Origin of the sequence: Virgibacillus tibetensis, assembly GCF_036026595.1 — a bacterium.
Lineage (GTDB): Bacteria > Bacillota > Bacilli > Bacillales > Amphibacillaceae > Virgibacillus_P > Virgibacillus_P tibetensis.
Map to the genome: position 1 here is coordinate 1 of NZ_JARZFX010000005.1, position 115,343 is coordinate 115,343.

At 38.1% G+C, this 115,343-nt stretch carries 114 protein-coding genes, 2 pseudogenes and 1 riboswitch; of the genes and pseudogenes, 37 read left to right on the top strand and 79 right to left on the bottom strand.

Annotation, left to right across the window (positions count from 1 at the left end; all coding sequences use genetic code 11):
* Positions 1 to 538 precede the first annotated feature (538 nt).
* The gene (locus QGM71_RS11475; RefSeq protein WP_327607694.1) at positions 539 to 1,408 is read right to left on the bottom strand and encodes a nucleotidyltransferase-like protein; all 870 of its coding nucleotides are present in this window, start codon (positions 1,406 to 1,408) and stop codon (positions 539 to 541) included.
* 144 nt (positions 1,409 to 1,552) lie between these two features.
* On the opposite strand from QGM71_RS11475, the gene QGM71_RS11480 reads away from it, so the two are divergent.
* From QGM71_RS11480 to pabB, 3 genes are all read left to right on the top strand, one after another.
* Positions 1,553 to 1,936: a YgzB family protein gene (locus tag QGM71_RS11480; RefSeq protein WP_327607695.1), complete on the top strand. Its 384-nt coding sequence runs from the start codon at positions 1,553 to 1,555 to the stop codon at positions 1,934 to 1,936.
* A gap of 196 nt (positions 1,937 to 2,132) precedes the next feature.
* A complete protein-coding gene (locus QGM71_RS11485) occupies positions 2,133 to 2,732 on the top strand; it encodes an anthranilate synthase component II (protein ID WP_327607696.1) in 600 nt (199 codons plus the stop codon).
* Positions 2,710 to 4,446 carry an aminodeoxychorismate synthase component I gene (gene pabB / locus QGM71_RS11490; RefSeq protein WP_327607697.1) on the top strand — a complete coding sequence of 579 codons (1,737 nt, stop codon included), beginning with the start codon at positions 2,710 to 2,712 and terminating at the stop codon, positions 4,444 to 4,446. The genes QGM71_RS11485 and pabB overlap by 23 nt, the downstream gene beginning before the upstream one ends.
* Positions 4,447 to 4,681: 235 nt before the next feature.
* Here the strand turns inward: pabB and perR are convergent, their stop codons facing one another.
* The 7 genes from perR to QGM71_RS11525 form a co-directional block, all read right to left on the bottom strand.
* On the bottom strand, positions 4,682 to 5,131 hold the full coding sequence (gene perR / locus QGM71_RS11495) for a peroxide-responsive transcriptional repressor PerR (protein ID WP_327607698.1): 450 nt from the start codon (positions 5,129 to 5,131) through the stop codon (positions 4,682 to 4,684).
* Between the two features lie 169 nt (positions 5,132 to 5,300).
* Positions 5,301 to 5,852 (bottom strand): cob(I)yrinic acid a,c-diamide adenosyltransferase, encoded by a 552-nt coding sequence (locus QGM71_RS11500; RefSeq protein WP_327607699.1) that lies wholly within the window; start codon positions 5,850 to 5,852, stop codon positions 5,301 to 5,303.
* 2 nt (positions 5,853 to 5,854) lie between these two features.
* Positions 5,855 to 6,802, bottom strand: a complete 948-nt coding sequence (locus tag QGM71_RS11505) for a D-2-hydroxyacid dehydrogenase (RefSeq protein ID WP_327607700.1) — start codon at positions 6,800 to 6,802, stop codon at positions 5,855 to 5,857.
* A gap of 71 nt (positions 6,803 to 6,873) precedes the next feature.
* The gene (locus tag QGM71_RS11510) at positions 6,874 to 7,602 is read right to left on the bottom strand and encodes a sugar transferase (protein WP_327607701.1); all 729 of its coding nucleotides are present in this window, start codon (positions 7,600 to 7,602) and stop codon (positions 6,874 to 6,876) included.
* A gap of 117 nt (positions 7,603 to 7,719) precedes the next feature.
* Positions 7,720 to 8,187, bottom strand: a complete 468-nt coding sequence (bcp, locus tag QGM71_RS11515; RefSeq protein ID WP_327607702.1) for a thioredoxin-dependent thiol peroxidase — start codon at positions 8,185 to 8,187, stop codon at positions 7,720 to 7,722.
* A 55-nt stretch (positions 8,188 to 8,242) separates the two neighbouring features.
* Entirely contained in the window at positions 8,243 to 8,674 is a 432-nt protein-coding gene (locus QGM71_RS11520) for a potassium channel family protein (RefSeq protein ID WP_327607703.1), read from the bottom strand.
* A 110-nt stretch (positions 8,675 to 8,784) separates the two neighbouring features.
* The gene (locus QGM71_RS11525; RefSeq protein WP_327607704.1) at positions 8,785 to 8,952 is read right to left on the bottom strand and encodes a hypothetical protein; all 168 of its coding nucleotides are present in this window, start codon (positions 8,950 to 8,952) and stop codon (positions 8,785 to 8,787) included.
* A gap of 205 nt (positions 8,953 to 9,157) precedes the next feature.
* Here QGM71_RS11525 and QGM71_RS11530 point away from each other — a divergent pair, with 205 nt between their 5' ends.
* Positions 9,158 to 10,459: a glutamate-1-semialdehyde 2,1-aminomutase gene (locus tag QGM71_RS11530; protein WP_327607705.1), complete on the top strand. Its 1,302-nt coding sequence runs from the start codon at positions 9,158 to 9,160 to the stop codon at positions 10,457 to 10,459.
* An 878-nt stretch (positions 10,460 to 11,337) separates the two neighbouring features.
* Here the strand turns inward: QGM71_RS11530 and QGM71_RS11535 are convergent.
* From QGM71_RS11535 to QGM71_RS11545, 3 genes are all read right to left on the bottom strand, one after another.
* Positions 11,338 to 13,086, bottom strand: a complete 1,749-nt coding sequence (locus tag QGM71_RS11535) for an ABC transporter ATP-binding protein (RefSeq protein ID WP_327607706.1) — start codon at positions 13,084 to 13,086, stop codon at positions 11,338 to 11,340.
* Between the two features lie 116 nt (positions 13,087 to 13,202).
* Positions 13,203 to 13,730 (bottom strand): nucleoside tri-diphosphate phosphatase, encoded by a 528-nt coding sequence (gene ntdP, locus QGM71_RS11540; protein ID WP_327607707.1) that lies wholly within the window; start codon positions 13,728 to 13,730, stop codon positions 13,203 to 13,205.
* Between the two features lie 193 nt (positions 13,731 to 13,923).
* On the bottom strand, positions 13,924 to 14,106 hold the full coding sequence (locus QGM71_RS11545; RefSeq protein ID WP_327607708.1) for a gamma-type small acid-soluble spore protein: 183 nt from the start codon (positions 14,104 to 14,106) through the stop codon (positions 13,924 to 13,926).
* Between the two features lie 172 nt (positions 14,107 to 14,278).
* Between QGM71_RS11545 and QGM71_RS11550 the strand changes: the two genes are divergently transcribed.
* Positions 14,279 to 14,449: a hypothetical protein gene (locus QGM71_RS11550; protein WP_327607709.1), complete on the top strand. Its 171-nt coding sequence runs from the start codon at positions 14,279 to 14,281 to the stop codon at positions 14,447 to 14,449.
* A gap of 74 nt (positions 14,450 to 14,523) precedes the next feature.
* Here QGM71_RS11550 and mutY read toward each other — a convergent pair whose 3' ends face one another.
* On the bottom strand, positions 14,524 to 15,594 hold the full coding sequence (gene mutY, locus QGM71_RS11555; RefSeq protein ID WP_407703026.1) for an A/G-specific adenine glycosylase: 1,071 nt from the start codon (positions 15,592 to 15,594) through the stop codon (positions 14,524 to 14,526).
* A 112-nt stretch (positions 15,595 to 15,706) separates the two neighbouring features.
* Here mutY and QGM71_RS11560 point away from each other — a divergent pair, with 112 nt between their 5' ends.
* Positions 15,707 to 16,693, top strand: coding sequence for a metal-dependent hydrolase (locus QGM71_RS11560; RefSeq protein WP_327607711.1), 987 nt, complete (start codon positions 15,707 to 15,709; stop codon positions 16,691 to 16,693).
* Between the two features lie 33 nt (positions 16,694 to 16,726).
* Here the strand turns inward: QGM71_RS11560 and QGM71_RS11565 are convergent, their stop codons facing one another.
* A complete protein-coding gene (locus tag QGM71_RS11565; RefSeq protein ID WP_327607712.1) occupies positions 16,727 to 17,068 on the bottom strand; it encodes a YfhH family protein in 342 nt (113 codons plus the stop codon).
* 76 nt (positions 17,069 to 17,144) lie between these two features.
* Positions 17,145 to 17,957, bottom strand: a complete 813-nt coding sequence (gene recX / locus QGM71_RS11570) for a recombination regulator RecX (RefSeq protein ID WP_327607713.1) — start codon at positions 17,955 to 17,957, stop codon at positions 17,145 to 17,147.
* Positions 17,958 to 18,081: 124 nt separating this feature from the next.
* Here recX and QGM71_RS11575 point away from each other — a divergent pair, with 124 nt between their 5' ends.
* The 8 genes from QGM71_RS11575 (at position 18,082) to QGM71_RS11610 (ending at position 24,207) form a co-directional block, all read left to right on the top strand.
* Positions 18,082 to 18,978, top strand: coding sequence for a TIGR01777 family oxidoreductase (locus QGM71_RS11575; protein WP_327607714.1), 897 nt, complete (start codon positions 18,082 to 18,084; stop codon positions 18,976 to 18,978).
* 305 nt (positions 18,979 to 19,283) lie between these two features.
* Complete coding sequence (locus QGM71_RS11580; RefSeq protein WP_327607715.1) at positions 19,284 to 19,841, top strand: GNAT family N-acetyltransferase; 558 nt, start codon at positions 19,284 to 19,286, stop codon at positions 19,839 to 19,841.
* Positions 19,842 to 19,895: 54 nt separating this feature from the next.
* Positions 19,896 to 20,027, top strand: a complete 132-nt coding sequence (locus QGM71_RS11585) for a YfhE family protein (RefSeq protein WP_327607716.1) — start codon at positions 19,896 to 19,898, stop codon at positions 20,025 to 20,027.
* A gap of 742 nt (positions 20,028 to 20,769) precedes the next feature.
* Positions 20,770 to 21,165 (top strand): GntR family transcriptional regulator, encoded by a 396-nt coding sequence (locus QGM71_RS11590; protein WP_327607717.1) that lies wholly within the window; start codon positions 20,770 to 20,772, stop codon positions 21,163 to 21,165.
* Positions 21,166 to 22,275 (top strand): DUF1648 domain-containing protein, encoded by a 1,110-nt coding sequence (locus tag QGM71_RS11595; RefSeq protein ID WP_327607718.1) that lies wholly within the window; start codon positions 21,166 to 21,168, stop codon positions 22,273 to 22,275.
* Positions 22,276 to 22,318: 43 nt separating this feature from the next.
* Positions 22,319 to 22,522 carry a PLD nuclease N-terminal domain-containing protein gene (locus QGM71_RS11600; RefSeq protein ID WP_327607719.1) on the top strand — a complete coding sequence of 68 codons (204 nt, stop codon included), beginning with the start codon at positions 22,319 to 22,321 and terminating at the stop codon, positions 22,520 to 22,522.
* On the top strand, positions 22,523 to 23,431 hold the full coding sequence (locus tag QGM71_RS11605) for an ABC transporter ATP-binding protein (protein WP_327607720.1): 909 nt from the start codon (positions 22,523 to 22,525) through the stop codon (positions 23,429 to 23,431).
* Positions 23,431 to 24,207, top strand: a complete 777-nt coding sequence (locus QGM71_RS11610; protein WP_327607721.1) for an ABC transporter permease — start codon at positions 23,431 to 23,433, stop codon at positions 24,205 to 24,207. Before QGM71_RS11605 ends, QGM71_RS11610 begins: the two co-directional genes overlap by 1 nt.
* Positions 24,208 to 24,444: 237 nt before the next feature.
* Here QGM71_RS11610 and QGM71_RS11615 read toward each other — a convergent pair whose 3' ends face one another.
* The 6 genes from QGM71_RS11615 to QGM71_RS11640 all read right to left on the bottom strand — a co-directional run bounded on the left by QGM71_RS11615 (position 24,445) and on the right by QGM71_RS11640 (position 30,235).
* A complete protein-coding gene (locus QGM71_RS11615) occupies positions 24,445 to 25,146 on the bottom strand; it encodes a hypothetical protein (protein WP_327607722.1) in 702 nt (233 codons plus the stop codon).
* Positions 25,147 to 25,149: 3 nt separating this feature from the next.
* A complete protein-coding gene (locus tag QGM71_RS11620) occupies positions 25,150 to 26,007 on the bottom strand; it encodes an ABC transporter ATP-binding protein (protein ID WP_327607723.1) in 858 nt (285 codons plus the stop codon).
* Entirely contained in the window at positions 25,997 to 26,374 is a 378-nt protein-coding gene (locus QGM71_RS11625) for a GntR family transcriptional regulator (protein WP_327607724.1), read from the bottom strand. Before QGM71_RS11625 ends, QGM71_RS11620 begins: the two co-directional genes overlap by 11 nt.
* A gap of 127 nt (positions 26,375 to 26,501) precedes the next feature.
* The gene (locus tag QGM71_RS11630; RefSeq protein ID WP_407703021.1) at positions 26,502 to 26,930 is read right to left on the bottom strand and encodes a DUF4064 domain-containing protein; all 429 of its coding nucleotides are present in this window, start codon (positions 26,928 to 26,930) and stop codon (positions 26,502 to 26,504) included.
* 133 nt (positions 26,931 to 27,063) lie between these two features.
* On the bottom strand, positions 27,064 to 27,936 hold the full coding sequence (locus QGM71_RS11635; protein ID WP_327607725.1) for a ComEC/Rec2 family competence protein: 873 nt from the start codon (positions 27,934 to 27,936) through the stop codon (positions 27,064 to 27,066).
* 163 nt (positions 27,937 to 28,099) lie between these two features.
* Positions 28,100 to 30,235 (bottom strand): ATP-dependent Clp protease ATP-binding subunit, encoded by a 2,136-nt coding sequence (locus tag QGM71_RS11640; RefSeq protein WP_327607726.1) that lies wholly within the window; start codon positions 30,233 to 30,235, stop codon positions 28,100 to 28,102.
* A gap of 321 nt (positions 30,236 to 30,556) precedes the next feature.
* Between QGM71_RS11640 and QGM71_RS11645 the strand changes: the two genes are divergently transcribed.
* The 3 genes from QGM71_RS11645 (at position 30,557) to QGM71_RS11655 (ending at position 34,129) form a co-directional block, all read left to right on the top strand.
* Positions 30,557 to 31,648 carry a Fe(3+) ABC transporter substrate-binding protein gene (locus QGM71_RS11645; RefSeq protein WP_327607727.1) on the top strand — a complete coding sequence of 364 codons (1,092 nt, stop codon included), beginning with the start codon at positions 30,557 to 30,559 and terminating at the stop codon, positions 31,646 to 31,648.
* A gap of 128 nt (positions 31,649 to 31,776) precedes the next feature.
* Positions 31,777 to 33,417 (top strand): ABC transporter permease, encoded by a 1,641-nt coding sequence (locus tag QGM71_RS11650; protein WP_327607728.1) that lies wholly within the window; start codon positions 31,777 to 31,779, stop codon positions 33,415 to 33,417.
* A gap of 1 nt (position 33,418) precedes the next feature.
* Positions 33,419 to 34,129 carry an ABC transporter ATP-binding protein gene (locus QGM71_RS11655; RefSeq protein WP_327607729.1) on the top strand — a complete coding sequence of 237 codons (711 nt, stop codon included), beginning with the start codon at positions 33,419 to 33,421 and terminating at the stop codon, positions 34,127 to 34,129.
* 44 nt (positions 34,130 to 34,173) lie between these two features.
* On the opposite strand, the gene mbcS is transcribed toward QGM71_RS11655, so the two are convergent.
* Complete coding sequence (gene mbcS, locus QGM71_RS11660) at positions 34,174 to 35,751, bottom strand: acyl-CoA synthetase MbcS (protein ID WP_327607730.1); 1,578 nt, start codon at positions 35,749 to 35,751, stop codon at positions 34,174 to 34,176.
* Positions 35,752 to 36,089: 338 nt separating this feature from the next.
* Here mbcS and QGM71_RS11665 point away from each other — a divergent pair, with 338 nt between their 5' ends.
* Positions 36,090 to 37,751: a sensor domain-containing protein gene (locus QGM71_RS11665; RefSeq protein WP_327607731.1), complete on the top strand. Its 1,662-nt coding sequence runs from the start codon at positions 36,090 to 36,092 to the stop codon at positions 37,749 to 37,751.
* A gap of 26 nt (positions 37,752 to 37,777) precedes the next feature.
* On the opposite strand, the gene pdaA is transcribed toward QGM71_RS11665, so the two are convergent.
* The 4 genes from pdaA to QGM71_RS11685 form a co-directional block, all read right to left on the bottom strand.
* Entirely contained in the window at positions 37,778 to 38,566 is a 789-nt protein-coding gene (gene pdaA, locus QGM71_RS11670; RefSeq protein WP_327607732.1) for a delta-lactam-biosynthetic de-N-acetylase, read from the bottom strand.
* A gap of 53 nt (positions 38,567 to 38,619) precedes the next feature.
* Positions 38,620 to 39,933, bottom strand: a complete 1,314-nt coding sequence (locus QGM71_RS11675) for a Na+/H+ antiporter family protein (RefSeq protein WP_327607733.1) — start codon at positions 39,931 to 39,933, stop codon at positions 38,620 to 38,622.
* Between the two features lie 155 nt (positions 39,934 to 40,088).
* Positions 40,089 to 40,883, bottom strand: coding sequence for a YfkD famly protein (locus tag QGM71_RS11680; RefSeq protein WP_327607734.1), 795 nt, complete (start codon positions 40,881 to 40,883; stop codon positions 40,089 to 40,091).
* A gap of 80 nt (positions 40,884 to 40,963) precedes the next feature.
* Positions 40,964 to 41,356 carry an OsmC family protein gene (locus QGM71_RS11685; protein ID WP_327607735.1) on the bottom strand — a complete coding sequence of 131 codons (393 nt, stop codon included), beginning with the start codon at positions 41,354 to 41,356 and terminating at the stop codon, positions 40,964 to 40,966.
* Positions 41,357 to 41,513: 157 nt separating this feature from the next.
* Between QGM71_RS11685 and QGM71_RS11690 the strand changes: the two genes are divergently transcribed.
* Entirely contained in the window at positions 41,514 to 42,677 is a 1,164-nt protein-coding gene (locus tag QGM71_RS11690; RefSeq protein ID WP_327607736.1) for an MFS transporter, read from the top strand.
* Between the two features lie 61 nt (positions 42,678 to 42,738).
* Here the strand turns inward: QGM71_RS11690 and QGM71_RS11695 are convergent, their stop codons facing one another.
* The 3 genes from QGM71_RS11695 to QGM71_RS11705 form a co-directional block, all read right to left on the bottom strand.
* Positions 42,739 to 43,422 carry an amino acid ABC transporter permease gene (locus tag QGM71_RS11695; RefSeq protein ID WP_327607737.1) on the bottom strand — a complete coding sequence of 228 codons (684 nt, stop codon included), beginning with the start codon at positions 43,420 to 43,422 and terminating at the stop codon, positions 42,739 to 42,741.
* A 12-nt stretch (positions 43,423 to 43,434) separates the two neighbouring features.
* Positions 43,435 to 44,319: a transporter substrate-binding domain-containing protein gene (locus tag QGM71_RS11700; protein ID WP_327607738.1), complete on the bottom strand. Its 885-nt coding sequence runs from the start codon at positions 44,317 to 44,319 to the stop codon at positions 43,435 to 43,437.
* Between the two features lie 107 nt (positions 44,320 to 44,426).
* Positions 44,427 to 45,299 (bottom strand): transporter substrate-binding domain-containing protein, encoded by an 873-nt coding sequence (locus QGM71_RS11705; protein WP_327607739.1) that lies wholly within the window; start codon positions 45,297 to 45,299, stop codon positions 44,427 to 44,429.
* Between the two features lie 205 nt (positions 45,300 to 45,504).
* Here QGM71_RS11705 and QGM71_RS11710 point away from each other — a divergent pair, with 205 nt between their 5' ends.
* A complete protein-coding gene (locus QGM71_RS11710) occupies positions 45,505 to 47,448 on the top strand; it encodes a heavy metal translocating P-type ATPase (protein ID WP_407703022.1) in 1,944 nt (647 codons plus the stop codon).
* A gap of 52 nt (positions 47,449 to 47,500) precedes the next feature.
* Here the strand turns inward: QGM71_RS11710 and QGM71_RS11715 are convergent, their stop codons facing one another.
* From QGM71_RS11715 to QGM71_RS11725, 3 genes are read right to left on the bottom strand one after another with little or no spacing between them, the layout of a single operon-like run.
* On the bottom strand, positions 47,501 to 48,340 hold the full coding sequence (locus tag QGM71_RS11715) for a YihY/virulence factor BrkB family protein (RefSeq protein ID WP_327607740.1): 840 nt from the start codon (positions 48,338 to 48,340) through the stop codon (positions 47,501 to 47,503).
* A gap of 36 nt (positions 48,341 to 48,376) precedes the next feature.
* The gene (locus QGM71_RS11720; RefSeq protein WP_327607741.1) at positions 48,377 to 48,673 is read right to left on the bottom strand and encodes a YtxH domain-containing protein; all 297 of its coding nucleotides are present in this window, start codon (positions 48,671 to 48,673) and stop codon (positions 48,377 to 48,379) included.
* Between the two features lie 14 nt (positions 48,674 to 48,687).
* Positions 48,688 to 49,161 carry a low molecular weight protein-tyrosine-phosphatase gene (locus QGM71_RS11725; RefSeq protein WP_327607742.1) on the bottom strand — a complete coding sequence of 158 codons (474 nt, stop codon included), beginning with the start codon at positions 49,159 to 49,161 and terminating at the stop codon, positions 48,688 to 48,690.
* A gap of 293 nt (positions 49,162 to 49,454) precedes the next feature.
* Between QGM71_RS11725 and QGM71_RS11730 the strand changes: the two genes are divergently transcribed.
* Positions 49,455 to 50,819: an alanine/glycine:cation symporter family protein gene (locus QGM71_RS11730; RefSeq protein WP_327607743.1), complete on the top strand. Its 1,365-nt coding sequence runs from the start codon at positions 49,455 to 49,457 to the stop codon at positions 50,817 to 50,819.
* Positions 50,820 to 50,864: 45 nt separating this feature from the next.
* Here the strand turns inward: QGM71_RS11730 and QGM71_RS11735 are convergent, their stop codons facing one another.
* From QGM71_RS11735 to QGM71_RS21920, 3 genes are all read right to left on the bottom strand, one after another.
* Complete coding sequence (locus tag QGM71_RS11735) at positions 50,865 to 51,536, bottom strand: SOS response-associated peptidase (protein WP_327607744.1); 672 nt, start codon at positions 51,534 to 51,536, stop codon at positions 50,865 to 50,867.
* A gap of 19 nt (positions 51,537 to 51,555) precedes the next feature.
* Positions 51,556 to 52,551, bottom strand: a complete 996-nt coding sequence (locus QGM71_RS11740; RefSeq protein ID WP_327607745.1) for a glutaminase — start codon at positions 52,549 to 52,551, stop codon at positions 51,556 to 51,558.
* A gap of 233 nt (positions 52,552 to 52,784) precedes the next feature.
* Positions 52,785 to 53,609 (bottom strand): CAP domain-containing protein, encoded by an 825-nt coding sequence (locus tag QGM71_RS21920; RefSeq protein WP_456119842.1) that lies wholly within the window; start codon positions 53,607 to 53,609, stop codon positions 52,785 to 52,787.
* Positions 53,610 to 54,232: 623 nt separating this feature from the next.
* Here QGM71_RS21920 and mreBH point away from each other — a divergent pair.
* The 4 genes from mreBH to QGM71_RS11765 all read left to right on the top strand — a co-directional run bounded on the left by mreBH (position 54,233) and on the right by QGM71_RS11765 (position 59,479).
* The gene (gene mreBH, locus QGM71_RS11750) at positions 54,233 to 55,240 is read left to right on the top strand and encodes a rod-share determining protein MreBH (RefSeq protein ID WP_327607747.1); all 1,008 of its coding nucleotides are present in this window, start codon (positions 54,233 to 54,235) and stop codon (positions 55,238 to 55,240) included.
* A 346-nt stretch (positions 55,241 to 55,586) separates the two neighbouring features.
* Complete coding sequence (locus tag QGM71_RS11755; RefSeq protein WP_327607748.1) at positions 55,587 to 56,750, top strand: CaiB/BaiF CoA transferase family protein; 1,164 nt, start codon at positions 55,587 to 55,589, stop codon at positions 56,748 to 56,750.
* Positions 56,751 to 56,754: 4 nt separating this feature from the next.
* A complete protein-coding gene (locus QGM71_RS11760; protein ID WP_327607749.1) occupies positions 56,755 to 57,960 on the top strand; it encodes an acyl-CoA dehydrogenase family protein in 1,206 nt (401 codons plus the stop codon).
* Positions 57,961 to 58,030: 70 nt separating this feature from the next.
* A complete protein-coding gene (locus QGM71_RS11765; RefSeq protein ID WP_327607750.1) occupies positions 58,031 to 59,479 on the top strand; it encodes an NAD-dependent succinate-semialdehyde dehydrogenase in 1,449 nt (482 codons plus the stop codon).
* 36 nt (positions 59,480 to 59,515) lie between these two features.
* Here QGM71_RS11765 and QGM71_RS11770 read toward each other — a convergent pair whose 3' ends face one another.
* The 6 genes from QGM71_RS11770 to QGM71_RS11795 all read right to left on the bottom strand — a co-directional run bounded on the left by QGM71_RS11770 (position 59,516) and on the right by QGM71_RS11795 (position 66,871).
* Positions 59,516 to 59,833 (bottom strand): DUF3870 domain-containing protein, encoded by a 318-nt coding sequence (locus QGM71_RS11770; RefSeq protein WP_327607751.1) that lies wholly within the window; start codon positions 59,831 to 59,833, stop codon positions 59,516 to 59,518.
* Positions 59,834 to 59,852: 19 nt separating this feature from the next.
* Positions 59,853 to 60,611, bottom strand: coding sequence for an IclR family transcriptional regulator (locus QGM71_RS11775; protein ID WP_327607752.1), 759 nt, complete (start codon positions 60,609 to 60,611; stop codon positions 59,853 to 59,855).
* Between the two features lie 176 nt (positions 60,612 to 60,787).
* Positions 60,788 to 61,960, bottom strand: coding sequence for a saccharopine dehydrogenase family protein (locus tag QGM71_RS11780; protein WP_327607753.1), 1,173 nt, complete (start codon positions 61,958 to 61,960; stop codon positions 60,788 to 60,790).
* Positions 61,961 to 62,083: 123 nt separating this feature from the next.
* A complete protein-coding gene (locus QGM71_RS11785; protein ID WP_327607754.1) occupies positions 62,084 to 63,580 on the bottom strand; it encodes an aldehyde dehydrogenase family protein in 1,497 nt (498 codons plus the stop codon).
* Between the two features lie 406 nt (positions 63,581 to 63,986).
* A complete protein-coding gene (locus tag QGM71_RS11790; RefSeq protein ID WP_327607755.1) occupies positions 63,987 to 65,174 on the bottom strand; it encodes an aminotransferase class I/II-fold pyridoxal phosphate-dependent enzyme in 1,188 nt (395 codons plus the stop codon).
* 110 nt (positions 65,175 to 65,284) lie between these two features.
* Positions 65,285 to 66,871, bottom strand: coding sequence for a Na+/H+ antiporter NhaC family protein (locus QGM71_RS11795; RefSeq protein WP_327607756.1), 1,587 nt, complete (start codon positions 66,869 to 66,871; stop codon positions 65,285 to 65,287).
* Between the two features lie 1,042 nt (positions 66,872 to 67,913).
* On the opposite strand from QGM71_RS11795, the gene kynU reads away from it, so the two are divergent.
* The 5 genes from kynU (at position 67,914) to QGM71_RS11820 (ending at position 73,503) form a co-directional block, all read left to right on the top strand.
* Positions 67,914 to 69,185 (top strand): kynureninase, encoded by a 1,272-nt coding sequence (gene kynU / locus QGM71_RS11800; protein ID WP_327607757.1) that lies wholly within the window; start codon positions 67,914 to 67,916, stop codon positions 69,183 to 69,185.
* Positions 69,185 to 69,826 (top strand): arylformamidase, encoded by a 642-nt coding sequence (kynB, locus tag QGM71_RS11805; RefSeq protein WP_327607758.1) that lies wholly within the window; start codon positions 69,185 to 69,187, stop codon positions 69,824 to 69,826. Before kynU ends, kynB begins: the two co-directional genes overlap by 1 nt.
* Entirely contained in the window at positions 69,826 to 70,674 is an 849-nt protein-coding gene (gene kynA, locus QGM71_RS11810) for a tryptophan 2,3-dioxygenase (protein WP_327607759.1), read from the top strand. Before kynB ends, kynA begins: the two co-directional genes overlap by 1 nt.
* A 75-nt stretch (positions 70,675 to 70,749) precedes the next feature.
* A complete protein-coding gene (locus QGM71_RS11815; RefSeq protein ID WP_327607760.1) occupies positions 70,750 to 72,093 on the top strand; it encodes a sodium-dependent transporter in 1,344 nt (447 codons plus the stop codon).
* Between the two features lie 69 nt (positions 72,094 to 72,162).
* The gene (locus tag QGM71_RS11820; protein WP_327607761.1) at positions 72,163 to 73,503 is read left to right on the top strand and encodes a CoA-disulfide reductase; all 1,341 of its coding nucleotides are present in this window, start codon (positions 72,163 to 72,165) and stop codon (positions 73,501 to 73,503) included.
* Between the two features lie 92 nt (positions 73,504 to 73,595).
* Here the strand turns inward: QGM71_RS11820 and QGM71_RS11825 are convergent, their stop codons facing one another.
* From QGM71_RS11825 to ribE, 8 genes and pseudogenes are all read right to left on the bottom strand, one after another.
* Positions 73,596 to 74,633 (bottom strand): DUF5667 domain-containing protein, encoded by a 1,038-nt coding sequence (locus tag QGM71_RS11825; protein WP_327607762.1) that lies wholly within the window; start codon positions 74,631 to 74,633, stop codon positions 73,596 to 73,598.
* A 178-nt stretch (positions 74,634 to 74,811) separates the two neighbouring features.
* Positions 74,812 to 75,483, bottom strand: coding sequence for a hypothetical protein (locus QGM71_RS11830; protein WP_327607763.1), 672 nt, complete (start codon positions 75,481 to 75,483; stop codon positions 74,812 to 74,814).
* 135 nt (positions 75,484 to 75,618) lie between these two features.
* Positions 75,619 to 76,671 carry a C45 family peptidase gene (locus QGM71_RS11835; protein WP_327607764.1) on the bottom strand — a complete coding sequence of 351 codons (1,053 nt, stop codon included), beginning with the start codon at positions 76,669 to 76,671 and terminating at the stop codon, positions 75,619 to 75,621.
* Between the two features lie 113 nt (positions 76,672 to 76,784).
* A complete protein-coding gene (locus QGM71_RS11840) occupies positions 76,785 to 78,659 on the bottom strand; it encodes an ABC-F family ATP-binding cassette domain-containing protein (protein WP_327607765.1) in 1,875 nt (624 codons plus the stop codon).
* Positions 78,660 to 78,690: 31 nt separating this feature from the next.
* Positions 78,691 to 78,876 (bottom strand): hypothetical protein, encoded by a 186-nt coding sequence (locus QGM71_RS11845; RefSeq protein WP_327607766.1) that lies wholly within the window; start codon positions 78,874 to 78,876, stop codon positions 78,691 to 78,693.
* Between the two features lie 132 nt (positions 78,877 to 79,008).
* Positions 79,009 to 79,473 carry a 6,7-dimethyl-8-ribityllumazine synthase gene (gene ribH, locus QGM71_RS11850; protein ID WP_327607767.1) on the bottom strand — a complete coding sequence of 155 codons (465 nt, stop codon included), beginning with the start codon at positions 79,471 to 79,473 and terminating at the stop codon, positions 79,009 to 79,011.
* A gap of 35 nt (positions 79,474 to 79,508) precedes the next feature.
* Positions 79,509 to 80,111 (bottom strand): annotated as a pseudogene (gene ribB, locus QGM71_RS11855) (3,4-dihydroxy-2-butanone-4-phosphate synthase); the annotation flags it as partial.
* A 14-nt stretch (positions 80,112 to 80,125) separates the two neighbouring features.
* Entirely contained in the window at positions 80,126 to 80,770 is a 645-nt protein-coding gene (gene ribE, locus QGM71_RS11860) for a riboflavin synthase (protein WP_327607768.1), read from the bottom strand.
* Between the two features lie 221 nt (positions 80,771 to 80,991).
* A riboswitch (FMN riboswitch) is annotated at positions 80,992 to 81,138 on the bottom strand.
* Positions 81,139 to 81,503: 365 nt separating this feature from the next.
* Here ribE and QGM71_RS11865 point away from each other — a divergent pair.
* Positions 81,504 to 81,605 (top strand): YjcZ family sporulation protein, encoded by a 102-nt coding sequence (locus tag QGM71_RS11865; RefSeq protein WP_327607769.1) that lies wholly within the window; start codon positions 81,504 to 81,506, stop codon positions 81,603 to 81,605.
* Positions 81,606 to 81,891: 286 nt separating this feature from the next.
* Here QGM71_RS11865 and QGM71_RS11870 read toward each other — a convergent pair whose 3' ends face one another.
* The gene (locus QGM71_RS11870; protein ID WP_327607770.1) at positions 81,892 to 82,482 is read right to left on the bottom strand and encodes a peroxiredoxin family protein; all 591 of its coding nucleotides are present in this window, start codon (positions 82,480 to 82,482) and stop codon (positions 81,892 to 81,894) included.
* 28 nt (positions 82,483 to 82,510) lie between these two features.
* Positions 82,511 to 83,152 carry a hypothetical protein gene (locus tag QGM71_RS11875; protein WP_327607771.1) on the bottom strand — a complete coding sequence of 214 codons (642 nt, stop codon included), beginning with the start codon at positions 83,150 to 83,152 and terminating at the stop codon, positions 82,511 to 82,513.
* 136 nt (positions 83,153 to 83,288) lie between these two features.
* On the opposite strand from QGM71_RS11875, the gene QGM71_RS11880 reads away from it, so the two are divergent.
* Complete coding sequence (locus QGM71_RS11880) at positions 83,289 to 84,275, top strand: DmpA family aminopeptidase (protein ID WP_327607772.1); 987 nt, start codon at positions 83,289 to 83,291, stop codon at positions 84,273 to 84,275.
* A gap of 484 nt (positions 84,276 to 84,759) precedes the next feature.
* Here the strand turns inward: QGM71_RS11880 and QGM71_RS11885 are convergent, their stop codons facing one another.
* The 4 genes from QGM71_RS11885 to cyoE all read right to left on the bottom strand — a co-directional run bounded on the left by QGM71_RS11885 (position 84,760) and on the right by cyoE (position 87,561).
* Positions 84,760 to 85,677 (bottom strand): RluA family pseudouridine synthase, encoded by a 918-nt coding sequence (locus tag QGM71_RS11885; RefSeq protein ID WP_327607773.1) that lies wholly within the window; start codon positions 85,675 to 85,677, stop codon positions 84,760 to 84,762.
* An 81-nt stretch (positions 85,678 to 85,758) separates the two neighbouring features.
* A complete protein-coding gene (locus tag QGM71_RS11890) occupies positions 85,759 to 85,989 on the bottom strand; it encodes an excisionase family DNA-binding protein (protein WP_327607774.1) in 231 nt (76 codons plus the stop codon).
* A gap of 126 nt (positions 85,990 to 86,115) precedes the next feature.
* Entirely contained in the window at positions 86,116 to 86,430 is a 315-nt protein-coding gene (locus QGM71_RS11895) for a GNAT family N-acetyltransferase (protein ID WP_407703027.1), read from the bottom strand.
* 186 nt (positions 86,431 to 86,616) lie between these two features.
* Positions 86,617 to 87,561 carry a heme o synthase gene (gene cyoE, locus QGM71_RS11900; protein WP_327607775.1) on the bottom strand — a complete coding sequence of 315 codons (945 nt, stop codon included), beginning with the start codon at positions 87,559 to 87,561 and terminating at the stop codon, positions 86,617 to 86,619.
* A gap of 342 nt (positions 87,562 to 87,903) precedes the next feature.
* Between cyoE and QGM71_RS11905 the strand changes: the two genes are divergently transcribed.
* Positions 87,904 to 88,992 carry a DUF1611 domain-containing protein gene (locus QGM71_RS11905; RefSeq protein WP_327607776.1) on the top strand — a complete coding sequence of 363 codons (1,089 nt, stop codon included), beginning with the start codon at positions 87,904 to 87,906 and terminating at the stop codon, positions 88,990 to 88,992.
* On the top strand, positions 88,989 to 90,125 hold the full coding sequence (locus tag QGM71_RS11910; protein WP_327607777.1) for an alanine/ornithine racemase family PLP-dependent enzyme: 1,137 nt from the start codon (positions 88,989 to 88,991) through the stop codon (positions 90,123 to 90,125). The genes QGM71_RS11905 and QGM71_RS11910 overlap by 4 nt, the downstream gene beginning before the upstream one ends.
* A 79-nt stretch (positions 90,126 to 90,204) precedes the next feature.
* Here QGM71_RS11910 and QGM71_RS11915 read toward each other — a convergent pair whose 3' ends face one another.
* The 8 genes and pseudogenes from QGM71_RS11915 to QGM71_RS11955 all read right to left on the bottom strand — a co-directional run bounded on the left by QGM71_RS11915 (position 90,205) and on the right by QGM71_RS11955 (position 97,916).
* Positions 90,205 to 90,405, bottom strand: a complete 201-nt coding sequence (locus QGM71_RS11915) for a cold-shock protein (protein WP_327607778.1) — start codon at positions 90,403 to 90,405, stop codon at positions 90,205 to 90,207.
* 396 nt (positions 90,406 to 90,801) lie between these two features.
* The gene (locus tag QGM71_RS11920) at positions 90,802 to 93,300 is read right to left on the bottom strand and encodes a transglycosylase domain-containing protein (protein ID WP_327607779.1); all 2,499 of its coding nucleotides are present in this window, start codon (positions 93,298 to 93,300) and stop codon (positions 90,802 to 90,804) included.
* Between the two features lie 290 nt (positions 93,301 to 93,590).
* Positions 93,591 to 94,442, bottom strand: coding sequence for a DegV family protein (locus tag QGM71_RS11925; RefSeq protein ID WP_327607780.1), 852 nt, complete (start codon positions 94,440 to 94,442; stop codon positions 93,591 to 93,593).
* Between the two features lie 180 nt (positions 94,443 to 94,622).
* Positions 94,623 to 95,138: a YehS family protein gene (locus QGM71_RS11930; RefSeq protein WP_327607781.1), complete on the bottom strand. Its 516-nt coding sequence runs from the start codon at positions 95,136 to 95,138 to the stop codon at positions 94,623 to 94,625.
* Between the two features lie 349 nt (positions 95,139 to 95,487).
* Positions 95,488 to 95,766, bottom strand: a pseudogene (locus tag QGM71_RS11940) (bifunctional diaminohydroxyphosphoribosylaminopyrimidine deaminase/5-amino-6-(5-phosphoribosylamino)uracil reductase RibD); the annotation flags it as partial.
* Positions 95,759 to 96,514 carry a GTP cyclohydrolase II gene (locus tag QGM71_RS11945; RefSeq protein ID WP_327607782.1) on the bottom strand — a complete coding sequence of 252 codons (756 nt, stop codon included), beginning with the start codon at positions 96,512 to 96,514 and terminating at the stop codon, positions 95,759 to 95,761. The gene QGM71_RS11945 and the pseudogene QGM71_RS11940, both read right to left, overlap by 8 nt.
* Before the next feature lie 325 nt (positions 96,515 to 96,839).
* Positions 96,840 to 97,244, bottom strand: a complete 405-nt coding sequence (locus QGM71_RS11950; protein ID WP_327607783.1) for a DoxX family protein — start codon at positions 97,242 to 97,244, stop codon at positions 96,840 to 96,842.
* Positions 97,245 to 97,271: 27 nt separating this feature from the next.
* Positions 97,272 to 97,916: an alpha/beta hydrolase gene (locus QGM71_RS11955; protein ID WP_327607784.1), complete on the bottom strand. Its 645-nt coding sequence runs from the start codon at positions 97,914 to 97,916 to the stop codon at positions 97,272 to 97,274.
* Positions 97,917 to 98,309: 393 nt separating this feature from the next.
* Between QGM71_RS11955 and QGM71_RS11960 the strand changes: the two genes are divergently transcribed.
* The gene (locus QGM71_RS11960) at positions 98,310 to 98,840 is read left to right on the top strand and encodes a helix-turn-helix domain-containing protein (protein WP_327607785.1); all 531 of its coding nucleotides are present in this window, start codon (positions 98,310 to 98,312) and stop codon (positions 98,838 to 98,840) included.
* A gap of 283 nt (positions 98,841 to 99,123) precedes the next feature.
* On the opposite strand, the gene QGM71_RS11965 is transcribed toward QGM71_RS11960, so the two are convergent.
* The 4 genes from QGM71_RS11965 to QGM71_RS11980 all read right to left on the bottom strand — a co-directional run bounded on the left by QGM71_RS11965 (position 99,124) and on the right by QGM71_RS11980 (position 102,127).
* A complete protein-coding gene (locus tag QGM71_RS11965) occupies positions 99,124 to 99,756 on the bottom strand; it encodes an NAD(P)-dependent oxidoreductase (RefSeq protein WP_327607786.1) in 633 nt (210 codons plus the stop codon).
* A gap of 108 nt (positions 99,757 to 99,864) precedes the next feature.
* Positions 99,865 to 100,932: an LLM class flavin-dependent oxidoreductase gene (locus QGM71_RS11970; protein WP_327607787.1), complete on the bottom strand. Its 1,068-nt coding sequence runs from the start codon at positions 100,930 to 100,932 to the stop codon at positions 99,865 to 99,867.
* A 15-nt stretch (positions 100,933 to 100,947) separates the two neighbouring features.
* On the bottom strand, positions 100,948 to 101,799 hold the full coding sequence (locus QGM71_RS11975) for a VOC family protein (protein WP_327607788.1): 852 nt from the start codon (positions 101,797 to 101,799) through the stop codon (positions 100,948 to 100,950).
* Positions 101,800 to 101,809: 10 nt separating this feature from the next.
* Positions 101,810 to 102,127: a DoxX family protein gene (locus QGM71_RS11980; RefSeq protein WP_327607789.1), complete on the bottom strand. Its 318-nt coding sequence runs from the start codon at positions 102,125 to 102,127 to the stop codon at positions 101,810 to 101,812.
* 202 nt (positions 102,128 to 102,329) lie between these two features.
* Here QGM71_RS11980 and QGM71_RS11985 point away from each other — a divergent pair, with 202 nt between their 5' ends.
* Complete coding sequence (locus QGM71_RS11985; RefSeq protein ID WP_327607790.1) at positions 102,330 to 102,662, top strand: winged helix-turn-helix transcriptional regulator; 333 nt, start codon at positions 102,330 to 102,332, stop codon at positions 102,660 to 102,662.
* A 173-nt stretch (positions 102,663 to 102,835) separates the two neighbouring features.
* Here the strand turns inward: QGM71_RS11985 and QGM71_RS21840 are convergent, their stop codons facing one another.
* Positions 102,836 to 103,066, bottom strand: coding sequence for an aldo/keto reductase (locus tag QGM71_RS21840; protein ID WP_407703028.1), 231 nt, complete (start codon positions 103,064 to 103,066; stop codon positions 102,836 to 102,838).
* 277 nt (positions 103,067 to 103,343) lie between these two features.
* Between QGM71_RS21840 and QGM71_RS11990 the strand changes: the two genes are divergently transcribed.
* Positions 103,344 to 103,898, top strand: coding sequence for an NADPH-dependent FMN reductase (locus QGM71_RS11990; protein WP_327607791.1), 555 nt, complete (start codon positions 103,344 to 103,346; stop codon positions 103,896 to 103,898).
* Positions 103,899 to 104,167: 269 nt separating this feature from the next.
* Here the strand turns inward: QGM71_RS11990 and QGM71_RS11995 are convergent, their stop codons facing one another.
* The 12 genes from QGM71_RS11995 to QGM71_RS12050 all read right to left on the bottom strand — a co-directional run bounded on the left by QGM71_RS11995 (position 104,168) and on the right by QGM71_RS12050 (position 115,135).
* A complete protein-coding gene (locus QGM71_RS11995) occupies positions 104,168 to 104,467 on the bottom strand; it encodes a hypothetical protein (protein WP_327607792.1) in 300 nt (99 codons plus the stop codon).
* A gap of 204 nt (positions 104,468 to 104,671) precedes the next feature.
* On the bottom strand, positions 104,672 to 104,809 hold the full coding sequence (locus QGM71_RS12000; protein WP_327607793.1) for a hypothetical protein: 138 nt from the start codon (positions 104,807 to 104,809) through the stop codon (positions 104,672 to 104,674).
* A 52-nt stretch (positions 104,810 to 104,861) separates the two neighbouring features.
* Positions 104,862 to 105,911, bottom strand: a complete 1,050-nt coding sequence (gene pseI / locus QGM71_RS12005; RefSeq protein WP_327607794.1) for a pseudaminic acid synthase — start codon at positions 105,909 to 105,911, stop codon at positions 104,862 to 104,864.
* Positions 105,898 to 106,470, bottom strand: coding sequence for a UDP-4-amino-4,6-dideoxy-N-acetyl-beta-L-altrosamine N-acetyltransferase (gene pseH / locus QGM71_RS12010; protein WP_327607795.1), 573 nt, complete (start codon positions 106,468 to 106,470; stop codon positions 105,898 to 105,900). The genes pseI and pseH overlap by 14 nt, the downstream gene beginning before the upstream one ends.
* Before the next feature lie 2 nt (positions 106,471 to 106,472).
* Complete coding sequence (gene pseG / locus QGM71_RS12015; RefSeq protein ID WP_327607796.1) at positions 106,473 to 107,549, bottom strand: UDP-2,4-diacetamido-2,4,6-trideoxy-beta-L-altropyranose hydrolase; 1,077 nt, start codon at positions 107,547 to 107,549, stop codon at positions 106,473 to 106,475.
* Positions 107,550 to 107,561: 12 nt separating this feature from the next.
* A complete protein-coding gene (locus QGM71_RS12020) occupies positions 107,562 to 108,293 on the bottom strand; it encodes a glycosyltransferase family protein (RefSeq protein ID WP_327607797.1) in 732 nt (243 codons plus the stop codon).
* Between the two features lie 9 nt (positions 108,294 to 108,302).
* Positions 108,303 to 109,508: a UDP-4-amino-4,6-dideoxy-N-acetyl-beta-L-altrosamine transaminase gene (pseC, locus tag QGM71_RS12025; protein ID WP_327607798.1), complete on the bottom strand. Its 1,206-nt coding sequence runs from the start codon at positions 109,506 to 109,508 to the stop codon at positions 108,303 to 108,305.
* A gap of 20 nt (positions 109,509 to 109,528) precedes the next feature.
* Positions 109,529 to 110,473 carry a dTDP-glucose 4,6-dehydratase gene (locus QGM71_RS12030; protein WP_327607799.1) on the bottom strand — a complete coding sequence of 315 codons (945 nt, stop codon included), beginning with the start codon at positions 110,471 to 110,473 and terminating at the stop codon, positions 109,529 to 109,531.
* A gap of 82 nt (positions 110,474 to 110,555) precedes the next feature.
* Positions 110,556 to 111,152 (bottom strand): class I SAM-dependent methyltransferase, encoded by a 597-nt coding sequence (locus QGM71_RS12035; RefSeq protein WP_327607800.1) that lies wholly within the window; start codon positions 111,150 to 111,152, stop codon positions 110,556 to 110,558.
* Positions 111,153 to 111,178: 26 nt separating this feature from the next.
* Positions 111,179 to 112,579, bottom strand: coding sequence for a hypothetical protein (locus QGM71_RS12040; protein ID WP_327607801.1), 1,401 nt, complete (start codon positions 112,577 to 112,579; stop codon positions 111,179 to 111,181).
* A 9-nt stretch (positions 112,580 to 112,588) separates the two neighbouring features.
* Complete coding sequence (locus QGM71_RS12045; protein WP_327607802.1) at positions 112,589 to 114,106, bottom strand: glycosyltransferase family protein; 1,518 nt, start codon at positions 114,104 to 114,106, stop codon at positions 112,589 to 112,591.
* Between the two features lie 27 nt (positions 114,107 to 114,133).
* Positions 114,134 to 115,135, bottom strand: coding sequence for an SDR family NAD(P)-dependent oxidoreductase (locus QGM71_RS12050; RefSeq protein ID WP_327607803.1), 1,002 nt, complete (start codon positions 115,133 to 115,135; stop codon positions 114,134 to 114,136).
* Positions 115,136 to 115,343 lie beyond the last annotated feature (208 nt).

A 115,343-nucleotide genomic window follows, 5' to 3' on the forward strand; every position in this document is an offset into this window, starting at 1 on the left:
TTCCGAAAAACAAATTCATGTTTCTCTTAACATACTGGTTGTTTTGTTCAGTTTTCAAGGAGCAAATTCAATCGTTGCCGTTTAAAGCAACTTTTATATCATAACATTTTTTCACGTTTCTTGTCAACACTTTTTTTAATTCATTTAAAGTGTTTAATTGCTTGCCCCAAATTGGCGACTTAATTAATATACCATAGTTTCTAGTATAATGTCAATAACTTTTTTACTGTTGAATGTTGCTGCATCCTAATGGATTTTTGCAGCGAATTTAACTTTACCATGGTCAAATAACAATGTCAACGGTTAATATGTTTGTAGCAAATTGATGTAGAAAAGCCTCAGACTCTATAAACAGATTAGATAACGATCATTAACAGGTTGAATAATCTGGGATATAAGTGGTTATTCAAATTCCTTCCCCATGGCATTCTGCTTAAATCAGCTCAAGCAGGTGCCTGGGAAAGTCTTGGCTAAAGATAAAACGTTTGGAGCATTATCCTTATTACTTACATTACAGCTGATATGTACCGTATGACTTCTATTGTTTCACAATGTATTTCCTTTGATAAACACCTTCACTCTTTGTTGGTTGCTTAACAGTTGTTACTATTTCCTTTTCAACTAGATAGGAGATTATTGCAGTTAAATCTAATGTATAGGCACTAATCATCGGAGAACTTTCCACTTCTGCATAAGACCAAGGTGTATCTTTCGTATTCATAATTGCTAATAGATGTTCTACAGATACCATCGCTCTATTACTGATCACAAAATCCATAGCGATAATCATTAACTGTATACGCTTATTAATTTCTTCATTACTTTCAATAAACTCTTCATATAATTTATAGACTTCCAGATCAATTTTCTTAACCTGTCTCCAAACAGTTACTTCCGGATAATATCCTTTTTCTATAACCGCTAATCTTGCCAGATAATGAAGTGAATAGAGTATTTTACTATTGGCATCCTTATACTCATTAGCTTCATAAAGATCTTTTGCTTCGCTATAGCTTTTGACCAGTTTGCCAAACTCTATTGCTTTGCGTAAGTTTCTTTTTTCATACGGAAAGTCCCTAAGTTCGTTTTTTAATGTATTAATGTATTCATTACGATCAAAAATCACCTTCCCGTTAATAATCCATTCCACTGCCCTACGATACCCGCTTGTATCTATCCATTCCATAAGAACTTCTTCCATCACAATGTGCATTGCTGCGGTCTTTCCTTCAAACTCATAGTGTTTAGCATGCCATGATTGATTTGCTTTACTTACTATTATAAGTAAGATGACATCAAAGTTATCTGTAATGGGACTATTCTTTCCCGTCTTCTCCATTAATAATACGCCCAATGTATCTGAGTCACTTGCATGTTCTTGATATATAGGTCTTAGGAAACTTTCCATTTCATAGTATCCTCCAATTTTCAAATCCTTCATTTTTATATACTATCTATATATTTCGTTGTTTTTACTTAAAATCCTTTTCCAAATACGAATTTTTCTTTAAAATATGCTATACTACCTATGTAATATTGAAGGAGGACCAAGATGAGTCAACTAGTCTATTCGAGCAAAATAAATAAAATAAGAACTTTTGCTTTATTACTAATCTTCGCAGGAATACTCTTAATGTATGGGGGTCTACTTACTAGAAAATTTGAATGGTTAATGCTGTTATTTTTTGTACTTGGTGTTTTATTCGTACTATTTAGTTGTGTCGTTTACTTATGGATCGGCATGTTATCGACAAAGGCCGTACCTATTACCTGCCCTAACTGTGAAAAACCCACAAAAATGCTTGGCCGTGTAGATGCATGCATGCACTGTAAACAGCCATTAACCCTTGACAAAAAATTAGAAGGCGAAGAATTTGATGAGAAATACAATAAACGACGATATAATAAAGAAGAAAGAAAAAATAGAAAGAAATAATTAAACTTGGCCTAATGCCAAGTTTTTTTATGGTATCAGCCGTGCTCCCCGCTTTGTTTATCTAGAAAGAATATCAGTTTCTCAACGAATTCCTTCTCATTTTGATATAATAATTCATACAGTCACGTATCCCAGCTGAATTTTTCCATTCAGATTAGATATAATGGGCACTTGATCAAATTAAAGGAGAAAATATATGATTTTAGTTATTGATAACTTCGACTCATTTACATTTAACCTTGTACAATATATTAACCAACTCGATATGGCCGTTTTAGTTAAACGAAATGATGAAATTACAATAGAAGAAATAGAAAAATTGAATCCTTCCCATATATTATTATCACCTGGTCCCGGTAAACCGGATAATGCAGGGTTATCATTAACTATTATTCAGCATTTCCATAAAAAGATACCTATATTTGGTGTATGTTTGGGTCATCAACTAATTGCTCAGGCCTTTGGTGCAGAAATTGTAAAGTCAGTAAAACCTATGCATGGTAAAGTGTCTCAAATACATCATAATGGCAAGGGCATGTTTCAATCATTAAGGAATCCACTAGCCGTAACCAGGTACCATTCATTAATAGTTAATCGCTTATCCCTACCAAGCTGCTTAGAGATTAGCGCAGAAACAGATCATGGTGAAATCATGGCAATACGTCATACAACATATCCAATTGAAGGGATTCAAGCCCATCCGGAAGCCATATTAACTGAAGATGGTCTACAGCTTCTACATAATTTTTTTCAAAGGAAGGGAGAGACAATGCATGAGTCCATCACTTTACTTTGACTATACTGATGTTCAGGGAACGAAAAAACCGATGTGCTTTGAAAATCCGCATGTTGTGATTACTGCTCGCACAATTGAAGAGGTAATTCCTTCATTAAACAAAGTACAGGAATTTGTGAATGCTGGTTATTATGCAGCTGGCTATGTATCATATGAGGCAGCTCCTGCTTTTGATCAAGCATTTCAAGTTAACGAACATCAAAAGATGCCACTTCTTTGGTTTGGTGTATTTGAAAAGCCAATTAATAAAGAAATTAAAAACGATAATATGGAGGACTTTCACACAACGGATTGGGTTCCTCAAACAAACGTTAAGAATTATAACAAATCTATTAGCAAGATTAAAGCGTACATAGAGCAAGGGGATACCTATCAGGTAAATTACACCATCCGCATGTATTCCCGTTTTTTTGGTAACTCGTATTCCTATTTTCAGCAATTAGCAAAGAGACAGGCTGCTAATTACAGTGCTTATCTTGATATAGGCGACTATACTATCCTATCTGCTTCTCCAGAATTGTTTTTCCATTTAAAAAATGGAAAGATTACCACTAAACCAATGAAAGGGACTGTAGAAAGAGGGGAAACATCAAAAGAAGAACAGAAAAACGCAGATTGGCTCTATCATTCCGAAAAAAACAGAGCTGAAAATGTAATGATTGTTGATTTATTAAGGAACGATTTAGGAACCATTGCAAAAACAGGATCCGTAAAGGTTCCAGAACTGTTTACAATTGAAGCATACCCTACTGTCTTTCAAATGACTTCAACTGTAACTGCTGAAATTTCACCCCAAAAAGATCTAACAGACATTTTTAAAGCATTGTTTCCTTGTGGGTCAATAACTGGTGCTCCAAAGATCAGTACAATGAAAATTATAAAAGAATTAGAACCTGCTCCACGTGAAGTATACTGTGGCACGATTGGGTTTATAACTCCTGAGCAAGAAGCTGTATTTAATGTACCAATCCGTACCGTATTAATCGATAACCATACGAACAAAGCACAGTATGGTGTTGGCGGGGGTATTACATGGGATTCTACTGAAAAGGAAGAATACGAAGAGGTTATAACAAAAGCAAAGGTGTTGCAGGTAAATAATGAAAATTTTCAACTTCTTGAGACGATTGGTTTAGTTGACGGAGAACTTCTTGTACTGAATGAACACTTGGAACGCTTAAAACAGTCTGCTGAGTATTTTCATTATAGACTGGATCTTGATTTAATAAAAAGCAAGCTACTATCCTATGAAAGAAAAAATCCTGCAAACCACTGGAAATTACGTCTGCTGCTAGAAAAGGATGGCAGCATTATAATAGAAGAAAAAGAAATTTCACCTTTTCTTACCTCACAGCCAGTAAAATTATCCGGTGTACCAATAGATAAAAATAATCTGTTTCTTTACCATAAAACAACGAACCGCACCACCTACCAAAGTATATCCGATCAGCATCCAGATGTCACCGATGTATTATTATGGAACGAAAACCGTGAAGTAACAGAGTTTACCATTGGAAATGTAGTAGTGGAGTTGGACGGGAATTTATACACCCCTCCTGTTACATGTGGTTTATTACCAGGTACCTATCGGGAAGTACTCTTAAACGATGGTATAATCACAGAAAGAATTATAAGGATGGAGGAGCTTGCAATATGCTCAAACATTTGGCTAATAAACAGTGTTAGAAAATGGGTACCTGTACACTTTATATAAAGGAGCACGTACATAATAGTATCGATAATTTTAACTCGTTAAGCCCTGCACTTGTAGAATACTTAGAAGGACTGAATAAATAGCATGGAAATGCTAGAAAACTTCTTCCTCAATCTAAAAATATAAAAATCCAGCTGCTTTTGAAGCAATTGGATTTTTATCATTTGGAGGCAGAAGCCTTCTTCAAATTGCGTAGCAACTAGTGATAGACGCTCAATTTGACCATTTTATACTATTAATGTTTTTTCGTTTCTACTTTTTGACAGTCTTCACACTTACCATAAAGTTCTAAACGGTGATGACTAACTTCAAATCCTGTTACCTGCTCAGCTAATGATTCTACCTCTTCTAACGACGGGTAGTGAAAGTCAACTATTTTACCGCATGAGTCACATATCATGTGATAATGTTCTGTCGTGTTACAATCAAATCTGCTTGAGGCATCTCCATAAGTAAGTTCACGAACAAGCCCAATTTCCCGCAAGACGCGCAGATTATTATAAACAGTAGCAACACTCATATTCGGAAACTTTCCCTCTAAAGCTTTATAAATATCATCAGCTGTCGGATGATTCATTGTAGTTAGAAGATATTCGAGAACCGCATGTCTTTGTGGAGTAATTCGGACGCCTGATTCCTTTAATGTATCAATCGCTTTACTTAATCGTTTTTCAGACACCGTCATCCACCTCACTTTCGCTATATTCTAATCCTATTATTAGTTTATAATCTTTATAATTAGTTTACGCTCTTTCATGGCAACCTGTCAATACAAGTATATTAATACCCTTACTTTAATATAACTAATTAGAGAAGAAACAAATAGATGTCCCGTTAAAGAGACACCTGCTTGGTTAAATATCAGCTATTAACGGGCGCTCTTCCCCACCCAATTGTTGATTCACGTAGCGTGCAGCCACAAACAGAAAATCAGATAATCGATTTAAATATGAAACTACAAGTACGTTCACTTCGGAGAGACCTACTGCTGTACGCTCAGCACGTCTGGCTACTGTGCGAGCTGAATGCAAAGCACTTGATGTGCTATGGCCTGAAGGCAGAATGAAATTCTTTAACGGATTCAACTGGGAATCCCATTCATCGATTTGATCCTCCAGTTCCTGAATGTGGTCCTTTTTTAACTTCCAGGTTACTTCTTTATCTGTTGGCGTGGCAAGTTCAGCACCTACGTGAAATAAAATGGTTTGAACACGATGCATCTTCTCCACAAATGCTTTCTTCCCATCAAATTCATTTTTTTCCAGAAAACTCAATGCTAGCCCAATCATCGAATTTGCTTCATCACACGTACCGTAAGCTTCAACGCGTAAATCATTCTTTGATACACGTTGTCCGTAAATTAAAGAAGTTTGCCCTTTATCCCCTGATCTCGTATAGATTCGCATATTTAATAACCCCTCGCTACATCGATTTTATTAACCAATTCTGTTTTACCATCCAGGTAAACTTGCAGATTCCTTTGAAAAATATCTAATGCCCGTGTTTGATACAATCTTGAAATTCCTGAAAGATGTGGTGTAACGGTGATGTTTTCTTTGTCCCAAAAAACATGATCTGCTGGTAATGGCTCTTCTTCAAACACATCCAGGACAGCATGCGCAATCTCCTGTTCTCGTATCGCCCTTAACAAATCATCACTGCGAGTTACATCTCCTCGTCCCATGTTGAGAAAAACTGCGTGATTTGGCAGTCTTTGAAAATGGTCATAAGTAAAAAGACCCTTCGTTTCCTCCGTACTTGGGAGAACGGATACAACCATGTCTACTCGTGGCAGCAGTCCTATTAATTCACTGGTTTTATAGGTTTCATCGAAGTGCTCAACAGACTTCCCGCTCCTCGAAATACCTAATGTATTCATTTGAAATGCCTTTGCCAGCCGTGCGACTTCCTGACCGATCGCTCCGGTTCCTGCAACAAGTAATGTTTTCCCATTCATTTCCTGCATTGGAACAGAACGCTCCCATATATGCTCTTTTTCTTTTTGAATTAAAACCTTGGCTTGGCGATAGACCTGCAACAGCATAGAGATGGCATATTCAGCCATTGGAATCTTGTGGATCCCACGAGCATTGGTTACAAGTATGCTTTTTTTCTCAATTTCTTTAAATGGCATTTGGTCCATCCCCGCTGATAAGACCATAATCCACTTTAAGCGTGGTGCCATCTCTAGTAACTCTTCGTTGAGGTCTTCCCCATATGTAACCAGAATTTCTGCTTTATGCAAATGCCCCTTTGCTTCATTCATGTTTTTACAAAATATAAATGATTGTCCGGGGTAATTTTCCATTAAACCGGCATGATGCTTCTTAGAAACTTTGGCGGAAAAAAGTATCATGTGCTCTACCTCCCTATTTACCTTCTATTCATATAGTAAACGTTTTTCATATGAATAGAAAGGAAGTTCCATCAAGAATCTTTCCTGATATTATTGAGTGTTTTAATAATAATTCTTAAATCCTCACGTAGCGAGCAGTTAGTAACATAGTGCAGATCTAGCTTTGTTTTTTCCCACTGGGCTTTCTCTGATTCTTTAGTAAGCTGGGCATATCCGAATAAACCTGGTCTTAATTTTAAACGATTCATTTGGTAGATATCACAATAATCGCCTTTCTCTATTCCAACTTCTGGGCCTATGATACTCATTTCCCCTTTAAGTATATTCCATAACTGTGGAATCCTATGCAATCTGTATCTTTTTAACCATTCACCTGTTAGTGTCAGGGTGATGGAAGAATCCTGCTCAGAAGTGAACTCATTTGGCATTCCATATTTCCAGGAATCTGGCAATGGGTATGGGTATGGTGGTAATGCGCGGATAACACGTGAAGGTTTCGCCATAGTACGAAAACGCCACAGCAAAAATTTTTGATTATTCTTTCCCAAAAACCAGTCCTGACAAAAAATGGGCCTTCCTTCCTTTTTATATATTCTATAGGAGATAAATATAATTAGAGGTGATAGTAAGCAAAGTAACGTAGAACTAATAACGATATCCATTAATCGCTTCACTACCATATATCTTTTCGTGGGGACTGATGAAAATATTCTGGTATCTTTTCTGGTATTTGTTCTGGTATTTGTTCTGGTATTTGTTCTGGTATTTGTTCTGGTTCTCACATTTCCCTGTATCGCCATATAACACACCTCACTTTTCAATAGAATAGAGTGCTCTATTACAATCTATTCCAGAAAGTTATGCTATAGTACAGAAAAAAAGACAGCCCCTTATTTTACAGGACTGTCCAGTTCGTTTTATTCATTTTCACGGATGAACTTCAATGCTTCTTCCACGTGACCTTTTACTTGTACTTTACGATATTCCTTTTGCAGTTTACCTTCTTTATCAATGATAAACGTAGAGCGCTCAATTCCATAATATTCTTTACCAAAGTTTTTCTTCAACTTCCAGACACCAAAATCTTCTGCAACTTTATGCTCTGTATCTGCCAGTAATAAAAATGGTAAATCATGTTTATCTATAAACTTCTGGTGGCGTTCTACCGGGTCGGGACTTATACCAATTATCACTGCGTCAAGTTCTCCGAAGCTCTCATGCATATCGCGGAAATCACACGCTTGAGTTGTACATCCTGGTGTCATGTCTTTTGGGTAGAAATATAATACAACATGCTTGCCTTTAAAGTCCGACAGGCTAACCTGCTCTCCATGCTGATTAGGTAATGTAAAGTCTTCTATTTTCTTTCCTGCTTCTACTGTCATAATGAACCCCTCCAAACAATTTCTATATTTACTATAACAGAAAAAAAATAACGATTCATTGATTCTCACTCCGCTGCTGAGACTGAACAAGACGTAATACAAATGCAGTAGGCAAAATATATCCAATCAAGGCTTCTATCAATGCGATAAAACGCCCAATTCCAATTGGGGTAATATCCCCATAACCAATTGTCAATATCGTAACCCCGCTGAAATACATGGAATGAATCATAGAGCCTAATACATTAACCTGGCGCAGCTCACCATACTCCATCAAAATAACACCATGAAAAGAAAGGATAAAATAAATGAGACCAAAGCCTATGATGACTGTACTGTATATGATTAATAACGCATAAAAAAGCTCCCTCGAAAAGCGGCTGTCCCTCATCCCCATGCGAACCTTTCCACCTTGAACAAATGAGGTGAGACTTTTTAATACGATGAGACAAATAACAATAAGGAAAATCCAAGGTATAGTATTCATACGATCCCCTTCTATTTAAGTCGATATACTATACCTATGCTTAATAAGTTTTAAGCTTGTCATTTATTTATCTGTCTTTTTTCTATAAGATTTGGAATGTACCTGTACCTTTAAATAGTTGGCACAAAAGCATAGCGGTATGTAAGTGAAGCATGTTGCGGTTTCTCCCCACCGAAATAGTTGTTGTTTATATTGTAATGATGGATACTATGTCTTACTCGTTCTTTTTTGGTATATTTATTAGTGTGCTCTTCTTTATGAGCAACTGGGTCTTCCATTCTTTATACCTTTCTTAGCGGTAGTAGTTCATGTTAGTTTTTATTTAAATCGCTACAAAGCATGCTTACTTCATCCGTTTTATTACCTTAGTATATATGTATTCACGTTTTACCTTATTGTACATTTTGCAAACTATATCATTATCCGTAATATCTTTGCAGCTGAAATAAAGAAGGTTATGTAATTTAGAGGAGGAAAAGTATTATGAAATTTACGAAATCAGAAGCATTACACAAGGAAGCATTAAAGCATATTGTTGGCGGGGTCAATTCCCCATCCCGTGCCTATAAAGCTGTTGGTGGAGGATCACCAGTATATATGGAGAGAGGTCAAGGTGCTTACTTCTGGGATGTTGATGGAAATAAATATATTGATTATCTTGCAGCATATGGTCCCATTATAACAGGACATGCACACCCACATATAGCAAAGGCTATTGCTCATGCTGCAACTACTGGCGTCTTATATGGAACACCTACTCAATATGAGAATACGTTTGCCAAAATGTTAAAGGATGCCATTCCTTCTTTAGAAAAAGTCCGTTTTGTAAACTCAGGAACAGAAGCTGTAATGACTACCATTCGTGTTGCCAGAGCATACACGGACCGCACCAAAGTTATTAAATTTGCTGGATGTTACCACGGACATTTTGATGCAGTATTAGTACAAGCTGGTTCAGGTCCTGCCACATTAGGTACACCTGATTCAGCTGGCATCCCCCGCTCTGTTGCAGAGGACATAATTACTGTACCATTCAATGATTTGGAGGCATTTCAAGAAGCTCTGGATCACTGGGGCGATCAGATAGCAGCCGTACTTGTAGAACCGATCGTGGGAAACTTCGGTATAGTTGAACCTCACGAAGGATTTTTACAGACTGTGAACGACTCAACTCATAAGGCAGGGGCTTTAGTAATCTATGATGAAGTAATTACTGCATTCCGATTTACATATGGAAGTGCACAGCAGTTATATGGTATCGAGCCTGATATGACAGCAATGGGTAAGATTATTGGGGGCGGCTTACCAATCGGAGCATATGGTGGTCGTAAAGACATCATGGAGCAGGTTGCACCACTTGGACCTGCATATCAAGCAGGCACCATGGCCGGAAATCCCGCTTCCATGGCTTCAGGAATTGCATGCTTGGAAGTATTGCAGGAGAAAGGTATATATGAAAAGCTTGATAAGTTGGGTGCTCTCCTAGAAGAAGGAATTCTTAATCAAGCGCAAAAGCACAGTGTTACACTAACTGTAAACCGCCTGCGGGGGGCATTGACCGTTTACTTTGGTAGTGAAGAAAAGGTAACTAATTATGACCAAGCTGAGGCAAGTGATGGAGAAGCTTTTGCGAGATTCTTCAAACTGATGCTTGAGCAGGGTGTGAATCTGGCACCATCAAAATACGAAGCCTGGTTCTTAACAACAGAGCACACAGAAAAAGATATTGACGAAACCATTGATGCTGTTGGTCATGCTTTCTCAATAATGGCTAATATCCAGTAAATATTTAGGATAGAATATACCCTTTATCTAGAAGGGTGTATCCTTTTAGTAAACAGGGAAAAGCTCCTCCACCAATAATCTGATGGGGGAGCTTTTCTGTTAGTTTATTTGACTATTTTCTAAAAGTTTTGGGCTGCAGTTATGTTACTCCCATCCCATCGAAAATAGTTGTTGTTTTTGACACATAATATATAAAAGACGAAGTAATGAAAATTCTCTTTCATGACACTTTTTCTCTTTCTGATGATGGTAGAGTGCTTCAATTCGCTTCAGCAGAACACTTCGCTTTCCATGGGCACGGCCTTAGCCTCCTCAGAAGCAAAGAACGCTTCTTCCGGGGTCTTCGGACACGTGCTGTTCCCATAGGAGTCTGCGTATTCTGCCTCCGCTGATAGAGGTTTCCTAAAATTTTTAGCTGCGGGAATGCAACATTCCTCAAAATACATCCGCATTTTCTTCGTGCAATTTAATATTGTCGAGTTTTACTGTGAGGTCTTCAGCAGGGACTGGGATTAATCGTCCCACCAAAAAGCTTTGGGACTGCACCTTTGGTTCGCCCCACCGAAAAGCTTTGGGACTGCACCTTTGGTTCGCCCCACCGAAAAGCTTTGTTGCTTTCCGCAAGAGTCGGCTGTCCACAGCGAAATTTATAAAGCATTAAGTGAATTTTTTATAACATTGCACAATGCTTAGCGGAGGGAAAACACGAAGACTCCTGCGGGAGGAAAGGCATAGGTGAGACCCCACAGTGCGATAGCACGAGGAGGCTCACCAGCCGCCCGCGGAAAGCGAAGTGTATTTCCGGAGCGGAGTTATGTCAGTAACAAGTTACTTCGTCTTTTATATCAACTGTGAGAACTAATATTAAGTTTGTCCATCTATTCATCCGAAAACTGAACCTGATACAAATCATAGTAGTTTCCTTTTAACTGCATCAACTCATCATGAGTTCCCACTTCTTGAATTTCCCCATTTTCAATGAGTACAATTCTGTCTGCATGCGTAATCGTTGATAAACGGTGAGCTACGATAAACGTTGTTCGCTCAGAAGCTAACTTTTCAAGCGCTTCTTGAATAGTATGTTCACTTTCTAAATCTAACGCTGAAGTTGCCTCATCAAAAATTAATATAGGAGGGTTTTTCAAGAATACACGTGCAATGGCTACTCGTTGCTTCTGCCCACCAGACAGTTTTACACCACGCTCGCCTACAAGTGTATTGTAGCCATGTGTTAAGCTTTCAATAAATTCATGAGCATTTGCTGCTTTAGCTGCCGCCACTACTTCCTCATCCGTTGCCTCTGGATTACCCATTCTGATATTCATAGCAATTGATTCGCTGAACAGTGTATTATCTTGAAGGACCATACCAATATTATTCCGCAGTGATCGTGATTTCACATCCCGTATATCGATACCGTCGACTTTAATCGCACCACTGGTAACATCATAAAAACGAGGTATTAAACTGATTAAGGTGGATTTCCCTCCTCCGCTCATACCGACAAATGCGATAGTTTCACCGCGATCGACTCTTAAATTAACATTTTTTAAAACATCATTTTCTTCTTCATTATACGTAAAGGATACATTCTCAATTTCAACATATCCATCTACTCGATTTAGCTCTTTAGAATTTTCTTTATCAACAATATCGTATTTTTCATTTAAAAATTCAAATACCCGATCAATAGAGGCTATGGATTGAACCAGCACTGTAGATGAGTTTATAAGACGGCGTAATGGACTATAAACCCTTTCCATATAAGCTACAAATGCCATCATTGTCCCTAGCGTAAGATTACCATTAATTACTTGGTATCCTGCAAAGGCAATTACTAATAAAGGAGCTAAGTCAGTAATTGTGTTCGTTACTGCAAAAGTTTTGGCATTCCAGCTTGTGTGATCCAGTGCTTTATCAAGGAATTTATTATTTCTTACCTTGAACTGATCCTGCTCATAGTCTTCCAGTGCAAAGCTTCTTGTTACAGGAACCCCCTGCACACGTTCATGCAAATGTCCCTGAACTTCAGCCAGTGCCTGTGACCTGTCTCTCGTTAATTGTCGTAATTTCGCATAAAAATACTTAACCGAAAAACCATACAAAGGAAATAGAATAATAGCAACAAGCGTTAGCCACACGTCCATTGTAAGCATAATTATAACAGCAATAAGTATTGTCATTAAATCCAGCCATACATTCATCAGACCTGTTATTACAAAAGTTTTCGTTTGTTCGACATCATGTATTACCCGGGAAATAATTTCGCCGGTTTTTGTCTTAGAATAGAAATTCAGGCTCAAACGTTGTATATGATCAAATAACCTATCCCTTATATCATAAAGGATTTTGTTGCCTACCCACTGTGCTAAGTATTGTCGAACATATTCTATAGGTGGGCGCAGTACCAGGAATATAAGAAATGAGATTCCCATAAGCCAGAGTAACTGAGAAACTCTTTCGTCTTTCGTCATTCCTTCTGCATCAATTATGTCATCAATCACATATTTTAAAATTAATGGCATTAATAACGGTATTCCAAACTTTAAAATACCGACTAGTACCGTGAGTACTATCTTCCACCAATATGGCTTTACAAATTTCATATATTGTTTTATACTGCTCATAAAAAACCTTCCTCATGTCACTCTCTTTATTCAGTAAAACCTTACCCGTAACGGGTATTATCTTCTTGTGAATAGAAAAACCTTGCTACAATCTGTAACAAGGGTTTATGAATATTTTATCGATAAGTCAGATATCGTTCATACCACTGATCAACAAATTCAGGGGAGAATGGGCCTTTTTTTTGTCGTACCCACCTTAACAAATACTCAATGTTATTGTGTAATATGCGATCAAGACCTTCAGGGTAATTCATTAGCTTGCGGTGTTCATCATACTCATCTTCATCCAATAAATCATACGTCATATCAGGGTATACCTTTACGTCTAAGTCGTAATCTATATATTTCAATGCCTCTCCATCATAAACAAATGGAGAACTTATGTTGCAATAATAGTAAATACCATCATCACGGAGCATCCCAATTATATTGAACCAATATTGAGCATGAAAATAACATATTGCCGGTTCTCTTGTTACCCATGATCGTCCATCGCTTTCTACTACTAGTGTTTTGTCATTCGCCCCGATAACAATCGAATCTGATCCTTTTAACACAAGACTGTTCTCCCAAACCCGATGGAGTTGTCCATTGTGCTTATAGCTTTGTATTTGAATTTTTGAACCCGGCCTCGGAGCCCCCATCTTATCTTCCTTTCTTTACAAATTATATCCGTTACGTTACTGATCATGCTTACATTATAATCCCAACATTATGAAATATAAAGTATTATGTCTGATTAGGAGAATCGTTGCATATTTTTCGTACATATAAAAAAAGAGTTCCCTTGAAGAAAGGAAACTCTTTTTAATCTTAAAAATAAATGGGGGTAGGTAATTACTTTTTCTTTTGCTGAGACTGTTGATTTTGCTTTCTTACTTCTTGTGCATTTGTTTCAGATGCAAATTCAGTACCGAACTGACCTTGTCCTTGAGCAGCTTTTTGGTTCTGTTTCTTTACATGTTGAACATTTGTACCAGAAGCCGTCTTGTTTTGGTTTGGGTTTTGGTTATTAGCCATCAGTATCACCTCCGCAATAATTAATTTAACCATTTATAAAATTGCTATCCAAAATAAAAGTAGTTAAATTTAACTTAATCAGGTAAAATATTCCATACGGGAATAATATATAGATAACTACATACATTATGAAAAAGTTTTGAATTACTTCTGCTATGGAGGCTGGTTTTAGATGGAACAGGAAAGAGATTTTACAGAACTATCCATGATGAGTAAAACGAGATGGAATGATAATGAACTAAGATATTTTCAGCATGCTTTATCCCAGCTGTTACCCTATGTGAATCCTGAAGGTCTCACCATTTTGCATGAAATTAACAAAGAGATGCAAAACAGAGATTAATCAATGTACCCTTTTTAATAAACCCCGGACTAAAGAAGAAGGCTCCCTCAACGGAAACCTTCTTCGAGCTGATATTATTCACCAAGGTATTTCATCATTTTCTGATGGGAAACCGGAAATGGAAATGACTCTAAATTTCCCTTTTCAACAAAGAGCAACCGGTCATCAGGTAGTTGTTCTTGTTCTGTTGCTGCTTCATAAATATCAAGTTGCCAAATAAGGTGAGAAAACACATGCTTTAATTTCCCCTTTTTAGTTCCTATTTTGACTTTTAATCCATATTCACTGTAGACCCAATTCTCCAGGTGATCCCAGCCTATTTCATTAATAGGTACCATGAGGAATTGCCACAGATTAGCCAGCAGCCCGTTTTCTGCCCTTTTCTCTATTATATATTCATTCTTACTGTTTCGAACTAATAATATTATATAGGGAATTATTCTTTGTTTTTTAGCTTTTGTCTTAACAGGAAGATCCTCTTGTATCCCTGCTTTAAACGCGGAACAATGTATCTGCACAGGACAAATCATGCAGGATGGGGACTTCGGAGTACAAATTAATGCACCCAGCTCCATTACTGCCTGATTAAAAGAAGAAGGATCATCTTCATATATAAGTTCGCGAACGTGTGATTCAAATAGTTTTTTTGTTTTTTGCAGAGCTATATCTTCTTCTACTTTAAGTACACGCGAAAAAACACGCATGACATTTCCATCTACTGCAGGTTCAGGCTGGTTATATGCAATGGAAAGAATAGCACCTTTCGTATATGGCCCTACGCCTTTTAATGCCCCCAATTCATCAGGATTGCGCGGGACTTCTCCGCCATATGAAGAAACAACCTCTTTAACAGCGTTTTGCAAATTCCTTGCACGGGAATAGTAACCTAAGCCTTCCCAGGCTTTTAAAACATCTTGTTGTTCTGCAGCGGCTAATGCATGTATGGTAGGGAACTTTTCAATAAAACGGTAGAAATAAGGAATAACGGTATCTACTTTCGTTTGCTGCAGCATAATTTCTGAAACCCAGACCTTGTAGGGGTCTTGATCTTTACGCCATGGTAAGTCACGCTTATTGGCATGGTACCAACCGAGTAAATCTTGTTGAAAACTTCCTTTGTCTATATATTGTGCGTTTTTTTTTATCAACTAATCACATCCTATATGTTACAATAAACGAGTCAAGTACTCTTTTGACTCAAACTTCAGTTAAATTTACCATTAAATTAAACGTCACGTCCAAGGAGGCCCTCTAGTTATGGATACAGGTACCCACATTGTAATGGGGGTTGCACTAGGAGGACTAGCTACTTTAGATCCTGTTGTGCATAATGATCCTACACTATTTAATGCTATATTAGTTGGAACCATTGTTGGTTCTCATGCGCCTGATTTTGATACAGTATTTAAACTTAAAAATAATGCTACTTATATACGACATCACCGTGGGGCATCTCATTCCCTTCCAGCTATTGTAATATGGGGGATTCTAGTTTCAAGTATCATTTATATGTTCGTCCCACATGTTAGCTTTCTGCATCTGTGGCTTTGGACATTTTTAGCGGTGATCCTTCACGTATTTGTCGATCTATTTAACGCTTACGGTACACAAGCCTATCGCCCATTTTCAAATAAATGGATAGCCCATGGGTTTATCAATACATTTGATCCCTATATTTTCCTGTTGCACGTTGCAGGTATAGGAGCATGGGTGCTAGGAGCACACCCTGGTTATACATGGTTAATTATCTATGCCGTGATTCTATTGTATTATATTAAGCGTTACAATGAAAAAAGAGAAATAGTTAATAAAATACACGACTATCTGCCAGCAACCGAATATGTCGCAACATCACCTACTATAAAACAAAATTATTGGCGTGTTGCAATAACAACTAAAAATAACTTTTATGTTGGATCTGTAGAAAATGGTCATATTGAAATTGTAGATGAATATAAAAAACTTCCGCTTCCTGATTCAAATGTGATGGAGATTGCTAAAGAAGATAAAAATATTTCTGCCTTTTTATCATTCTCACCTGTTTATCGGTGGGAAATAAATGAATTTGATGACTTTACCGAAGTCCGCTTTATTGACCTGCGTTACAGGACAAAAGGCTACTACCCTTTCGTTGCAGTGGTGCAGATTGATGATAATATGCGAATTAAGACTTCCTATACCGGTTGGATCTTTTCCGAACAGAAACTACAGAGCAAACTATTCGTTGGGGACAGCCCCATTTAAAACAGCAGGTTACTTCACCTGCTGTTTTATCAGTTATTCAGCTTTATCTCCAAGCAAGGAAATGGGAATAGCTTCTTCCTTTTCATAGATCTCACCTAAAAGATTTATTCGATGGCCCCAAGCAAATACACCGTTTATATAGTTAACTTTGTATTTATGACCCGGGTCTGTACTCATATTATAAACCGTATTTGCTGAGAAATCTTCCGGATTCATCGTGTATGCTACTGCTACCTGCATTTTGCGTTCATTCACTGCAACCTCCGAAACATTACCCAGCTGCTCTGCTTTTTGCGCTTTCTCTTTTAATTTCCCGATTTCTGCGCGTAACTGCTCCAATGAGTAATCACTGTACCTGTAATTATTGTTATTCATTCTTTATTACCCCTTTCAAAAGATCATATATAGCAACCTTACATAACTATTTCAGTCAATGGTCAATCGATGAAGTTTACTCTTCCAGGTTCTCCTCTAGAAAACGATTAATCATATCCATTGCAAACCCTTTTGTATAAAGAGACTCCTTCATCTTATTATGTAATTTATATCCACTCATTTTTGGTTGGTATTTACGGAATAACTTTTCACCCTGGTAAACAAGTGCATTCCATTCATTATCATCATCTTTTTCTTCATTTATATCAGCCAAAGCATCTTTAATTACATCGTGTGTAAAACCTTTTTGCATTAATGTAACTTGGAGCTGCTGTACTTGCTTCTGAAACGAATCATTTTTCTTCGTATTCACCTTTTTCTCTATCCACTTCAATATCTTTTCATATTGAATCTCATAAGTAAACTGCTCTACTGCCTCACTGGCTATAGATCCTGAGACTCCTTTTTCAATAAGTTCTTTTTTTATAAGTGACGGACCTTTGATTGTTGTATTTATTCTCGTACGGACAAACATGTCCGCAAACTCTTTATCATCAATTAATTTTTCTTTGTTAAGTTTCTCGATAACTACTTTAATATGCTCTGAATCGACTTCTTTTTTAACTAGATAATCCAGAATCTCCTTTTTTGTACGCATTCTGTAGCTTAAAAAGTTGATAGCTTGGGTATATGACTTATGTACTGTATCTTTTTTAACAAGTGTATCGATCATTGAATCATCCAATTCAAGGTCTTTTCGAAGCTTATATTCAATTAATATTGCTTCATCTACACTAAAGCCATAAACTTCATCTTGGCCTTCACTTAAAAAGATATTGTATCGATTCTTACTTTTCTTTTGGGTAGTGATCCGGGTAATCTTTCTCATTGTTTCTCACCCCTTTCCCTTTTCATTTTAACATGAATAAAATTGCCTGGACACTGCCGTAAGAATCAACTAATTGCATATAATAAAGTAAGATAAATTATATAGACTGGGCAGGTGGATTTACATGAATATCTTAATTACTGGTGGAACTGGATTCGTAGGAAAGCATCTTGCCACTTCATTACATGAAAAGAGGCACCACACATACATACTCACAAGATCTCCAAGTAACTATCATAACACAGAGAACACTACATTCATTAGTTATGAATACCCTGTTGAAGAGCTACCTATAATTCATGGTGTCATCAATCTGGCAGGTGAATCGTTATTTGGTTATTGGTCTGAAAAGAAAAAAGAATCCATACTAGCCAGCAGAATTGAAATAACAGAAAAACTGGTTGACATGATGACAAATATGAATACAAAACCAGAAGTCTTCATCAGTGGTTCAGCAGTTGGTTATTATGGTATTTCCAATGATTTAATCTATACTGAAGCAACAGAAGAGCCAGGTGAAGACTTTTTAGCCAAAGTATCAATTAAATGGGAAAAAACAGCAAAACTTGCAGAAGACATAGGTGTTCGTACGGTCTTCACAAGGTTCGGTGTCATTTTGGGTGAAGAAGGTGCGCTTCCTTATATGAGTATCCCAGTGAAAATGTTTGCTGGCGGAAAAATTGGTAATGGGGAACAGTGGATGTCTTGGATACATATAGAAGATGTAGTCAATCTTATTCAATTTTGCTTATATAACCGAAATATTGACGGACCTGTTAATGTAACAGCCCCCCATCCGAAACGGAATAAAGATTTTACAAAAGCACTAGCAAAGGTGTTAAAGCGTCCGCACTGGTTCACAGCACCAGCCCCCCTTATACGCCTTACAACTGGAGAAATGAGTACACTAATAACGAAAGGTCAATACGTATTACCGAAGAAAGCCCTTGATAATAATTTTCAATTCTCCTACCCAAATTTAGAAGAAGCTTTGAGACAAATTAAGCAGCAAAAAGCATAAAAATTTTCGAAAATTTTTTTGAAAAATGATTCCATTTTGAATGATATTTGTGTAAAATAATAGTAAATAAAATCAAGTGAATTCAAACCGAAAGAGATGAAATGACCAGCTTCAAATGAAAGACAAAGAATTAAATAGGGAAGGCAAATGGTGCGCCACCAGTATGAGCTGGTTCTAGTGGGTTCGATTCCCACCCCGAATTTTTGTTGAACGCTAACTAAAAATTCGAGGGTGGGTCCTTGCACACTAGATTTCCTTTCAATGGATATTTAGGATACCCACCTGGAAATCAGGAGGGTATTTTTATGTTAAAAACACGTGATTTATATGAAGTTCCTGTCCTTTTCGACCTGATGGTACACCCGGAAGTCTTCCCTTATATCAGACAGAAAGCCGCTACAAGTGATGAGTTTTATTTCCTTACAAAACAAACAATTGAGGCGGAGGAAAAGGGAGAACTGATTTCCCGTACGATTGTAGATGAATACTACCATCCAATTGGCACAATTAATTTATTCGATATTAATGAAAATTACGGTTTTCTAGCTACCTGGATCGGTCAGCCTTATTTCGGAAAGGGATATAACACCCCCGCTAAAGAGGAATTTTTTAATGAGGTTTTTTTCAATTATAATATTGAAGGCATTTTTATGAAGGTAAGAAAGACAAATATGCGTTCATTAAAAGCTGTATTAAAATTACCTTATGCTGCACTTGGAAACTCAACATATTCTGGAGTTTATCAAAAAATTAATGCGAATGATGAGGTATACGATCTTTTCGTTATTTCAAAGGATCATTATGTATCTTACCAGCAATTTACAACTATTAATCCTGCAGCAGCGGAAGATGAAGTTAGTTAATGTATAGTTAAAGCGTTAAGGGGGTATCCTATAGCAAAGAGAGGGATGATCTCTATGAAACAAAAGTCCAAATTAAATCAAAGTGAAAAGTTTTTATCGAAAACCCAAGAGGTACTTTATCAAAAGGAGTTCAAGCATGCAGATCGTGTTTATAATCAATTGTCTCAAAAAGGAAATCGAGGCTAAACCGTGGGTGTTCCGATATTGTGGGAAACAAATGAAATAGTATAAATTAGCTGCCTAAATCGCATTTTGATTTAGGCTTTTCTAATTCATGTTGTATAAACGAAGGAAAAAATAATCATGTGAAGGGCATGAAAACCTTCCAATCATGACCGCTGCCTCTGCCTTTCATACAGCGATTGCTCCACTTATTTCAGCGGTTGGCTTGCTTAATCCCGCGGTCGCACCAATTTATCCAGCGCTTGTTCGACTTTATTTCGTGTTCACCGGGTTCCATTCAGCGTTCGACTCTTTGGGCGTCAAAACCGTCTTATCTGGTACGTCTGCGATTCGAACGTTTTGACATGACCGTTGCATCAGTGAGACACCGCAGTACGATTGTCAACAAGAGGCTTTTTCCTCACAACTTATCCACAGTCATCCACAAATTGTTAGTAACTAGTAAAAATCCTGTTATATCAGGTGTGTTTTATACACAGAATTTTGTTCATAACTTTGTGGATAATGTGGATTACTCTCATGAATCCCCTGTTTATATAAAAATGATTGTTAATAAACCTGTGGGTAACTAGATTGACAATCAGCTTGATATTTTTATACAAAATCAACAGTGAGCTATTTATGTAATTGCTTTTTAATAGTCTTTCCACTTAGTCAAACAAAACAAGTCATTGACATCATGTGCTATCTGTTATACTCTAACTATAACAGATAGCACATGATGAAAAGGAGCGTTTAATTAGATGTGTTTATAAACTTGGATTTTGAATCTAAAGAACCTATTTACGTACAATTGATACATCAAATAATTGAAGGGGTTGCAAAAAAGAAATTACAGCCCGGTGATGCACTCCCTTCAGTAAGGTCATTGGCTGCGGATATTGGTATTAATCTTCATACAGTTAACAAAGCATACCAGCAGCTCAAACAAGATGGTTTCATACTTATTCACCGTCAAAAAGGGGTTGTTGTTCACCCGGATGGCATACCAAAGGCAGATAAAGTATATAAGAGTGTGCTCAAAGAGAAATTACACCCCTTAATATCCGAATCCGTCTGCCGCAGTGTCACGGAGGAGGAATTCTTACAGCTTTGCAGTCAATTATTTCATGAATTTAAAGAGGAAACTGGTGACGTTTAAATGAATAGTATTATAGTTATTTTAATTGTAGTTATTCTAATTCCTGCTTTTATTTCATTAATGTTTATCCCCTACTGGACAAGGAAAACAGAAAGCTTCGGCGTAACCATACCAGAGGAGATTTATAACACTCCCAGACTGACAGACATGCGTAAAAGGTATACATTAATCACAGGTATTTTAAGTGTTTCAGTAATTGCTCTTTTCATAGCACTAAGTGCTTTTACAGGTGATAATGACACTGGATTCAGCTTAATTTTAGGTAGTACAGTAATAATTTATATGATTAGCAGTTTTCTAGTCTATCTGAAATTCCACCGTGAAATGAAGATCCTCAAAAAGAAGGAAAACTGGATGGCTGAGAGATCACAACAAGTATTTATCAATACACGTTTTCGAGATCAAAAGCTCTCGTATTCAAATGCTTGGTTTATCCTGTCATTTGCTATTGCTTTCGCAACCATCGCGCTGACATTCCGGTTATACAATCAAATCCCTGATCAAATACCTATGCAATATAACTTTACAGGCTATATTACAAACTGGGTTGATAAATCGTATCGCACAGTACTAGTCATGCCAATCCAGCAACTGTATTTAACCTTACTTTTCTTGTTTATTAATTCAACAATTACCAAAGCAAAACAGCAAATTAATGCGCGTAATCCGGAAGAGTCCCTGCGCAAAAACGTAATTTTCAGACGTAGATGGTCTGCTTTCATTATTATTTCAGGAACAGCATTAGTAATCATGTTTGCAATTATCCAATTGTCTTTTATTTTCCCAATTAATCACCAATTGCTTATTGTTATACCGCTTGTTCTAAGTATCGGCATTACGATAAGTGCAGTTGTACTTTCTTTTACGACTGGACAAGGAGGAAGCCGCGTGAATAGCGACTCCGGAGAAACCGGCGATATAATGGATTATGATGATGATAAATTTTGGAAGCTTGGACAATTTTATTTTAATAAAAATGACCCAGCCCTATTCCTTGAAAAGCGGTTTGGAGTAGGTTGGACAATTAATTTGGCTCGACCACTGGCGTGGATTATCTTTTTGGCAATTATTTTAATCGCTGTCGGGATTCCAGTTTTATTAGGGGCTTAGCTTACCTATTAATTTTTTTAATACAGTTTGGGGGGAATATAAAATGTTGGAATTGTTTGAAGCAATCAACTGGGCTGTTATCGCGCCCTTTATTATAATCCAGGGTATTTTACTTATTGTTGCATTAATCGACTGGGCCAAGGCCGAGAGGTTTAATGGACCTAAATGGATGTGGTTCTTTATCATCGTGTTCGTTAATATTCTTGGACCGATCCTTTATTTCATCTTCGGAAGGAGTAATCGTTAAATGACAATACTCAAAGTCACAAACCTTTCGAAGGAATACGACGGTGTTTCTGCCGTTAAAAATATCAGTTTTGAATTCACATCCGGCAAATGCATCTCTTTAATTGGTCCAAATGGCGCTGGAAAAACAACTATATTAAGAACATTGGCAGGACTATTGAAGCCTAGTTCAGGAAAAGTCACATTCACTGAAATGAAACAACAAGCTGATATACGATTACTCATTGGTTATTTGCCACAACATCCTGTATTTTATTCTTGGATGACTGGGAAGGAATTTTTAGTCTACAGCGCTCAGCTGGCTTTTCTAACAAAGGAGGAAGCTAATAAGCGTGCAGAATATTTGTTGGAGAGGGTAGGTATTGCTGAAGCAAAGAACAAACGTATCGGAAAATATTCTGGCGGAATGAAGCAACGTCTAGGTATCGCACAGGCCATTATTCATAAACCAAAGCTGCTAATGCTGGATGAGCCTGTTTCATCTCTTGACCCGATTGGCCGTCGTGAGGTTTTGATATTAATGGAAGAATTGAAAAAAGAGATGACGATTCTCTTTTCTACCCATATCTTAAGTGACGCCGATGAAGTAAGCGATGAATTACTGCTTTTACGTGATGGGGAAATTGTCGAAGCTGGAACGATGGATAAGCTACGTCGAAAATACCAAACTGCAAAGATTGAGCTGGTATTCCAAAATAACCTGGAGTACTACAAAGATAAAATCGATACTATGCCTGCCATAACATCCACTAATATTGAACGCGGTAAGCTGCATGTTACAGCAGCCGATATCACCCAGGCACGTAAGGAAATACTTCAGGCTGCTGCTGTTGAGAATTGGCCAATAACGGATTTCACACTAAACCGCGCATCCCTGGAAGATATGTTTATGAAGGTGGTGAATAACTAATGCAATGGCTGACACTTTTTAAAAAGGAAATGCTGGAAAACTGGCGGAATAAAAAATGGATCTGGGTACCATTAGTCTTAATTCTTATCGCAGTTATTGATCCTATTACCAACTATTATTTACCACAAATAATCGAATCAACTGGAGGGTTCCCAGACGGAACGGTGCTCGAGCTTCCCGAATTTGCCCCACCAGAAGTCGTTATGATGAGTTTAAGTCAATTTAGCAGTCTTGGTGTGCTGGTCATTGTTTTGATGTCTATGGGTACCATTGCTGGTGAACGAAAAAGTGGAGTTATGGAGTTAGTTCTTGTAAAGCCAGTCTCTTACCGCAATTATATTACAGCTAAGTGGGCAGCACTCGTCTTACTGGTCTGGAGTGCATTATTGCTTGGAATGTTCGCAAGCTGGTATTATATCAATATTTTATTCGGTGATCTATCATTTCTGTCACTACTTCAAATTGTTCTGTTTTATGGTCTATGGCTTACACTGGTTGTTACATTGTCCATATTTTATAACACCTTATTTAGAACACCGGGTCTGGTTGCATTTATAACCGTGATTACTATTATGGCTATGAGTGTTGTAACTCAGATTTTCGGACATATACTAGAATGGAGTCCAAACCACTTATCTAGTTATATTCATGACATGCTCATTACCGGAAGTATTTCTTTCGAATTGATAGCTACAGCAGTGGTATCTATAGTGTTTATTATTTTACTTTTAATTAGTGCTATTTCACTATTTAAAACCAAAGAATTATCAAACTAAATGCATCTGATAGATAGAGGAAGGGACATAACTAAATGGGAAGAATGAGAATCCGAACAATCGGAACTTAGCGTAGGCAAAATACGCAGACTCCTGTGGGAACAGCACGAGCTGAAGCCGTGCCCACTAAAAAGCGAAGTATTTTGCCGAAGCGCTACATTTGCTCAGGCGTTAATGTTCGGATTTTCCTGAATAATTCCTCTTTTGTCCCAAACTCCATCTATTTTACAAACTATACTATTTCACTTTAACTACGGTTATTCGCTTCAGAAAAACATAAGAAACAGCGTAGATTAGAATTCCAACTGCCAGCAGTTGAAAGAAAAATCCAAGATTAAATGTAACAAGTAATTTCGTAAAGAAGTCAAAAACCCATCCTTTAGCAATGCCCACAAGCAATGCAATTACAAGTATTCCTAGAACAATACCGCCACCTGCAATCCCATACTTATAAAACAGTAATCCAATCATAAACATAAATGCCAGAAAGAAAAATATGATCGACGTGTCAATGAGTATTCGTGTGTACCACGTGTCCGTTGTAAAATAAGCCAAATGCAAAAAGGAAAAAGTGCTAATACCTACTCCTACTGCAAATCCTTCAATTATTTCCTGAAGGATACTTCCGACAACAGCCTTCGCAAAAGAAAGTGCGAGAAAGAAAATACCCAGACTGATAAACAGGTTCTTTCTGGTTGCACCCATTTTAAGTGAGAAAGGAACCGCTTCTTTCACGGTCAGAAATCCAAATATAGCACAATAAATGTATATTGGTCCTGTTAAACTAAATGCCATAACACCGTTTTCGACCGTGATTAAAAAGTAAGCAAATGCCAATGAAACTATCAAAACGCTTAATAATATCGTCCAGAATATGATTAGCGAATAGCGGATATCATTTATAAAGAAATAGAGTAAACCTTGTATTTGTCTCCCCATAGCTTAAGCACCCTTCTTTCTTTCTGTTAAATAAATCATCAGTTCCTGAATCGGTATACCTTCTGCAGTCAATCCATGCAAACTGGCCTCCTGCATATTCCCATAAATATATGCTGTCATTGTACCTGCCAGCTGCTTCTTCTCAATTATCTCTTTATTGCGAATAAATTCTTCCACATCCTTAATTGGGCCTGACACAGCACAAGTATTATCCCGCAACAGGTCTGCTTCTTCCTGGAGGACGAGTGACCCTTCTTGCAGGATTAATACTTCTTCAAACATCAAACTAACCTCATCAATTAAATGCGTTGAAAAAACAATTGTACGCTTTTCCGTTTCGTATTCTTCAAGCAGTATTTCATAAAACTTCTTCCGCGCTGCCGCATCCAATCCAATATAAGGTTCATCGAAAATCGTAATTGGTGCTTTACTCGCCAGGCCCACAATAATACCTAATGAAGACTCCATTCCTTTTGAGAGGGTCTTTACTTTCGCATTTAAATTCAAGTTATATTCTACAACTAGTTCATCAGCAAGCTCCTGATCCCATGTTGGATAAAAAAAGGAATATATTTTAAGAACATTTTTCACCTTTAAATCCTTCTTAAAATTATTTCCTTCCTTAATTAGGCATATTTGTTCCGTCAGCCGCTGGTTATCAAATGGATTTTCACCATCAATTAAAATTTTCCCTTCACTTGCTAGAATATTACCAGATAAAATATCCATAAACGTTGTTTTCCCAGCACCATTCCTGCCAAGTAAACCATAGATCTTCGGCTCACCCAGTGTGAAAGAAACATTATTTAATGCAATAGTGTCTTTGTATTTCTTTGTAAGATTATTTACCTCAATTTTCATTATCTGTCCCCTCTCTTTCCATCATTTCCATTAACTCATTTTTACTCATATGCAATTTCTTTGCTTCCCTTTTTAATGGAAGGATGTAATTTTCATAAAACGTTTGTTTCCGTTTTTCGATTAAGATCTCTTTTGCATTTTCTGTTACAAACATTCCAACACCCCTTCGCTTATAAAGAATAAATTCAGTTACAAGCTCGTTTATTCCTTTGGCAGCTGTAGCTGGATTTATCTTATAGTAAGCAGCAAATTCATTAGTCGAAGGTACACGTTCACCAGTTTTAATGCTCCCGTTGATGATCGAATCTTCTAATTGCTCTTTTATTTGAAGGAATATTGGTTTGTTTTCGTCTAGTGTGTTTTTCAAATTAATCACCTTCGTTATTTGGTTAATTACTTATGTAACTAACCATATAACTAACTAAGTTATTTGTCAATAGATTTCGCAAAAAAAAGTAAAGGTTTGCATCATTATGCAAACCTTTACTCTGGCATTATTTTTCATCTACTGTCAGCGGATCTTCAGGCTGTTGCTCTTTTTCTTTTGTCAATGGTGGTTTTCTAACGAGACACATAATACCTGCGATAAGATAAAAGATACCTCCAATAATTCCCAGTCCAAAATTAACAATCATAACTGCAACTGTTGTGCCGATAAAAATGATTCCAGCTGCTTTCGGATTCTTATTTCCTCTAAGTAAAATCATAGCTACGATCCCTAATAGAATAGCTACTATAGAAGTGATTAGAAGAAGTAATCCAGCACCCTTTATGTCATTAAATAAATGAGTAACCTCTTCTATGGTGATCTCTGGAAACTCTTGTTCAAAGCCTCCTTCGATCAGAAGATTTCTAATGGTATCCTGGTTATTTCTCAACCAGATCATTCCTGCCCCCAAGGCAGCAAACAAACCATAAACCAAAGCGCCTAAGATACCTAGTATGACTTCACCAGTTCTTTTAATGATACATATCCCCCCAACATCTTAATGGTCATCCCTTAATAATATGATATCAATGTTGAGTATACCTGTATATAAATTAAATATCATGATTCTAGCCAGCCGAACCTATATTTATCATTGGATCCTTTTCCGGTAGTACAAGAAAGTCTTCTCCATCTGTTGTTATCACTATATTGCCAAATGTTGCAGTTGAATAAATGGTGGCATCTATCTTGTATAAATTTTCAATTACTCGATCAACTGGATGACCAAAATTATTTTCTAAACTATAGGTCAAGATGGCAACTAGTGGATCTACTTCTTGAAGAAAACCATGTGAAGTGCTCGTGTTTGAACCATGATGAGCGACCTTTAGTATTTCCGCTTGTACATCCTGTTCGGCTATCAAATCCTGTTCCTGTTCTTTTTCAATGTCACTCATTAATAAAAAATCAATATTATTATAAGTTATTTTTAATGCTATGGAGGATTGATTATTGTTCTTGGATTTCCCATGTGTATTTAGAACTTTAATTTCCATCAAAGGATCAATTTCCAGTTGTTGATTTCGCTTTGCTATTTTAACCGGAATACCTTGTTTGCGTATTTGGTATATATACCTTGCGTACGTTTTTGTTGAGTGGATTTTTCCAGAATCGAGTACTTGGTCGACTTCAACAGCTTCCATTACGTGTGGAAGTCCGCCGATGTGATCAATGTCAGGGTGGGTGGCAATTAACAGGTCAATCTTTTCAACCTGCATTTCTTTTAGATAGGAAACCACCTTTTTCCCTGCTTTAGGTGGCCCACCATCAATTAAGATGGTTTTTCCTGTTGGTGTTTCGATAAGGATACTATCCCCTTGCCCAACGTTAATAAAATGCAGCTGCATTTCTGGCGAAGTCGAATCACCATACGTATTGGCTGGCAAGCCACTAACAAATATAATTAGTATAAAAACAATGAACTTCTTAGACTGGAACATAATTAATCACCTCTTTTTTAGTTTTACACTGTTTTGACTTAATATTTATTATCCTGCTGAAAAATTTTTGGAGTGATTTTATTATGCTTTGTTTGATGGACCCAGAAACTTGGCCCCGAACAAAAAAACCGCTGAACAATCTCAGCGGTTTTCTCTAGACATATTATGCTTTCTTAACAGTAATTTCTTTATCGACTAGTTCAACAGTTACGTTCTCAACGGTTTCTTCTTCTAAGACCAGATCAGTCAGCTGATCTTCAATTTTATCCTGAATGACTCTGCGTAAAGGTCTTGCGCCAAATCGGCGGTCATAGCCAAGTCGCACTAATTCATGTTTTGCTTCTTCTGTAATCGAAATAATCATTTCATTTTCTTTCATTGCTTTTTGCAGGTCTTCAAGCATGAGATCAACTATTTTCACTAAGTCGTCTTCAACTAGCTCGTTGAAGTTAATAATCGAATCAAAACGGTTGAGGAATTCTGGCTTAAAGTAAACGCCCAGGTTCTCCAGTGTAGATACAGATTCATGGACCGCTTTATTAAACCCAACGTTTACCGTTTTCACTCCAGTACCGGCATTACTTGTCATAATAATGACTGTTTCTTTAAAGCTGACTGTTCGACCATGAGAGTCTGTCAGATGTCCATCCTCCATAATTTGCAGGAATATATTTTGCACATCTGGATGCGCTTTTTCAATCTCATCAAGTAAAATGATGGAATATGGGTTATGACGCACACGCTCTGTCAATTGCCCCGCTTCTTCATGCCCTACATATCCTGGTGGTGAACCGATGATCTTAGATACTGCATGTTTTTCCATATACTCACTCATATCCAAACGAATTAAGGCTTCGCGTGAGCCGAATAACTCTTCAGCTAGAGCTTTTGTCAATTCGGTTTTACCTACACCAGTAGGGCCGACGAATAGAAATGATCCAATTGGACGGTATTTAGATTTAAGTCCTGCACGGCTGCGGCGAATTGCTTTTGCTACCTTCTCAACTGCTTTTTCTTGTCCAATTACTTTTGCTCCAAGGTTTTCAGCTATATTTTTCATTTTGTCCTGCTCATCAGCTTGAAGCTTTGTAACTGGAATACCAGTTTTCTCCTCTACTATCAGTTGAATATCAGTAATGGCCACATCAATAACCTGTTCTTCACCTTTTGCCTTTTCCAATTGTTTTTGCAGTTGTATTTCCTGATATCTTAAATTAGCTGCACGTTCATAATCTTCTTGATCTGCAGCCTGCTCTTTCTCTTTAATGATTTCATTCAAGCGTTGACTTATGGAATGGGAGTCGTTTTCAGCATTCGCCAGATTCAAACGTGATCCTACTTCATCCATCAGGTCGATCGCTTTATCCGGCAGGAAACGATCCTGAATATAGCGCTGTGACAGGGTAACGAATGAACGAATTGCTTCTTCTGAATATCGAACCTCATGGAATTTCTCATAACGATCCTTAATACCATTTAATATCAAAACAGCTTCTTCCGGAGATGGCTCGTTTACGATAATCGGCTGCAAGCGACGCTCGAGCGCTGCATCTTTTTCAATTTGTCGATATTCCTTTAGTGTTGTTGCACCAATAAGCTGTAACTCACCTCTAGCTAACGCTGGCTTCATAATATTTCCAGCATCCATTTGAGATCCTTCAGCTGTACCTGCTCCAACTAATAAATGGATTTCATCAACAAAAAGAATAATGTCCTGACGGGATTGCAGTTCTTGAATAAGCTGCTTCATCCGCTCTTCAAATTGACCACGTATCCCAGTATTTGCAACTAAAGAAGCTACATCAAGCAAGAAAACTTCTTTATTCATTAATTTAGCTGGTACTTTACCCTCGGTTATCTTTAGGGCCAATCCTTCGGCGATAGCTGTTTTACCAACCCCGGGTTCACCAATAAGCACCGGATTATTTTTGTTTCTTCGGTTTAATGTCTCGATAACACGTTTTACTTCATTATCACGGCCTATCACTGGGTCAATAAGCCCGGCTCTAGCTGCATTTGTGATATTTTTAGCTAATTGTTCGATTAAACCATTTCCGTTATTATTTTGTTTCTGCTTTGTTTTAGCACCCATTTTATTTGAACCATTAAAGTTCTTGGAAAATGCCTCCTGCGCATCTCCATTAAATGATGAGTCAGAGAAAAAATCATTAGAATTCATCAATTTACCTTGAATTTCCCGGAAACATTCCTGACACACATGCATCTGTATTCTCTCATTATTCATTTGCATAGATACATTAATGTTTGCAGGGTTTATACCACATTGTTGACAGTGCATTTTCCATTCCTCCTAATTTATATTATATTCATTTTTGACTTTGACTATATTTGACCTTTGACTTTATTATACTCTGACCTTTTTTGACTTTCAAGAAATTTGTTTGATATTTTTTTAAAATTATAGTGTTGAATCGTATGTTTACCCTTTCCCTATAGGGATAAACCCTTTTTAATTAAAGTAATTATAGATTATTCAATTATAGAACATCTTAATAATTATTGACTTATTAATTATTTTGTTTAAACTAAAAGTTAATGATAGTGAGATTCATTATCAATTAAGAAGCTGGAATTTGAGACAGAAAGGTGAGATAAATTGATGATTAAACGACTACTGCTAGGTATCCTGATGATTATATCTGTACTTGCTTTAACTGCTTGTGGTAATGATTCAGACAACAACGAAGCATCTGAAGGATCCAATACAGAGAATGAAGATAATGAAGTGAATGAAGATAACGGAGAAATTAATCTGTACACTGGGCGTCACTATGATACAGACGAGGAATTATATAAAACATTCACAGATGAAACAGGAATAAAAGTGAATGTTATTAAAGGGAAAGATGATGAGTTAATTACGCGCCTTGAGCGTGAAGGAAAAGCATCGGAGGCTGACCTTTTTATAACTGCAGATGCTGGTCGCTTACATCGTGCTGAATCGAGAGATCTTCTGCAGGAAGTAAACAGTGATCTACTTAATGAAAATATTCCTGAAAAATATCGTGATGTAGACAATAAATGGTTTGGTTTAACAAAGCGTGCACGTGTTATTGCTTACCATAAAGACCGCGTTGATCCAGAGGAAATAAAAACATATGCTGATCTTACTTCCGAGGCCAATAAAAATAAAGTGCTGATTCGTTCATCTGAAAATATTTATAACCAATCTTTAATGGCATCATTCATCGCCCTTGAAGGGGAAGACATGGCTATTGATTGGGCTGAAGGAATTGTTGAAAATATGGCTCGCAATCCAAAAGGTGGAGATACAGACCAAGCAATCGCAGTAGCTGCTGGTGAAGGTGATATAGCTGTAATTAATACTTACTACTATGGAAGAATGCTGAATTCTGAAGATCCGGAGTTGGTAAAGGCCGCCGAGGAATTAGGTATCGTTTTCCCTAATCAGGATACAACTGGAACCCATATTAACATTAGTGGAATTGGCTTAACAGCAAGCAGTAAAAATAAAGAAAATGCAATCAAATTCATGGAATTCTTATCAAAAGAGGAAGCTCAAGAGCAATTCTCAGCTACAAACTTTGAATATCCTGTGAACCCGAATGTAGAACCTGATGATTTATTAAAATCATGGGGAGATTTCAAGGAACAGGATCTCAATTTATCAGAGTTGGGCGAACACAATAATGAAGCGATTATGATATTGAATAAAGTAGGCTGGAAATAGTTTTGATGTAAAAGGAATGCTGTATCTCACTCAAAGATACAGCATTCCTTCTATACAATCTTAGTGAGAACTGTTATCATTATAGAGTATGTAAACATTCTATTCAGGAACTAAGGAAGTGTAGATTTTTGAAGCTCTCTAGGAACTTTTCCAAATACTTAAACTTATGGACGCTTTTCAGCTTCCTTATCGTTGTACTCATACTACTGCCTAATTTATCTATTCTAGTAAATTTTTTTACGCAGGAGACTTCTAATTGGCAACATGTTAAAGAATATATTCTTCCTCTATTATTAAAGAACACAAGCATAATCATTGTTTTTACTGGAATTTTCAGTATCTTAATTGGCACAAGTTTGGCTTGGCTAATTTCTGCATATGATTTCCCTTTACGACGTTTTTTTAAATGGGGACTAATTCTGCCATTAGCGATTCCTCCTTACATTGCTGCTTACACATATAACGGCATTCTAAACTATACTGGCGTCATACAAACAACATTGCGCACTCATTTTAACATACCTGTTAATCAATCCTATTTTGATATTATGTCTTTACCAGGTGCTATTTTTATTTTCACATTTTTCCTGTTCCCTTATGTATATATGATTACACGAGCTTTTCTATCAAACCAATCTTCTTCACTCATTGAAAACGCCCGATTACTTGGCAGAAACTCGTTTGAGGTATTTTTTCTTGTAGTACTGCCTATTTCCCGTGGTGCTATTGTTGCCGGTGTCAGTCTTGTTCTTCTGGAAGTGCTGAATGACTATGGCGTGGTGCAATACTTTGGTATACCAACTTTCAGCACTGCCATATTCCAGACATGGTTTGGAATGGGAGATTTAAATGCTGCAATAAAGCTGTCTGCCACACTTATGTTTATTGTCTTTGCCATTTTGGTTTTGGAAAAACTCCTTCGCGGAAGGAAACGGTATAGTTTCCCCTCAGCGAAAATACGTCCATTAACCCCGGTCAAGCTACAGGGGTGGCAAGGGAAGGCAGCATTTATATATTGCTCTATCATTTTTGGTTTAGGGTTTTTAATTCCGTTTGTACAGTTAGTTGATTGGACATTATTAACCTATGAAAAAATAATTGATCCTGCTTTTGTTTCATTAATAATTAATTCGTTAATTGTGGCATTAGCTGGTTCTACCATGATTATTGTATTCGCTGTAATCATTGCAAATTTTGCTCGCATACACCAAAGCTTCTTATCGAAAATGTCTGCACGAGTTATAATTCTTGGTTATTCTATTCCTGGTGCAGTAATTGCTGTAGGTATTATTACCGTATTTATTCGAACAGACAATTTCTTATTTGGATTTTATGAATTTGCCCGATTAGAGCAAATGTTATATTTAAGCACTAGTTTATTTATGCTTGTCTCAGCTTATGTCATACGGTTTTTAGCCGTCGGGTTTAATGCCATCGAATCTGGTTATGATAAAATAGGAAACTCATTTACAGAAGCTTCACGCATGCTCGGAATGGGAATGACTAAATCATTCTTTAAAGTCGACTTGCCTCTTTTAAAAGGAGCTATTTTAAGTGGCTTTATTCTATCATTTATAGAAATATTGAAAGAGCTGCCGCTTACCTTGATATTAAGACCTTTTAACTTTGACACATTATCTACAAAAGCATTCCAATACGCGAATGACGAACAAATTCATGAAGCAGCTTTGGCATCTATCATTATTATCGTTATCAGTGCTGTTGCAATATTTGTTTTCCATCATATTTTGGAAAAGGAGTCTAAATAATATGTTTATTAAAATTAACGATCTTTGTTTCTCTTATAAGAATTCAAAGAGTAACATTATTGAGAATTTCGATCTGGAAATACAAAAGGGACATATTGTATCTATCCTTGGAGAAAGCGGAAGCGGAAAAAGCACAGTATTACGTTTATTAGCTGGGCTGGAGACACCTAAATCAGGCTCCATCCATATCGATGAGCATGTGGTGACAGATGACCGACACTTTATTCTTCCTGAAAAGCGGGGAATCGGGATGGTATTTCAGGATTATGCTTTATTTCCGCATATGACAGTAATTGACAATATCAAGTTTGGGTTAAAAGGGTTTAGTAAAAAGGAAAAAGAAACCCGAGTAAATGAAGTTCTGGATTTGATTAATATGATGCATTACAAAAAGCGTTATCCACATGAACTTAGTGGTGGTCAGCAACAGAGAATTTCTCTGGCACGTGCACTCGCTCCTAAACCATCCTTACTCTTATTGGATGAACCGTTTAGTAATCTCGATACTGATTTACAAATTAAAATCAGAAATGAGCTGAGGAATATAATTAAAGCAACCGGTACCACTTCTATTTTCGTTACGCACGACCGGGAAGATTCAAGAGCTATTGCTGATCGAATTATCACATTGCGTGATGGTGCAGCACATGAATGGGAATCACTTTGTACAACTCATTATTCAGAAATGAAACAATTGGAAACAACCAAATAACGATAGAAAGAACCCGATTGATCTGGTAATCAATCGGGTTCTTTCTATTGCTTTTGCATCTCTTTCTGACGCAATTCAATTCTTCTGATTTTCCCTGAAGTTGTTTTCGGCAGTTCATTCAGGAACTCAATCTTTCGTGGATATTTATAAGGTGCAGTTAACTCCTTCACATAATCTTGAAGTTCCTTGACCAAATTCGGATTATTTTTATCGACTCCCTCACGCAGAACAACAAAAGCTTTCACAATACTTCCCCGTATTTCATCTGGGCTTGCTACCACAGCACATTCCTGAATAGAGGGGTGTTTAACCAGTGCATCTTCGACTTCGAAAGGTCCAATTGTATAACCAGAGCTTATAATAATATCATCACTGCGCCCTTCAAACCAGAAGTAGCCATCCTCGTCTTTAAAAGCTTGGTCTCCTGTTACATAATAATCACCACGCTGTGACATTATCGTGCGTTCCGAGTCTTTGTAATACTCTTTGAATAAAGCAGGACAATCCAGTTTGACAGCTATGTCCCCCACCTCATTAATACCAGCTGGTTTACCAAATTCATCAATAATATCAACATCATTTCCCGGTGTAGGTTTTCCCATAGAGCCAGGCTTTACTTCCATATCTTTCATAACACCCAGTAATAATGTGTTTTCCGTTTGTCCATAGCCATCACGAACTGTGATATCATAATACTTTCTAAATGTATCAATTACTTCCACATTTAAAGGTTCACCGGCAGATACTGCACTGTGCAGTTTGGTAAGCTTGTAGTCACTCAAGTTGTCGACCTTCGCCATAATTCGGTACTCAGTAGGTGTACAGCATAAAACATTGATCTCATTATCCTGTAATAGGCTCAGGTATGTGTTGGGATCAAATTTTCCTTGATAAATAAAGCCAGTTGCTCCTGAGCCCAGCACTGATAATAAAGGACTCCATATCCACTTTTGCCAGCCTGGTCCTGCAGTCGCCCACACTTTGTCTCCATCATTAATACATAACCAGTTTTCAGATGCTGTCTTCAAATGGGCATAGCCCCATCCATGCGTATGTACTACACCCTTTGGATTGCCAGTTGTACCAGAAGTATAGGGTAAGAAGGCAATGTCATTCCGATCGGTAACTGCCATTTCTAATTCTTCAGATGCATTTTTCGTTAAATCATCCATGTTAAGCCAGCCTTCAGCATGTTTACCAATTACAAATTTACGAAGCTGATCATATTCATTAAGATCCTTGTATTGTTCTACATACGGGTAGTAGCTTATTACAGCACTTACTTCCCCATGACTAACACGGTACTGTAAGTCCTTCGTCTTCAACATCTCTGAGCTTGGTATAATAATCAAACCTGTTTTGAGTGCAGCCAAATAAACTTCATAAGCTTCGATTAATCGAGGTACCATAATAAGTACTTTGTCACCTTTTTTCAGTCCATCAGCTAATAAAGCGTTGCCTATTTTATTTACATTTTTCATTAGTTGAGCATATGTTATTTCGCGTTTATTTCCTGAATCATTCTGCCATATTAGTGCTTTTCTAGTTGGATCTGTTGTGTAGCTCTCCACTTCCATTACAATATTATAATCATTTGGAGCAACTAATTCTTCTCTGTTCATTCTCTCATCTCCTAGTAACGGTATTTCTTTATCATACCAAATTATTTGATAATTTTAAATAGGTAGAGATATAGTGTAATTAACTAAACTGTGAAATTCTGTTCTTAAATTTAATAACAATTAATGGTATAGTAAAAGTGGATTGTGAAGGTGCCCTTCCCGTATACTGAAGATGAAGGATGTATAGTAAAAATTTAATTTACCAGAGGCTCAATATAAGTAGGTGCAAACATTCGCCTCGTTTAATATAGAAGAAAGAAGTTTTTCATATTAGATAACGACAGGGCAGGATTAGGTCTATATCCTCATTTCACTCCCTGGCATAGTGGAGGTATATAATGAATTATGAAAACGTTGTCACTAGTCAAAGAGTATTGATGGAAGGTATACAAAATATGCTTTTCGTTATAAAAGTTGATTCGAATTTTACATATGAATTTCTTAACCGTGCAGCAATGGAAGGAACTGGACTTAACCAAGATGTATTGGGTAAGCCTATCGATGAAGTGTATCCTGATGCCCCAGCCACTTTCTTATATGAACAATATAGAAAAGCTGTAAGCAGTCGTAAAGTGACAACATATGAAGATTCATATATGTCTCCAAAAGGATTTCTTTCCTTCTCAGAAACAACATTAACCCCTTTGTTTGATAACAAAGAAAATTGCACACATATTGTAGCTGTCGTTAAAGATATTACGAATGAAAAGTGGGCTGAGAGTGAGATAAAAAAATCGAAGGATATCCTCTTGGAAAACAAACAAAAATACCAGTCTCTCTATGACTACAATTTAGATGCTATAATAACAATTGATCTCAATGGTAACATCACAGCTACAAACCTTGCCGCTGAATCCATTAGCCAATTCTCCTCTGCTGAGGTTACAGGAACATCATTTAAATCTTATGTTATACCAGAGCACATTGAATTAGTTAATGAGAGATTTCAATTAGCTGCTGGTGGAACATCCCAGCAGCTTCGAATGGCTATAACAAACAAATCAGGTAACAAAATGAATATTATAGCTAAATTCACACCAATTATAACTAACAATAAAGTAACCGGCATTTACGGTATATATAAGGATATTACGGAACAAGAAAATACCCTTAGACAGCTTAAAGAAAGTGAAGAGCTTTTCCGTATTATTGCTGAAAATGCAAGTGATTTAATTACACTACTTGATAAGAGAGGGCAAATTATATATGTATCTCCCTCTTATAAAGATATTCTGGGATTTGACAATGAAGAATATGAAAACAAGCATTTTCTTCATAATGTATATAAAGATGATCAAGAAATGATTAATGACGGGATTTCGACAGCTGTAAAAGACAGGAAACCCTGTAAGCTGAAGTTTCGCCAGTTAAACAATGCTGGGGATTGGATATGGTCAGAATTAACTGGAACACCAGTATACGATGAACTGAATAATTTTAATCACATGGTTGTTTTGACAAGAGATATCACATTTCAAAAAGAATACGAAGCAAGATTAAGATATGTAGCAATGCATGATGCCTTAACAGGACTTCCTAATCGCCGTTTCTTCAATGAGCAAATAACAAAGGCAGTTGACAGCTTTAATGATAAGAAAGATGGATTGGCTGTACTCATGATAGACATAGACTACTTCAAAACAATTAATGATACATTCGGACATGATATCGGCGACCTGGTTATTGAGGAGTTTGGCAAAAGGATAAGTGGTTGTATTCGTGATGACGACATGGCTGCACGGCTCGGTGGAGACGAATTTGTTATACTCCTTCATGGAGTAGGCGCTAAGGTAAACGCCACATCTATTGCAGAGAAAGTGTTTACATGCATGCGCGATGTTTGGAACTTTGGTGGTACTGCATTAGAAGTAACGACCAGTATTGGAATAGCGGTCGCTCCACTTGAAGGTACGACCGAGCTTCAGCTACTGAAAAACGCAGACCTGGCTCTTTATGAGGCAAAAGAATCCGGACGAAATAAATATAAAATCAAAGGTTGACTCGGTAGAATTCGAGTCAACCTTTATTAGTATCCATAAATGTCTTTCGAGACCATATCCTTAAGTATTAAATCGTCTAAGCTTTTAAAGCTATATCCCTCTTTTTTCAATGTGGTAATAAGTTTCTGAAGCGCCTGTGCATTGTCGGAAGAGACGGTGTGAAGCAGCATGATTGCCCCTGGGTGCATTTGATCCATAATTTGTTCATACGCATACTTCCAGCCCTTTTGTTTAGCAGTATCCCAATCAATAAATGCCAACGACCAAAAAATATGAATATACCCAAGGTCATTTGACCATTCCAATGATTGTTCGTTAAAAATTCCTCTGGGTGGTCTCAAGTACTTTAAATCATCTTGATCTGAAACCTCCGCGACAGCTTCCTCTAAGGTTTCTAATTCCTTCTTCATAGCACCTTTTGTCAAGATTGAAAAGTCAGGGTGATGGTAGGAATGATTGCCGATAATATGGCCATCATCCACCATCCTACGAACAAGCTCAGGATGACTGCTTACGTAATGACCCGTTACAAAAAATGTTGCAGGTACAGCCTCTGCCTTCAGAACGTCTAATATGTCATCTGTATAGCCTTCTTCATACCCATTGTCGAATGTTAAATAAATATTCTTTTCTCCAGAATGATCGGCATAGTATGCGCCATATTTCTCCAGCATTTTCTTATAGCTTCCGATGTACGGTATTTCGTGGTTACCGTTCTTTTTGAAGCCCCACCCATAACCACTTGCAGCTCCTGCTGGTGAAGCTATAGAAAAGATAAGAAAAACAATGATTGATATAACCATACATTTTTTCATAATATCCCACCTATTTTTATCTTACCTTTTCCAAATCCGCTATTTTTATGCATTTATAGAATTAATGAACCAACCCAACCAAAAAGTATTAAAGGAATATTGAAATGAATAAACGTTGGTACACATGTATCCCAAATGTGATTGTGTTTCCCATCAGCATTTAAACCAGATGTAGGCCCCAACGTACTATCTGAAGCTGGTGAACCTGCATCTCCTAGCGCTCCAGCAGTCCCGATTAGTACCGCTGTTGCCATTGGTGAAAATCCAGCAGCCATGCATATCGGTACAAATAATGCTGCTAAAATTGGTATCGTACCAAACGATGAACCAATTCCTATCGTTACAACCAAACCAACAAGCAATAAAATTAGTGCTATTGCAGCTTTATTATTACCTAGAAAACCTGACGATACTTCTACTAATCCATCAACTGCGCCTGTTTCACTAAGAATAGTTCCAAAACCCGATGCAACTAGCATTACAAATGCAATGGTTCCCATCATGCTAATTCCATCAGAAACTACTTTATCACCGCTCTTAAATGGAACTGCAATGAACAGAAACATTAAGATCAAGCCTGTTAATGCTCCGGCTATTAAATTCTCCGTAATTAATTGAACAGTCAATGCTGCTACAATTGCAATAATAGTTAAAAGATGCTGTTTAGTAAAGGTAACATTTTTAGTAGACGCCGGAGCTGTTATTATGGACCCCGTTCCGCCTGCTTCAGGAACAGCATCCCTATTTTTTCTGTACGTAATAAATAATGCCACTAACAGCCCTACAATCATACCAGAACCTGGAATGAGCATAGATAGAGCCGCTTCTCCCTTTGTTAGCGCTGAGCCATTCTGTACCATTCCATCCACAAGTATTCCATGAAATATCAGACCAAATCCAGCTGGAACCATAATATATGGTGCCTTTAGGCCGAACGTTAATGCAACTGCAACTGCACGGCGATCCATACGCATCTCATCAAACAGTTTCAGCAATGGCGGAATTAATATAGGTATAAAAGCAATATGCACAGGTACTAAATTTTGTGATAAACATGCTACCCCAGCTATTGCCAGGAGCATCATCGTTTTTTTACCTGTCAACGTTCGAATAAGATAGTTAACTAGAATAGCAGTAATTCCTGTATAGCTTATGGCTACAGCAAATGCGCCAAGCAGGATATAACTCAATGCAGTATTTGCCTGTCCTCCCATCCCACTAACTAGCATATCAATCGATTCAACAACGGATAACCCTGCCATCAAACCTGCAGATAGAGCAGCAATAATTATTGCAATAATTACATTTACTCGTAGTAAACTAAGAACTGTCATGACTAAAACTGATACTACTACAACCCAACCCATCTTCGTATCCCCTTCCTATATCTTTATCTATTATTTAAATAAATCACTTTAATACTTCATCATGATAAAGCATTAAAGCAAAAAAATCAACCCTTGTTATAAAAATTAAAATTGCCCCTGCAGGCTGTTACGCTACAGGGGCAATTATTCTTCTTTTACTTTAATTGAAATGAAAAGGATATATGATCTTGAATTGGAATCCAGGCACCAATTCCCTGCTTCGTAACATTTTTAAGCACAATAGACTTCTTTGATCCTCTTAATTCGATATAAACTTCTCCAAAGGTAACCTGACCTTTTTCATTAACAGCAGGAGCATATGCCTGTAATGTAGCATATTTTTGAACTGGTACATTATAAGAGTTGTCCTTTTTTGTATTATGTCCAATTACTGTTTGATAAGATAGGGGAAGCTTTGTTTTTTCTTTGGATTTTAATAACATCATTTTTTTTATGTCTGCTGGATTTGTTATCTTATTAGTTAACGCGCCTTTAACCTCTTTTTCTTCCTGCTGAACATAATTCATTTTTTGGCTGTTGTCCCCGCCTTGATTGTTCAGTTCATTCATATTTATCGGCTGAAACTCCCAATTTATTGTCGTGTCTAAAGAGCTGTAATTAAGTGCCCAACGGCCAACATAGACCATCCCACGATACCCTATAGCCAACGGGGATGGTTTAAGGGTTGTTTCATTCAGCATTTTTATTAAATCGGGGTTCTCAACTGGAACCTCTAAGTCATTAATTAATTCTTTTGTTAATTCACTAGGCTCCACTATTTCTTGATCCTCCGTTGAATTTGGAAATGTATTCTCCTTAGAAATATTCAAAACATGACTTGGGATTTCATATTCGCTTTTCGGCTTTTCTTTTTCTTCACCAAAGCTACTGGCTGGAAGTAGTATAATACATACAAATAATACGATAAGGTAATACCTGTTTCTATTCATGTGTCCAATTCCCTTCTTTTAGTATAGCTTTTTCAGACACATGAATTTTATACCTCTTGTTTTATTTATGCTTTTAGCAATTACATGCTTAGTTCAATTCTCTCAATAGTCTCTTCAATCTTTATACTATCCTCGACAGAACGAATCATTGAACAATTTCTTCGGGCTACTTCTAAATTTTTATATAACTTATCTGGATCCAAGTGGTATCCTTTAATCGTATACTTGAGTGAAATCCGTTCAATTCGATTTGCTTCTTCAGGATTTCTTTCTACTTCTGCAGTAATTTTCATATCTTCTATTTCTGTCCTCTGTTTCTCTAAAATCTTTCGAAAAACGGATCCACTGCAGCCTACTATAGAAGCCACCATAAGTTGAAACGGGCGAAAACCATAATCTTCGTTCCCCGAAATATCCAACTCACCAAATTCAAAATTAATTCTCATACCATTTTCCTTAAGTAAAAAATCCATTTAATTTCCCTCCATGTCATTTCTTCATATCTTACTATTTCCTCTAATAATACAATCATAACCTCTTTTTTACTTAATAACCGTTTACAACTATTGACCTTTCAGCTTAAACCATTTAGATTAATAACAAGATATTGCTACATCAAGGGGTAAGAATATGGTTTCAGTAAAAACTAGGTTTTGGATTTTAATAGCTCTTGTAACGATTTCAGGATTTTCACAAGGTATGTTATTACCGCTGCTTGCCATTATTTTAGAACAAGGTGGCGTTTCATCCTCTGTTAATGGGTTGCATGCAACTGGTTTATATGTTGGAGTACTGCTCGCTTCTCCTTTTATGGAAAAGCCTATGCGAAAATACGGTTTTAAACCGGTAATTATTGTTGGAGGGATGCTTGTATTTATCTCCCTGGCTTTATTTCCCTTCTGGGAGGCTTTATGGTTCTGGTTTATCCTGCGCATGATGGTCGGTATTGGTGATCATATGCTTCATTTTGGTACACAGACATGGATTACTACAACAGCAGCAAAAGAAACAAGAGGCAGGAATATTGCCTATTACGGTCTGTTTTTTGGCTTAGGGTTTGCTTTAGGTCCGTTAATGACAAGACTCTTATCTGTAAATGAAGCACTTCCATTTCTCATCTCAGCTGTGCTAAGTATGCTAGTATGGTCTTCGATGTTTTTCGTTCGCAATAAATGGCCCGAGCAGGATAGCGGTACAGTTACAGCTGCAACTTCAGTTGGAAGATTTGTTCAAACCGGGAAAATTGCCTGGGTAGCCTTGTTACCTGGGTTTGCATTCGGATTCTTAGAAGCATCCTTACATAGCATATTTCCGATTTATGGGCTACGTATTGGCCATGATGTAAATATCCTATCATTAATTATTCCCTGCTTTGCTGCAGGAAGCCTTATAACTCAATTACCATTAGGTATTTTAAGCGATCGCTTTGGTAGAAAAGCAATTCTGTTATTTGTGTTGGTTGGTGGTACAGGTTGTTTTATTTTCACCGCTTTTTTAGAGACCTCGGTATTGGCTTTATTTATCACATTTACCATTGCAGGTATGTTTGTCGGCTCTCTTTTTTCATTAGGCATCTCTTACATGACGGATTTACTTCCAGAACCTCTTCTCCCCGCTGGAAATATCATGGTTGGTATTACCTTCAGTCTTGGAAGTATAAGCGGCCCTTTTTTAGGTGGGATTTATTTGGAACTATTCCCTGGTACGTCATTTTTCTACTTGATAATTGTAATACTTCTTCTAATAATAGGAGCCATCTACTTTCAAAAGGATAAACAAATAGCGATGAAATGATAATCTATCGGCCTTATGTTCCTGCTATTTAAAACGAGACACTCGCTTGGAGTGTCTCGTTTTAAAGAAATCTGCTGTATCGTTCTTCTAACCGGTCCTGCATAAACGCAATAGCCACACATATTGGCCAGTAAATCATTGCTACCAATACATACATGGTCATAGCATCGAACTCTCTACCGGCCACAATCTGCGTTTTCTGGAAAAGTTCAGGCACAGTTATAACTGCAGCTAACGATGTTGCCTTTACAATATCCATAAATACATTAGTTAAGGGCGGGACCGCAATCCGGGTAGCCTGGGGCAAAATGATTTTACGCAATGCTTGCCAGTAGCCTATGTTCAAAGCTTTTGCCGACTCCCATTGCCCTTTGTCTATACTGTTTAACGAAGAACGGTCTATTTCCGCTATATACGCCGCGCTATTTAAACCGAATCCAAGCGTTGCTGCTGCAAGTGCCGAAAATTCTATACCTATAACAGGTAGCCCGAAGTAGAGAATGAACAAGAACACTAACATGGGTGTGCCACGCATGAATGATATATACACCCGCGCAGGCCAGCGCAGTATAATCTTATCAGAGCCTCTGGCTAGAGCGAGAAATAATCCTAATACCAAACCGATTCCCATGCTTAATATTGAAACGAGCAATGTCATTGGCAAGCCGCCCAGCACAAATGGCAAGCTTTCCAGCGCTAACTCTATGTCAAACAGCCCTCCAAAATCAAACCCATTAAAATTCATGATCATTTCTCCCTAAAGGTCTAAGTCTTCTATCTCTTCAATTTCACCTTCTGGCTTTTGAGAGGCATCTTCTTGATAGAACTGCTTTGCGAGTTCAGATAATGTACCGTCTTCCCGCATATCGGTTAACGTATCGTTAAACTTCTCTGTCAGGGTATCTGCTCCCTTAGCTACTACAGCAGATTGTTCCGTAGCATGGAATTTCAAATGAGGGTGCAAATGAATATCAAAATCCGGGAAGCCGCCAACACCAAATTTAGATAAATAATAATCGTTTACAACCACATCTGTTCTGCCGTTATGAACATCGCGTAAGTATGCTTCATTTGGTGCGTTACCATATGTAACTACCTCTGCACCGTAATGTTCAGCAATTTGACTGTAAATCGTCGTTGCTCCGCCGCCTGCTTTCTTACCATCTAGGTCTTCCAATGATTCGATTCCTGAATTATCAGCTTCTCTTACAACCATTGTTGAATAAGAATACTTGTAGGGTTCACTGAAATTAAATTCTTCTTTTCTTTTATCAGTTGTTTCAATGTCATTTGCAGCTACGTCAATTCTTCCACTTTTAATAGCTGGCAGCATGCTATCAATACCCATAATTTCAAATGAAATATCTAAATCAAGGCGTTTAGCAACCTCGCGCATAACCTCAACATCATACCCGGTCAACTGATCTTCGCTTTCTTCCTCGCCATCATAATAAGAAGCTGCAATTAACGTCCCCGAAGTACCAACAACAATCTCACCTGCATCTTCAATCTCTGCCCACTTAGTATCCTCGCTATTTTCTCCAGGCTCGTTGTTCGTATTAGTGTCTTCATCTGCATTACCACAGGCACTCAATAAAACAATGAGTACAAGTAAAATATAAACAAAATATATTTTTTTCAATTGAATTCCCCTCTATCTATTTATTATATTAAATCCATAATTAATTGTAACAGTTTACTTACAGACGTCCAATCAATTAAAATTTCGTTAAAAATCAATCACTAATTCTAGTTAATACCTTCTATTTTAATAATATCCTCATCTGGTTCCTGTGAGACATCATTGCCATTAAAGAATTTACTGGATAATTCAGCAAGTGTCCCGTCCTCTTTCATTGAGGCAATTGCTTCATTAACATTCTCCAGGAAAACAGTGGCCTCTTTATCCATCACAACACTATTCGTTGTAGGATGAAATTTCAAATCTGGATGCAGCTCAATATCTAAATCGGGAAATTCAGTAAGTCCCATCAATTGCAAATAATAATCATTGATAATCAGGTCCGTTCGTCCATTATGAACGTCACGTAAGTAAGCCTCATTGGGAGCGTTACCATATGTAATTACTTCAGCATTATACTTTCTGGCTATATCGCTGTACACAGTGCTGGCTGCGCCCCCAGCTTTCTTCCCTTCCAAGTCCTCAAGAGTATCTATTCCGGAATGATCTTCAGATCTGACAATCATTGTTGAATAAGAGTACTTCACTGGGTCACTAAATAGAAACTTTTCCCTGCTTTCTTCGCGGGGGCCTGCTAAAATAATATCAACACGACCTGTATTTAAAGCGGTTAACATAGAATCAAAACCCATAACTTCAAATTTAGTTTCCAAACCTAAACGCTCACCGATTTCCCGTGCAACTTCTACGCTGTAACCCGTTAAATTATCCTGATCTCCATCTTTTCCTTCATAGTAAGAGTCTGGGAATAAGGTACCGGCAGTTCCTACAACTAATTCCTCAGATTCATTAATTTCTGACCATTTTTCATCTGTTACATTAGACCCTTCTGAACTGTTATCCTCTTCAACAGAACCTCCGCAACCACTTAAAACCATGATACTTACAACAACAAACAGAAATATTATATACTTTTTCATTCCTACACCTCTATTGTTATATTTAAATTCCATTATTAATTGTAACAGTTATTTTTAATTTATTCAAAAAAATAAGTCTCAAAACTTACCTTGACTTTACTTAGTTCCATGTTAATATAATAATAGATACTAAATTATAATAATTATAAATAATAATCATTCTCAACGTAACTAACATACTTATAATAGAAAGCGGGGCGTATAAATGTCTGTAGATACAGAAGGAAAAATTCTAAAACCTATGGAGACAAATCAATTTTTAACCAATATTGCTACTGATCTACTGATGAAAATTAAAGAACACAGAGAACTGATTGCTGCAATTTTTAGTGGCTTACTTATTCTGATAACATGGGCTTTAGGCGATTACCTTTCTCCATTTTTCTGGGTCACTTTTCATTTGACAGCCTTTGTGGTTGGGGGTTATGCAAAAGCGAAAGAGGGTATTTCAGAAACCATTGCAAATAGAGAATTAAATGTAGAAATGCTGATGGTATTCGCAGCTATTGGAGCTGCGTCTATTGGCTATTGGACTGAAGGTGCCATCCTTATTTTTATATTTGCTTTATCAGGAGCCCTTGAAACATATACGCTGAACAAGAGCAACCAGGAGATATCATCGCTCATGGACCTGCAGCCCGAAGAAGCTTTACGCATCAAAGATGGCCGGGAAGAAATTGTTCCGGTATCCAAACTTGCGGTTAATGAAATTATTCTAGTTCGTGCAGGTGAAAGAATTCCCGCAGACGGTTTAATCATTAAAGGAACTACCGCAATTGACGAAAGTGCTATTACCGGAGAGTCTATCCCTGTAAGTAAGGGGAATGATCAGGAAGTTTTTGCTGGTACAGTTGCACTTGATGGTTCTATATCAGTACAAATAACTACAGAAGCAAATGAAACCCTCTTCCAAAAAATTATTCAGATGGTGCAATCCGCACAAGATGAAAAGTCACCTTCTCAACTATTCATTGAAAGGTTTGAGGGTAAGTATGTAAAAACGGTTCTGGCAGTTGTAGCAGTAATGATGTTTTTACCTTATTTATTATTTGGGTGGACATTGTCTGAAAGTATATACCGGGCAATGATCCTGTTGGTTGTTGCATCTCCATGCGCTCTTGTAGCTTCTATTATGCCAGCAACACTATCAGCAATATCTAATAGCGCAAAAAGCGGTATTTTATTCAAAGGCGGCGTTCATATTGAAAACCTAAGTCATGTTAAAGCCATAGCCTTTGATAAAACAGGTACATTAACAAATGGTAAACCAATCGTTACAGATACTTATTTTCATCACGATTATGACGAAAATAAAATACTGCAGATCGTTGGCGCTATTGAAAGAGAATCAACCCATCCGCTTGCTCAATCAATTACGAAATACAGTAATGAAAATAAAGGGATCACGCATGAGTTTGATGTATTGGAAATGAAGACAGTTAGCGGAAATGGTGTAACTGCGGTGATAAATAATGAAAAATGGGAAATTGGTAAACCTGATTTTGTAGGTCGAAAAGCAGCGGCTAACTTTCATAATGGAATTTCCGAAGCATTGACAGCACAAGGGAAAACAGTTGTTTTTGCTAAAATGAATGAGGAGATTCTAGCTGTATTTGCTTTAAAGGACACCATTAGAAAAGATGCTAAAAAGGCAATCACGATGCTAAGGAAGCATGGCATTCACACCATTATGCTTACTGGAGATAATGAATTAACTGCTAAATCCCTAGCCAGGGAAGCTGGGATTGACCATTACATTGCTGATTGCCTGCCAGAGGAAAAAGTGAAGCATGTTAAGGATTTAAGAAAGGACTATGGCAATGTAGCCATGGTTGGAGATGGCATTAATGATGCTCCTGCTTTAGCAAGTGCGAATGTTGGCATTGCCATGGGGGAAGGGACCGACGTAGCATTAGAGACTGCAGATGTTGTCTTAATGAAAAACGACTTATCCAAGTTATTCAACGCAATTAACCTATCCAGCCGCATGAATAAAGTTGTTAAACAAAATGTTATCTTTTCGTTAAGTGTTATCTTGGTTCTTATTTCATCAAATTTCTTTCAGGTAATTGACCTGCCACTAGGCGTTATCGGTCACGAGGGAAGTACAATTTTAGTTATCTTAAATGGTTTACGGTTATTAAAATAGCTGCCCTGATTGGGCAGCTATTTTAATTCTTCATTTTTCATCGACAAGGCAATTAATCAAGTATTTCTTTCTTACCGATTAAATTGTTTTTTCTTATTACGGCGTTAATTATACCTCCAGTCATAATAATAATGCCAGAAAGATAGAACCAGATCATGAGAACAATAACAGTTCCAAGGCTTCCATAAGTTGCAGAGTAATTTCCTATCGAGCTCACATAATAGGAAAAGCCCAGAGATGATATTTGCCAGAATATAGTTGCAAATACTGCTCCCCATACTGCATTTTTAAAATAAATCCTCTTATTTGGTGCCAGTTTATATAGCGCCATAAATACAACAAAAAACACGATGGAAGATACTACCCAACGCATGGTTTCCCAAACAGTCAGAAATCCTTCTGACAAGCCAAACAGTGAAAATATATAAATACCAATCATTCTTCCAAATATCGGTAAAAGGAAAGCTATAACGATGACAGCCAGCATGGCAAATGTAAGAACTATCGCTATTAACCTGGACATGATGAAGGATCGATCCTCACTAACTTCATAAGCACGATTAAATGTTCTCATTAGTGCATTGACTCCGTTTGAGGCAGCCCATAATGTACCAATAATTCCGAATGATAGCAGCCCACCATTCTGCTGTGTGACCAATTGACTGACATTAGTATCAATTAATTCTACTATCTGTGCTGGGGCGTAGGTACTGATAAAATCAATAACTTCTATTTCCTCAATAGGAAGGTAACCTACTATCGTGAGCAAAAATAACAAAAAGGGAAAGAGTGACAATAGAAAAAAATAAGCCAGTTGTGCAGCTAACCCAAATACATCCACATCCAGAATTTTTTGGTATAACTGTTTTGCAAATACTAGTGTATTTCCCAATAAAGACACACTCCCATGATTAAGTTACTAGCTCCTTTAGTCTATTCTTGAACCTTCATTTTTATTAGTCACCTTCTCAAAAGTTTCTTCAACTTGTTCCAATACATTGATAACACTTTCAACTCCGCTGGTAAAATTCTGGTTTAATGTGTCAAATGTAGTACGCATATTATGCACTGCTTTAGACGGGTTTTTGATTAGATACTTTGATCTTGACCTCATTGTTGATAATTTATACCTCGTATACGCTCTAGTCTCTCTATCATACAAAGTAGTTAATCCTCCCACAACAGCTCCAGCTAAAATTCCTAAAACTAATTTACGTTTTCCCATCGACATTCTCTCCTTTATGAAATAGTATGTTTTTCTATTAAATAGTTCAGTAAATTACTGCATCCCTCAGAAACCAGCTTGTAAGTGTACATAAAATCGCCCGTATAATAGGGATCCGGTATATTCACCTCTTCGGGTTCGCTAACAAAATCCATGAGCTTTGCAATAACAACAGCTCCATCTTCTTTTCGAATACCATGAAGGTCTGTAATATTTTGATCATCCATTGCAATAATATAATCAAAATCATCCCAATCGCTTTTCTTCACTTGTCGTGCTGCTAAGCCCTCGCAGGATATCCTTTCTTTATCCAATAAGTCCCTGGTTCCCTGATGTGGCTTCTTACCAGTATGCCACCCACCAGTCCCCCCTGAATCCACTTGAATTTCAGTTGATAAATTCTCTTTCTCCACTATATCACGAAATACTGCCTCAGCCATTGGTGAACGACATATATTACCTAGACAAACAAACAACACACGAATCATAGTTAATCACCTGCTTTCATATATTATAAGCAACTTGGCGGGTCCTAAGCAAAGTTTTACTCGTGAAAGATAAATCAAGTTAAATTTAGGTTTTACGTCCTATTTATATCAGTTAGAACATAGAATGGTATAGGCACAGGAATTCTATGCTCTTTAGTAGTAAAATCTACCATTGATTTTATGAGTTAGCAAATAATTATAATGAAATATTTTAAAAAATGCTTGACTTTTCGTTGGATTTTTCGGAATATTTAATATAGATACAAACTAAATTATAAAGGAGGAACAAGAAGATGAACGATATCATTGATGCGATTGGTGCTTTTGTCTGGGGTCCCCCCACACTAATCCTTATTGTCGGAACGGGAATTTACTTAACGATCCGCTTGGGCTTTCTGCAATTTCGCATGCTCCCGTATGCTTTAAAGCTTGCATTCAGTCCAGCAAGACAAGACAAGAAATCCAAAGGCGACATTAGTCACTACCAGGCATTAACCACTGCTATGGCAGCCACCATTGGAACTGGTAATATAGTTGGTGTAGCAACTGCAGTCGTATTAGGTGGGCCGGGAGCCGTATTTTGGATGTGGCTTTCTGCATTATTCGGAATGGCCACAAAATATGCCGAAGCAATTTTAGCTGTTAAGTATCGAGTTGTAAACAGCAAAGGTGAAATGTCCGGCGGCCCGATGTACTACCTGGAAAAAGGACTGAAAGCGAAATGGCTGGGTGTTTTGTTCGCCATATTCGGGGCAAGCGCTGCATTCGGTATAGGTAATATGGTTCAATCCAATTCTGTTTCGGATGCATTACAACGGTCATTTAATGTTCCAAGCTGGTTAACTGGTATCATACTTACTATTTTAGTTGGTTTAGTCATTCTTGGAGGCATTAAAAGTATCGGGCGTGTTACAGCACTTTTCGTGCCGGTTATGGCCGCCTTTTATGTTCTCGGCGGACTGATCATTATGATTATGAACTTTGATCTCGTACCTGCCGCGGTTGGTTTAATATTTTCCGACGCGTTTACTGGAAGTGCACTTGGTGGTGGTGTACTAGGTACTGTAATCAGGTATGGTGTAGCTCGTGGGGTATTTTCCAACGAAGCCGGTTTAGGTTCAGCACCAATTGCTGCCGCCGCTGCCAGAACTGATTACCCTGGTCGTCAAGCACTTGTTTCAATGACTCAAGTATTTATAGACACCATCGTTGTTTGTTCCATTACTGGTATTACCATTGTAATGGCAAATATGTACACGGATGGTTTGTCTGGTGGGGATTTAACAGCAGCTTCATTCACTGCGTTTTTAGGTGACACTGGTGGTATGATAGTAACGGTTGGAATCGTTCTATTTGCATTCTCAACATTAGTTGGTTGGTCTTATTATGGAGAGAAATGCTTCGGTTACTTGTTTAGTGATAAAGCAGTACCATATTATCGTGTTGTATTCGTTGCCATGGTTTTCTACGGCGCGGTTGAGCAGCTTGATGTTGTATGGGGTATCTCCGATATCATGAACGCTCTAATGGCAGCACCTAACTTAATTGGTTTATTAGGTCTATCAGGAGTAGTAGTGTATGAAACGAAGAAATTCTTAAAGGTAGCAAAGGAAGAAAAAGAACAAGAAAAAGCAGAAAGAGCTAGCAGGGCATCATAAATGAGAAGTTTGGCCGGAAGTGTTTCGGTCAAACTTCTCTGTTCTTTAAGTTGATGCGATGGGCTCGATGCACGTCGCATCGTTATTTTTTGCCGAATTTACATAGATTGGAACATTATAAGCATTAAACTTTTCATCTGTAAGGGATTGCAGGAATTGATGTGCTTCTATCGGCTGCTGATTCTGCGGCTTAATCCACTCATCTTCCTTATCTTTAGGAAGAATAATAGGCATTCGATGATGAATATCGCGCATAAATTCATTTGCATCTTTCGTCAGTACCGTACATGTAAAAAGCTCATGTTCCTGTTGTTCCCACTTATCCCACAGACCAGCAAAAGCAAATAATTTCCTGTTAGATAATTGTATTCGCTTCGGTTGTTTTCCCTGCTCTGTTTTTTTCCATTCATAAAAACTGTCAGCTATAATTAAACATCTTTTCCGAGCCATTAATTTTTTGAAGCTTGGTTTTTCATGCGCCGTTTCACTTCTGGCATTGATCATTTTATAACCTATCTTTTCATCCTTTGCCCACGAAGGGACAAGCCCCCAACGCAAATATCCAGCCCGCTTCTGCTTTCCATCATGAATAACGGCTAACACATTCTGCCCAGGTGCAATGTTATAGCTAGTCTGATAGCTATCAATATGCTGCTGCAGATCGAATTCCTTTATTATTTCTAATTCATCTGCAAGCAATGTATACCTTCCACACATAAATTCACTCTCCCTGCGTTTAGAATATACTCAGATCCCATTGTTTAGCGATATGTCTTAATAATTTAATTCCTGCAATACTATTTCCTTTATCATCTAATGCCGGGCCGAATACTCCTATTCCACATCCATCAATGAAAGGTAGTTCTTCTTCACGTACGCGTGGTGGGGAAACCGCAATAATTCCACCAGACACACCACTTTTTGCCGGAACCCCGACATATGCTGCAAATTTACCAGATGCATCATACATCCCGCACGTCAGCATTAATGCTTTTGCCAGTCGAGCAACCTGCCGGGGAATGAGTTCATCTCTGGAATTGGGGTCCTCTCCGTCATTAGCAAGAATCATACCTATCTTTGCCAAATCTTCAACCGTAACTTCAATAGAACATTGTTTGAAATATGTCTCTAATGTAATATTAAGATCTGATTCTAAATAGCCTGTTTCTAATAGATAGTAGCCAATTGCACGGTTTCGCATAGAAGAATCTCTTTCTGACTCATACACATCAACATTTAATGCAGGCCGGTAACCGAGCATTTTCTCTAACAGTTCAAATAATGGCTCCAATTTTTCATCCGATGTTTTGCCATCTAAAATCGAACACACTGTTATAGCCCCTGCGTTAATAAAAGGGTTGAAAGGTTTCTTCAGCTGCCTCATTTCCAAATGCATAATGGAGTTGAATGCTTCTCCTGTAGGTTCCACATCAACGCGATCCAGCATATACGAGACACCTCTCTCCATACATCCTACAATGAAGCTGAGTACTTTAGATATACTTTGTATTGTAAATGGAACATCTACATCTCCAGAATTGATTGTCATCCCGTTATTGCCTAAAATCGTTATTCCTAAATGATCCTGATTTGCTTCTTTCAGAATTGGGATATACGATGCTACTTCCCCTTCTGATGTCTGCTTACGATAGAACGACACCCAGTCATCAACATAGTTTTGTAACCAATCTTCCGTAATTTCAGTATTCCAATTAGCTGCACCTTGAACCATACCGTCACCTCACTACTATAGTATGCGTATGTTTTTATAATTTCGATAATTGATCAATCGTTGCCCATTATTCCCTTCTCGAATACAGGCCACTGTAATTTGTTTTGTATATAATCAAAATAAAGGATACACGGTTAAGTAGCAACTATTAAGGTAAAGGAATAAGGAAATAAGTTCTTTCTATGTAAAAAGAGACTAGCCCAAAAGGCTAATCTCTCTACCATTGTTCTGTTCTATTTTCCAATAAATTGTTGTGTCCAGTGGTTTCCTTGCTCAACAAACCCTACTCCAATGTGGGTAAAGTTACCATTTAAGATGTTTGCGCGGTGACCATCACTGTTCATCCATGCATTTACGACTTCTGTTGGAGTTCGTTGACCCTTGGCAATGTTCTCACCAGCAGTGCGGTAAGAAACGCCGAATTTTTGCATCATATCAAATGGTGAACCGTAAGTTGGACTATTATGTGCAAAGTAGTTATTTGCTGCCATATCACGTGATTTTTCACGTGCCACTTTACTCAGTTCTGTATCAATTTTCAGTGCGCTTAACCCTTGCTTTGCTCTTTCCTGGTTTGTTAACTCGACAACCTCTTGTTCAAACTGATTTAATTGTTCTGATTGACCCTGATTTTGGTTTGGTTCTTGTGGTACAGGTTGTTGCTGTACTGGTGCTTCTGGTTGCTTAGCCGGTTGTTCTTCTTTTACTGGCTCTTCTTCTTTTTGTTCCGGTTGTTCTTCTTTAGCTGGCTCTTCTTCTTTTTGTTTCGGTTGTTCTTCTTTTACTGGTTTTTCTTCTTTTTGTTTCGGTTGTTCTTCTTTAGCTGGTTTTTCTTCTTTTTGTTTCGGTTGTTCTTCTTTAGCTGGTTTTTCTTCTTTTTGTTTCGGTTGTTCTTCTTTAGCTGGTTTTTCTTCTTTTTGTTTCGGTTGTTTTTCTTTTACTGGTTTTTCTTCTTTTTGTTTCGGTTGTTCTTCTTTAGCTGGTTTTTCTTCTTTTTGTTTCGGTTGTTCTTCTTTTTGCTCTATCTTATTGGCATGATTGAAGTTTTTCCATTCCATGTTGAATTTGCTTAGAAGATTGTTTATATCTAGTGAAATAGTACTCCAATACCCATTTAGTGAATACAAGATATTATATGATAAGCTCTGTGGCTGATCTTTTGCAGATGCATCTACAGACGTTTGAAAAGCTCCTCCAAATAATAATGTAAAGGATAACGCCATAATTATACTTATTTTCTTTAACATGCTATTGCACTCTCCTTTTGGTTTGTTTTTGCATATTTATCATAGCATGTCTTTTTTGTAATAATTATGGCAGGGTTTCCCATGATAGATTAGCAGGTTCTAATTTCTTCAACCAATGTCCTAAGCCTTATTATGTTTGATGTTTAATAAAACCTTAAAACGGGTAATTAGGAAAAAGTTAATCACCACGGAATATATTTCTATTAATCTTCTATTGACATCGTTATAAATCACACTGAAATATTACAATGCGCGCTAATTTGTAAAGAAACTGTTACTTAATTTCTGCTGGAGTAATGTTTTACTTTATAAAGAAACCCTTGTCGTAATAAGTCTATTACCATAATGTGTCTCTTGTATATCTACCCCCAGAAATTATAATTAGTACTAGTAATACTATAATGAAACTAGTCATCATTGGAGGATCATAAATTATGTTATCTACTGCAGAAATTGGAATCGATTTAGGAACTGCAAATATTCTTATATATTCAAAATCAAAAGGTATCGTTCTAAATGAACCATCAGTTGTAGCAATTGATGTAAATACAAAACAGGTAGTAGCGGTGGGTTCTGAAGCAAAGGAAATGGTCGGAAAAACACCACAGAATATTATCCCTATACGTCCATTAAGGGATGGTGTAATAGCTGACTATGATGTAACTGCACAAATGCTTAAAGAATTTTTGAAAAAGGTTAGTAAAAAAATGGGTATGTCTTTAAGAAAGCCTACGGTTGTCGTTTGTACCCCTTCTGGAAGCACCTCGGTTGAAAGACGTGCTATCCATAATGCTGTTACAAGTTACGGTGCTAAGCAAGTCCACTTAATTGAAGAACCTGTGGCAGCTGCTATTGGGGCAGACTTACCAGTTGATGAGCCTGTAGCAAACGTAATTGTGGATGTCGGTGGAGGAACTTCAGAAGTTGGGATTATATCATTTGGCGGTGTCGTTTCATGTAATTCCGTTCGCATCGGTGGAGATAAAATGGATGAAGAGATTATCCATTATGTTCGTAAACATTACAATATCTTAATAGGTGAGCGAACCTCTGAAAATGTCAAAATGGAAATAGGATATGCACATCCTAACCATAAAGAAGAGACGATGGAAATACGCGGTAGAGATATGGTGACTGGTTTACCTAAGACAATTACTGTTACCTCTACTGAAATATTCTCTGCATTAAAGGAATCTTTGGAACAAATATTAGAAACGATCCGTTCTACTTTGGAAAGCTGCCCACCTGAGTTAAGTGGGGATATTGTTGACCACGGTATTGTGTTAACTGGTGGAGGCTCCCTGTTAAATGGAATGAAGGAATGGCTTGCCAATGAAATTGATGTTCCCGTACATCTTGCTCCAAACCCCTTGGAATCTGTAGCAATCGGTACTGGAAGAGCACTTAAAATGATCGACAAACTACAAAAAGCAACGAAGTAGCCCAGTACTTTTTAAAGCTCATGTATCTTTCGATGCATGAGCTTGTTTAATTGGTAAGGCTAACAGAGTTGCTGATTTAAAATAGTTTTACTTTTTTAGAAAGAAAACGTTTACAAATTATTCGGAATACAATACAATGTAAAGTAACGAATCATGTTTCAGAATGGACTCCCATTTATAACACATGATCCTCTTATGAATAAATTATACTGCCTAATCTGTTTACAGAACCAATTCCAGGTCTGTTCCAACAGATAAAAGCCAGTTCAATTTTAATTACAGTTACCTGTAATTAATTTGAATTGGTTTTTTTATTTCTCATATACATACAGAAAGGAGTGAAAAAATGTCTGGTGCATTGGCCAATATTCGTGTTCTGGATTTGACCAGAGTTCTTGCAGGACCATATTGCACGATGATCCTAGGTGATCTTGGCGCAGAAGTTATTAAAGTGGAAGCGCCAGGGGGAAGTGATGAGACACGTAAATGGGGACCCCCTTTTCAGAATGATGTAAGTGCCTATTATCTTTGTGCAAATCGAAATAAGAAGAGTATTACAGTAGATTTAAAGTCAGACGAAGGCATTTCTGTTATTAAAGAACTAGTCAAAGAAAGTGACGTTATTATAAATAACTTCAAGTCTGGTACCATGCAGCGGTTTGGGCTCGATTACGAAACATTAGCTGAACTTAATTCGAGGATAGTGTACTGTTCAATCACAGGTTTTGGCGAAACTGGTCCCAACAAAGACATGCCTGGATATGATTTCATCATTCAGGCAATGAGTGGGCTGATGAGTATAACAGGCGACGAAGAATCAGGTCCTCAGAAGCTTGGTGTGGCAATAACTGATATCCTAACTGGATTATACGCTTGTATTGGTATACAAGGTGCATTACTTGAAAGAACCGTATCCGGAAAAGGTCAGAAATTAGACATTTCCTTATATGACACTGCTGTAAGTTCCCTGGTAAATATCGGAAGCAATTACTTAATGTCCGGAAAAATACCAACAGCGCTTGGGAATAATCATGCTAACATTGTACCTTATCAAACTTTCCAGACTTTAGATGGAGAAATGGTTATTGCAGTAGGCAATGACCATCAGTTTAGTGCATTGTGCTCCATCCTGGGTAAGCCTGAATATGGTGTGGATGAAAGGTTTCGGACTAATCCCGACCGAGTAGAGTACAGAGAGATTTTGGTCCCATTATTACAAGATATCTTTTCTACAGAACCAACAGCTTACTGGCAAATTAAATGCCATGAGAACAATATTCCTTGTGGGCCGATCCAAAATATTGAAGAAGTGGCAAACGACCCACAACTTCATGCCAGGGATATGTTCATCGATTACGAGCATCCCACTGCTGGAGCCATCAAAATGATTGGAAGTCCTTTAAAACTATCACGAACACCAGTCACAGTTAAGCATCACCCACCTGATGCAGGTGAGCATAATGAAGACATACTAACCCAATTAGGGAAAAAAAATAATTTTAGGAGATGATCGTATGAATTTTGAATTTACAGAGGAACAACAAATGCTGCGCAACACTGTCAGAGGATTTACAGATAAAGAAATCATGCCACATATTGCCCAGTGGGACCGGGAAGGCAAATTTGACCCTGCTCTCCTAACTAAACTTGCTGAGCTTGGATTGATGGGTGTATGTATCCCAGAGGAGTATGGTGGCAGTGGCATGGACTACAATTCACTCGCTATTGTTTGTGAGGAATTAGAGCGCGGCGATACTACATTCCGTACAGCTGTATCCGTACACACTGGTTTAAACAGCATGACATTACTACAATGGGGTAACGAAGAGCAAAAACAAAAATACCTCACACCTCAAGCAAAGGGTGAAAAAATCGGTGCTTTTGGTCTTACCGAACCTGCTGCTGGATCCGATGTGTCGGCATTAGAATCCACAGCAGTAAGAGATGGTGATTTTTACATTTTAAACGGACAGAAAACATGGATTTCTCTATGCGATACAGCAGATCACTTTTTAGTATTTGCATATACAACGAGTCGTTCTGAAAAGCACAAAGGAATTTCCGCCTTTATTGTCGAGCGTACATGGGAAGGCTTTTCTTCAAAAGCAACAAAGGGAAAATTAGGAATCCGTGCTGGTAATACAGGAGAGATTTTCTTTGATAATGTAAAAGTTCCTAAAGAAAACCTGCTTGGAGAAGAAGGCGAAGGGTTTAAGATCGCTATGGCTGCTTTAGATAATGGCAGATTCACAGTGGCAGCTGGTGCAGTTGGCCAGATAATGGCTTGTCTGGAAGCTAGTGTAAAATACTGTCACGAGAGAAAAACCTTCGGCAAAGAAATCGGACAGCATCAACTTGTACAGCAAATGATTGCAAATATGGAAGCTGGTCTACAAATGAGCAGACTTCTCGTTTACCGTGCCGGCGAACTAAAGAATCAAGGAAAACGTAATACAAGAGAAACTTCCTTGGCTAAATGGCAGGCATGTGATTTCGCTAATAAATCTGCTGATGACGCAGTACAAATTCATGGGGCTTACGGCTTCTCAGATGAGTACCCAGTAGAACGTTACCTGCGTAATTCCAAGGCACCTGTTATTTATGAAGGAACTCGTGAGATCCATACGGTTATGCAAGCAGAATACGTATTAGGCTACCGAAATGATAAACAATTAAATAAAATGCTTCCAGCGTGGGGTAATACAGAACTAGTAAAATAGCAAATAACCTGCAATTGAGATTGATAGATAGTTCTTAGGTGCGATATGCTTATCAGAAGGAGGTTTTTACATGAGTTATGATAAACTGACAAGCAGTATTTTTATCGATGGTACATGGCGCGAAGTTAATAGTGAAAAAACAGAAACAATTTATAATCCCGCAACACTGAAAGCAATCACAGAAGTGTCATATGGTGGTGCACAAGAGACAGAAGAAGCTATTCAGGCTGCTTCAACTGCTTTTCCTGTTTGGAGTGAAATGACAGGCCGGAAACGCTCCCGCATTTTATACAAAGCTTCCCAGCTGATATCTGAAGAAGCTGGCCGCTTAGGTAAGATTCTTACTGAAGAACAAGGAAAGCCTTTAAATGAATCTATTGGTGAAGTCAAAGGAGCTGCCAGCTTTTTATTATGGTATGCAGAAGAAGCAAGCAGAGGCTATGGGGAATGGATCCCATCGTCGGTAAAATCCAAACGGTTGCTCGTAATTCCAAAGCCAGTGGGAGTTGTTGGTGCAATTACCCCATGGAATTTCCCTGCCTCGATGATTACCAGAAAGCTCGGTCCTGCCCTGGCTGCCGGTTGCACAGTCGTATTAAAGCCGGCTCCTGAAACACCCCTTTCAGCAATCGAGCTTGTAAAGATTTTTGAACGGGCCGGAATGCCTCAGGGTGTTATTAACCTTGTAACTGGTGACGCAAAAGCGATTGGTAATGCCATGCTAACAAGTAAAGAAGTTAGACTGCTTACCTTTACGGGATCTACGGCAGTTGGCAAATATTTAATGAGGGAAAGTGCTGACCATATAAAGAAACTATCTCTCGAGTTGGGCGGGCATGCCCCTAGTATTGTTTTTGAAGATGCTGATCTTGATAAAGCTGCTTCCCTCGTATTAGGAAGTAAGTTTAGAAACAACGGTCAGACATGTATTTGTACGAATCGCTTATATGTCCATGAATCAGTTGCTGAGCAGTTTACCTCGATGCTGAAGGAAAAAGTTGAGAAGCTTAAGATCGGATATGGCCTGGAAGAAGGGATCGAGCTCGGTCCTCTAATCAATGAGAGAGCTCTCGAAAAAGTCCACGCTCATCTCGAGGATGCAGTTAGTAAAGGTGCCCAGGTTGTCTGTGGAGGTGAAAAATGGGATGATGCATTAGAAGGTCATTTTTATAAACCTACCGTCTTATCAGCTATTACCGATGATATGTTAATTATGAATGAGGAGACATTTGGTCCCATAATACCTGTGCAAACATTTACAGACGAGGATGAAGCTCTTAGGAAAGCAAACAATACAGACTATGGCTTAGCTGCTTATATTTTCACGGAAAATACGAGTCGTGCTATTCGCGCCTCTGAAAAACTGGATTACGGCATTGTCGGTGTAAATGACGTGTTTCCTGCTGCTCCAGAAGCGCCATTTGGCGGTATTAAGCAATCCGGGATCGGTAAAGAAGGCGGCCATCACGGAATGGATGAATTTCTAGAGAGAAAATTTATTTCGATTGGAATTGAATAAGCAAAAATGTCCCATCCATTTATGGATGGGACATTTTTAATTGTCTTCTTTTATATAACTTTCATATTGCTTGTACAGATCTTTTAATGCAGAAGCAAGTGCGTTACCTGCTTTACCTAAGTAATGTTTTTTAACCTCTTCTACCGGTTTCTCAATGCCATCCTGCAAACTGTGACCTCTCAATAAATGCTGTACAAACTCTCTGCCGTGATCGGTTGCTAACGTACAATTGGCCGTTACAATAACACTGTATTTTTTATCAATTTCAGCAGTAATTGTCAGTGTTTCGTAAATGCTCTTAGCAGCCATACCTGACGGAAGTCTGGCATGCCCCGCAATAAATACTGTATTCATTCTGTCCAAATCCCTTCCACTAATTACGGTATCCTAGCTTTCTGGATATCTGCTGCGCAGTTTTTTCGGTTTTACTCTTGATCCTCTGAAGACTTTTGCCTTTAAAATGACTGGACAGACCACTTACTGCCAATGAGGCAATCACCTGATTCTGGTGATCATGGATTGGGTAGGAAATCCCGGTAGTATCGGCATCCTGTTCACCGACACTATATGCATAACCTTCTTCTCTAATTGTTTCCAGTTCCTTTAGTAAACGCTCTTTCTTCACGGCTTTATTATTATTAAAAGGAACCAGTGGACCACTAAGTATTTGCTTCTGTTTTTCTTTTGGAAGAAAGGCTAATAGCATTTTGGGTCCAGATCCTATATACAATGGAGAGCTTTTCCCAATTCTAGTGTATAGTCGAAGGGCTCGCGTACTTTCCACTTTTTCAATATAAGTAGCCATGTCATGATTAACTATAACTAGATGAATTACTTCATTAATCTCATCAGCCAACTGCTCCATATAAGGCAAAGCTATCCCTCTTAACTCTAACTGATCTGAAACTATTTGTCCTAACTCAAGTAATTTCAGCCCTAATCTGTACCTGCTGTCATGTTCATTTTCTTTCGTTTTATATAAGAAACCATTCGATTCCAAGGTACTTAGTAAACGATACGCAGTAGGCTTAGGTATATTAGATCGACTAGATATTTCTTTTAATGTGAGCTCGCGATCTTCGAACGTAAATAAATCCAGTAACTTTAACGCTTTACTAACACTCTGATTCATACTAATAACTCCTTAAGTGAACCATCATTAAATGGAAAGTAGCGGAATTTTTCGCTGGTTGTTACTAACTCTTATAAGGGTCAATTACTCCACCCGCATTGAAGTTTTTGATGAGGTATCCTTGGTCATTTTTTCAAAAAACTCCCCCTACTCTAAAAGTAGAGGGGGGATACAGGTTATATACGTACACCTGATTTCTCAACATTTTCTGTCTCTATAATGTTCACTCCACGCTTTGCCATTTCATCCATGTATGTTTTACCAGGAACGATCTTCTCTGGCGGATATACACCTTTTTTAGAGATAGTTCCATTACCAATCATCTGAGCTACTGCGGAAATTGTATTGGCTGTAGCACGTGCCATTGCCGTTACCTGTGTTTCTCTATCTTTATATGTTGTCATCTCATAGTCGTAGGTTGCTGGAAGTCCATCCTTTTCCCCGGCAACACTTACTCGTAATAAAACAGCATCGTCTTTTTCCCCAAGCTCAACGATGGGATCCAGCACTTTAAGTAGAACTTCACGTGGATTAATCTTCTGATTATTTACTTCCACCTCATAATCCATTCTAGTCAGATTCAAGTCAACAAGCAACCTGAACTTCTCTGCATGCCCCGGATAGCGAATTGTTTTGTATTCTAGTGTTTCTAAATCTGGATAAGAAAGTGATAATGTCGATGTCCCGCCAGATGTATGAAACGCTTCTAATGGCCCAAATTTCTCGAAGTGAATACGTTCAACTTCTGTTAAGGAAGCTATTTCCTGTTTTATTCCATTTCGAATGATTAAAGAAGGATCTGTGTAATGGTCCAATACACCTTCCATTGAAAATACATGATTATACTCAAGTGGAGGCTCTGGTTTCACTGGGATACCGCCAACATATAACTTAATTGACTTCAGTTTATCCAATTTTCCAGCACCATGTCCTGATAAAATGTTAATCATCCCCGGCGCAACCCCAAGATCAGGAATTAATGTAACGCCTGCAGCCTTTGCATCTTCCTGCATTGCCAATACTTTATCTGTCATATGACCAATATGCCCACCAAGATCGATGGAACTCACACCGACTTGAATTGCAATTTTAGCCACGATTTCATTAAAGGAATAAAATAACGCATTAATAATAACATCGAATTGACGCATATAATTTGCCAGGTCCTGCTCATCACTAGCATTCACCTGATAGGCTGTTAGTTTAGTTGAATTCAATTGATCACATACTTTCTGTGCGCGATCAATATCGATATCTGCTAAACCGACAGCAGTCACTCCTTCACTTACAACTAAATCACGTGCCGCCTCTTTACCCATTAAGCCTGAACCCAAAACACCTATCTTCATATAATCACTCCCTGTACAGATTAGTAATACACTATCTATAGTGATAACCTCAGTGAACAGCATGAAGCTGATCACTGAGGTTTCTACAATCTATTTATCCAAAACATCTTTCATGTAAGAAACTTAATCTACGTCTATTTGAGCACGTTGAAGTTTACCACTGTAATCTACGTAAATAGCTTTCCACTCTGTAAACACATCTAGCGCTTGAACACCAGAGTCACGATGTCCATTCCCAGTACCTTTTGTTCCACCAAACGGCAAATGAATTTCAGCACCTGTCGTGCCAGCGTTTACATAAACAATACCTGTATCCAAATCACGTTGGGCTTTGAAAACACGATTAACATCATTTGTGAATATGGAACTTGAAAGTCCGTATGCCACACCATTATTAACTTCGATTGCTTCTTCAAAACTCTTAACAGGAATTAACGATACAACTGGACCGAAAATTTCTTCCTGTGCAATTCGCATATCGGCAGCTGCGTCTGTAAACAAAGTTGGAGCAAAGTAGTTTCCATTCGCATGGTCATTTTCAGTTAGTGCATAGCCACCAGCTACTAACTTAGCTCCCTCATTTTTACCAATTTCAATGTAACTATTAATTTTTTCCATTCCGGCTTTATTAATAATTGGACCAACTTTTATCGATTCATCAAGCCCGTTACCAATAGATAGTTTTTCCATTGATGCTAGCAAACGCTCTTCTAATGTTTCTTTTACACTTTCATGAACAATCACACGGCTGCATGCTGTACAACGTTGTCCACTCGTTCCAAAGGCGCTCCATAGAATACCTTCAACAGCTAAATCAATATCTGCATCATCCATAACGATTACCGCGTTTTTTCCTCCCATTTCCAGAGAAACTTTTTTCAGTTGTTTGCCGCACTCCCCTGCAATGTTTCGCCCCGTATCGTTTGAGCCTGTAAACGAGATTACTCGTATATCATCATGATGAACCATAGCATCACCAACTGTAGACCCTGCGCCAAATACAACATTTATTACCCCATCTGGCAGCCCTGCTTCTTTAAATATCTTTGCCAGTTCATATGCCATAATCGGTGTTTCGGTAGCAGGCTTCCATATAACTGCATTCCCTGAAACAATTGCAGGAAATGACTTCCATGTAGCAATTGCAATCGGGAAATTCCATGGCGTAATGATACCAACTACACCTACTGGAGTACGCTGACTCATAGCAAATTTGTCCTTCAGTTCAGCCGGTGTCGTTTGCCCAAATAACCGGCGGCCTTCACCAGCCATATAAAACGCCATATCAATTCCTTCTTGCACTTCACCGCGTGCTTCTTCAATGACTTTCCCATTTTCCATAGTTAATAATTGTGATAGTCTCTCTTTGCGTTCCTTCATAATATAGCCAACCTGATAAAGCACTTCAGCACGCTGGGGAGCTGGCACTAATGCCCACTCTTTTTGAGCTTTTTTGGCTGCTGCCACTGCTTCATCTACACTTCCGGCACTCGACAATGGAACTTGAACTATCTCTTCTCCTGTTGCCGGGTTAATAACGGCTGTAGATTCGCTCACTTCAACCCATTTTCCATTAATGTAGTTTGCTAGCTTTTTAGTTTCTAATGATACTGCTGTCATGAAAAAACCTCCTAAAAATAGTTAAAACCTTATTTCATCGATCGTTCACGTATTAGTGTGATCGTTGATGAACCAGAAATTTATTCCTTCTGTTTACCTGACCTAAAAAATACAGCCATTGGCGTAGAATCCTGATAAGCAGTATGTACACCAATTAATAAATTAGTTTCTTCTACAACTTGTGTAGATAAAACGATACCTGATTTGTTTCAAATGATACTTTTGCATAGCCCTAACCATAAACGCAGCTCCACTTTCATGCCCCGCTGATATTACCTGAATGAAGACTCATCATATAAAACACTGAGAACTGATAGATAGCTTTCTCCCAGCACACACAAAGTTCTTTTGACATAGATTCCTTCTTCATACACGGTCATCTTACATGTCTTTTCCATGGCGGGATTTACGTCCATGATTTGGTCATCTCCTTTAAATTAAGCTTCTTTAACCGATGGATAACTTCATCCAATCTTTCTGTTGTAACAGATAATGATATTCGAATATAGCCTTCACCATTTGCACCAAATGCAATTCCTGGTGTCACTATTATTCCTGCATCATTCAATAGTAAAGCAGCAAATTCCGCAGAACGAATACCTTCAGGAACCTTTGCCCAAAGGAATATGGTTCCTTTTGGCTTTTCAGCATAAATGCCTATTTCCTTTAATGCACCATGCATTTTTTCCATCCGTTCTTTGTAGATTGCATTATTTGCTGCTACTGTGGAGAAGTCACTTCTTAAAGCAGCAGCAGCCGCTTTTTGGATAGGGAGAAATTGAGATGTATCAATATTGCTTTTTAATGTCGCCAATGCTTTAATTATTTCTTTATTGCCGACAATATAGCCCATTCTCCAACCTGTCATATTAAAACTTTTGGACAATGACCCGAATTCTACTGCATACTCTTTTGCGTTTGGCGCCTGCAATACACTTGGAGCTTTGTACTTGTCGAAAGTCACAAGATCATAAGCTGCATCATTAGCAAGCATAATATTGTTTTCTTTTGCAAATGTAATCGCTTCCAAAAATGCAGTTAAGTTAACTGTTGCTGCAGTTGGATTGCTCGGATAATTTATAAACATCAGTTTTGCCTGTTGCACATCTCTTTCTGACAGCTTCCCATAAAGTGGTACAAAACCATTATCCCTATCCAAGGGCAATGATACGCTTTCACCCCCAGCTATATGGACTGCGGTTCGATAAACAGGATAACCTGGATCTGGCACCAATACAGTATCACCAGGATTAACCACAGCTTGAATAAGATTGGCAATGCCTTCTTTTGAACCTATAAGCGCTAACACTTCTGTATCTGGGTCTAAATCCACTTCATAGTGCTTTTTATAAAAATAGCTTACCGCCTCTTTAAATTCAGCACACCCGCTATACGTAGAATAACGATGATTTTCCGGCTTCTTAGCTTCCTCCACCAGCTTATTATAAATAAATTCTGGGGCAGGCAAGTCCGGAGCTCCGATACCCAGATCGATTACATCTACTCCTTCAGCTTCCAATTGCTTTTTCTTTCTTTGAAATTCTGAAAATAAATACGGTGGCATGTTTTTCACTTTGTCAGAAACAAAAGACATTTTTATCCCCTTCCGCATTTCACTCTGCGAAATGCCATTTCATATAACTACCACTAGTATAAAACAGAATTACAAAATTTACAATATACTGAATCAGAATTTTGTGATTTTTATTTTGCAATTTGTTTATCTTCTACTGCATCCATTGTACGAGGCTTTCTCAATAATCCAAAGAAAACAGCCAAACCAATGATTACCATAGCCAATCCAAGCCACACGCTACCTGAAATTCCGAGTACAATATAGCCCACACCTGCAATCACAGCTGCAACAATAGCATATGGTATTTGGGTTGTTACATGATCAATGTGGTGACAGCTCGCACCTGTGGATGAAAGAATCGTCGTATCAGAAATTGGTGAACAATGATCGCCAAACACTGCACCAGCAAGCACTGCTGCCATCATAGGCAATATAAGTGAAACATCAGTTGCCACTGCAATCTGACCAGCAATCGGCAGAAGAATTCCAAATGATCCCCACGATGTACCAGTTGAAAAAGCGATAAAACCCGCCATAATAAAGACGATGACTGGTAAAAGTGCCAAGCTGAGATTCGAAGACTCTACAACTCCTGCCAAATAAGTTCCTGTTCCCAGTCCATCAATTAACGTTACAATCGTCCATGCGAAAATTAATATAGTAAATCCAGGGAGCATTGACTTCATCCCCTCACGCAAGCCTAAAATGAAATGTGACCCTGTAAGCTTTCCACCTGTAATATGACGATAAAACAAGAGGAACGTAATCACTAAGCCTATAATACCACCATATAATAGAGCTTCCGATACATCAGCATTACCAAATATATTCATCAACGTACGCTCTTCACCATCCAGAGATCCAAGTCCATTTAAGTACATTGCTCCTATTGTTGCTATGAAAAGAACAGCAATAGGGATGAGAAGATCACTAATTCTGCTCGACGCACTGCTTGGTAATTTTGATGCTGTATCAATTTGCTCTTTATTGTCAGGATTTAATAGCTCTCCTGTTGTAATAGCACGCTGTTCATGTACTTTCATCGGACCGAAATCCACTTGCCTTAATGCAATGACAAGTACAACCCCTAATGCAGCCCACACATAGTAATTCATTGGTATAATCTGAATAAATGCACCAAATGCTGCATACTCTGTAATTCCCTGTGTTACAAAGACGGTTCCGATAATCCCTATAATATAAGCACCCCAGCTGGAAATTGGAGCAATGACACAAATTGGTGCTGAGGTAGAATCAACAATATATGCAAGCTTTGCACGGGATATGCGATGTTTATCGGTTACAGGCTTTGCAACTTGACCAACTGTTAAACTGTTAAAGTAGTCATCAACAAACACAATAATCCCTAGAATCATTGTCATGATTTGCGCCCCAGCCCGGGTTTTCACTCGTTGTATCATCCATTCAGCAAATGCCCTTGTCCCCCCCATCATACTTACAAAGGCTGTTAAAACTCCCAGCATTAATATGAATAATAAGATATAAACATTCCATGTATTTAACGCTCCATCATCAATAAATACGCCAATAAATGACTCCCACACTAATTTCAAAGACTCCATCACATTAAAGCTGCCAATGAAGAAAGCAGCAGCAACAATACCTACTCCCAGCGAAAGTAAAACACGCTTTGTTAATAAAACCATAATAATTGCTAATATGGGCGGGACTAGTGACCAAATCGTATTCTCCATCCAGAAACCTCCTTTAATTTTTAAATCTTTTCTAATTCTTATTTTATTAACCTCTCTACCCTCCTCAAATTGTAAGTGCTTACATTTATGGTTATTTTTATTATTCTATTCCACTGTAGATAATACCTCTTTTTACAGTAATTTTTTACTCTATTCTTTAAATATGTAAATTTCATCGCTATTTTTTGTTAAGATAAAAGTATGTGAAAATAATTGGATTGGAAATACCGTTACTCGCCAACCAAAATAGTTGGGACTGCACCTTTGGTTCACCCCACCGAAAAGTAATGTTGTTTTTGACACAGAATCTATATAAGACGAAGTAATGAAAATTCTCTTTCATGACACTCTTTCTGATGATGGTTGAGTGCTTGGATTCGCTTCGGCAGAATACTTCGCTTTCCATGGGCACGGCCTCAGCCTTCTCAGAAGCAAAGAACGCTTCTTCCGGGGTCTTCGGACACGTGCTGTTCCTATAGGATAAGGAATGTTCAGTGAAATTTCCTCGCACGAAGAAAATTGTTTTATATTTTCGAGGAGTCTGCGTATTCTGCCTCCGCTGATAGAGGTTTCCTAAACTTTTAGCTGCGGGAATGCAACATTCCTCAAAATACATCCGCATTTTCTTCGTGTAATTAAATATTGTCGAGCTTTACTGTGAGGTCTTAGTCAGGGACTGGGATTAATCGTCCCACCAAAAATCTTTGGGGCTGTACCTTTGGTTCGCCCCACCGAAAAGCTTTGTTGCTTTCCGCAAGAGTCGTCTGTCCACAGCGAAATTTATAAAGCATTAAGTGAATTTTTTATAACATTGCACAATGCTTAGCGGAGGAAAAACACGAAGACTCCTGCGGGAGGAAAGGCATCGGTGAGACCCCACAGTGCGATAGCACGAGGAGGCTCACCAGCCGCCCGCGGAAAGCGAAGTGTATTTCCGTAGCGAAGTTAAGTCAGTAACTAGTTACTTCGTCTTTTATATCAACTACGACAAATAGCAATGAAACCTGCGAAAAATACCAACTAATTAAAAGAGGTGCTTTATATGTTTACCGAGAAAGGCTATGCAACTCACTTAGACAGGGAAGATGATTTAAAAAGCTTCCGCAACGAGTTTTACATTTCAGCAGATACAATTTATTTTGATGGAAATTCATTGGGACTATTATCAAAACGAGCAGAAGCTTCCATTCAAACCTTAGTTGAATCGTGGAAAAATTACGCAATAGATGGATGGACAGAAGGCAATCACCCCTGGTTCTATTTATCTGAAGAACTGGGAAAATTGTCTGCCGATCTTATTGGGACTTCTCCAGAAGAAATTATTATTACAGGCTCAACCACTACTAATCTTCACCAGTTAACAGCGAGTTTTTATAAACCCGAGGGAAAAAGGACTAAAATACTGGCAGATGAACTGAATTTCCCTTCTGATATCTATGCTCTAAAAAGTCAATTGCAACTAAAGGGATATGAGGCTCAAGATCATCTCATTCAGGTTAAAAGTGAAGACGGAAATACACTTGATACACAGACAATCATCGATTTCATGGCAGAGGATGTTGCTTTAATTGTCCTGCCAGCTGTCCTCTACCGCAGTGGTCAAATACTGGATATGAAAACATTAACAGACGAAGCACATAAGCGCGGAATCCTGATTGGGTTCGACTTATGTCACTCCATCGGATCTGTTCCACATGAGTTATCAGATTGGGGAGTGGACTTTGCATTCTGGTGCACTTATAAGCATTTAAATGGTGGGCCGGGCAGTGTGGGCGGATTGTACGTAAATCAGAAGCATTTTGGAAATGAGCCCGGGCTTGCTGGTTGGTTCAGTTCGGATAAAGGAAAACAATTTGATATGGAACATGAGTTAACTGCAGCTCCTCATGCAGGTGCGTATCAGATTGGTACCCCCCATGTCTTAAGTGCTGCCCCTTTACTAGGTTCCCTGGAAATGTTCCAGGAAGCAGGGATTCAGAACATACGCAAAAAATCACTGCAGTTAACGAATTATTTATTGGAATTGATTGAAGCTGAATTAAAAGAATTCAAGTTTAAAGTTGCTAACCCCTGTGATGAGATTACCCGTGGAGGTCATATATTTCTTGAACATCCGGAAGCTGCCCGTATTTGTAAAGCGTTAAAAGCAGATGGAGTTATACCGGATTTCCGTAATCCAAATGGGATCCGGCTTGCTCCTGTGGCATTGTACAATACATTTGAAGAAGTATGGGAGATGGTCCGGATCTTAAAACGAATTATGACTGAAGAGCGTTATAAAAAATATGAAAACAAGCGAGGTGTAATTGCATAATGACGAACTGGATTGATATTTCGCAGCCATTAACAAATGATATGGCCACCTGGCCAGGTGACACACCTTTCTCTTACTCGTTAACATACACAAAAGAACAGACTGGGTCTGTTAATATAGGACAAATAACTGCCAGCTTACATACTGGCACACATGTCGATGCACCCTTCCATTATGACACTGATGGAGAAACTATTGACGAGTTGGATCTTAACCGTTATATCGGAAAAGCAACAGTCATTGATGTAAGTCATGTAGAAGAAATTACCGCCGAAGTCTTACAGGAATTTGAACTAAAGAGTGTAAGCCGTCTATTATTACGTACGTCCTTACCAAATAATCCGAAACGATTCCCTAGTGAAATGCCAGTGCTTGATCCTGGAGTTGCCCCGTATCTACAACGCAAAGGTGTTACATTAATTGGTGTTGATATGCCTTCCGTGGACACTCCAGACAGTAAAACACTTGAAACACATCATGCTTTATATAATCATGGGATTAACATCTTAGAAAATATTATGCTGGATGCTATTAAACCAGGTATCTATGAATTAATTGCCTTACCACTAGCTATTCACGGGGCTGATGGCAGTCCCGTACGCGCAGTATTACGCCCACTTACCGAAAAGGAGAGTCTCTAATGAGTGATAGTTATTCGAATGATACATTTAAATCTGAAAAAGGTATTCATACCGACTTCACTGAAAAAATGACCTATGGAGAATATTTGCAGCTGGATACGCTGTTGTCCAGTCAAAAAAGGTTATCAGATCATCATGATGAGATGTTATTTATTGTTATTCACCAAGTGAGTGAACTATGGCTAAAGCTGATTATTCATGAAACACAGGCCGCAGTGCGTGCCATTCAACGCGGAGAGCTGCAATCCTCCTTTAAAATGCTGGCACGTGTTTCTAAAATACAATCTCAAATAATTCAAGCCTGGGATGTTCTCTCCACATTAACACCAGCAGAATATATGGAGTTTCGCGATAAGCTGGGAAATGCATCTGGATTCCAATCTTATCAATACCGCCTGGTTGAATTTGTTCTTGGATATAAAACACCTTTTATCTTGAAAATTTACAAAAAAGACCCGGAGCTGCACGCCATCCTTGAAAAGGCATATCATGGACCAGGACTTTATGATGTTGCCATTCAAGCGCTTGCTGATAATGGTTTTCCTATTAATAAAGCTATTTTGTCCCGCGACTTTTCAAAAACATATGAAAAGGATCCAACTGTAGAGCAAGCTTGGCTGGAAGTATACAAAGATGTGGACGCCTACTGGGATTTATATCAATTAGGAGAAAAGCTCGTCGATATAGAAGATTGGTTTCAGCAATGGCGATTCAGGCATATGAAAACAGTAGAGCGCATCATTGGCCACAAGACTGGTACAGGAGGTTCCTCTGGGGTAGGCTATCTGAAAAAAGTATTGGAACATTATTTCTTCCCCGAGCTATGGGATATACGCACCAAGCTATAATTATTGACTTATTAACTGATACTAAATTGAATTTGTCCAACGAAGAAGCATCTAAAGCAGAAAGGAAGACATTAAATGCGTAATAAAACAGATCAGTGGTCAAGTAAACTTGGCTTTATCCTTTCATCCGCAGGAGCCGCAATCGGTCTCGGAGCAATATGGAAATTTCCTTACATGACAGGTATGAATGGTGGCGGGGCATTTTTCCTGTTATTTATCGCCTTTACAATCCTGATTGGTCTTCCTATTTTAATCGCAGAATTCATTATTGGAAGAGGCGCACAAAAGGAAGCGATCAGTGCCTATAAAACACTTGCTCCAAAAAGTGGCTGGTCCATTATCGGCATCTGGGGGGCAATAGGCTCATTTCTCCTCCTATCTTTCTATAGTGTTGTAGGTGGATGGGTACTTATTTACAGCCTCCTCTCCATTCCAGGAATGATTATAAAGGATAATGCCGACTATGCTGAGCTATTTGCAACAGTTACCGGGAACCCTTTTGTTACAATTGCAGGACTTGCCATATTTTTAATTATTAATATCATTGTTATTTCATTTGGTATTAAAAACGGCATTGAAAAATCAAGTAAAGTATTAATGCCATTATTATTACTATTTTTTATTATTCTTGTTGTTCGCGCCGTAACTTTTGAGGGCGCCATGGAAGGAATTCTTTTCTTTCTTCAGCCTGACTTTACACAGCTGACCGGAGAAAGTGTCTTATATGCCCTTGGTCAATCGTTCTTCTCCCTGGCAGTCGGTTTTTCTGTCATGGTTACCTATAGTTCCTATTTAACTAAAGATGTAAGTCTTCCTATGTCAGCAGGATCCGTTTCGATTATGAATATCGTTGTTTCTCTATTGGCAGGATTAGCTATTTTCCCAGTAGTATTTGCTTTCGGGCTTGAACCAGCAGAGGGACCGGGATTACTATTCATTGTATTGCCTGAGGCATTCGCGCAAATGCCGTTTGGCGAATTGTTCTTAAGCTTATTTTTGCTACTGTTTTTATTTGCTATTCTGACTTCATCCTTTAGCATGCTGGAAATCATAACATCTGCTTTCACTGAAAAGAAAGAGCGCTCCCGTACAAAGGTTGCATGGATTGCAGGACTTGTTATATTTATTGCCGGTATTCCAGCCTCCTTGTCATCAAGCAACTTGGCAGAGTTTAAAATTTTCGGTTTAACAGTATTTGATGCAACCGATTTTCTAGTGAGTAACATTATGCTCCCCGGAGGTTGTTTATTAATCGCATTATTTATCGGTTTTAAAATGGATAAAACATTAATGAAAAGGGAATTTTCCTATAGCAATAGTCTGAGCTCAACGATGTACACCGTATGGTTTCAGTTAATGCGCTGGGTAGTACCTTTGACAATTATTATCGTTTTCTTAGGGTCACTTGGTCTTATTTAGGGAAATGTATGAAAAAGCTAATTAAAACTTTTATTAGCAGATTTTACTTCAGACAAGGAGCGGATGAATATGGCCCATAAAATTCTCATTATAGGTGGAGTTGGCGGCGGTGCAACTGTAGCTGCCCAAATTCGCAGAAATGACAAGGAATCTGAAATTATTTTATTCGATAAAGGCAGCTATATCTCTTTTTCTAATTGTGGGATGCCTTACTACATAGGAGATACTGTAGAGGAAAGAGATCAATTATTATATCCCGAAGCAAAGTTTGCGGAAAAGTATAATTTAGTCATTAGAACAAACACAGAGGTCGTGTCCATTGACCGTGACCGAAAAACAATCATCTATAAAGATACGGCAGGTAATCACAAAGAAAGCTATGACAAACTAATTCTGTCGCCAGGAGCCTCAGCCGCTACTCCTCCTATTGAAGGATTAAACGCTGATCGAACGTTCCCGTTGCACACGATTCCAGATATGGATGCGATCCATTCATTCATAAAGAGGAACAAACCAAAAACGGCAGCAATAGTAGGTGCAGGATTCATCGGTTTAGAAATGGTGGAAAACCTGCATGCCCTTGGTTTAAATTGTACAATGATCGATCGCTCCGAACAGGTAATCAAATTAGTTGATAGTGATATGGGCAGCATCGTTCAGAAGCATCTGAATGATAAAGGAGTAACTGTCATTTTAAATGATGGATTAGACTACTACTCAGATGAAGGTAAGAGGTTGCACTTAAACAGCGGAGAAGTGATTGATGCAGATATGACAATAATGGCTGTAGGAATTAAACCTAATACAAAACTGGCTATTGAATCTTCTTTGAAACTTGGAGATACAGGAGCTGTCTTTGTAAATGAATTCATGCAAACAACCGATCCTGCTATTTATGCACTGGGTGATGTTGTAGAAACAAAGGATTTAATTACAGAAACACCGAGGCACATTGCCCTTGCCTGGCCGGCTCATCGCCAGGCATTCATCATCGCCAGCCATTTGAATGGGGAAAGAATTCCTTATAAAGGAACCCTTGGATCAGCTATTTTAAAAGTTTTTGATCTAACTGTTGGTGCTGCCGGACATAACAGTGCATCCTTAAAAAAACTGGGAATTCCCTTTAAGGAAGCGGTAATAGAGTCATACTCCCATGTCAGATATTACCCAGGTTCTGATAAACTTTGGATAAAAATACTGTTTGACGAGGAAAGCGGAAGACTGTATGGTGCTCATACAGTAGGGTTTGAAGGTGTTGATAAGCGGCTCGCTGTATTGTCTACTGCCATATCGGCTAAACTGAATGTTGCAGATTTACCAGAGCTGGAACTAGCTTACGCACCACCCTATTCCAATGCAAAAGATCCAATCAATATTCTGGGCTATAAAGCTAGTGCTATGCTAAAATAGCGAAACTTCATTCAGTATGAAATCATCCTCCGGTTACCACTCAAGATGGAATTACCATTTAAAAGCACCTAACCGCAGTCAGGTGCTTTTTTTTAGTTATTCTTATTCTTTTGTTTGTTATCCTTACCTTTTTCCTTTGCTTCCTCAGCTTTTTTATTTGGTTGTTTGTTTTGCTGCTTCTCTGCTTTTTTCTCAGCCTTCTCTTCCTTTTTTTCTTCCTTAGCAGCTGATTTTCCTGCCTTTTCAGCAGCTTTAGCAGACTTTGTTACGACTTGTTCAGGTTTTCCATCACTGGAATTAGTCTGTGTAACTACTGTTTTTTCTACTTCTTCAGATTCTTCGCTATCCTGATTTAAGCTAGCTGTGTTATCTGTTTCTTCCTGAGTTTCTGTTTCTGTTTCTGCTGCTTCTTCTTCATCAGCAACAAGCTTGCTTGAACGCTTCTCAATCTTCTCAGCTAATTTATCAAATGATTTTTGAATGTTTTTCGCAATAGCTTGCTGTGCTCTTGGATTGTCTATTTTAAGCAATACATCAGATAAAGCTTCAAAGTTATTAGCAAGCTTTACGTGTAAATCAACCATTTCCTGCTCTTCTTCTTCATCAACAGCTTCTTTAGCTTCTTCAGATTCATTTTGATTTTCTTCTTCATTTATTGAAATTTCCAATTCAGCATCAACTTTTTCTTCCTGTTCCTCAAGAATTGCTTCTGCTTGCTCTTGTGCTTTAATTGCAGCTTGCAGTAACTCGGTAGCTTCATCTATTTCACCATCAAGAATAAGAGAATTTGCTTCTGCAATACGGTCTGCAGCATATTCTGCAAGTAATTGACTTTCTTGATACTCACTGAATGTAAGTGTTAATTGGATTTTTTCCTTCATCAACTTTGCAAAATAGGAAAGCTCATTCAAAACTGTCTGTGATAGTTGCTCATCCTGGGTAACTGACTCTTCCGCTCCATCTGCATCGTTTTTCTCTTCATCAGCTGCTTCAGCTTGCTCCTCATCAACCTCATTAATGACAATGGAATCATCCTGTTTTTCTTCCGCAAGAACAGGGGGGGCAAACGTATAGGATGATACCAGAAGGGCACTTGCTGCAATTACCATAACTTTCTTAGATAAATTCATTTATTATTCCTCCTTTTTTGCATTTCAGTAAATATTTCGTAAATTAACCTTGGTTTATGTCTGCTTTTGTACACATTACTATAAAACCATACTTATTACCCATTCAAAAAGTTATTTCAATTTTATAATCGTCATTACAACAAGAAAAGGCCCCCAGCTTAATCAGCTGGAGGGCTCCCTAGAGGTCTTCTTCAATTCGATAAACCAGTGTGAAATTAGTATCATCCAGTAGTTCGGCAACATGAACGCGTAACCCATGTCCAAATATCACTTCATCTTCTGTCATGGCAACAATCATTGCTTTTGTATCACTCTTCACATCGATATAAATATCACCAACTACAGGTTTTAATGAATTATCCTTTTCTGCCAGGTAGCTGATAGATTCATCCTCAATCTGCTGTGCTTCTGGTACCAGGTTTTTATCATAGTAGGCAATTTCCCTGCTTGCTTCTGCCTTTCCAGGAACCATTACAACATATTCACTATGTTTCACGCCATTATCCCTAGTAGTAACAACATTTCCGTCCTCTACGCTATCCACCTTTTCGATCTCATTAAGTGAATAATGATCCAGGAAATCAGGGGTAGGCTTGATGATTAGAATATAATCACCTGGTTCTGGTTTCTTATCCTTGTCAATTGTGTACCGTTTACCGTAAAAAATAAACGTATCATTATGTTTTGGTTTATATAAATCTATTTCACTTGCTCTGGTCAAAATCTGCTGCATGTCCTTCAATCGGTATAGGTGAACGGACTTTTTAAACATTGGTTTTACGCTATAAACCTTGTGCAATTCATTTTTATAAAAAACAAATTGTCCTTTCCTAACTTGAAAAAGCTTCATAGTGTTAGTTACCTCCTAATAATACGTGTGAGTTTATTATAACTTCAATTATAGAAAAATAAAGTCTATAGTCATTTTCCCATAAATCTATACCATGTAAACATTTATTTAGAAACTATTTAACCCGCATGAGCCTTACTTTACATTGCGATCCATGTGAACGAAAGATAATTCCGTATCTACTTTACCCAGTATGCGTTTTGTTGTAATTTTCTTCCCCTGCAGCCAGCTTGAGAAGTCAAATATGATAGGCTTTTTATTTCCTCCCAATGCAAACCATGCCTTTTTTTGCTTAGGAAAATAGGCCGATGTATGAATAGTGCCTGCCCATTGTTTGTATTTAGTAGAGAAAATACCTTTGTCCATATCATTCAGCATACGAAACGCTTGATAGGCATCAGTGACCTGACCTTGCTGTTTCCTTATGGCATTCATTCGTTGATACGAATCGTCTAAGTGATGGCGATTTTCGTGCTTTAAAATTTCGTAATGATTTGTGCAAACATTTGAATTGCGCACTTCTACCCCTCTAGGTGTAGCTTCAACTACGAATGTCTCTTCCTCTTCATCCAAGAGAACATAACTGAAGGAATGGCGATGGGGTATCTCCCTCAATAAGTTAATCGCTTCACCTACAGTTGCGCAGCTTTCCAGGACGATCCTCGCAATCATATTGCAGATAAAACCATCACCGGGCTGTTTTCTATGCATGAAGTTATAGCCCATTACAAGCCCTTTTTCATTCATTCCATCCATCCGTCCCGTGATTCGCTGAGAAGGTCCTATGATTGCATAGCCCTGATCTGTAGGTTGATAGAACGTATAACGTCCCTCATATGTTTTTGGATGATAATCATAGTTACGAATCATGTAATCAGATCCGGTATAAATAGTGCAGCCACTCTTAACATATTCAAGACGATAACCACCGAACTCCTGTAACACATCTTCTATCTTCCAACCTAATGCGTCCTGAAGACCAAGTAGCTCATCCCAGATTCCAGGTGCATAGGGAAGGATGGCATTTTTCACTTCATTTGCTGTAATAATAAAACGCGGCCTTCTTATCTTCCATTGTTTTTTGCGGTTTTCCAGCGTAAGTGAATCTTTCAATGACTCCCCCTGCATATAACCAAAGTCATAATGGCTTCCACGAAATTGAATAATATCACTATAAATTTGTTTCATAAAGAAATCCCTCATTCTACAGTTACTTAGTTTTATCTAAAACATAAATATTATTCCGTAATCCGAACGATTAAGAAACACCTTGGAGTTTTTTTCCAAGGTGCAGCAAATAATTATTTCTCCATTTCCTCAACGAGCAACGACAGCTCTTCCCATCGCTCCATCTTTGCATTTAATGTTTCTTCTATTTTTTCTTGTTTTGCAAAAAGTTCCTGTACCTTTTCAGAATTACTCCCAGCGTCGACTATACCTGCCTTTAGTTCTTCAACATGGCTTTCTAGATCCATAATGTCTTCCTCAATTTTCTCCCATTCTTTTTGCTCATTATAGGAAAGCTTTTTCTTTTGCTTTTGTCTGACTGGCTTCTCTTTAACTATTTTTGCTTGCTCTTGTTCTATTGTTACACGTTGTTCCAAATATTCACTGTAGTTACCATAGAAGAATTCTGTCTTCCCTACTCCTGTAAACACAAGCAAACGATCTACCACGCGGTCCAAGAAGTAACGGTCATGGGAAACGGTAATAACAACACCAGGGAAATGATCCAGGTATTCTTCAAGTACACTTAATGTTTGTGTGTCCAGGTCATTGGTCGGTTCATCTAAAAGAAGCACGTTTGGCTCGGTCATTAATACCTTCAGCAAATACAAACGTCTTCTTTCCCCACCTGAAATCCTGCGAATATAAGTCCATTGTTCCCTTCTCGAAAACAAAAAGCGTTCCAGCATCTGCTCCGCAGTAATTACGGAACCATCTTTCGTGTAGACAATTTCAGCAACTTCTTTTATATAGTCAATAATACGCATATTTCCATCGAGTTCTTCATCACCCTGTGTATAGTAGCCGATTTTAACAGTTTCTCCTATTTCTATGTGCCCACTATCAGGAGTGATGCGCTCTGCAATCAAATTCAGCAAAGTCGTTTTTCCAGATCCATTTGGGCCGATTAAGCCTAACCGCTCATTTGGAACCACCAGGTGACTGAAGTCTTCCAGCAACTTTTTCTCTCCTAAGGATTTATCAACCTGTTTCAGTTCAATTACACTTTTTCCTAATCTTGTGGAGCCAACCTGAAAATCAACATTTTGTTTCTTTGTATCAAATGTCTGTTCCTTCATGTCATCAACACGGCCAATTCTCGCTTTTTGCTTGGTTGACCTTGCCTTGGCCCCACGTCTTAACCATGCCAGCTCCCGGCGTAGTGTATTTTGATGTTTTATCTCACTACTTGCTTCCAATGCTTCCCGTTCTGCTTTTTTTTCTAAAAAAGTTTCATAGTTACCTTGATAAATATACAAGTTTCCTTTATCCAATTCATAAATACGGTTGGTTACACGATTTAAGAAGTACCTATCATGTGTAACCAGCAATAAAGCCCCTTTGTATGACTGTAAATACTTCTCCAGCCACTCTACCGTTTCATTATCCAGATGGTTTGTTGGTTCATCCAATATTAGTAAGTCTGCAGGTTGAATGAGTGCTTTAGCAATTGCAATCCGTTTTTGTTGACCGCCAGAAAGCCCGATGACCTGCCCATCATAATCGGTTATCCCTAATTTTGACAATACAGCCTTTGCTGTCGTGTTAGCTTCCCAGGCCTCTACTTCATCCATTTCCTGCTGCATCTTCATGAGTTGATTTTGGGCATCACTGTTTTCCGGGTCACGTTGAAGCTGCATAAGAGCATTTTCGTAATTACGCATTACTCTCATAATGGTCGCTTCCCCATAATAAATCTGTTCGATTACAGTCAAGTCAGGATTAAGTTTTGGGTCTTGGGATAAATATTCAATATGATAGTCCTTTGAATGGTTAATCACCCCTTTTTCAGGTGACTCTATCCCGGCAATTGTTTTTAAGAAGGTAGACTTCCCGGTACCATTCACACCGATCAGACCTATTCGTTCTTTATCCGTTATGGTACACGAAATCTCATCAAATAAGATTTTTTCACCGTACGATTTATATAAATTTTCAATTGTAAGCATAGTAAACCTTCCTTACGCACTAGAGAGGAAACTAGTTTGCACTTTTATTTTTTCTGTTAGTAAATAATGTTTTTAATACAATAACTATTAAAAATAAAAACCATGATGTTACAATGTAAAAAATAGATTTGGCTGCAGTGTTCATATCTGAAAAGAAGAATATCATTCCTGTCCAAATAACTGCCATGATAATAAGCTGTACTACTAGTAATTTCACGGTAATCTCCTCCGTATCTAAAAATAACCCATCTATTAGTTTATCCTAGTCCCAGTTATTTTTCCATTTATTTAGTTAGAATAATAGAAGGGAAACAGCCCTTATCAACTGTTTCCCTCCCTAATTACATTTCTAGAATTGGTTTATTATATTGGCCATCTCTATCGCTGACACTGCAGATTCTGCACCTTTATTGCCCGCTTTCGTTCCTGCACGTTCAATAGCTTGTTCGATTGTTTCTGTCGTTAATACACCAAATATTACTGGTTTGCCTGATTGCATTGAAGCGTTAGAAACACCTTTGGCGGCTTCACTGCAAACATAATCAAAGTGCGGGGTAGAACCGCGAATTACCGTTCCTAATGTTATCACTGCGTCATAATTATCTTTTTGCGCCATTTTTTGAGCAACTAAAGGAATTTCAAATGCTCCTGGAACCCATGCAACATCAATGTTATTCTCGTCAACGCCATGACGCTTCAATGTATCTCTAGCACCATCTAATAATTTACTTGTTATAAATTCATTAAACCTTCCTACAACAATACCTATCTTTAAATCACTTCCAACCAGATTACCTTCAAATGTTTTACCCATTATTACAACTCCCCATATTATGCATAGTTATTAACTTCTTGCAATTTGCGATATTTAATCAGTTCTTCAATTGTGATAATTTTTAAATTAAATTCTACTGCTATATTCATTAAATCCGGAACACGCGCCATGGTGCCATCTTCCTTAATAATTTCACATATAACGCCTGAAGGAGATGCGCCACTTAATACTGCTAAATCAACGGATGCTTCCGTATGACCAGGACGAGTAAGGACTCCTTCCTCTTTTGCAATGATAGGAAATACATGTCCAGGTTTTTTAAAATCCGTCTCCTTCACCCCGGGATCAAGCATTGCTCGGATTGTGTTGGATCTTTCTTGTGCACTGATTCCAGTAGTTGAATCTTTATGATCTATACTTACTGTAAAAGCAGTACCAAATGGGTCTGTGCTATTACTCGTCATTAGTGGGAGCCCAAGCTTTTCAGCCAGATTGGGTTTAATTGTTGTACATACTAAGCCCTTGCCATGTGTAATCATAAAATTAATCACTTCTGGTGTTGCCATTTCGGAAAGGGCAACGAAATCTCCTTCATTTTCTCTATTTTCATCGTCAACCACAATAATAGGCCTTCCTGCTTTTAACTCCGTTATTGCTTCTTCAATTGTATGAAACATTATTTTCCCTTCTTTCAAGCGAATCCATTATTTTTTAAAAAGTCCTGGTTTATATTCGTCTTACCCTGCTGATGATTCATCATTTGCTGCACATATTTTGCAAGCATATCACACTCAAAATTAACAATATCCCCTTTATCCTTCTCACCTAAAATTGTCTCAGAAACTGTATGCGGGATTAGCGATATCGTAATTGTTCTTTCCTTCACCTGGAAGATTGTTAAACTAATTCCATCTATTGTAATAGATCCTTTATTCATTAAGAATGGTACAAATTCTTCTGGCAGTTGAATATCATAATAAATCGCATTCTCTTGTTTTTGTTTTCTTGTAATTTTCCCTATGCCATCCACATGTCCAGAGACAAAGTGTCCACCAAACCGACCATTTGCCGCCATCGCTCTTTCTAAGTTTATATTCGAACCCTTTTTCAAAGCGTTTAACGAAGTTGATTTAACTGTTTCTGGCATTACATCGACTTGAAAGCCACCCGAGTCAAAATCTGTAACAGTTAGACAAATGCCGTTCACGGCGATACTATCACCCAGCTGCACATCTTTTATGACTTCAGCAGATTTTATTATCATTTTCACAGCGTGATCGGATACTTGCTCCATTTGCTGTATCGTACCAACCTCTTCAATTAATCCTGTAAACAATATCTGCCACTCCCTTTCCAGGTTCAACCTGGGTATTTCATCCTAACCCTTGGTTCACTAATTTAATTACAAAAATAAAAACCCCTGAAATCGCTTCAGAGGTATAATGGCAGAATTTTCATAAGTAAGGTACACAAATAAATAATCTTAACTAATTAAACAAAGGCAGAATAAATATATCTTGCCCCTGGTTCATTACTAGAAGATACTTACTTTCTGAAAAATTCCTTCTCCCATCCAGACTTTAACTGTCGGCTCTGGAGTTTCACCAGATCCACCGTTTGGTATTAACCGCACGGGTCACGGACTAAGAAGTGTTATACTTCATCACCGCCGATTGGGAATTTCACCCGACCCCGAAGGAAATTCAAATATGAACTTGTATATTTGTTATAACCTAAATATGATTATACTGCAAGTAATTTGGTTTATCTACATTTTAATTTGGATAAGTATTATCTAACTTGTTGTTGACGAATTGGTCAACAACACCACTTGATCGCTATTAATGCGTTCTATTTTATTCTGTTTTTCCCATACCCGCTAAATATTTCCATGCTTCTTTAAGCATTTTACATTCCCCCTTTTTTTATTTTGTTCGATGTAGAACAACACAATATTGCCCTTTTATATATTTAATTTTAAAAATATATCTTAATCCCATGGCGTTCAACCAATCTTTCTAACTGGTTTAAACATAAAATGTATTACTACCTCTAGGAGGTGAACCTTTATGAGTGATTATGGATTTAAAAGAGACGATAGTTTTGCTTTAATTGTTGTACTCTTCATTTTGTTAATTATTGTTGGTACAGCATTTGTAAGCAAGTATTAATTAGCCAAATCCATCCTGCATGCTAACTCTCTCTTAACTCCCCAATAAAGCGCCTTTAAGGCGCTTTATTGTGCCTTACTTTATTATTAACCTTAGTATTTGAAATAAGATTTTTATTGAGTTTTACTTTTAGCTTCTTTGGTCCAGGAAACTCAACAACTTTCCCCTGTATCTAGGGAAATGTCACCTTCGCCTTCAAAGGGACAATTGACCTTTCATACCTGACCTAAGTTCTTTTCAACCGATGTACAGAAAAATGAAGCAAAGCCCTGAAGGGACGAGCGCTTCACTTCATCTTCTCAAATTCCTGAATCATCAACTCATAGTTCAATGCACCAAATGCTTTGTACTGAATCAGACCCTTGGAATCAATCATGTAGGACGTAGGTATTGGCTTTATTCGGTAAAGATCACTAACCTTTGAATGTTCGTCCATTAATACAGGAAATGTCAGTCCATATTCCTCTACAAAATCAGGTACATGCTTGCTGTTAGTCTCCGTATCGGTTAAATTCACCGCTAAAATAACAATGTCTTTCTCTTCATGAAACTTCTGCATATCCGGCATTTCCGCTCTGCACGGGGGGCACCAGGTTGCCCAAAAATTCAGCATCACTCGTTCCCCACGGAAATCGGATAGCTTAACTGTATCTCCATCCAATGTTGTTAGCTCAAAGTCGGAAGCTACATCTCCTACTTCGACTCCCTCTGCTGTCACATTTAAAGTCTCTGTACCGTCTACAGCTACTGCCGCCCCATTTTCTATTGTATAATTATCATTACCAGCAAAATTCGCATCACTTACTGGCTCAACAAAATCATATAAAGCCCAAACAAACATACCAATCAGAATTACAATCATAGTCATTTTTTTCATCTAATAACCCTCCGATAACCTACTAATACTATTGTGACACATTTACTTTTAAAACATACAAGGTGGTCATTACTAGATAAAATACGATTAGGAACCACGGTGCTATCAGATAGCCAAATACCGTTACAAACGGGAATACATATGCTAGAAAAAGCTGCCCAGCTGTCCACCCACTTAAAATAATAATTGCTATTTTCCCAGGAGCAATTCGTTCCTGTACAAGTAAAAATGCGACTATAAGTAACACTAATAAACCTAAATAAACTAATGTATATGGATTTTTATTCAAGTTAAGCTGAATAAACTCAAAAACGAATGATCCTACTAAGAAAACAGGTATAAATGAAAAAAGGGTACTAAAAGTCTTTTCTTGCTTTCTTATACACTTGTATAAAACAGTAAGTCCACTTAATAATACAGCTATATAAAAAGCATGTGAATTACTAGGATATGCCAAGATTGCCAGTGGATCTTGAAAGAATACAGTTAAATTCAAGAGAATTTTCCCCACCCATATGAATAAGAGAAAATTAATCAGCAAAGAGGCAACTTCCTCTATTTGTTTTTTCCTCTCAGCCTTTGTCAATGGACTAACTATATAGAAAAATAATAAACCCGCAGTCATACTTATGAGGAGAATAAAAATTGGTATTAAAACCCAAATCGACATCTTGCATACCCCCTATTGTATGTACTCATTATAATAGCTGTTATATCGGAATGTAAAACAGTACCTTCTGTATACCTAATACCGAAATTTGCTATAATAAATAGGATAAATACATAAACAAAGGGGTTCTGATCTAATGGCTCTCTCAAAAGGAAAAACTAACTGTATCACAGACGTCGGTGGCGTTAAGGTCGGACATGTTACATTATATGAAAAACTAGATGAGGAAAGCACTATTTGTACTGGCGTGACTGCAATTCTTCCTCATGGAGATGACCTCTTCAATACAAAGACACGTGCTGCAAGTGCTGTAATTAATGGTTACGCTAAAACGGCTGGGCTAGTTCAGATGAATGAGCTTGGCTTGATCGAATCACCTATTATGCTGACAAATACGTTTAGTGTTGGAGCAGTTTGGCAAGGAACTCTGCAATATATGCTAAATGGAAATAGAGAAATTGGGGATTCAACAAACTCGATCAATATTGTTGTAGGAGAATGCAATGACAGCTATTTAAATTCTATTCGTAATCAAATAGTAAGTCCTGAGCATGCTATTCAAGCAATTGAAAGTGCTTCTAGCAACCCAACGGAGGAAGGTGCTGTCGGGGCGGGAAAAGGCATGGTTTGTTATGGCTACAAAGGTGGTGTAGGCACCGCTTCACGCGTAGTAACTACTCCCAATGATAAATATACTGTAGGATGCCTCGTAATCAGTAACTTTGGAAAAAGGGAAGAAGCTCTTTTTGCTGATTGGGAAAAGAAGAAACTGGATGCACCGGATGGCTCCATTATGATGATAATCGCAACAGATGCTCCACTTTATGATCGCCAACTAAAAAGGCTGGCGAAACGGTGTGCAGCTGGGCTTGGGCGAACCGGGAGCAATATCGACAATGGAAGTGGAGACATTGCCATTGCATTTTCTACAGCCAATACATACGATCACAATACGGGCACCGCTGTAGAGAGCCTATCTTATATTCGCGATGACCACCATGTAATGAACCAATTATTCCAGGCAGTTGTTGAGATAACAGAAGAAGCAATAATTAATTCCCTTAAGAAGGCAGAGACAACAGAAGGCAGAAAAGGAAGAGTCGTGGAAAAAGCGCCACTATAATATGTCGAGGATCAGCCCCATACCGAGGGCTGCTGTTTTTATGAGAACTGTTGTAGAGGGATGTGCTGATTTCTATGGTTGATGTTTTCGCTGTGGGGTTGCTGTCTCCCGTTTTGGCGCTGCTCTCTCCCGCTTGGTACTGTTCTCTCCCGTTTCGGTGCTCTCTCCTGTTTTGGTGCTGTTCTCTCCTGTTTAGATGCTCTCTCCAATTTTGGTTTGCGATCGCTTGTAGCTGTGCTTCGATCGGTCTGGGCAGATCTCTGATCGCTTGTAGCTGTACTTCGATCGGTCCGGGCAGATCTCTGATCGCTTATGGCTGTGCTTCGATCGGTCCGGGCAGATCTCTGATCGCTTATGGCTAAGTTTCGATCGATTCCAGCTGCTTCCTCCGTCCGGTTGATGTTTAAACTTGCCCAGGATTAAGAATCTATTCTTCTACCAAATAAAAGAACCTGCTTGTAACTTTCACATGCAGGTTCTAACGTTATTTTGATTTCGTTAAAAAAGACTTCGGAACATCCGCTTTGAACAATAGCAACTGTCCTGTAGTTGGGTGATTAAATGATAACACTTTGGCGTGCAGCCCCAGTCTTCTTATTGCATTTTTCTTAGAGCCATATTTCTTATCTCCAACAACTGGATGCCCCATATCCTGCATATGAACCCTGATTTGGTTCTTGCGTCCTGTCTCGAGTTGTACGTCCAGTAGCGAAAAGTCTTCGTTTGATCGGACTACTTTATAATGTGTGATAGCATGTTGTCCATCATTTTTCGTTTGGCTGGAGTACACCAGATGTGTACTGCTTTCTCTTAACCATGAAGAGACATATCCTTTTTCCTTCGTTACCTTTCCTTCAACAAGTGCTGCATACGTGCGTTCTTTGACCATTTCCTTCCAGTTATCCTGAAGCTTCCGCTTAACGTGTTCACTTTTAGCGAACATCATAACTCCGGAGGTATCTTTGTCCAAACGGTGGACTACAAAAATTCTGTTCTGCGGATCTTCTCTGCGGACATGTTCCATTAACTGATGATGAGCAGTTTGTCTCTTTTCTTTTTCGGTAGCAATTGAAAGCAAACCAGCTTCTTTGTTAATTACAATAATGTCGTCATCTTCATAAAGAATAGACATACCAATTAATGCACTTTCTTTTACTGCAGCTTTATTTTTTAAAATAGTAACAGTCTGTCCGGGATGCAGCGTATAATTATGTTTTGTTTCAATGTGATCATTAACAGTTACTTGCCCTCGTGTCAGAATTGATTTCACTGAATTACGACTGCGGTTAGGCATGGACTCTAATAAAAAGGAAAGTAATTCTGTTCTCTCCTTCACCGTATAGACGAGTGAATTGGCTAGTTTCTTATCTCCAGTTCGATGTTGCTTATTGCCTTTTGACATTTATAATGCTCCTCTTATTTAAAAAATGTTACGTTTTCCTTCTGTACTTAACATTAGTGTTTATTTTGTTTATATGCAAACCTAATCCTCATCTTTAACATCAATATCTTCAGGAATAGGTTCATTTAAATACTCTTGAATCATTCTCTGGTATTTCTCTACTTGTTCCATATGTGTAGTGAATTGCTCCCTGTTAATTAAATATTGTTCTCCATCATATACAGATCGAATCCGTCCTTGCAGTACAAGCGCTTTTATCTTGGATTCTTCGATAGTTAAATACTCTGCTGTTTCCTCAATAGTCAGGTACATCTGGGATCAATCCCCTCTTTGTCATTTCCAATACTTCCATTATATCATCACCGAATAGCTCCTATCAAAAAACAGGATACCCTCCTTGAGATATCCTGTTTAACTTCTATTTTATTGCGCTTAAAATCAGTCTGCCAGAACATCCTGATATTCCGAAGTTTTTTCCATCTTTTCTTTTGCGTAAGAACATACCGGTACTATTTTCTTCCGTTCATCCCTTGCATGATTAACAACTCGTTCTACTAACTTACCTGCCATTCCTTGCCCACGAAGCTCATCTGATACGAAAGTGTGGTCCACAACAAGATGATCTTCTTCGGAGAGCTCAAAAGTGATTTCTGCAGCAGGGTTCTGCTCATCCTCACCAACAAAAAACTTATTTTCACCCTTTTTAATTGAAGTCACTGCTTTTCCTCCTTTTAAAATAGTATAAGAGAAGATACTAACCCTATTTTCACACACTTACATTTTAAAATCTATTCAGGGGGTTTTATTATGGTTCAGCATATGGTGTTATATGTACAGATTTATAGAAAAGCGCTGTCTGGGATATCCACCCAGACAGCGCTTAAATAAATCTATTCAGCTAATAGCTGTACTTCCATTAGCTGTTCCAAAACAAAACAATTAATTAAATACCGGTAGGGTAACAATTATCATCATAATAAATAAGACCATTAGGTAATTTACCGAATAAAGAAAGTTCCACTGTGCCCATTTAAAATCATCCTTCACAAAAAAACCACTTATTGCCAGAGCTATCCAACCAACATTAAGAACAGTAGCGATCACAATAAAGGTTGTCCCTAAAGACGCTAAGAAAAACGGCAGCGGAAGTAAGCATGTAATATAGACAGCCATCTGCCTTTTCGTCATTTCAAATCCATATACAACCGGAAGCATCGCGACCCCAGCAGCCTTATACTCATCGTATTTCTTCATTGCAATAGCAAAAGTATGTGGCATTTGCCATACAAACAAAATAAGAAACAGCATAATTGGTACAATATGAAAAGCTGGTTCAATTGCAGCCCATCCGATCAAGGGGGTGACAGCACCGGAAACACTGCCGATGACAGTGTTAAGTGTATACCTTCTCTTTGACCACATCGTATACAAGACCACATACGTAAACCAACCAATGAAAGCATATAGTGTTGCTTCCATTGTGGTAAATAGAAGTACTGTAAATCCAAGAACAGTGGAAACCATACTTATTGTAAATACCGATTTAAGCGAGATATTTCCTGTTACTGTAGGACGATGCCTCGTACGCGCCATTACAGCATCAATATCGACTTCGTACCAATTATTAAAAACCAGTGCCCCCGCCATCACAAGGGTACTCCCAATCATTGTCAACAAAAATAAATCTATATTTTCCATAAGTGAAGTATTTGTAAAATAGAGTGCCAACCAGAAGCCTACTAGGACAGGTAATACATTCGCAATTAACACCACTGATTTGAACAGAGACTTCAGATCCGATAATAAAGTTGTTTTAATAATCTTGTTAGAAGAAACCGTTTCTCTATCACTCTTCTGGATAGAAGGTGCTTTCTCGTTCCTCATCTCATTTCCTCCCCTAAAAATAGACCATATACACTATATTATAGCATTTAATTGCATTTCAATCTAACTAATTCCAGTAATTTTGATGTTGTAAAAATTCGGTAGATAAATAGCTTTATTATTATTTTCCCTACATTATTTCTAAAGCACTTAAGTATGTTATACTGTATATATAGAGTAAAAAATTGGATATCCCTAGAGGAACACCTTGGACTGCAACGTCATGGCGTCATGCCACCGTGCTTTTATTGTCTTTAAAGGTGTTTTTTAATTGCTGTAAATGTTAATTTTTTACTTTAAATTTAAAAAATGGAAACACAAATGATTATGGAGGAATAATCTATGAAAGAAACTGCAATTCTTTATTGTGAAAATAACTTCGGAAAAATGGATGGAAAGACCACAAACGGACTGGTGAGAAGTTCAAATAAATACCAGATTCTAGGGGTGATTGACAGTTCCAAGGTTGGTGTTGATACAGGTGAATTTCTTGAAGGTAAAAAGAATAACATTCCAGTATTTTCTTCTCTTGACCATGCATTGGAAATGCTTCCCACGGTCCCTGACCACTTCATATATGGCATTGCCCCATCGGAAGCTTTTCTTAAAAGTGAGCAAAGGAACGTTATTTTACATGCAATGGAAAACAGAATTAATATTGTAAATACGCTTCATGAGTTTTTTACGGAAGATAAAGAATTTGTTGCATGTTCCTTAAAAAATAATGTGAAAATAACCGATGTCAGAAAGCCCCCTCTAAAAAAAGATATGCACCTATTTTCCGGAAAAATTCTGGATATTACCACTCCTGTTATCGCAGTATTGGGTACTGACGGGGCAATTGGTAAGCGAACAACCTCCGTTTTACTTGAAGAAGCACTAGCGGAAAAAGGATTAAAAACTGCTTTAATAGCGACAGGGCAAACTGGTTTAATTCAGGGGGCAAGATACGGAGTTGCCATTGATGCCATCCCATCCCAGTTCATGACAGGTGAAATTGAAAACGAGATTATGAAGGCCTATGATACGGAGCAGCCGGATATCATAATTGTGGAAGGGCAAGGTGCACTAAGTCATCCTGCTTATATTAGTTCATGTGCGATCATAAGAGGCTCAAGACCAGGTGCAATAATAGTACAGCATGCTCCAAAGCGAAAATTTCTTGGTGATTATAACTTCATGAAAATGCCAACTTTGCAAAGTGAAATTGAACTTATTGAAACTTTTTCCAAATCGAATGTGATTGCTGTTACGATCAACCATGAAAATATGACACATACAGAAATTGATAAGGCAGTCATTGAGATAGAAACACAAAACAATCTGCCAGCTACAGACGTTCTTACCCATGGATGCGATAAGTTGCTTGCAAGTATTTTCACTAGTTACCCTGAACTGGAGAGCTTACAGAAAAAAGTACTAGTTAATTGAATCAGCTTAGAACACCAAGAATAGAAATTAACATTGCCAAGCTTGCACATAATGCAAACAAACTAGCGAAATTATTTAATTCTAAAGGAATTAACCTAATGGCTGTTACTAAAACTGTCTGCGGGGATCCTGTTGTTGCTAAAACACTTTTAAACCAAAACATTCATATGCTTGCAGATTCTAAGTTAGTAAACATCATAAGAATGCAGGAAGCTGGCATCAAAGCACAATTCGTTTTATTGCGGTCACCTGCTATGAGTGAGGTTGACTTTGTTGTTAAATATGCAGATATCAGCATGAATACAGAACTGGCTGTACTGAAAAAACTTTCGACAGCTGCAACCAAACAACGCACGCTTCACAAAGTTATTCTAATGGTAGAAATGGGTGACTTGCGCGAAGGTATCATGCCACAAGACTTGGAGGAATTGATTCAGGAAGTCTTAGAACTTCCTCCACTCGAGATTGTTGGTATAGGTGCAAACTTTGCTTGCTTTGGTGGAATTAAACCAAACGAAGAAAAAATGTCTCATCTATCCTCTATCGCGAAAAATATTGAGAAGAGGTTTAAATTACCTCTCCCATACGTTTCAGGAGGCAACTCAGCTAATTACAATTGGTTCATGACTACAAGTAATACTGGCAAAATAAATAATCTAAGACTAGGAGAGTCTATTTACTTAGGGCGAGAGACGTTAAATAGGACGGAAATCCCTGAATTGTATACAGACTCCTTTACATTTACCGCTGAAATTATTGAATTAAAAACAAAACCCTCTATTCCATATGGAGATAAAGGGCAGGACGCATTTGGAACTCACCCCGAATTTCATGATCATGGTTTAATGAAAAGAGCAATCCTTGGGGTTGGATCTCAGGATGTGCTTATATCTGGCCTTACGCCTAGATTAGATATTGACATACTGGGATCAAGCAGTGATCATACCGTAATAAATATCAAGAATACGAATCTTAAAGTAGGCGACGAGGTAAAGTTTGATCTCAATTACGGCGCACTGCTTGCTGCAATGACCTCACCCTATATCATAAAAGAATATACCCGTACCCTTTATCCACCTTTTATAACACATCTGAAAAAAGATGGCCAAATTGGAACTGCCAAAGTAAAATAGTAAAGTAAAAAATTCATTATCTGCTTTTTAACTTGTTTTAAACAAATAAAAAAGGACTCTATAAGAGTCCTTTTTTTAATTATGCTTTGTTTACGTTTGTAGCTTGAGGTCCACGTTGACCTTGTTCAGTTTCAAAAGTAACTTTTTGGCCTTCGTCTAAAGATTTAAACCCTTCGCCTTGAATAGCTGAGAAATGAACGAATACGTCATCTCCACCTTCAACTTCGATGAAACCAAAACCTTTGTCTGCGTTAAACCATTTTACTGTACCTTCTTGCATGTTTGTTTCCTCCTACGTGAATTTAATTCACATTATATTACTATAGTTGCTCAATTAGATATCAAAGGCGAAAAGTTTAAACACTTATTCTTTCCTTACATACCGAACAAAAATAATTCTTCTTTAGAATACCACATGTTTTTTCTAATTGCAACCCCAAATGAAAAACTTTTTTTCCTTCTCTGTTGTTTTTCTTTTTCATTAGGACAAAAATTAAGGTCTAACCCAGGCTATTTAATACAATTAAAACTGGTTAAGTAATATAGAAGTGACTAGAAAAACCAGTATTATAATGGAAGGCTGGAAAGGCAGATGAAATCCTGCCCCAGTACTGTACATACGTGAAACTCTAATTGCATTATAAAGGAGCCTACTAAATCAGGCTCCTTTATATTTTCAGCCATCAGAATCAGATTCTTCTTTCCTCTTATTATTCAAAGCTTCAGCTGCAGAATCGGATCCCGAGTCTTCTTCCTCTTCATTGTTTTCTTCCTGATCGGAATCTGACCCATCATCTTCTTCACCGTTTTCTTCCTGATCGGAGTCTGACTCTTCGTCTTCTTCACGTTCTTCTTCCTGATCGGAGTCTGACTCTTCATCTTCCTCACGTTCTTCTTCCTGATCGGAGTCTGACTCTTCATCTTCCTCACGTTCTTCTTCCTGATCGGAGTCTGACTCTTCATCTTCTTCACGTTCTTCTTCCTGATCGGAGTCTGACTCTTCGTCTTCTTCTTCTCTGCCATCTTCCCGATCTGACTCCGAATCATCCTCCTGGTCATCAGAATTATTATCTTCTCTTTCTCTAGATTTACGCTTTTCAGATTCCGCTTTCTTTTGCTTTTTCTCCCATTCATCTTCAACCAGGCTATAGGCATCTTTAATCGATGTTCCAGTAACGAATAATTCGGTTAAGATATCGTCATTAGTTGAACTTTTCGTTGTTCTTTCACCAGTTTTAGTGTCGATAGTAATTTCTTCGACAGAATCCGGTTTTTTAAATTCCTGTGTATTTTCATCTACCATTTCAGCCATCACTTCTCTGAAGATATGTCGGGCAATTTGCTTTTCCTCTTCTGTTTTTATATAATTCTCTTCATTTATTTGCGGATATCCTGTCCATACAGCAACCGTATAATTTGTTGTGTAACCTGCAAACCAAACATCCGGAACACCATCCGTAATATTATACTCTTGCTTTGTTTCTTCATTGAAATTGGTCGTTCCTGTTTTGCCTGCTACTGCCACGCCTTCAATATTAGCAAGTCGACCAGTTCCTTCCTCTACCACGGTTTGGAGCATATCTGTAACCATGTAGGAAGTATAATCACTCATGGCCTCGACCGGTTCCGGCTGCATATTAATCTCCTTACCATCAGGTAGTACTACTTTTCTAATCACATGGGGCTCATTATATGTTCCTTCATTTCCAAAAGCTGCGTAAGCACCTGCTAGCTCTAACGGAGATATCCCCTCTTCAAAGGATCCAAGTGCATACGATTCATAAAGAGGACCTTCAATTGTAAGTCCCACATTCGACGCAAATTCTTCAGCATGTTGATTTCCTACTTCTTGAAACGTTTTTACAGCCGGTATATTCCAGGATTGTTTTAATGCCTCTCTCATGGATACAATTCCATGGTAATTGTTATTATAATTTTGTATTACTTGATCAGAGTCTGTATAGGTCATCTCTTCATCTTCTATTTGCTGATAGGTTGACCATTTCAAATGTTCGATGGCAGGTCCATAACTTAATATAGGTTTAATGGTTGATCCTGGTGAACGCTTAATAGTTGTTGCATAGTTGGTTCGACTCTTTCCTGATTCTTGATTGCGCCCCCCTCCTATTGCTTTAATTTCACCTGTTTCATTATCAACCACTGTCAAACCCGCCTGAAAGAGCTCATTTGGATAAGAGACGAATTCATCTGTATTTAAAACTTTTTCTACATGTTCTTGTGCCTCTTTATCATAGGTCGTATAAATTTCAAGCCCCTTACTATAAACCATTGAAGGGTCAACCTCTTCCATGTCCTCGAGTTCTTTATAAACTTGATCCATAAAAGCATCGGATATATCATAATTATTGCTTTTCTCTGGTGTCATATCTTCTACGGAGACGCTCTTTGCTTCCCTGTACTCTTCATCCGTTATAAAACCATGATCCTTCATAACAAACAACACTGTATTGCGGCGTTCTTCTGCCAGTTCAGGGTTTTGAAAAGGGTCATAGGCTGAGGGGCGTTGAGGAAGTCCAGCTAATAAAGCCGCTTCTTCGACAGTTAATTCGTCCATGCTTTTCCCAAAATACGTGTCAGCTGCAATCACAATACCGTAAGCGCCCTTACCAAAATAAATTTTATTTAAATAAAGCTCGAGAATTTCATCCTTGGTATATTCTTTTTCTAATTCAAGTGCGAGATAGGCTTCTTGAACTTTTCTCTCAATTGTTTTGTCTGAGGTTAACAGAGAGTTTTTAACTACTTGTTGCGTAATCGTACTTCCTCCTGCAGAACCAAATCCATTTTTAATATTGGAGACAAGTGCTCCACCAACTCTTTTTAGATCAAGACCTGAATGCTCATAAAAGCGAACGTCTTCGATTGCGATAAACGCATCTTGTACATGTTGTGGAATTTGCTCTAAATTAGTAGATTGCCGGTCTTCTCCGTTGTTTATTGTAACCATAGGCTCATCATTGTGATCATACAATGTGGATGAATTGGAATAAACAAATGCATCTTCATCGATCTCAGGTGCACTTTGGACCAAGCCATATATATGTATACTGCCGGCTATCCCGGTTACAATGAAACATAATAAAAATACGATAAATGCTCTAAAGAGAAAATTTTTCTTTTTGACTTTTTTTGTTGATGCAGCATCCTTCTTCATCGTTTACCCTCCCAATTACCTAGAAATCAATTATGTTATGACATTCCCCTTTCCACAGAAACTGAAACAAGGGAAAACTAGTAAATGGGTTTTCAACGATAACTAATTATCGTGGGATAGTGCTTATTTATACGCTGAGAATAACTTGCAAAAAAAAGTAAGCAGACGGCAGTCCAAGAATCAGTTTCAAATTCTTGAGCTATCATCTGCTTACTTTCCTCATTCACACAAACTAAGAAGAAGTTCTTACTCAACCGTTTTAGGAGTCGATAATTTTTCCAGAGCAATTTCTAAACTTCTAAGCCTGCTATGCCGAACCCACCTGGTCCTGCGTGCGTAGAAATCATTGCACCGGCTTGCATCCATTTTACATTTTCGAAACCAGCCTCTTTGGCGAGTACATCTATCCGCCGCTTAATGCTTTCATCAAGTCCAATGGAGTATTGCAAATAAAGTTGTTCTTTATCAATGTCGTATTTATTTAAATAATCCTGCATAAGTTTTTCAGCAACTACGCTCATTTTCCCGCGATATTTTTTAGTTGAAACAAGATTTCCTTCAACTAATTCGATGCATGGCTTTATTTTCAATAAAGCCCCTCCTAGATAAGCAGCATTACTTACGCGTCCACCCGCTCTTAAAAATTCTAAGCTGCCAGGAATGAAAGCCAGTCTGGACTTTGGAATCACCGTTTCTATTTTTTCGATTAATCGGGCTGGTTCGATCGCAGGTTCTTTCTCCAATAAGTCAACAGCATACATCACAATAGCAGCTAATCCACCTGTCACGTTCAACGCATCAATTAGATAAAGGTCTTCAAAACCTTCCGCAGCATTTACGGCATTTTGAAAAGAGGAAGATGCCTTTGACGTATAACCAATATGAACAATGATACAATCAGGGAAATCCGCTTTTATCTTTTTGAAAAAATCCTCATACTCGTGAGAATTTGTCGATGTTGTAGAAGGTATTTTCTTCGTGCGCTCATAGTGTTCATAAATGTCCTCCACGGGTAACGAACCATCTAAATAATCCTGACCACCCATAATAACATGCATCGGAACCACCTGTACATCATGCTTCTCTGCTAAATCTCCTGGTAAATCGGATCCACTTTCTGTAGATAAAATAATACGTCTCAATGTATATCCCCCTTTAATTTAAAACACTTTCCTTACTGTTCGCGCTGTATTGGTATGACTTAATCTAATTATACATTAGAAAGGAAGGTTATATTGAAAGAAATTCAAATTATTATACCAATTAGGAAGTTTCAGATACCACAACATACAATTGGCAGTTAATCCATTTTTAATAGTTCCCTACCCCCTATACTTTATTGCTAATCCTTTCAAGAAATTCCTGGCGTATTTATCACCGCACTCTTTATAATTCTTATGTCCTTCTTTCCTTAATAAAGCGCTTAATTCGCTTTTTGTTACAGTAACACCTGCTTCTTCTAAAATACTAAGAATATCCTCACTTGTTAATGTCAGTGCTATTTTTACTTTCTTTAGAAGGATATTATTAATATTATCAGACTGTGCTTGCTTTTCAGGTTGTTGCCCTGGTTTTGGATCTTGTTTTCCTCTTTTAAATATAATGAGGCCATTTAAAAATGACTCCAGCATAAAGTTATTGCATTTTTTCTCCGCTTCCATTTCAACTATGTCATCATCACTGCTAGTTTCATCGGAACTGACCGTTGATTTTGTCAGCATCTTTATCACTTCTTCAGTTGTTACGTCAATACCACCCAGTTTAAATATCTCTACCATATCTCTATTTTTTATTTCCAGGGCATATCTTAATCTAATCAATATATCGTTATTATTCATTTATAGACCTCCTATAGCATTGTTTATTCCATAAAAAAAGTTAAGGTAAAATCCACCTCAACTGGCGTTATTTTAACTATATCACAATTTTATTTGCTAGGCAGAAATACTATATAACATCGAGATTTAGAGTCATTTAGCCCTTACTGATGAAATCTATACTCAAGTAAGCTCTAGCGAACTGACCCACATCTCACTGCCTTGTTCAGCTGTCATGCCAAAAAGCTTGTGAATTTCAACCAAAAAAGTAGTCATTGCCACTCTAGATCCAAATCCAGTCGTTGCCGGCAACGGTGTTAAGATTCTGGAGGATGCGGGAATTGAAGTGGTCGTTGGTGTATTGGAAGAGAATTCCCGCTTCAACAATAGCTATTGCGCACGGGTCCCGTCCGCCCGAAATGCGAGCATGGCTCAAGGGTGACATAAATCGCGCCACCTTTCGTCTCGCCAGCCATTAGGATGGCATGTATTTCAGCATGCGGTTCACCAGCCTTCATATGCGTACCGTACCCACTATTCGGTTTTCATTGACAATAACTGAACCCACAAGTGGATTCGGATCTGTCTGTCCTTTCATCGCACGTGCATTGCCCAGGGCCAAATTCATGTAAAATTCACGGTTAGTCATTTGGATAAGTTCGTTCTTCCTCCATATGTCCAGAACGCTGAATCTTTGTCTGCAAGTACCCCTCATTGAACTCTGATTTATCGCCCCATAATGGTTCTCGTCCCGAAATAGGAAGACCGGCATTCTGCAGTGCTTCCAGTTTCTTGGGATTATTCGTCATGAGCTTGACAGGTTTTGTTCGTAGTGTTTTTAGAACACGAATTGCATCCTCGTAATTTCTGGAATCATCGACAAATCCTAGACTTTCGTTTGCTTCAACTGTATCGTAACCATTCTCCTGAAGTACATACGCCATCGCCTTGCTGAATAAACCAATTCCACGACCTTCATGGTTCGCCAAATAAAACAATGCACCTGCCCCATGATCCGCAATATTCTTCATCGACTGTTTTAATTGATAACCGCAATCGCATCTTTTACTGCCAAATATGTCTCCAGTATGACAAATTGAATGCATCCGGATCAGCGCATCATCCGCGTCTTTAAAATCACCGTATACAAGCACGCTCGACTGCTGATACTCCGCCAAATTGGCAGACGACAATTGGTCAATGATTTCTTGATAATTATTCGTCACTTGGCAGCGGTTAAGCCAACAATACCATTGAAAAACAACCGTTTCCCCATAAAGATTCACTGGCAGATTAATTGGTCCTACCAAGTAGATTGCACCTTCATCTGTGTCAATCAATTGAATTTTTTCTTTTAAGACATCAAGAACTTTCGGTTCCAGTTTCGCTTGTAACATTAAATCATTCCTTTCATTCCTTTTATTTAAGTTGGATTATTGTGCAAATTGAACCGTAACGTATTTCATTAGATTAACCATTCTAATCAGATGGTACCTGAAAAGTATGCTCTTTAGTATTCACACGTTTCGTGGTTATATTTCTTGATTACCCTAAATATAAAAAAAGGACCATCTATGACCAATGATTCACCCGTCTTAAGACTGTCCTTTTTTTATGTTCAGCGATAAAGACGTAGTAAAAAACTTACTCAATCACGCTTTAATTAACATTCTACATTGAATAATTCCAGAGCAGTTTCCATTGCAGCCCCGCTTCCAAAACTTAATCTTTGTCTTTTTTATTAAATAATTGGTCAACTGCCCATAGCTTACTTCCGTTTACTGCTAAATATATAGCAATCACCAAAAATGCAAGTTCTAGTTCATAGCCGGGCATTTCTGCAGTGCCTAAGAATCCAATAGCAAGTTTAACCTTTAGTATTGCACCAATCATTATGATAACAAACAGAGCGGAAACAATTCGCGTGCCGAGTCCTAAAATGAGGACAATACCTCCTACCACTTCTACTGTAGCAACAGCATATGCTAAAATTCCTGGTAAACCGATACTCTCAAACCAACCGACTGTATTTCCAATTCCCCCTTGAAACTTCACAAGTCCATGGACAAAGAAGCTGATCCCTAACACAATTCTTAATAATAATGTACTTAATCCTAATTTATTCATCTTTATTTCCTCCTATGTTTTCTTAGTTTATTTAGATAGTTTATTAAACCACACTGTAAAATCATTGTAGTTTTCTTTGGAAACAGTATGGCCAACAGGATAGGCGCTGAATGTTGAATTGGCTCCATGCTGTTTGTAAAAGGCTTCTGCATCAAGGCCCCATTCAAATGGAAGGACTTGATCATACTCACCGTGTGAAATGAATGCCGACACTTTATCTAACGGTCGAATGTCGTATTCTTCTTTTACAAAATCCGGAATATAGCCACTTAGCGCAATAATCCCTTTTATGCGTTTTCCGAGTCTCAGCCCAAGTGTCATGGACAAAATAGCTCCCTGGCTGAATCCCATCAAATATATTTCATCCGCATCAATTGGGTACTTTTCCTCCGCGTATTCAATAAAATTCTCTATTACATTTATAGCCCCTTCAAACCCGTCCCTTTGTGGCTTTCCGTACCCTTCAATGGTGAAAAAAGCATAACCCGGCGGCTGTTGAATAGGTCCTCTTATACTGAAAACAAAAAGTTCTCTTTCTATTCCCGAAACAAGGGGCATCATATCCTGTTCGTTGCTTCCCATTCCGTGTAATAAGAAAATGACTGGATATTTCTTACCTGCTTCAATGATTTCTGGGCTGCGAAGTTCATAAATAAGCTGGTCTTTCATCATTATCGAACCCCCCCTTTTATATTCTATTAGATACATTATATTCATACAGGTAAACAAGATTAGGAAAAAAAAATCATACTTCGCTTTTCAATTGGTTTCCAACAGAAAAATGGTTTTTCGAAACCTCATTAACCAGAACACAGATGCTTCTACTGAAATATTCAATGACTATTGTAAAGTACTTGCTACAACATGCATACATTGTTCAGTTGTTTCATCATCTCTGTCTTCCAGCTTAGCATGCATATAATGTACATCTTTTTTCTTTATTTAACGAATAAAGTATCCCTTTACGAATATTTATTCTTTATAACATAACATCATTTCATAGATAACGTCAACCAAATTATGTTACTATATAGTCTAATAAACAATATTTTTGGAGGGATGAACGTGGAAATCGGCTCAAAAATACGAGCTATACGTAAAAGAAAGAAAATAACGATTGCACTAATGAGCGAACAAACAGGGCTGTCTAAAGGGTTCATCAGCAACATCGAAAATGACAATACTTCTCCCTCCCTCAATACATTGCAAGTGATCGCAAGCTTTCTGGACGTTCCGCTACCCTACTTGCTTCTTGAAAAAAAGCAACACATGAAAGTTGTGAGGAAAGCTGAACGAGTGTATACAACGTTTAATGACATAAAAATAGAACATCTTACTTCCCAAAGTGGTCTTCGGATGATGCACGTTGAATTACCATCCGGTGCATCGACCGGCGAAGCGATTACTCACGAAGGTGAAGAGACCCATGTCGTTCTTAAAGGCACCATCCTTGCTGAACAAGGTGAAGACTCTGTCATAGTAGAAGAAGGCGATTCATTCAGTTGGAATGCAAGTGTGCCCCACTATGTTAAAAACATTGGAGAAAATAATGCCGTCTTACTTATTGCTGTCTACTCCGAAGAAAGCAATAAATGATAGATAATAGGCATTATCTTATAAACCTATAAATTTAATGATAACCAAACACAAAGCACCAATGGAAAAACCAAGTTCCCATTGGTATTTTGTGTTTGCCATTTTAACTAACCCAATCGGTAGAACCAGATGTAAATATGATTAATCATCTATTTTACGGTTGCCCCAGAGTCAATATGTATGACTCTGGGAGCTAGGTTTATTAGATTCGTTTTAATTCTCTACTGAATTCCTCATCAACATTCGAGATAACTCACAAATAATAATTGAAGTCATGTATCTATTACTCACCTACAACAGTAAATCTTTCGTTAACATGTTTCGCATTCTCCACTTCATCCACAACTGCAATGGCATAGTCAGCATAGCTGATATAGCTTTCACCCTTTGAATTCACAAGAAGGACATCATCCCCAGCTTTATAAGTGCCTGTTCTTTTTCCTTCTGCATCAAATAAAGCGGAAGGGCTGATAAAGGTCCATGTTAAGCCGGTTGTTTCCTGTAACTCTTTTAAGTTTCGTTCCTGGCCTTTTGCAGTTGGTTTAAATACGTCTGGAAAATCTGGAGTGTCAATTACTCGAACTGTTCTACTTTCATCAACAAATAGACTACCTGCTCCTCCGACTACGATTAATCTTGTATCTGTTCCTTTTAAAATATCTATTAGGGAATGACCTGCATCGACATGTGCTTGCTCTTCACCTAGGGGAGCTCCAAAAGCGTTTACGACTACATCAAATTGGTTAAGATCCTCTGTTACCAGATCAAGAATATTTTTTTCAATGACTGGGACATTCTGGTCTTCTAATTTCGATAAGTTCCTTACGATAGCTGTTACTTGATGACCCCGGTTAGCTGCTTCCTTTAAAATTAAATTACCCGCTTTACCACTTGCTCCGACAATTCCTATTTTCATATTTATCCATCCTCCATTTAATTTTTCAAAGTAATATTTCACTCATTCCGGTTTCCTTCTTTGTTGATTGGTTACCTATTATTTGAAAAACTCATGTTTTGCACCTTTTTATTTATTTTGGCCGATTGCTTTTTTTAACATTGGTACAACTTCAGTTGCTAGTAATTCTATATTTTTCTCCACCTTGTGAAATGGAACTCCACCAATATCAATTTGTGCTAGAAAACGTGTATGTCCATACAATTCATGTTGATGCAGGATCTTCTCCACAACTTGTTCTGGACTTCCAACAAACAGCGCTGTTCGCGGACTAGCCACTTGTTCAAAATCATCTCGGGACATTTTTGTCCCCATTCCGCGTTGGCGATTGACGTAATTCCAATAATTAGCGTAATACGGATAAAACTCATCCTTTGCCTCTTCTGTTGTTTTTGCAAGATAGGCATGTCCAGTAACACCGACATTTAATTTATCCGGTGAATGCCCAGCCTCCAAACCTGCACTTCGATATATATCAACAAGTGGCTTAAATCTCATTGGATCGCCACCCAATATGGCTAAGGCCATACCAACTCCCAGTCTCCCTGCACGAGCAGCACTTTCAGGTGTCCCTCCAACTCCAATCCAAATTGGTAGTTGTTTTTGTACTGGTCGAGGAGCGATTTCTGCATCCCTTAATGATGAACGAAACTTTCCATTCCAAGAAACAATTTCGTTTTCATTCAGCTTTAAAAGTAAATCCATATGCTCACTAAAAAGCTCATTATAATCTTTCGTGCTATATCCAAAAAGTGGAAAAGATTCGATGAAAGCTCCCCGACCAGCTAAAATTTCGGCACGACCACCTGAAATTAGATCTAATGTAGCAAAATCTTCATATAATCGAACCGGGTCAAGCGTGCTTAATACACTTGTTGTACTTGTTAATTTAATGCGCTTTGTTGCATGTGCAATTGCAGATAATACCACTGCCGGAGAGGAAACAGCATAATCTAACCGGTGATGTTCCCCTACCCCGAATATATCGAGCCCTGCTTCGTCAGCCAGTTTTGCTGCCTCAATGATTTCATCCATTCTTTGCTTAGTACTTATCGTTTTTCCGGTAAAGGGGTCTGGACCTATATCTGCAAGTGTATATATTCCTACTTCAATACCATTTTGTTTTATTGCAGACAATGCTATCTCTCCCTTTTAAACAGCTAACTCAATACGATTTCCAGATGGGTCATACGTAGTAAGTCTTCCGTCATTTTCTGTTACTGATACTCCAATTTTCTGCAAGTTATCAATCGTTTCTTTGATTGCTTCTTCATTAGGCAAAATGAGTGTGAAAGATTCCATACCAACACTATTCTCTGGTGGCTTTGGAGCTCCTACCCCATTCCAAGTGTTCACCCCAATATGATGATGATACTTCCCTGTTGAAAGGAATAATGCCTGTGCCCCGTAGCGATTAACCACATCAAATCCAAGGCCTTGTACATAGAATTCTTCTGTTTTTCTTAGCTCGGAAACATGTAAATGAATGTGTCCCATTAGCGTACCTTCAGGCATTCCTTTCCATAAACTTCCTGGCACAATATTCTCAAGTAGTCTTTCAAAATCCAATGGGTCCACTGCCATAGCTACTGCTTCCCCATTCCAATTCCATTCAGAAGGATCACGGTCGATATAAATTTCAATCTCGTTGCCATCCGGGTCATGTAAATATAGTGCTTCACTTACAAGATGATCCGATGATCCGAAACGGATACCTTTTTCTGTTAAATGGACGACGATATTAGCTAAATCTGTTTTTTCAGGTAAAAGTAGAGCAAAATGATATAATCCCGTAGTTCTTCCTTGTTTCGGTATCACGTTTTCTGGTTGTTCCAGTGATAGGATACTTGTCTTCCCATCTGTAGTGAGTTTTGTTGTCGATGATGTTTGTTCTAATATATCGAATCCGATTATTTCTTGATAATACTGCAAAGATCTTTCTAAATTCTCTACCTTTATGTTGACATGACCAACAAATGTCGTTGGTTTACTATGGAATCCCATATTATTCCTCCTAGTTTTTATTCGCGTTGAATAGTTTGTAATCTAATGATATGACCGACTTAGTCGCTGAAATAAAAAAGATCGACATTGCTAGTAATGCTAATTCAAGTTCATAACCTGCCATTTGACCATTGCCAAGGAAACCAGCTGGAAGTCTTGCTGTAATAATAGCTCCTATCATGATTAGTGCAAACAACAAGGCAATGATCTTTGTTCCAATTCCTAGAATTAATGCAATTCCTCCTACTACTTCTATAATAGCAACAGCATAGGACAGAAATCCAGGAATCCCAAGGCTGTTAAACTTTCGTATTTGAAGTTCCACCATGGATGAAGAATGTAAGACCTAATATTCTTCTTAAAATAACTTTCCCTATTTCTTGTTTATACATTTATTTTCTCTTCTTTTATCATTTGATTACTTTATGTAACTAAGTTTATGTTTGTAATAGAGTAATGTCAAGTACTTAATTTTACTTTTATAATCTAATTACATTTTGTGGTATACTATACATAAGAGGTGAATGTAAATGACACAACCAACGATCTGTCCAAAGTTTGAAAAAGCCATTTCCCTACTAAGTCAAAGGTGGACGGCATTAGTAATTTACCAATTATTACTGGGTACACAACGTTTTAGTGGAATTCAATCATCTATTGGCATAAGTGGAAAAGTATTATCGGACCGTTTAAAGGAATTAGAACAACAAGATATAGTAAAACGTGTAGTTATACCCGTAACACCAGTCATTATTGAATACTCCTTAACAGATAAAGGACATTCGATGGAACCAATACTGAGAACAATCGAGAACTGGTCTCAGGCTTGGGTTGAACCAGAATCTGAGTTATCAGCAGATTAGTTTTTAGTAAAGTTTGTACAAAACGAGGAAGGGTTGTCCTCCAAAATCGCTTTCACTGATTTGTGGGACAAGCCTTTTACATAAGATAATTAGCTCTAGACATAAATAGCCACGTCCAGATCCGGTGCCCAGCAGCTATAGCAAACGGGCGCTTCTGCTTTTGATTTCGTATCTTAGTTTTTATTTAGATTATCGTTTATTACATTTAATTCTTCTTTAGATAGACGAATTTCACTTGCTTGAGTGTTTTCACGTATACGCTCTTTCCGTTTCCCACCTGGGATTACTGCATCAACACCTTCTTGAGAAATAAACCATGTTAGTGCTAAATTCGGTAACGTCGTATTTTTGCCTGCAGCATAATCCTTTAATGCATCTACTTTATCAAGTGTATGGAGAATTATTCACCTTGGAATAATGGAACAGACTGACGCCAATCCCCGGCACTTAGTTTAGACTCTTTGGTGAATCCTCCACCGAGTAATCCAAAAGCTAATGGACCAAATTTACTTATAGGATTTTCAAATAATAAAACCAGTTCAATTTTTTGATTCTAAAAAAATAAACATCTATACTTTTAAGGACGAGACGATCGAAATGGTCATACTTGCCTAAAATGGAATGCAGGTTATAGAACCAATAGAAATCCTCGTTAACATCTAGCATTTGGAGGTAAACAAAATGAAAGTAGTAGCAATAGTAGGAAGTATTCGTAAAGACTCCTATAATTTACAACTAGCAAAACATGTTCAGAAACGTTATGCAGATCAATTAGAAGTGGAGATTTTAGACTTAGCTCCCCTACCAATGTACAATCAAGACATCGAATTAAATGCACCGCAGGAAGTTCTTGATTTCAAAGCGAAAGTTAATGAAGCAGATGCAGTTCTGTGGGTAACACCTGAGTACAATTCAACGATTCCGGGTGTATTAGGAAATGCGATTGACTGGTTAAGCCGAGTAGAAAAAGTAATGAATGGTAAACCATCTATTATTATGGGTTCTTCTATGGGAATTTTAGGTTCAGTGAAAGCACAGATGCACCTGCGAGATATCCTCTTTGCGAGCGGATTAAATTCTCCAGTTCTTGGCGGGAATGAAGTATATATAGGTGCAGCACATGAGAAATTTGACGCTGAAGGAAACTTAACAGACGAAGCAACCATCGCCTTTTTAGATGATGTCATTGCAAACTTCCAAGAATGGACAAAACCATACGTTAAACAATATGTATAATTTAATAGACACCTCTTCAATCTTATGAAGAGGTGTTTTAAAAAGGAGAATTTAAATGAAGGGTAACTATCAAAATTTATTTCAAGATAGCGCCATATAGTGGAATAGTCCGTTTCCATCCTTAATTTCCCTCGCTGTGCCAATTTGTAATGCATTCTATTATAACTTAGATTTAACTCTACATATGTAAAGTATACAAAAATAGGGAGAGAAATGTTATTGTACCATTTTCTCTCCCTATTACTTTCAAGTAATATTATAACAAGTCTTTAATTAAATTTAGGTGTGCGACTAAAGACCTTTCTTACCATCGGCTCAAAAAACTCCACTGGTAAATACTCGAAGTCGGGGTCAAAGCTATTCTGATCGTAATTTTCACAGAAATTCACACATACTTCATAAAAAGGGTTGTCTTTGTAGATATCTCGAGCATTTTTATCTGCTTCTGACATATGATCCATATAATGTTGCTGAAATACACCATGGTGTTTCACAATCCATGTTGCCTTTTCAGAAACAAATGGCTTGAGGATAGCCGCAACCATTTCACCATGAGTATGTGGTGCCAACATATAAGCAATATAAAGATTAAAGGGATTGACGTAACAACGGCAGCTGTCTTTATGGTATTCAAAGGAGCATCGATAAAAATTATAGTTAACGGTACTAAAACAACGACCAAACATCACAATAATCTATGAAAAGGAGCAGAGTCCCCATGGTCTTTAAGTCCTTTTGTAGCAGTTGCTGCTAGTGTATATGACGCATGTAGATTAGCAAGAGTACCAAAAGAATAAAATAAACACCCCTGATAAAGGCAATGTGTTTAAGACATCAATAATTGCTTGATTTCCTCCATCAACACTTAGGATCCCTGCTACATCAACGATTCCACGAATATCTGCGTCCATTTTACTTCTATAGTCTTCATGCGTCCCTGTTTGCGGAAGACACTAGGAACAATTATATTATATCCCAAGTAATAGCTGTTCCCTGTTCCACATCCTGGTTAACTTCCCTACCCAATAAAACATCATAATATTTTGGCGGGAGACCGTATCCGGGACGAATTGCTTTTAAATTATCTTTTGTAAATGCATCACCCTTTTTCATATCTTTCATTACATATAAAGAACGACGGTATTTTTTGGAGGATTCCTCTTCCTTTGTGGCGCCATAATGAATACTTCCAAGCGCTTGCCACGCTCTTTTTGTTTCCGTTATCATAGTTTGCATTTCTTCTGGTTCCAGGGAAAATCCAGCATCCACGCCGCCATCGCTCCGGGAAAGTGTAAGATGCTTCTCAATAGTGGTTGCACCAAGTGCGACGCTAGCAACTGCAACCCCGCTCCCCATCGTATGGTCAGATAGCCCAACCTGACATTGGAATAGATCTTTCATATGAGGAATTGTTAAGATATTGGTGTTTTCTGGTGAGGCTGGGTATGTGCTGGTACACTTAAGCAAGATTAAATCCTGGCAGCCTGCTTCTCGTGCAGTGTTAACTGTTTCTTCTATCTCCGCTGCAGAACACATTCCGGTTGAGATGATCATTGGTTTCTTTGTTTGGGCAACCTTTCGTATCAGGGGTAAATCCGTACATTCAAACGAGGCTATTTTATAGCAAGGAGTATTCAATGATTCCAAGAAATTCACCGCTGTTTCATCAAACGGGGTGCTGAAACCTATCATTCCTAATTTTCTGCAACGGTCGAATATAGGCTGATGCCATTCCCATGGCGTATAGGCTTCCTGGTACAGGTCGAATAACGTTTTATTCTTCCAGGGGCTTTTCGAATCCCCAATTATAAATTCCTCTCTCGAATTGTTTAATGTCATTGTTTCAGCAGTGTAGGTTTGAATTTTTAAAGCATCGGCTCCTGCTTTCGCTGCCACTTCCACAATATCCAGCGCTCGTTCAAGTGAATGATTATGATTACCCGACATCTCCGCGATAATAAACGGTGGATGGCCCGGACCGATTTGCCGGTTTTCCAGCTCAATCTCTTTCATCGTTTCCCCCCTCTCCGCTATACGACTTTATAAGTTCCGGCTTTATACGTTCCCACTTGTCAGCAAAAAGCGCCATTGGAATTACATCCAGATATTGATTGTCTTTTCGGATGTGCTCGACAAATCGCCCTTCTGATTCGAATCCCAGTTTTCTGTGAAATTGGATACTGCCGCTATTTGTATGGATTGCCTCTGAACATACCTTATATATACCTGTCTTATTGAAAATATTGTCCAACCCCAATATCCCCATAACGGTTCCTGAACCCTTTGGAGCTGTATTCTCCCCAATATAAAACCCCCAGTAACACCTGGAATGTTCGCGGTCGATATCCGAAAAGTTTATTAATCCAAGTGGACGGTCCTTATAATGAAGTAACCACACTTTATAACGCGAATTTGTGGTTACTTTAGTGAACCAATTGTAGTGCTCTTCCCAACTGATGTGATGGTCCGTATACATAAATGACTTAATGTCATCCGAGTTCCGCCATTTAAGTACTAGCGTCAAATCATTATAACTGATTGGTTTCAACTGGAAGTCTTCCATTCTAGCCATAATTATTCTCCTTTAGTTAAATGCTTTACAACTGCATACTCTTCATAGTCTTTCATTATGAATTTAGTCGCCTTTCTCATATCTTTAAACCTCTTAGAGGAATTAAGTAATCGTTGGAGATGGATTGCCAGGTCATCTTCTTGTACTTCCCGGCTCTTACCAAGATGGTAGACAGCACCCAGTTCTGACAGAAATGACAATATCTCAGACTGATTTTCTGCTGTTTCTACAGTGACAGCAGGCAATCCCATATAACACCTTTCCCATGTCGTACTGCCCCCAGCCCCAATAGCTAAATCGGCTTTTGCCATTAGTTCTGCTAAATAATCAATTTGATAATGGATATCTGTTTGGGGCATTTTTTTGCAAAATTCCCTTATGGCTGGATAACTCTGATTGGAATATCCCACCACAACATCAACTGCAATTTCTGGCCGTTTAAGACTATTAATAGCTTTGAGCGCTTTCATGGTTTCATTTGTAGGATCACTTCCACCAAATGAAATCAGTATTCGATTAACGTTGCTGCAGCTTCTTTTCACATGTCGTCGATTCCTGAACTCCTGTCTTAGTAAGAGATACTTTGGTCCCGTCAGAACTGTGGCATGTTCAGGAACTAATTTTTGATAGCGGCCTTTCATATCCCTGTACAGATTCTGGTCCAGTAAAAGGTCACAATCATGCGGCCGGTCAGCCAAATCGTCAATTACCATCAAACTGTTAACACGTGGTTTTATACTATGTTCCCACCGCCTATCCAGTGCATAGTGGTCAACAATGAACCAATTAATTGATTGTTGGTCACGCAATGTTTCAATTGTTTGTTCTGCATCTGTATCCCAGTTACTCTTGAGCCAACCTTTTAAGCCCCCCCCTTCCCCTGCGGTCTCAGGGAAAGATAAAGATAAGACCTTGAATCCATGTGCCTCGATGTTTTTAATCAAATTACCTGGAAGCTCCCTGCAAATAAATGTCACTTTGCACTGATTCCTTCGAAGATCCTCAGCAAGGACCAAACACCTCATGACGTGGCCGGATCCTATTTCCACCGAGGAATCAGTTCGTATGCAAATATTCATCGACTCACACTTTCAATCTTTTTTTTGCTGAATATGCGTATTGATCAGCCGCCAGTCTGAATTCTTTTCAAGCAAATGTATGACATCCTTCATCGTGAATTGCGGGGTGGATGGATAGAGTGCTTCAATAATCTTGCTTATTAGGATAAAGTCTTCATGCGTATCAACAGTCCAGCGATGCTGGCTGTAGTCTTCGCTGTGAGAAACATTGAACAAATTAAACATTTCTGGATTATTGACTAAATACCTGGTGACGTGCTCCCGGTCTATGCTGGATACTGCATGACTATGCGCTCTTTTTAATGCCTGAAATGAGAAAACTTCTGCATCCATTCCTCTTGGGAATGTTCGGTTTAAAGTATTTGAAACATATTGGTATTCATGAAAACGGAGTAAATAATCCCCGATAATTTTATCAATTACTTGTGGATCAATTATTGGACAATCCCCGGTTAAACGAACAACGACATCTGCCTTCACCTGAATCGCTGCCTTGTAATATCTTTCTAATACGTCGGCCTCTGAACCTCTGAAATACGAAAATCCAAGCGATTCGCACAGGTTTGCAACATCGGCATCTATAGCTTTATTTGTCGTTGCAACCAGGAGTTCGTCAATTTGTTTTGATTGCTCTACACGTTCCAGCTGAAATGCCAACAGGGGCTTTCCAAGTACTTTTTTTAAAATTTTCCCCGGCAGTCTGCTGGATCCCATTCGAGCCTGTATGATTGCCGCTACCTTCATCCTTCCACCTCAATCAATAGCATAATAGGATATCACTTTTTTCACGGCAGCTATAACGTCATCCACATCCGCATCTGTCATTTTGGGAAACAACGGAACCGTAATGATTTCCTTAAACAAACTTTCGGCTTGCGGGCATAAACCTTTTTTATACCCTAATTGCTGATAATAGGGGTGTAAATAAACGGGAATGTAATGCACATTGACTCCGACATTTTCCTTTTGTAATGCTCTGAATATTTCGTTCCGGTCTGCTTTCAGACTGCTGCCATTCATTCGCAGGATATACAAATGCCAACTCGAACTGCTATCATGGTGCTGATACGGAGTAACGATTTCCGTTGAATTTTCAAAGGCCTTGGTATACTTCCTTGAATATTCCTTTCGCTTTGCAAGAAAAGCCGGTAACTTTTTCAACTGACTTAACCCCAGTGCGGCTTGGATATCGGTCATCCGGTAGTTAACCCCAAGATCCTGCATTTCATAATACCAAGGTCCAGTTTTTCCTTTGATTTTTGAGGGATCACGAGTTATTCCATGGCTTCTGAAGCTAATAAGCCTGTCATAGAACTTTTTATTATCCGTGGTGATGATTCCTCCTTCTCCCGTAGTGATATGTTTGACCGGGTGAAAACTGAACATGGTCATATCGGCTATCGATCCAATTTTTTTCCCATTATAGGAAGCTCCAAGTGCGTGTGCAGCGTCATCTATGACAATGAGTCCGTGTTTATCAGCCAGCGTCATAATGGCATCATATTCAGCTGGCTGGCCCGTGAAATCGACAGTAATGATTACTTTTGTTTTACTATTAATAAGGGGTTCGATGGCGTCAGGGGAAATATTGTAAGTTTGAGGGTCAATATCCGCGAAAACCGGGGTTCCACCCATAAATAAAACGCTATTTGCACTTGCTGCAAACGTTATTGGAGTGGTTATCACTTCATCATTTTCTGCAACGCCGGCAACGGAACAGGCTGCATGCAAAGCGGCAGTTCCACTGGAAAACGCTACCGCATATTTGGCACCAACATATTCAGCAATTGCCTGTTCAAATTCGAAATTAGTTGGGCCGGTTGTAATGAAATCACTTTTTAATATATCGACTACCGCCTTAATATCGGCTTCATCAATCCATTGTCTTCCATATGGTAAATAGGAATCTCTAATTGGTTGGCCACCATAAAGAGCTAGTTTATCTTTACTTTTTTCCATTTTTATGCCCTTTCCTCAACTTATATAAGTTTAGTAGATCTAATCCATTCCTCCGTCTTTTTGATCCCTGTTTCCAAACTATATTCAGGCCCCCAGTCGAGCAATTCGCTGGCTTTCCTATAATCACAAAGTAATTTTGGTATTTCACTCTGTGGATGAATATGCTCTACATGTTTAATATAAGCTTCGTCCTTCACTATCAGCTCAGCCAGCTTATTAATGCTGACATCGCTGCCAAGTCCTGCGTTAACAATTTCACCATCCACCTGATGTGAGTAACCAGCCTTCACAAACAAACGGGCACAATCTTCCACATAAAGCAAATCGCGAGTTTGGGTTCCATCACCATATATCTCCAAAGGCTTACCCGCCAACATGTTTTTCAGGAAAATAGCGACAACTCCACCTTCACCTCCTGTTTTCTGATAAGGACCATACGTATTAAATGGTCTGATTACTGTTACAGGAAGACCATAGGCATAATAGTATGACAAGACAATATTCTCTCCTGCCAGTTTTGATCCTGCATAGGGAGAAGTTGGCTTAACCTGATTCATTTCATTAATTCCTTCTTCGCCCCTAGCCTGGTCATAAACCATACAGGTACTCATAAATACAACCTTCACATTGCGTCTTCGGCATTGTTCCAGAATATTAAAGGTACCAATGACATCATTATAAAAAGTACCTTTGGGATTATCTATACTATCCTGTACATTAATGCTTGCAGCCAGGTGGTAACAAATGTCAAACTGTTTAGTGAACAAATGGTTGAGTATCCGGATGTCTTTTACATCTCCTTCAATAAGTCCCATAAAGTTTTTATTTGTTTTCATGTCTTCCAGGTTTTCCACTCTTCCGTTTGACAGATCATCCAGCACCCATACCCGATGACCGTCGTTTAACAGCTGATCGACTACCCACCTTCCAATAAAGCCGGCACCACCAGTAACAAGGATATTCAAAATATCCACACTCCTTTCCAATCTTCTCCAACCATTTTATTCCCTTTGGAGAAATATGTTCGTGCGCATCTTTTTTGCCGTCTTATTTTTCCTTTTGAAAGACTCTGAGGGTATAGGCACCCAAGCCTAATTTTCTTTCACAGCGACTTTCTTCCACTTGTTTAAATCCCAGTTTTTCAAAAATATCCTTATAGTTTCTTGGAAAAATGCGCCAATGCGATGATTTTTCAGCTTCTATTGTAATCAGATAGGACCCGGTAACCCGTGCAATCTCGGGAAAAATCCATACACTATCCGGGTGAATGTGTTCCAATACTGCCATTGTAAAAACAAGATCATAACTATTCTCGGGTAATTTATTAATTATATTTTCTACCGGAGAGTGAACAATTTCTGCGTGTTCGTATAATTCGGGGTACGCCTTTTTCAATTTATTTATTGCTTCTTTGCTAATTTCAATACCAGTAAGGTTGTTAAAATTATTCTCATAAAGGTAGTTTAAATTTCTTCCTAAATTGCAACCGATTTCCAATACCTTACAGCTTTGGTCAATATATTTTTGTATATATGCAAATAAAAATTCGCTTCTTTTCACATGAGGCAGGTAATTATCCGGCAAGCATTGATTGATCCAATAATCATGGATTTCTTCAAGGCTTTTATTATTCTTATCGCTCATCTTTTTTTCCTCCTAGTTTTAATGAATCAGCCAGTCAGTCTGTTTACCAACTTGCTCAGCCGTTCACCTGACATTCCTAAATCAGGGTAGGCATAATGCAGGAACTTCTCCCTTTTGCCATCAACATGTCTGCTCCAGGCAGGGTCATTATAATATTTTACAATTAATCCCCCTAGCTTTTTTGGATCTTTCTGCACCACATCACCCAAATCGTCAAAGTAACCTGTATAGCTTGGTAATGTATTATGCAAAATGAATACGGGCTTTTTCATTAGCATAGCCTCTAAGCCTACCGTGGATGTGTAAGAAACCACGCAATCAACGTTAGGAAGAATGTCATAGAGATCAAACGCCTGTGTAGAATGAACATATGGAAAAGCTTTAGTTAGTTCATGAGGATTTGTATTGGGGAAGTCTTTAACCAGTATATTCAAATCTAGTTCCTTTGAGATAGTGTCGAGTAAAATTTTCCATTTGCCAATATTCCGATCTCCCCTAACGACAACTAGTAATGTTTTCTTCCTATTATCAAGACCGAGCTCTTTATTGAAGTCAATACGGTTTGAGGTCTGGGACTGAAATGCCTGGTCAAATCTTGGATGGCCGATAATTGCAAGGGATTTTTTTGCCACACCCAATTTTCTATACCAATCCACTTCGTACTGGCCATAGACAGCATCGATGGTTGCAATTTTCGGAATGTAACCAAACTCATTTGCTATGATTCCATGCTGCATACAAATAGTAGCAATTCCTTGTTCTGCGGCTACCAAAGCTACGACCCTTCCGAAATGGTTGGGACTTGACACAACAATACAGGAAGCAGGAACGTCTTTAAGGATCTTTTTGCATATCTCGATTTGATTTATTATCGCTTCCAGTTTAGTTAAGAGCACCTTTTGAAAGTTTTCTTCTTTATATAAGTGATGACCCTTAAAGGATTTCAATAATGCTCTAGCCTTGTTTTTTACCTGAATGGTTTCTCTTTTGATATCCGGTTTATAGTCACTTATATATTTAGTGGGGATATTATTTGCTGCAGGTTCAATGGATTTGTTTTTATTTGTGTGGATCAGCACCGTTTTGTGGGGTTTAAAATAATCGTCAAACGTCCGTGATGGAAACCGGATTAACCTATCAGCAATTACAACTACTTTTCTGTTTTCATTTTTAACGAACGATTTCTTCCTGTGTGACTGGAAATATTTATCAAATACATCCTGGAATTCTTGTTGGTCTTTCACCTGACGTGTTAATCGATTTGTGAAACTTTCATCGTATAATGCCTTCCAGATTTCAGGATTTTTGCGGATTAAGGCGGGAAAGTGTACGAGATAGGATAAAGAAAATCCACTGTATTTTAGATTCTGGAAATCGTGAATAAAGTCCAGGTATAACGACCAGTAATTTTTAACATACGTATTCATAATAGCCTCCTAGCTAACAGTATTTCTTGTAATTCTTTTAACCAGCTTCTGTAACCGCTCCCCGGAATGGCTAACATCAGGATAAGCGCTCCCAAGAAATTGCTTCTGTTTTTTTTCCACATAACATTTAAACGAAGGATCGCTAAAATAATCGATTATTATTTTACCCAATATTCGTGGATTGGTCTGAACAAGCTTATCCAGCTCATTATAATATCCTGTATAACCTGGAAAGTGGTTGTTCAGGATAAATACGGGTTTTTTAGAAAGCATTGCTTCTAGTCCTACTGTTGACGCATAGGAAACTACCGCATCAACGTTCGGAAATATATCATAAATAGAGTATCCAGCTGTCGAATAAACAAATGAAAACTCTTTTGTTAAGGGATGAGGCGTCTTACTGGGATAGTTCTTAATAACGACATTCAGATTAAGTTTTCCGATTGTCTCGATAAGTGTGCGCCATTTGCCGTTATCCTGGTTTTCTCTGATAACAATCATTAAGGTTTGTTTGCTGTTGTCTAGTCCTAAATGATTGTTGAACCTCTCTCGTTCTATTGTTGGACGGCTGAACGCCTGATCGAATCTAGGGTGGCCAATAATTTCAAGTGATACGTCAGGTGCTCCTAATTTTTTATACCATTCAGCCTCGAAATCACCATACACGGCATCGACGGTGGCTATTTTAGGAATATAGCCGAATTCACTCGCTATGATGCCATGCTGCATACAAATAGTAGGAATGCCTTTTTCTGCGGCAACTAAAGATAATATTCGGCTAATGTAGCCATGTGTAGTCGATACAACCAGACAGGAGACATGCTTATCATTTAGAAACTGACGGGACTGTTCAATTCGCTTGATTATTTCCGCTATCATATTTAAAAAGTAACTTTGAAAATTCTGGTTTTTGTAGACTGGATGGTTCTTATGGGATGCAATAATCTTCCGCGCCTTATTTTGCACCTGTGTTACCACTTTTTCCGTTTCTATTGGATAGTTAGTTAAATAATAGGTTGGTACTGTATGCGACGTTTTTTTGACTGGAACAGGTGTTTTAGGTTTCTTTTTCTTTACGGCATGATTTCCTATCAATACTTTTGCTTTATTGGGTTTCTTCCTGCGGGCAGATTTTACTTTAATCGCTGATTTATTTATCCCAGCGTGAACAATCATCGTTTGGGACGGATGGAAGATTCGCATGATACTTGGTCTGGATATCCGTAGCAACTTATCCTGATGGAAAACTACCTTTCCATGTTTACTTTTGGTGACTGATTTCCCCTTATGTTTCTGAATATAATTATAAAATGCATCCTGAATTTCCTTTTGATCGTTAACCTGACTTTTTATATGCCTGGTAAAGTCTTTGTCTGATAAGCTGTTCCAGAGTTCTGTATTGTTACTGACTAAACTATAGAAATGACAAAATAAATAGGCTATCGAGTAACCACTGTAAGTCAAATCCTTAAAATCATTAAGAAAATCAAGATACAATGACCAGTAATTTCTTAAACTAGTATTCATGGCAACCTCCTTCTATCGCTGTCTTATTTATATTAACTTCGCCGCCTTAAGTAACGAACGTAATTCCTCCATGCCTATGGGTTGCTGACTCATCGAGCTATAAATACCTGTACTAGCTACTTTGGCATTACGGTTTGTTACTTTACCTGAAAATCCGGGGATAATGTACATGCTCGGCAATTCCCAGGCTGAAGTTGATTCGTCATATGTCATCAATTCTTCATACATTTTTTCTCCTGGCCGCAAACCCATTATTTCTATTTCAATGTCCGATTTTTGCAACTGATGTATTTTACACGTTTCTTCCACTAGAATGTCCGCCAAGTCACCTAGGTTAACAACAGGCATTTTCAAAACAAATACCTCGCCACCCATCGCTTCCTTCAAGGCTTTGATGGTCAACTCAGTTGCCTGGTCCAATGTCATCATAAAGCGTGTCATGCCCCTATCTGTAACTTCTATTTTCTTTTCCTTAAATATCCTCTCTTTAAAAAGGGGTATCACTGACCCTCTTGATCCCATTACATTTCCGAACCGAACACTGGAAAATATCGTCTGACCTTCCTTCTTGCTGTATTCTACAACTGAAATTAGCCTTTCACCAATCATTTTTGTCGCACCGTAAGTGTTAGTTGGGGAGATAGCTTTATCGGAACTTGTGAAAATCACTTTTTTTACCTTTTGAGCGCGCGCAGCTTTAATAACATTGTTAGTCCCATACACATTCGTTTTTATTGCTTCATATGGATTGTACTCACATGATTCCACCCGTTTCATCGCTGCTAGATGGAACACATAATCAATATCATGCATTGCAGCTTCCAGACTTTCGTAATCGCGGATATCCCCAATAATAAAACGCAAGGTCTCCTGATTACCTGTTTCCTTTTGAAGCTGCTGTTGCTTATATTCATCCCGGCTGAATATTTTGATAATATCCGGGTTTTCTTTTATTAAATAATTCACTATACTTTTGCCAATTGTCCCGGTTCCACCGGTGATCAGTATCTTCTTTTTTTCAAAAAACACTATTATTCACTCCTTACTGCTCAACTTGATCAATTTCTTTATTTTAACCCAGGCGTTGCCCTTACCTCTCTGGTGTTACTATTTATGTATATGAATCGAGCTATCATCGGTTAAAGATGCCAGCCTACGAATTCAACCCATTTTACGTTTAAAAAGAAAAAGACTCAACTAGATTTTTCCATAAAAAATTTAGAGAGGAGTAGCTCCC

What these genes read in the sequence shown, in the direction of transcription:
- QGM71_RS11475 (WP_327607694.1), bottom strand. Translation starts at nt 1,408, where the DNA reads ATGGAAAGTTTCCTAAGACCTATATATCAAGAACATGCAAGTGACTCA.
- QGM71_RS11480 (WP_327607695.1), top strand. Translation starts at nt 1,553, where the DNA reads ATGAGTCAACTAGTCTATTCGAGCAAAATAAATAAAATAAGAACTTTT.
- QGM71_RS11485 (WP_327607696.1), top strand. Translation starts at nt 2,133, where the DNA reads ATGATTTTAGTTATTGATAACTTCGACTCATTTACATTTAACCTTGTA.
- pabB (WP_327607697.1), top strand. Translation starts at nt 2,710, where the DNA reads ATGAGTCCATCACTTTACTTTGACTATACTGATGTTCAGGGAACGAAA.
- perR (WP_327607698.1), bottom strand. Translation starts at nt 5,131, where the DNA reads ATGACGGTGTCTGAAAAACGATTAAGTAAAGCGATTGATACATTAAAG.
- QGM71_RS11500 (WP_327607699.1), bottom strand. Translation starts at nt 5,852, where the DNA reads ATGCGAATCTATACGAGATCAGGGGATAAAGGGCAAACTTCTTTAATT.
- QGM71_RS11505 (WP_327607700.1), bottom strand. Translation starts at nt 6,802, where the DNA reads ATGATACTTTTTTCCGCCAAAGTTTCTAAGAAGCATCATGCCGGTTTA.
- QGM71_RS11510 (WP_327607701.1), bottom strand. Translation starts at nt 7,602, where the DNA reads ATGGCGATACAGGGAAATGTGAGAACCAGAACAAATACCAGAACAAAT.
- bcp (WP_327607702.1), bottom strand. Translation starts at nt 8,187, where the DNA reads ATGACAGTAGAAGCAGGAAAGAAAATAGAAGACTTTACATTACCTAAT.
- QGM71_RS11520 (WP_327607703.1), bottom strand. Translation starts at nt 8,674, where the DNA reads ATGAATACTATACCTTGGATTTTCCTTATTGTTATTTGTCTCATCGTA.
- QGM71_RS11525 (WP_327607704.1), bottom strand. Translation starts at nt 8,952, where the DNA reads ATGGAAGACCCAGTTGCTCATAAAGAAGAGCACACTAATAAATATACC.
- QGM71_RS11530 (WP_327607705.1), top strand. Translation starts at nt 9,158, where the DNA reads ATGAAATTTACGAAATCAGAAGCATTACACAAGGAAGCATTAAAGCAT.
- QGM71_RS11535 (WP_327607706.1), bottom strand. Translation starts at nt 13,086, where the DNA reads ATGAGCAGTATAAAACAATATATGAAATTTGTAAAGCCATATTGGTGG.
- ntdP (WP_327607707.1), bottom strand. Translation starts at nt 13,730, where the DNA reads ATGGGGGCTCCGAGGCCGGGTTCAAAAATTCAAATACAAAGCTATAAG.
- QGM71_RS11545 (WP_327607708.1), bottom strand. Translation starts at nt 14,106, where the DNA reads ATGGCTAATAACCAAAACCCAAACCAAAACAAGACGGCTTCTGGTACA.
- QGM71_RS11550 (WP_327607709.1), top strand. Translation starts at nt 14,279, where the DNA reads ATGGAACAGGAAAGAGATTTTACAGAACTATCCATGATGAGTAAAACG.
- QGM71_RS11560 (WP_327607711.1), top strand. Translation starts at nt 15,707, where the DNA reads ATGGATACAGGTACCCACATTGTAATGGGGGTTGCACTAGGAGGACTA.
- QGM71_RS11565 (WP_327607712.1), bottom strand. Translation starts at nt 17,068, where the DNA reads ATGAATAACAATAATTACAGGTACAGTGATTACTCATTGGAGCAGTTA.
- recX (WP_327607713.1), bottom strand. Translation starts at nt 17,957, where the DNA reads ATGAGAAAGATTACCCGGATCACTACCCAAAAGAAAAGTAAGAATCGA.
- QGM71_RS11575 (WP_327607714.1), top strand. Translation starts at nt 18,082, where the DNA reads ATGAATATCTTAATTACTGGTGGAACTGGATTCGTAGGAAAGCATCTT.
- QGM71_RS11580 (WP_327607715.1), top strand. Translation starts at nt 19,284, where the DNA reads ATGTTAAAAACACGTGATTTATATGAAGTTCCTGTCCTTTTCGACCTG.
- QGM71_RS11585 (WP_327607716.1), top strand. Translation starts at nt 19,896, where the DNA reads ATGAAACAAAAGTCCAAATTAAATCAAAGTGAAAAGTTTTTATCGAAA.
- QGM71_RS11595 (WP_327607718.1), top strand. Translation starts at nt 21,166, where the DNA reads ATGAATAGTATTATAGTTATTTTAATTGTAGTTATTCTAATTCCTGCT.
- QGM71_RS11600 (WP_327607719.1), top strand. Translation starts at nt 22,319, where the DNA reads ATGTTGGAATTGTTTGAAGCAATCAACTGGGCTGTTATCGCGCCCTTT.
- QGM71_RS11605 (WP_327607720.1), top strand. Translation starts at nt 22,523, where the DNA reads ATGACAATACTCAAAGTCACAAACCTTTCGAAGGAATACGACGGTGTT.
- QGM71_RS11610 (WP_327607721.1), top strand. Translation starts at nt 23,431, where the DNA reads ATGCAATGGCTGACACTTTTTAAAAAGGAAATGCTGGAAAACTGGCGG.
- QGM71_RS11615 (WP_327607722.1), bottom strand. Translation starts at nt 25,146, where the DNA reads ATGGGGAGACAAATACAAGGTTTACTCTATTTCTTTATAAATGATATC.
- QGM71_RS11620 (WP_327607723.1), bottom strand. Translation starts at nt 26,007, where the DNA reads ATGAAAATTGAGGTAAATAATCTTACAAAGAAATACAAAGACACTATT.
- QGM71_RS11635 (WP_327607725.1), bottom strand. Translation starts at nt 27,936, where the DNA reads ATGTTCCAGTCTAAGAAGTTCATTGTTTTTATACTAATTATATTTGTT.
- QGM71_RS11640 (WP_327607726.1), bottom strand. Translation starts at nt 30,235, where the DNA reads ATGCACTGTCAACAATGTGGTATAAACCCTGCAAACATTAATGTATCT.
- QGM71_RS11645 (WP_327607727.1), top strand. Translation starts at nt 30,557, where the DNA reads ATGATTAAACGACTACTGCTAGGTATCCTGATGATTATATCTGTACTT.
- QGM71_RS11655 (WP_327607729.1), top strand. Translation starts at nt 33,419, where the DNA reads ATGTTTATTAAAATTAACGATCTTTGTTTCTCTTATAAGAATTCAAAG.
- mbcS (WP_327607730.1), bottom strand. Translation starts at nt 35,751, where the DNA reads ATGAACAGAGAAGAATTAGTTGCTCCAAATGATTATAATATTGTAATG.
- QGM71_RS11665 (WP_327607731.1), top strand. Translation starts at nt 36,090, where the DNA reads ATGAATTATGAAAACGTTGTCACTAGTCAAAGAGTATTGATGGAAGGT.
- pdaA (WP_327607732.1), bottom strand. Translation starts at nt 38,566, where the DNA reads ATGAAAAAATGTATGGTTATATCAATCATTGTTTTTCTTATCTTTTCT.
- QGM71_RS11675 (WP_327607733.1), bottom strand. Translation starts at nt 39,933, where the DNA reads ATGGGTTGGGTTGTAGTAGTATCAGTTTTAGTCATGACAGTTCTTAGT.
- QGM71_RS11680 (WP_327607734.1), bottom strand. Translation starts at nt 40,883, where the DNA reads ATGAATAGAAACAGGTATTACCTTATCGTATTATTTGTATGTATTATA.
- QGM71_RS11685 (WP_327607735.1), bottom strand. Translation starts at nt 41,356, where the DNA reads ATGGATTTTTTACTTAAGGAAAATGGTATGAGAATTAATTTTGAATTT.
- QGM71_RS11690 (WP_327607736.1), top strand. Translation starts at nt 41,514, where the DNA reads ATGGTTTCAGTAAAAACTAGGTTTTGGATTTTAATAGCTCTTGTAACG.
- QGM71_RS11695 (WP_327607737.1), bottom strand. Translation starts at nt 43,422, where the DNA reads ATGAATTTTAATGGGTTTGATTTTGGAGGGCTGTTTGACATAGAGTTA.
- QGM71_RS11705 (WP_327607739.1), bottom strand. Translation starts at nt 45,299, where the DNA reads ATGAAAAAGTATATAATATTTCTGTTTGTTGTTGTAAGTATCATGGTT.
- QGM71_RS11710 (WP_407703022.1), top strand. Translation starts at nt 45,505, where the DNA reads ATGTCTGTAGATACAGAAGGAAAAATTCTAAAACCTATGGAGACAAAT.
- QGM71_RS11720 (WP_327607741.1), bottom strand. Translation starts at nt 48,673, where the DNA reads ATGGGAAAACGTAAATTAGTTTTAGGAATTTTAGCTGGAGCTGTTGTG.
- QGM71_RS11725 (WP_327607742.1), bottom strand. Translation starts at nt 49,161, where the DNA reads ATGATTCGTGTGTTGTTTGTTTGTCTAGGTAATATATGTCGTTCACCA.
- QGM71_RS11730 (WP_327607743.1), top strand. Translation starts at nt 49,455, where the DNA reads ATGAACGATATCATTGATGCGATTGGTGCTTTTGTCTGGGGTCCCCCC.
- QGM71_RS11735 (WP_327607744.1), bottom strand. Translation starts at nt 51,536, where the DNA reads ATGTGTGGAAGGTATACATTGCTTGCAGATGAATTAGAAATAATAAAG.
- QGM71_RS11740 (WP_327607745.1), bottom strand. Translation starts at nt 52,551, where the DNA reads ATGGTTCAAGGTGCAGCTAATTGGAATACTGAAATTACGGAAGATTGG.
- QGM71_RS21920 (WP_456119842.1), bottom strand. Translation starts at nt 53,609, where the DNA reads ATGGAATGGAAAAACTTCAATCATGCCAATAAGATAGAGCAAAAAGAA.
- mreBH (WP_327607747.1), top strand. Translation starts at nt 54,233, where the DNA reads ATGTTATCTACTGCAGAAATTGGAATCGATTTAGGAACTGCAAATATT.
- QGM71_RS11755 (WP_327607748.1), top strand. Translation starts at nt 55,587, where the DNA reads ATGTCTGGTGCATTGGCCAATATTCGTGTTCTGGATTTGACCAGAGTT.
- QGM71_RS11760 (WP_327607749.1), top strand. Translation starts at nt 56,755, where the DNA reads ATGAATTTTGAATTTACAGAGGAACAACAAATGCTGCGCAACACTGTC.
- QGM71_RS11765 (WP_327607750.1), top strand. Translation starts at nt 58,031, where the DNA reads ATGAGTTATGATAAACTGACAAGCAGTATTTTTATCGATGGTACATGG.
- QGM71_RS11770 (WP_327607751.1), bottom strand. Translation starts at nt 59,833, where the DNA reads ATGAATACAGTATTTATTGCGGGGCATGCCAGACTTCCGTCAGGTATG.
- QGM71_RS11775 (WP_327607752.1), bottom strand. Translation starts at nt 60,611, where the DNA reads ATGAATCAGAGTGTTAGTAAAGCGTTAAAGTTACTGGATTTATTTACG.
- QGM71_RS11780 (WP_327607753.1), bottom strand. Translation starts at nt 61,960, where the DNA reads ATGAAGATAGGTGTTTTGGGTTCAGGCTTAATGGGTAAAGAGGCGGCA.
- QGM71_RS11785 (WP_327607754.1), bottom strand. Translation starts at nt 63,580, where the DNA reads ATGACAGCAGTATCATTAGAAACTAAAAAGCTAGCAAACTACATTAAT.
- QGM71_RS11790 (WP_327607755.1), bottom strand. Translation starts at nt 65,174, where the DNA reads ATGTCTTTTGTTTCTGACAAAGTGAAAAACATGCCACCGTATTTATTT.
- QGM71_RS11795 (WP_327607756.1), bottom strand. Translation starts at nt 66,871, where the DNA reads ATGGAGAATACGATTTGGTCACTAGTCCCGCCCATATTAGCAATTATT.
- kynU (WP_327607757.1), top strand. Translation starts at nt 67,914, where the DNA reads ATGTTTACCGAGAAAGGCTATGCAACTCACTTAGACAGGGAAGATGAT.
- kynB (WP_327607758.1), top strand. Translation starts at nt 69,185, where the DNA reads ATGACGAACTGGATTGATATTTCGCAGCCATTAACAAATGATATGGCC.
- kynA (WP_327607759.1), top strand. Translation starts at nt 69,826, where the DNA reads ATGAGTGATAGTTATTCGAATGATACATTTAAATCTGAAAAAGGTATT.
- QGM71_RS11815 (WP_327607760.1), top strand. Translation starts at nt 70,750, where the DNA reads ATGCGTAATAAAACAGATCAGTGGTCAAGTAAACTTGGCTTTATCCTT.
- QGM71_RS11820 (WP_327607761.1), top strand. Translation starts at nt 72,163, where the DNA reads ATGGCCCATAAAATTCTCATTATAGGTGGAGTTGGCGGCGGTGCAACT.
- QGM71_RS11825 (WP_327607762.1), bottom strand. Translation starts at nt 74,633, where the DNA reads ATGAATTTATCTAAGAAAGTTATGGTAATTGCAGCAAGTGCCCTTCTG.
- QGM71_RS11830 (WP_327607763.1), bottom strand. Translation starts at nt 75,483, where the DNA reads ATGAAGCTTTTTCAAGTTAGGAAAGGACAATTTGTTTTTTATAAAAAT.
- QGM71_RS11835 (WP_327607764.1), bottom strand. Translation starts at nt 76,671, where the DNA reads ATGAAACAAATTTATAGTGATATTATTCAATTTCGTGGAAGCCATTAT.
- QGM71_RS11840 (WP_327607765.1), bottom strand. Translation starts at nt 78,659, where the DNA reads ATGCTTACAATTGAAAATTTATATAAATCGTACGGTGAAAAAATCTTA.
- ribH (WP_327607767.1), bottom strand. Translation starts at nt 79,473, where the DNA reads ATGGGTAAAACATTTGAAGGTAATCTGGTTGGAAGTGATTTAAAGATA.
- QGM71_RS11865 (WP_327607769.1), top strand. Translation starts at nt 81,504, where the DNA reads ATGAGTGATTATGGATTTAAAAGAGACGATAGTTTTGCTTTAATTGTT.
- QGM71_RS11870 (WP_327607770.1), bottom strand. Translation starts at nt 82,482, where the DNA reads ATGAAAAAAATGACTATGATTGTAATTCTGATTGGTATGTTTGTTTGG.
- QGM71_RS11875 (WP_327607771.1), bottom strand. Translation starts at nt 83,152, where the DNA reads ATGTCGATTTGGGTTTTAATACCAATTTTTATTCTCCTCATAAGTATG.
- QGM71_RS11880 (WP_327607772.1), top strand. Translation starts at nt 83,289, where the DNA reads ATGGCTCTCTCAAAAGGAAAAACTAACTGTATCACAGACGTCGGTGGC.
- QGM71_RS11885 (WP_327607773.1), bottom strand. Translation starts at nt 85,677, where the DNA reads ATGTCAAAAGGCAATAAGCAACATCGAACTGGAGATAAGAAACTAGCC.
- QGM71_RS11890 (WP_327607774.1), bottom strand. Translation starts at nt 85,989, where the DNA reads ATGTACCTGACTATTGAGGAAACAGCAGAGTATTTAACTATCGAAGAA.
- cyoE (WP_327607775.1), bottom strand. Translation starts at nt 87,561, where the DNA reads ATGAGGAACGAGAAAGCACCTTCTATCCAGAAGAGTGATAGAGAAACG.
- QGM71_RS11905 (WP_327607776.1), top strand. Translation starts at nt 87,904, where the DNA reads ATGAAAGAAACTGCAATTCTTTATTGTGAAAATAACTTCGGAAAAATG.
- QGM71_RS11915 (WP_327607778.1), bottom strand. Translation starts at nt 90,405, where the DNA reads ATGCAAGAAGGTACAGTAAAATGGTTTAACGCAGACAAAGGTTTTGGT.
- QGM71_RS11920 (WP_327607779.1), bottom strand. Translation starts at nt 93,300, where the DNA reads ATGAAGAAGGATGCTGCATCAACAAAAAAAGTCAAAAAGAAAAATTTT.
- QGM71_RS11930 (WP_327607781.1), bottom strand. Translation starts at nt 95,138, where the DNA reads ATGAATAATAACGATATATTGATTAGATTAAGATATGCCCTGGAAATA.
- QGM71_RS11945 (WP_327607782.1), bottom strand. Translation starts at nt 96,514, where the DNA reads ATGTTACAAGCGAAACTGGAACCGAAAGTTCTTGATGTCTTAAAAGAA.
- QGM71_RS11950 (WP_327607783.1), bottom strand. Translation starts at nt 97,244, where the DNA reads ATGAATAAATTAGGATTAAGTACATTATTATTAAGAATTGTGTTAGGG.
- QGM71_RS11955 (WP_327607784.1), bottom strand. Translation starts at nt 97,916, where the DNA reads ATGATGAAAGACCAGCTTATTTATGAACTTCGCAGCCCAGAAATCATT.
- QGM71_RS11965 (WP_327607786.1), bottom strand. Translation starts at nt 99,756, where the DNA reads ATGAAAATAGGAATTGTCGGAGCAAGTGGTAAAGCGGGTAATTTAATT.
- QGM71_RS11975 (WP_327607788.1), bottom strand. Translation starts at nt 101,799, where the DNA reads ATGGGATTCCATAGTAAACCAACGACATTTGTTGGTCATGTCAACATA.
- QGM71_RS11980 (WP_327607789.1), bottom strand. Translation starts at nt 102,127, where the DNA reads ATGGTGGAACTTCAAATACGAAAGTTTAACAGCCTTGGGATTCCTGGA.
- QGM71_RS11985 (WP_327607790.1), top strand. Translation starts at nt 102,330, where the DNA reads ATGACACAACCAACGATCTGTCCAAAGTTTGAAAAAGCCATTTCCCTA.
- QGM71_RS11990 (WP_327607791.1), top strand. Translation starts at nt 103,344, where the DNA reads ATGAAAGTAGTAGCAATAGTAGGAAGTATTCGTAAAGACTCCTATAAT.
- QGM71_RS12000 (WP_327607793.1), bottom strand. Translation starts at nt 104,809, where the DNA reads ATGGACGCAGATATTCGTGGAATCGTTGATGTAGCAGGGATCCTAAGT.
- pseI (WP_327607794.1), bottom strand. Translation starts at nt 105,911, where the DNA reads ATGAAAGAGATTGAGCTGGAAAACCGGCAAATCGGTCCGGGCCATCCA.
- pseH (WP_327607795.1), bottom strand. Translation starts at nt 106,470, where the DNA reads ATGGCTAGAATGGAAGACTTCCAGTTGAAACCAATCAGTTATAATGAT.
- pseG (WP_327607796.1), bottom strand. Translation starts at nt 107,549, where the DNA reads ATGAATATTTGCATACGAACTGATTCCTCGGTGGAAATAGGATCCGGC.
- QGM71_RS12020 (WP_327607797.1), bottom strand. Translation starts at nt 108,293, where the DNA reads ATGAAGGTAGCGGCAATCATACAGGCTCGAATGGGATCCAGCAGACTG.
- pseC (WP_327607798.1), bottom strand. Translation starts at nt 109,508, where the DNA reads ATGGAAAAAAGTAAAGATAAACTAGCTCTTTATGGTGGCCAACCAATT.
- QGM71_RS12035 (WP_327607800.1), bottom strand. Translation starts at nt 111,152, where the DNA reads ATGAGCGATAAGAATAATAAAAGCCTTGAAGAAATCCATGATTATTGG.
- QGM71_RS12040 (WP_327607801.1), bottom strand. Translation starts at nt 112,579, where the DNA reads ATGAATACGTATGTTAAAAATTACTGGTCGTTATACCTGGACTTTATT.
- QGM71_RS12045 (WP_327607802.1), bottom strand. Translation starts at nt 114,106, where the DNA reads ATGAATACTAGTTTAAGAAATTACTGGTCATTGTATCTTGATTTTCTT.